The sequence below is a fragment of the Pseudomonas sp. RA_5y_Pfl1_P24 genome, assembly GCF_963970945.1.
Taxonomy (GTDB): Bacteria; Pseudomonadota; Gammaproteobacteria; order Pseudomonadales; family Pseudomonadaceae; genus Aquipseudomonas; species Aquipseudomonas tritici.
On sequence record NZ_CAXAOJ010000002.1, the window covers coordinates 229378 to 343764 of the forward strand.

Annotated in this window: 110 protein-coding genes and 1 riboswitch (2 of these 111 cut by a window edge); of the genes, 83 read left to right on the forward strand and 27 right to left on the reverse strand. The window is 60.4% G+C overall.

Going from position 1 to position 114387, the window contains the following annotated elements; genetic code table 11:
• The 3 genes in view from AACY30_RS03590 to speB are tightly spaced (at most 21 nt apart) and all read right to left on the reverse strand, a layout consistent with a single transcriptional unit that may run on beyond the window.
• A protein-coding gene (locus tag AACY30_RS03590; RefSeq protein ID WP_339539758.1) for a purine-cytosine permease family protein crosses the window boundary here: on the reverse strand, positions 1–1143 show its 5' portion. The gene continues 369 nt to the left of window position 1, outside the view; only the first 1143 of its 1512 coding nucleotides appear in the window; its start codon is at positions 1141–1143; its stop codon lies beyond the left edge, outside the window.
• 21 nt (positions 1144–1164) lie between these two features.
• Complete coding sequence (locus tag AACY30_RS03595) at positions 1165–1587, reverse strand: YybH family protein (RefSeq protein WP_339539760.1); 423 nt, start codon at positions 1585–1587, stop codon at positions 1165–1167.
• A complete protein-coding gene (gene speB, locus AACY30_RS03600; RefSeq protein WP_049712093.1) occupies positions 1587–2537 on the reverse strand; it encodes an agmatinase in 951 nt (316 codons plus the stop codon). The genes AACY30_RS03595 and speB overlap by 1 nt, the downstream gene beginning before the upstream one ends.
• A gap of 242 nt (positions 2538–2779) precedes the next feature.
• On the opposite strand from speB, the gene AACY30_RS03605 reads away from it, so the two are divergent.
• The 7 genes from AACY30_RS03605 (at position 2780) to AACY30_RS03635 (ending at position 10595) form a co-directional block, all read left to right on the forward strand.
• Positions 2780–3673 (forward strand): LysR family transcriptional regulator, encoded by an 894-nt coding sequence (locus tag AACY30_RS03605; RefSeq protein ID WP_339468028.1) that lies wholly within the window; start codon positions 2780–2782, stop codon positions 3671–3673.
• Between the two features lie 7 nt (positions 3674–3680).
• Complete coding sequence (locus AACY30_RS03610) at positions 3681–4286, forward strand: tRNA-uridine aminocarboxypropyltransferase (RefSeq protein ID WP_339539763.1); 606 nt, start codon at positions 3681–3683, stop codon at positions 4284–4286.
• Between the two features lie 196 nt (positions 4287–4482).
• Positions 4483–5385, forward strand: a complete 903-nt coding sequence (cysM, locus tag AACY30_RS03615) for a cysteine synthase CysM (protein ID WP_339468032.1) — start codon at positions 4483–4485, stop codon at positions 5383–5385.
• Positions 5385–6737: a 23S rRNA (uracil(1939)-C(5))-methyltransferase RlmD gene (gene rlmD / locus AACY30_RS03620; RefSeq protein ID WP_339468035.1), complete on the forward strand. Its 1353-nt coding sequence runs from the start codon at positions 5385–5387 to the stop codon at positions 6735–6737. Before cysM ends, rlmD begins: the two co-directional genes overlap by 1 nt.
• A 120-nt stretch (positions 6738–6857) precedes the next feature.
• A complete protein-coding gene (gene relA / locus AACY30_RS03625) occupies positions 6858–9101 on the forward strand; it encodes a GTP diphosphokinase (RefSeq protein ID WP_339468037.1) in 2244 nt (747 codons plus the stop codon).
• Positions 9102–9190: 89 nt separating this feature from the next.
• On the forward strand, positions 9191–10024 hold the full coding sequence (gene mazG, locus AACY30_RS03630) for a nucleoside triphosphate pyrophosphohydrolase (RefSeq protein ID WP_339468039.1): 834 nt from the start codon (positions 9191–9193) through the stop codon (positions 10022–10024).
• A 25-nt stretch (positions 10025–10049) separates the two neighbouring features.
• Positions 10050–10595: a DUF2058 domain-containing protein gene (locus AACY30_RS03635; RefSeq protein WP_065873796.1), complete on the forward strand. Its 546-nt coding sequence runs from the start codon at positions 10050–10052 to the stop codon at positions 10593–10595.
• Positions 10596–10696: 101 nt separating this feature from the next.
• Here the strand turns inward: AACY30_RS03635 and AACY30_RS03640 are convergent, their stop codons facing one another.
• From AACY30_RS03640 to purM, 7 genes are all read right to left on the reverse strand, one after another.
• Positions 10697–12817 (reverse strand): TonB-dependent receptor, encoded by a 2121-nt coding sequence (locus AACY30_RS03640; protein WP_339468042.1) that lies wholly within the window; start codon positions 12815–12817, stop codon positions 10697–10699.
• An 11-nt stretch (positions 12818–12828) separates the two neighbouring features.
• Positions 12829–14040 carry an MFS transporter gene (locus AACY30_RS03645; protein ID WP_339468044.1) on the reverse strand — a complete coding sequence of 404 codons (1212 nt, stop codon included), beginning with the start codon at positions 14038–14040 and terminating at the stop codon, positions 12829–12831.
• Positions 14030–15955, reverse strand: coding sequence for an IucA/IucC family protein (locus AACY30_RS03650; protein ID WP_339539766.1), 1926 nt, complete (start codon positions 15953–15955; stop codon positions 14030–14032). Before AACY30_RS03650 ends, AACY30_RS03645 begins: the two co-directional genes overlap by 11 nt.
• A gap of 383 nt (positions 15956–16338) precedes the next feature.
• Positions 16339–16527 (reverse strand): hypothetical protein, encoded by a 189-nt coding sequence (locus AACY30_RS03655; protein ID WP_078738442.1) that lies wholly within the window; start codon positions 16525–16527, stop codon positions 16339–16341.
• A 330-nt stretch (positions 16528–16857) separates the two neighbouring features.
• Positions 16858–17571, reverse strand: a complete 714-nt coding sequence (locus AACY30_RS03660; protein ID WP_339468050.1) for a DUF3108 domain-containing protein — start codon at positions 17569–17571, stop codon at positions 16858–16860.
• 8 nt (positions 17572–17579) lie between these two features.
• Complete coding sequence (purN, locus tag AACY30_RS03665; RefSeq protein WP_339468052.1) at positions 17580–18230, reverse strand: phosphoribosylglycinamide formyltransferase; 651 nt, start codon at positions 18228–18230, stop codon at positions 17580–17582.
• The gene (purM, locus tag AACY30_RS03670; RefSeq protein WP_314559612.1) at positions 18230–19288 is read right to left on the reverse strand and encodes a phosphoribosylformylglycinamidine cyclo-ligase; all 1059 of its coding nucleotides are present in this window, start codon (positions 19286–19288) and stop codon (positions 18230–18232) included. The genes purN and purM overlap by 1 nt, the downstream gene beginning before the upstream one ends.
• Before the next feature lie 355 nt (positions 19289–19643).
• On the opposite strand from purM, the gene AACY30_RS03675 reads away from it, so the two are divergent.
• The 5 genes from AACY30_RS03675 to AACY30_RS03695 all read left to right on the forward strand — a co-directional run bounded on the left by AACY30_RS03675 (position 19644) and on the right by AACY30_RS03695 (position 24222).
• Entirely contained in the window at positions 19644–20684 is a 1041-nt protein-coding gene (locus tag AACY30_RS03675) for a DUF2066 domain-containing protein (protein ID WP_339468054.1), read from the forward strand.
• A gap of 32 nt (positions 20685–20716) precedes the next feature.
• Positions 20717–21790, forward strand: a complete 1074-nt coding sequence (locus tag AACY30_RS03680) for an AI-2E family transporter (RefSeq protein WP_339468056.1) — start codon at positions 20717–20719, stop codon at positions 21788–21790.
• 203 nt (positions 21791–21993) lie between these two features.
• Positions 21994–22698 (forward strand): DnaA regulatory inactivator Hda, encoded by a 705-nt coding sequence (gene hda, locus AACY30_RS03685; RefSeq protein ID WP_305433881.1) that lies wholly within the window; start codon positions 21994–21996, stop codon positions 22696–22698.
• A gap of 209 nt (positions 22699–22907) precedes the next feature.
• Positions 22908–23537 (forward strand): C40 family peptidase, encoded by a 630-nt coding sequence (locus AACY30_RS03690; protein ID WP_339539769.1) that lies wholly within the window; start codon positions 22908–22910, stop codon positions 23535–23537.
• 145 nt (positions 23538–23682) lie between these two features.
• Positions 23683–24222, forward strand: coding sequence for a C40 family peptidase (locus tag AACY30_RS03695; RefSeq protein WP_339468060.1), 540 nt, complete (start codon positions 23683–23685; stop codon positions 24220–24222).
• An 82-nt stretch (positions 24223–24304) separates the two neighbouring features.
• Here the strand turns inward: AACY30_RS03695 and AACY30_RS03700 are convergent, their stop codons facing one another.
• Positions 24305–25618 (reverse strand): PQQ-dependent sugar dehydrogenase, encoded by a 1314-nt coding sequence (locus AACY30_RS03700; protein WP_339468063.1) that lies wholly within the window; start codon positions 25616–25618, stop codon positions 24305–24307.
• Between the two features lie 98 nt (positions 25619–25716).
• Positions 25717–25976: riboswitch (cobalamin riboswitch) on the forward strand.
• 79 nt (positions 25977–26055) lie between these two features.
• Here AACY30_RS03700 and cobO point away from each other — a divergent pair.
• The 13 genes from cobO (at position 26056) to AACY30_RS03765 (ending at position 37477) form a co-directional block, all read left to right on the forward strand.
• Positions 26056–26667 (forward strand): cob(I)yrinic acid a,c-diamide adenosyltransferase, encoded by a 612-nt coding sequence (cobO, locus tag AACY30_RS03705; protein WP_339416677.1) that lies wholly within the window; start codon positions 26056–26058, stop codon positions 26665–26667.
• The gene (locus AACY30_RS03710; protein ID WP_339539771.1) at positions 26664–28067 is read left to right on the forward strand and encodes a cobyrinate a,c-diamide synthase; all 1404 of its coding nucleotides are present in this window, start codon (positions 26664–26666) and stop codon (positions 28065–28067) included. Before cobO ends, AACY30_RS03710 begins: the two co-directional genes overlap by 4 nt.
• A complete protein-coding gene (bluB, locus tag AACY30_RS03715) occupies positions 28064–28714 on the forward strand; it encodes a 5,6-dimethylbenzimidazole synthase (RefSeq protein WP_339416674.1) in 651 nt (216 codons plus the stop codon). Before AACY30_RS03710 ends, bluB begins: the two co-directional genes overlap by 4 nt.
• Positions 28711–29619, forward strand: coding sequence for an adenosylcobinamide-phosphate synthase CbiB (cbiB, locus tag AACY30_RS03720; protein WP_339539773.1), 909 nt, complete (start codon positions 28711–28713; stop codon positions 29617–29619). The genes bluB and cbiB overlap by 4 nt, the downstream gene beginning before the upstream one ends.
• Complete coding sequence (gene cobD / locus AACY30_RS03725; RefSeq protein WP_339493461.1) at positions 29612–30601, forward strand: threonine-phosphate decarboxylase CobD; 990 nt, start codon at positions 29612–29614, stop codon at positions 30599–30601. Before cbiB ends, cobD begins: the two co-directional genes overlap by 8 nt.
• Positions 30598–32049: a cobyric acid synthase gene (locus tag AACY30_RS03730; protein WP_339416669.1), complete on the forward strand. Its 1452-nt coding sequence runs from the start codon at positions 30598–30600 to the stop codon at positions 32047–32049. Before cobD ends, AACY30_RS03730 begins: the two co-directional genes overlap by 4 nt.
• Before the next feature lie 139 nt (positions 32050–32188).
• Complete coding sequence (gene cobU / locus AACY30_RS03735; RefSeq protein WP_339427399.1) at positions 32189–32710, forward strand: bifunctional adenosylcobinamide kinase/adenosylcobinamide-phosphate guanylyltransferase; 522 nt, start codon at positions 32189–32191, stop codon at positions 32708–32710.
• Complete coding sequence (gene cobT, locus AACY30_RS03740; protein ID WP_339468072.1) at positions 32707–33762, forward strand: nicotinate-nucleotide--dimethylbenzimidazole phosphoribosyltransferase; 1056 nt, start codon at positions 32707–32709, stop codon at positions 33760–33762. Before cobU ends, cobT begins: the two co-directional genes overlap by 4 nt.
• Positions 33759–34334, forward strand: a complete 576-nt coding sequence (gene cobC / locus AACY30_RS03745) for an alpha-ribazole phosphatase family protein (protein ID WP_339539777.1) — start codon at positions 33759–33761, stop codon at positions 34332–34334. Before cobT ends, cobC begins: the two co-directional genes overlap by 4 nt.
• Positions 34335–34336: 2 nt before the next feature.
• Positions 34337–35065 carry an adenosylcobinamide-GDP ribazoletransferase gene (locus tag AACY30_RS03750; RefSeq protein WP_339468076.1) on the forward strand — a complete coding sequence of 243 codons (729 nt, stop codon included), beginning with the start codon at positions 34337–34339 and terminating at the stop codon, positions 35063–35065.
• 42 nt (positions 35066–35107) lie between these two features.
• Positions 35108–35512: a MarR family winged helix-turn-helix transcriptional regulator gene (locus AACY30_RS03755; RefSeq protein WP_339468078.1), complete on the forward strand. Its 405-nt coding sequence runs from the start codon at positions 35108–35110 to the stop codon at positions 35510–35512.
• A gap of 63 nt (positions 35513–35575) precedes the next feature.
• Positions 35576–36775, forward strand: a complete 1200-nt coding sequence (locus AACY30_RS03760) for an MFS transporter (protein ID WP_339416771.1) — start codon at positions 35576–35578, stop codon at positions 36773–36775.
• Between the two features lie 150 nt (positions 36776–36925).
• Positions 36926–37477: a glutathione peroxidase gene (locus tag AACY30_RS03765; protein ID WP_339416663.1), complete on the forward strand. Its 552-nt coding sequence runs from the start codon at positions 36926–36928 to the stop codon at positions 37475–37477.
• A 65-nt stretch (positions 37478–37542) separates the two neighbouring features.
• Here AACY30_RS03765 and AACY30_RS03770 read toward each other — a convergent pair whose 3' ends face one another.
• The 4 genes from AACY30_RS03770 to AACY30_RS03785 form a co-directional block, all read right to left on the reverse strand.
• Positions 37543–38826 carry an OmpP1/FadL family transporter gene (locus AACY30_RS03770; protein WP_339468080.1) on the reverse strand — a complete coding sequence of 428 codons (1284 nt, stop codon included), beginning with the start codon at positions 38824–38826 and terminating at the stop codon, positions 37543–37545.
• A 145-nt stretch (positions 38827–38971) separates the two neighbouring features.
• Positions 38972–39454: a hypothetical protein gene (locus AACY30_RS03775; protein ID WP_339539780.1), complete on the reverse strand. Its 483-nt coding sequence runs from the start codon at positions 39452–39454 to the stop codon at positions 38972–38974.
• 277 nt (positions 39455–39731) lie between these two features.
• On the reverse strand, positions 39732–39956 hold the full coding sequence (locus tag AACY30_RS03780) for a hypothetical protein (protein ID WP_003175353.1): 225 nt from the start codon (positions 39954–39956) through the stop codon (positions 39732–39734).
• A 443-nt stretch (positions 39957–40399) separates the two neighbouring features.
• Entirely contained in the window at positions 40400–40705 is a 306-nt protein-coding gene (locus AACY30_RS03785; RefSeq protein WP_065873772.1) for a hypothetical protein, read from the reverse strand.
• Positions 40706–41162: 457 nt separating this feature from the next.
• Between AACY30_RS03785 and AACY30_RS03790 the strand changes: the two genes are divergently transcribed.
• Positions 41163–41486: a sel1 repeat family protein gene (locus tag AACY30_RS03790; protein WP_339539782.1), complete on the forward strand. Its 324-nt coding sequence runs from the start codon at positions 41163–41165 to the stop codon at positions 41484–41486.
• A gap of 175 nt (positions 41487–41661) precedes the next feature.
• Positions 41662–43026 (forward strand): DNA recombination protein RmuC, encoded by a 1365-nt coding sequence (gene rmuC / locus AACY30_RS03795; protein WP_339416769.1) that lies wholly within the window; start codon positions 41662–41664, stop codon positions 43024–43026.
• 36 nt (positions 43027–43062) lie between these two features.
• Here rmuC and AACY30_RS03800 read toward each other — a convergent pair whose 3' ends face one another.
• From AACY30_RS03800 to AACY30_RS03810, 3 genes are all read right to left on the reverse strand, one after another.
• Complete coding sequence (locus tag AACY30_RS03800; protein ID WP_339416659.1) at positions 43063–46533, reverse strand: hybrid sensor histidine kinase/response regulator; 3471 nt, start codon at positions 46531–46533, stop codon at positions 43063–43065.
• Between the two features lie 180 nt (positions 46534–46713).
• The gene (locus AACY30_RS03805) at positions 46714–47097 is read right to left on the reverse strand and encodes a YbaN family protein (protein ID WP_339468086.1); all 384 of its coding nucleotides are present in this window, start codon (positions 47095–47097) and stop codon (positions 46714–46716) included.
• A 20-nt stretch (positions 47098–47117) separates the two neighbouring features.
• Entirely contained in the window at positions 47118–47705 is a 588-nt protein-coding gene (locus AACY30_RS03810; protein WP_339416658.1) for a YecA family protein, read from the reverse strand.
• Positions 47706–47980: 275 nt separating this feature from the next.
• Here AACY30_RS03810 and recQ point away from each other — a divergent pair, with 275 nt between their 5' ends.
• Together recQ and AACY30_RS03820 are read left to right on the forward strand one after the other, a co-directional pair.
• On the forward strand, positions 47981–50107 hold the full coding sequence (recQ, locus tag AACY30_RS03815; RefSeq protein ID WP_339416657.1) for a DNA helicase RecQ: 2127 nt from the start codon (positions 47981–47983) through the stop codon (positions 50105–50107).
• Positions 50108–50228: 121 nt separating this feature from the next.
• Positions 50229–50663, forward strand: coding sequence for a MarR family transcriptional regulator (locus AACY30_RS03820; RefSeq protein ID WP_304630168.1), 435 nt, complete (start codon positions 50229–50231; stop codon positions 50661–50663).
• Positions 50664–50726: 63 nt separating this feature from the next.
• On the opposite strand, the gene AACY30_RS03825 is transcribed toward AACY30_RS03820, so the two are convergent.
• Entirely contained in the window at positions 50727–52916 is a 2190-nt protein-coding gene (locus AACY30_RS03825) for a patatin-like phospholipase family protein (RefSeq protein ID WP_339468288.1), read from the reverse strand.
• Between the two features lie 84 nt (positions 52917–53000).
• Between AACY30_RS03825 and AACY30_RS03830 the strand changes: the two genes are divergently transcribed.
• Complete coding sequence (locus tag AACY30_RS03830; RefSeq protein WP_065873766.1) at positions 53001–53288, forward strand: SelT/SelW/SelH family protein; 288 nt, start codon at positions 53001–53003, stop codon at positions 53286–53288.
• Positions 53289–53298: 10 nt separating this feature from the next.
• On the opposite strand, the gene AACY30_RS03835 is transcribed toward AACY30_RS03830, so the two are convergent.
• Both AACY30_RS03835 and AACY30_RS03840 read right to left on the reverse strand, forming a co-directional pair.
• Complete coding sequence (locus tag AACY30_RS03835; protein WP_339416652.1) at positions 53299–54183, reverse strand: DMT family transporter; 885 nt, start codon at positions 54181–54183, stop codon at positions 53299–53301.
• A gap of 99 nt (positions 54184–54282) precedes the next feature.
• Positions 54283–55032, reverse strand: a complete 750-nt coding sequence (locus tag AACY30_RS03840) for an AraC family transcriptional regulator (RefSeq protein ID WP_339468088.1) — start codon at positions 55030–55032, stop codon at positions 54283–54285.
• 137 nt (positions 55033–55169) lie between these two features.
• Between AACY30_RS03840 and AACY30_RS03845 the strand changes: the two genes are divergently transcribed.
• Positions 55170–55979, forward strand: a complete 810-nt coding sequence (locus tag AACY30_RS03845; protein ID WP_056861436.1) for a UDP-2,3-diacylglucosamine diphosphatase — start codon at positions 55170–55172, stop codon at positions 55977–55979.
• Positions 55980–56101: 122 nt separating this feature from the next.
• Here AACY30_RS03845 and AACY30_RS03850 read toward each other — a convergent pair whose 3' ends face one another.
• The 3 genes from AACY30_RS03850 to phhA all read right to left on the reverse strand — a co-directional run bounded on the left by AACY30_RS03850 (position 56102) and on the right by phhA (position 58540).
• Complete coding sequence (locus tag AACY30_RS03850) at positions 56102–57295, reverse strand: amino acid aminotransferase (protein WP_339539784.1); 1194 nt, start codon at positions 57293–57295, stop codon at positions 56102–56104.
• Positions 57295–57651 (reverse strand): 4a-hydroxytetrahydrobiopterin dehydratase, encoded by a 357-nt coding sequence (locus AACY30_RS03855; protein ID WP_010208721.1) that lies wholly within the window; start codon positions 57649–57651, stop codon positions 57295–57297. The genes AACY30_RS03850 and AACY30_RS03855 overlap by 1 nt, the downstream gene beginning before the upstream one ends.
• A gap of 97 nt (positions 57652–57748) precedes the next feature.
• Positions 57749–58540 carry a phenylalanine 4-monooxygenase gene (gene phhA, locus AACY30_RS03860; RefSeq protein WP_339468093.1) on the reverse strand — a complete coding sequence of 264 codons (792 nt, stop codon included), beginning with the start codon at positions 58538–58540 and terminating at the stop codon, positions 57749–57751.
• 258 nt (positions 58541–58798) lie between these two features.
• On the opposite strand from phhA, the gene AACY30_RS03865 reads away from it, so the two are divergent.
• The 51 genes from AACY30_RS03865 (at position 58799) to yegS (ending at position 111284) form a co-directional block, all read left to right on the forward strand.
• A complete protein-coding gene (locus AACY30_RS03865) occupies positions 58799–60361 on the forward strand; it encodes a sigma-54-dependent transcriptional regulator (RefSeq protein ID WP_339539787.1) in 1563 nt (520 codons plus the stop codon).
• Between the two features lie 270 nt (positions 60362–60631).
• Entirely contained in the window at positions 60632–61372 is a 741-nt protein-coding gene (locus AACY30_RS03870; protein WP_065873760.1) for a flagellar basal body rod protein FlgF, read from the forward strand.
• 58 nt (positions 61373–61430) lie between these two features.
• Positions 61431–62216 (forward strand): flagellar basal-body rod protein FlgG, encoded by a 786-nt coding sequence (gene flgG, locus AACY30_RS03875; RefSeq protein ID WP_185703632.1) that lies wholly within the window; start codon positions 61431–61433, stop codon positions 62214–62216.
• A gap of 53 nt (positions 62217–62269) precedes the next feature.
• The gene (gene flgH / locus AACY30_RS03880; RefSeq protein WP_339468097.1) at positions 62270–62965 is read left to right on the forward strand and encodes a flagellar basal body L-ring protein FlgH; all 696 of its coding nucleotides are present in this window, start codon (positions 62270–62272) and stop codon (positions 62963–62965) included.
• A gap of 27 nt (positions 62966–62992) precedes the next feature.
• Positions 62993–64081 carry a flagellar basal body P-ring protein FlgI gene (locus AACY30_RS03885; RefSeq protein ID WP_339468289.1) on the forward strand — a complete coding sequence of 363 codons (1089 nt, stop codon included), beginning with the start codon at positions 62993–62995 and terminating at the stop codon, positions 64079–64081.
• A 10-nt stretch (positions 64082–64091) separates the two neighbouring features.
• Complete coding sequence (gene flgJ / locus AACY30_RS03890; RefSeq protein ID WP_339468099.1) at positions 64092–65357, forward strand: flagellar assembly peptidoglycan hydrolase FlgJ; 1266 nt, start codon at positions 64092–64094, stop codon at positions 65355–65357.
• A gap of 10 nt (positions 65358–65367) precedes the next feature.
• Positions 65368–67416, forward strand: a complete 2049-nt coding sequence (flgK, locus tag AACY30_RS03895; RefSeq protein ID WP_339468101.1) for a flagellar hook-associated protein FlgK — start codon at positions 65368–65370, stop codon at positions 67414–67416.
• A 14-nt stretch (positions 67417–67430) separates the two neighbouring features.
• The gene (locus AACY30_RS03900) at positions 67431–69059 is read left to right on the forward strand and encodes a flagellar hook-associated protein 3 (RefSeq protein WP_339468104.1); all 1629 of its coding nucleotides are present in this window, start codon (positions 67431–67433) and stop codon (positions 69057–69059) included.
• A 276-nt stretch (positions 69060–69335) separates the two neighbouring features.
• Complete coding sequence (locus AACY30_RS03905; protein ID WP_339416633.1) at positions 69336–70265, forward strand: ketoacyl-ACP synthase III; 930 nt, start codon at positions 69336–69338, stop codon at positions 70263–70265.
• A 265-nt stretch (positions 70266–70530) separates the two neighbouring features.
• On the forward strand, positions 70531–71955 hold the full coding sequence (locus AACY30_RS03910; RefSeq protein WP_339468109.1) for a flagellin N-terminal helical domain-containing protein: 1425 nt from the start codon (positions 70531–70533) through the stop codon (positions 71953–71955).
• Between the two features lie 73 nt (positions 71956–72028).
• Positions 72029–72379, forward strand: a complete 351-nt coding sequence (locus AACY30_RS03915) for a flagellar protein FlaG (protein WP_339468111.1) — start codon at positions 72029–72031, stop codon at positions 72377–72379.
• 80 nt (positions 72380–72459) lie between these two features.
• Positions 72460–73863: a flagellar filament capping protein FliD gene (fliD, locus tag AACY30_RS03920; protein ID WP_339539789.1), complete on the forward strand. Its 1404-nt coding sequence runs from the start codon at positions 72460–72462 to the stop codon at positions 73861–73863.
• Positions 73864–73999: 136 nt separating this feature from the next.
• Positions 74000–74404, forward strand: coding sequence for a flagellar export chaperone FliS (gene fliS / locus AACY30_RS03925; protein ID WP_339416628.1), 405 nt, complete (start codon positions 74000–74002; stop codon positions 74402–74404).
• A gap of 25 nt (positions 74405–74429) precedes the next feature.
• Positions 74430–74726: a flagellar assembly protein FliT gene (locus AACY30_RS03930; protein WP_015885198.1), complete on the forward strand. Its 297-nt coding sequence runs from the start codon at positions 74430–74432 to the stop codon at positions 74724–74726.
• 168 nt (positions 74727–74894) lie between these two features.
• Complete coding sequence (locus tag AACY30_RS03935) at positions 74895–76370, forward strand: sigma-54 dependent transcriptional regulator (RefSeq protein ID WP_339416625.1); 1476 nt, start codon at positions 74895–74897, stop codon at positions 76368–76370.
• A 269-nt stretch (positions 76371–76639) separates the two neighbouring features.
• On the forward strand, positions 76640–77851 hold the full coding sequence (locus tag AACY30_RS03940; protein ID WP_339468291.1) for a sensor histidine kinase: 1212 nt from the start codon (positions 76640–76642) through the stop codon (positions 77849–77851).
• A 7-nt stretch (positions 77852–77858) separates the two neighbouring features.
• A complete protein-coding gene (locus AACY30_RS03945; RefSeq protein WP_339468116.1) occupies positions 77859–79235 on the forward strand; it encodes a sigma-54-dependent transcriptional regulator in 1377 nt (458 codons plus the stop codon).
• Between the two features lie 131 nt (positions 79236–79366).
• Complete coding sequence (gene fliE, locus AACY30_RS03950) at positions 79367–79696, forward strand: flagellar hook-basal body complex protein FliE (protein WP_339539791.1); 330 nt, start codon at positions 79367–79369, stop codon at positions 79694–79696.
• 16 nt (positions 79697–79712) lie between these two features.
• Positions 79713–81494: a flagellar basal-body MS-ring/collar protein FliF gene (gene fliF / locus AACY30_RS03955; protein ID WP_339468120.1), complete on the forward strand. Its 1782-nt coding sequence runs from the start codon at positions 79713–79715 to the stop codon at positions 81492–81494.
• Positions 81487–82503 carry a flagellar motor switch protein FliG gene (gene fliG / locus AACY30_RS03960; RefSeq protein WP_032887877.1) on the forward strand — a complete coding sequence of 339 codons (1017 nt, stop codon included), beginning with the start codon at positions 81487–81489 and terminating at the stop codon, positions 82501–82503. The genes fliF and fliG overlap by 8 nt, the downstream gene beginning before the upstream one ends.
• A gap of 10 nt (positions 82504–82513) precedes the next feature.
• The gene (gene fliH, locus AACY30_RS03965; RefSeq protein WP_339539794.1) at positions 82514–83278 is read left to right on the forward strand and encodes a flagellar assembly protein FliH; all 765 of its coding nucleotides are present in this window, start codon (positions 82514–82516) and stop codon (positions 83276–83278) included.
• On the forward strand, positions 83268–84626 hold the full coding sequence (fliI, locus tag AACY30_RS03970) for a flagellar protein export ATPase FliI (RefSeq protein WP_339539797.1): 1359 nt from the start codon (positions 83268–83270) through the stop codon (positions 84624–84626). The genes fliH and fliI overlap by 11 nt, the downstream gene beginning before the upstream one ends.
• A 3-nt stretch (positions 84627–84629) precedes the next feature.
• The gene (fliJ, locus tag AACY30_RS03975; protein WP_339468126.1) at positions 84630–85079 is read left to right on the forward strand and encodes a flagellar export protein FliJ; all 450 of its coding nucleotides are present in this window, start codon (positions 84630–84632) and stop codon (positions 85077–85079) included.
• 141 nt (positions 85080–85220) lie between these two features.
• Complete coding sequence (locus tag AACY30_RS03980; protein WP_339539798.1) at positions 85221–85526, forward strand: STAS domain-containing protein; 306 nt, start codon at positions 85221–85223, stop codon at positions 85524–85526.
• Positions 85523–87241: an ATP-binding SpoIIE family protein phosphatase gene (locus AACY30_RS03985; protein WP_339468131.1), complete on the forward strand. Its 1719-nt coding sequence runs from the start codon at positions 85523–85525 to the stop codon at positions 87239–87241. Before AACY30_RS03980 ends, AACY30_RS03985 begins: the two co-directional genes overlap by 4 nt.
• Before the next feature lie 30 nt (positions 87242–87271).
• Positions 87272–87616 carry an Hpt domain-containing protein gene (locus AACY30_RS03990; protein WP_339416611.1) on the forward strand — a complete coding sequence of 115 codons (345 nt, stop codon included), beginning with the start codon at positions 87272–87274 and terminating at the stop codon, positions 87614–87616.
• 858 nt (positions 87617–88474) lie between these two features.
• A complete protein-coding gene (locus tag AACY30_RS03995) occupies positions 88475–89809 on the forward strand; it encodes a flagellar hook-length control protein FliK (RefSeq protein WP_339468133.1) in 1335 nt (444 codons plus the stop codon).
• Positions 89810–90031: 222 nt separating this feature from the next.
• Positions 90032–90532, forward strand: coding sequence for a flagellar basal body-associated protein FliL (fliL, locus tag AACY30_RS04000; RefSeq protein ID WP_339468135.1), 501 nt, complete (start codon positions 90032–90034; stop codon positions 90530–90532).
• A 9-nt stretch (positions 90533–90541) separates the two neighbouring features.
• The gene (gene fliM / locus AACY30_RS04005; protein WP_339416607.1) at positions 90542–91510 is read left to right on the forward strand and encodes a flagellar motor switch protein FliM; all 969 of its coding nucleotides are present in this window, start codon (positions 90542–90544) and stop codon (positions 91508–91510) included.
• Between the two features lie 46 nt (positions 91511–91556).
• Positions 91557–92024, forward strand: a complete 468-nt coding sequence (gene fliN, locus AACY30_RS04010; protein WP_339416606.1) for a flagellar motor switch protein FliN — start codon at positions 91557–91559, stop codon at positions 92022–92024.
• A 1-nt stretch (position 92025) separates the two neighbouring features.
• Positions 92026–92457, forward strand: coding sequence for a flagellar biosynthetic protein FliO (gene fliO, locus AACY30_RS04015; protein WP_339468137.1), 432 nt, complete (start codon positions 92026–92028; stop codon positions 92455–92457).
• Complete coding sequence (fliP, locus tag AACY30_RS04020; RefSeq protein ID WP_339455451.1) at positions 92457–93200, forward strand: flagellar type III secretion system pore protein FliP; 744 nt, start codon at positions 92457–92459, stop codon at positions 93198–93200. The genes fliO and fliP overlap by 1 nt, the downstream gene beginning before the upstream one ends.
• 4 nt (positions 93201–93204) lie before the next feature.
• Positions 93205–93474, forward strand: a complete 270-nt coding sequence (fliQ, locus tag AACY30_RS04025; protein WP_003192936.1) for a flagellar biosynthesis protein FliQ — start codon at positions 93205–93207, stop codon at positions 93472–93474.
• A gap of 4 nt (positions 93475–93478) precedes the next feature.
• Entirely contained in the window at positions 93479–94264 is a 786-nt protein-coding gene (gene fliR, locus AACY30_RS04030) for a flagellar biosynthetic protein FliR (RefSeq protein ID WP_339539800.1), read from the forward strand.
• 3 nt (positions 94265–94267) lie between these two features.
• A complete protein-coding gene (gene flhB, locus AACY30_RS04035) occupies positions 94268–95404 on the forward strand; it encodes a flagellar biosynthesis protein FlhB (RefSeq protein WP_339416600.1) in 1137 nt (378 codons plus the stop codon).
• 361 nt (positions 95405–95765) lie between these two features.
• Positions 95766–95849, forward strand: coding sequence for a cold-shock protein (locus tag AACY30_RS04040; protein WP_339427463.1), 84 nt, complete (start codon positions 95766–95768; stop codon positions 95847–95849).
• Positions 95850–96107: 258 nt separating this feature from the next.
• Positions 96108–98222 (forward strand): flagellar biosynthesis protein FlhA, encoded by a 2115-nt coding sequence (gene flhA / locus AACY30_RS04045; protein ID WP_445261413.1) that lies wholly within the window; start codon positions 96108–96110, stop codon positions 98220–98222.
• A 12-nt stretch (positions 98223–98234) separates the two neighbouring features.
• Positions 98235–99551: a flagellar biosynthesis protein FlhF gene (gene flhF / locus AACY30_RS04050; protein WP_049712164.1), complete on the forward strand. Its 1317-nt coding sequence runs from the start codon at positions 98235–98237 to the stop codon at positions 99549–99551.
• A gap of 106 nt (positions 99552–99657) precedes the next feature.
• Complete coding sequence (gene fleN, locus AACY30_RS04055; protein WP_339416596.1) at positions 99658–100491, forward strand: flagellar synthesis regulator FleN; 834 nt, start codon at positions 99658–99660, stop codon at positions 100489–100491.
• Complete coding sequence (gene fliA, locus AACY30_RS04060) at positions 100488–101228, forward strand: RNA polymerase sigma factor FliA (protein ID WP_049712165.1); 741 nt, start codon at positions 100488–100490, stop codon at positions 101226–101228. Before fleN ends, fliA begins: the two co-directional genes overlap by 4 nt.
• A 168-nt stretch (positions 101229–101396) precedes the next feature.
• A complete protein-coding gene (locus AACY30_RS04065) occupies positions 101397–101771 on the forward strand; it encodes a chemotaxis response regulator CheY (RefSeq protein ID WP_015885173.1) in 375 nt (124 codons plus the stop codon).
• A gap of 18 nt (positions 101772–101789) precedes the next feature.
• Complete coding sequence (locus AACY30_RS04070) at positions 101790–102578, forward strand: protein phosphatase CheZ (protein ID WP_339539801.1); 789 nt, start codon at positions 101790–101792, stop codon at positions 102576–102578.
• Between the two features lie 11 nt (positions 102579–102589).
• Positions 102590–104803, forward strand: a complete 2214-nt coding sequence (locus AACY30_RS04075) for a chemotaxis protein CheA (protein WP_339539802.1) — start codon at positions 102590–102592, stop codon at positions 104801–104803.
• Between the two features lie 47 nt (positions 104804–104850).
• Positions 104851–105993, forward strand: coding sequence for a protein-glutamate methylesterase/protein-glutamine glutaminase (locus AACY30_RS04080; protein WP_339539805.1), 1143 nt, complete (start codon positions 104851–104853; stop codon positions 105991–105993).
• Positions 105993–106733 carry a flagellar motor protein gene (locus AACY30_RS04085; protein ID WP_033900785.1) on the forward strand — a complete coding sequence of 247 codons (741 nt, stop codon included), beginning with the start codon at positions 105993–105995 and terminating at the stop codon, positions 106731–106733. Before AACY30_RS04080 ends, AACY30_RS04085 begins: the two co-directional genes overlap by 1 nt.
• Positions 106734–106748: 15 nt before the next feature.
• The gene (gene motD, locus AACY30_RS04090; protein ID WP_339416591.1) at positions 106749–107636 is read left to right on the forward strand and encodes a flagellar motor protein MotD; all 888 of its coding nucleotides are present in this window, start codon (positions 106749–106751) and stop codon (positions 107634–107636) included.
• 51 nt (positions 107637–107687) lie between these two features.
• Positions 107688–108476 carry a ParA family protein gene (locus AACY30_RS04095; RefSeq protein WP_339468148.1) on the forward strand — a complete coding sequence of 263 codons (789 nt, stop codon included), beginning with the start codon at positions 107688–107690 and terminating at the stop codon, positions 108474–108476.
• On the forward strand, positions 108476–109267 hold the full coding sequence (locus AACY30_RS04100; RefSeq protein WP_339436302.1) for a CheW domain-containing protein: 792 nt from the start codon (positions 108476–108478) through the stop codon (positions 109265–109267). Before AACY30_RS04095 ends, AACY30_RS04100 begins: the two co-directional genes overlap by 1 nt.
• Positions 109268–109347: 80 nt before the next feature.
• Complete coding sequence (locus AACY30_RS04105; RefSeq protein WP_339416588.1) at positions 109348–109830, forward strand: chemotaxis protein CheW; 483 nt, start codon at positions 109348–109350, stop codon at positions 109828–109830.
• Positions 109831–110223 (forward strand): DUF2802 domain-containing protein, encoded by a 393-nt coding sequence (locus AACY30_RS04110; protein ID WP_339468150.1) that lies wholly within the window; start codon positions 109831–109833, stop codon positions 110221–110223.
• 140 nt (positions 110224–110363) lie between these two features.
• Positions 110364–111284, forward strand: a complete 921-nt coding sequence (gene yegS / locus AACY30_RS04115) for a lipid kinase YegS (protein WP_339539807.1) — start codon at positions 110364–110366, stop codon at positions 111282–111284.
• Here yegS and AACY30_RS04120 read toward each other — a convergent pair.
• The 3 genes from AACY30_RS04120 to AACY30_RS04130 form a co-directional block, all read right to left on the reverse strand.
• Positions 111243–111902 carry a response regulator transcription factor gene (locus AACY30_RS04120; protein WP_339416585.1) on the reverse strand — a complete coding sequence of 220 codons (660 nt, stop codon included), beginning with the start codon at positions 111900–111902 and terminating at the stop codon, positions 111243–111245. The genes yegS and AACY30_RS04120 overlap by 42 nt on opposite strands.
• Positions 111899–112792, reverse strand: coding sequence for a sensor histidine kinase (locus AACY30_RS04125; RefSeq protein ID WP_339468293.1), 894 nt, complete (start codon positions 112790–112792; stop codon positions 111899–111901). Before AACY30_RS04125 ends, AACY30_RS04120 begins: the two co-directional genes overlap by 4 nt.
• Before the next feature lie 353 nt (positions 112793–113145).
• Positions 113146–113595 carry a hypothetical protein gene (locus tag AACY30_RS04130; RefSeq protein ID WP_339468156.1) on the reverse strand — a complete coding sequence of 150 codons (450 nt, stop codon included), beginning with the start codon at positions 113593–113595 and terminating at the stop codon, positions 113146–113148.
• 539 nt (positions 113596–114134) lie between these two features.
• On the opposite strand from AACY30_RS04130, the gene AACY30_RS04135 reads away from it, so the two are divergent.
• A protein-coding gene (locus tag AACY30_RS04135; RefSeq protein WP_339468158.1) for a chemotaxis protein CheV crosses the window boundary here: on the forward strand, positions 114135–114387 show its 5' portion. It continues 686 nt past the right edge of the window; only the first 253 of its 939 coding nucleotides appear in the window; it begins with the start codon at positions 114135–114137; the stop codon falls past the right edge of the window.

Consider the following 114387-nt stretch of genomic DNA (forward strand, 5'->3'; position numbering starts at 1 on the left):
CATCACCATCCACGGGGTGGTGCAGGTGATGATCAGCACGGCGAAGGTCGACACGCTCTGCACCAGGTTGGCGGCGAAGCGTCCGATAAAGATGAAGGCAATCGACATCACCCCAATCAGCAGCGTGGCCTTGACCCGCGACAACAGGCGCGGGAACACGCTGGACATGTCCAACCCGGTGCCATACAGCGATGTGGTGCCGGTGGACATGCCGCCGATCACCGCGATCAAACACACCGGCAGGAAGAACCAGGTGGGCGCCACCGCCAGCAAACCGCCGACATAGTTATTCGCCGCGATGTAGTCCGGCGCCTTGATCGCCACGATGGTCGCGGTGGCCAGGCCGAACAGGAACGGGATCAAGGTGGCAATCTGCGCCAGGACCACCGCTAGCATGATGCGCATTTTCGACGTCTCACGCGGGATGTAGCGCGACCAGTCACCGAGGAATGCGCCGAAGGAAATAGGGTTGCTCATGGCTACCAGCGCGGCGCCGATAAAGGCCGCCCAGAAACCGGTCTGCCCCATCGCTAAGGTGCCGGCAAAATGGCGGTCGAAAGCCGGGGCAAAGGCGAAGATCCCCAGCAGAAACAGCAGGCTCGCCGCCCACACCGCAATGCGGTTGACCCACAACATGAAGCGAAAGCCGTAGATGCACACCGTCAGTACGAGAATGGCGAACACCCCGTAGGCCATGCCCAGGCTCAGGTCGGTTTCCGGCAGGCCGATCAGACGTTTCGCACCCCCCACCAGCGCATCGCCCGAACTCCACACCGACAGTGAGAAGAAGGCGATCGCGGTCAACAGCGAGAGAAACGAGCCGACAATCCGCCCGTGCACGCCGAAGTGCGCACCGGAAGACACCGCATTGTTGGTGCCATTGATCGGCCCGAACAGGCCCATGGGCGCCAGGATCAGCGCACCCACCAGTACGCCCAGCACAATCGCCCAGACGCCGGCCTGGAATGACAAGCCAAACAGCACGGGAAAGGAACCCAGCACAGCGGTGGCAAAGGTATTGGCTCCGCCGAAGATCAGCCGGAACAGATCCTTGGGTGTGGCGGTGCGTTCGTGGTCTGGGATCTGCTCGACCCCGTTGGTTTCTATCTTGCGAATACGTTTATCGTTGTTTTTATTATTCATGATCAGCTCCGATCATATTGGCTAAGGGGGCGGCAGCCCTTCCGGCATAGCGGACAAATGTTCGTGACAGGCCAGCCACAGGCCTTGTTTTTGTTGTGTGCCAGACCCTTGCCGTCTAAAGACAATGGTCTCGCGCTCCTGGCTAAAGAATTGCTCCCCTTGCATGCGCAACTCGGTGGTCACGTCATGCATGAAAATCGCCACGTCACCCTGCAGGCTGACAAAGGCGTTGCTCGAGGTGCATGACAGCACCTCGAACCCCTCGTCCCGGCGCCAACTGTCCCACAGCGCCTGGTAGGCTTCGCGACTGAGCAGTGGTTGGGGGAGGGTGTAGAACACAAAGCTGGCATCGGCCGTGAACGCGCCGAAGTACGCGGCGCGGTCATTACGAGCGAAGGCCGCCACCAGGTCGTCGGCGGCCTGCAGCACCTCGTGCGTGCTCATCAGCGGTGCGCCACGCCTGGCAGTACGCAGAGCATTTCGTACAGCAGGTTGGCGCCCAGCAGTGAGGTGTTACCGGTGGTGTCGTAGGGCGGCGAAACTTCTACCAGGTCGCAACCAATCAGGTCGAGGCCCTGGCAGCCACGGATGATTTCGATGGCCTGGATGGTGGTCAGCCCGCCGATTTCCGGGGTGCCGGTGCCTGGCGCCCAGGCCGGGTCGATACCGTCGATGTCGAAGCTCAGGTACACCGGGCCGCCGCCGACTTTTTCACGCACTTCGGCCATCAATGGCGCGAGGGAGTGGTGCCAGCATTCTTCGGCCTGGACCACGCGGAAACCTTGTTTGCGGCTCCAGTTGAAATCTTCGGCGGTGTAGCCCTGAGCGCGCAGGCCGATCTGTACCACGCGGTCGCAATCGAGCAGGCCTTCTTCGACGGCGCGGCGGAAGGTGGTGCCGTGGGCGATTTTCTCGCCGAACATATGGTCGTTGACGTCGGCGTGGGCATCGATGTGCACCAGCCCGACCTTGCCGTGTTTTTTATGGATCGCCCGCAGGATCGGTAGGGTGATGGTGTGGTCGCCACCCAGCGTCATCGGTATCACGCCGTGCTCGAGGATCTCGTCGTAGGCTTCTTCGATGATGCGCACGGCGTCGAGCAGGTTGAAGGTGTTGATCGCCACGTCGCCGATGTCGGCAACCGACAGCGAATCAAACGGCGCGGCGCCGGTGGCCATATTGTACGGGCGGATCATCACCGATTCGGCGCGGATTTCACGCGGCCCGAAACGGGTGCCGGCACGCAGCGAGGTGCCGATGTCCAGCGGCACGCCGACAAAAGCGGCGTCCAGGCCCTTGGCCGATTGCAGGTGGGGAAGGCGCATCATGGTGGCGATGCCTGCAAAGCGCGGCATTTCGTTGCCGCCCAGTGGTTGGTGAAAAATCTTGTCCACGGGGGTGCCTCATCGTTGTTTTGTTTATTAGGGGCCGATTCTGCGAAATCCCTGGAAACGAAAGAATCGCCAGGGGCAAATACTTAGTTCAGATTTTTCTAAACTAATGGCTGAGGTAAACTCGGTTCAAATGTGGCCTTGCTCGCGAATGCGGTGTGTCATTCAACGATCGTTTGACTGATCCACCGCATTCGCGAGCAAGCCCGCTCCCAGAGGATTTTGTGTGTGCCTTCGGAGACCCCATGGCCAGTGCTATGCCCGACCTGAAACTCTTGCGCATCTTCGTCAGCGTCGTGCGGCACCAGGGGTTCGCCAATGCCCAGCACGCACTCAACCTGTCGACGTCGGCCATCAGCACTTATATGAGCCAATTGGAATCGGCGCTGGGGCTGGTGTTGTGCCATCGCGGCCGGGGCGGCTTCAGCCTGACCAGCAAGGGCGAGTTGTTCCATCAGGAAACCCTTCGCCTGCTCGGTGAGTTGGAAGGGTTCGAGCAATACGCGGCGGCGTTGAAGGGCGAACTGCGCGGTACCCTCAAGCTCGGCGTGCTCGACTCCACCGTCAGCGACAAAGCCCTGCCGTTCGCCGAAGTCATCGGCGCCTACAGCCAGGAACACCCGGCGGTGCACCTGCACTTGTCGGTGATGAGCCCTTACGAACTGCAATTGGGCGTGCAGGACAATCGCCTGGACCTGGCCATCGGCGCTTTCTCCAACCGCATGAGCGGGCTGATCTACATGCCGCTGTATCGCGAGCAGCATTGGTTGTATTGCAGCACCCGACATCCTCTATTCAATGAACGGCGTATCCCCGAGCAAGTCATCACCCAACAACGCATGGTCGGTCGTGGCTACTGGAGCCAGGCCGAACTGGCGCGCCACGGTTTCAAGCACAGCGCCGCGACCGTGGAAAGTATGGAAGCGCAGTTGATCCTGGTGCTGTCCGGCGCCTATATCGGCTACCTGCCCGAGCACTACGCCCAGGCCTGGGCCGACAAGGGCGACCTGCGCGTGCTGCTGCCGGCGACCTTCGGCTACCAGGCGCCGTTCTCGATGATCATGCGCCGCGGCCGCAGCCGTGAACCACTGATCCAGACCTTCCGCGACTTGCTCAAAGCCCAGCTCAACCAGGCCTGAAACCACTATGTCCAGACCCCGATGCTCCCGCTGTTTGCGGCCGACCACCCACTGCCTGTGCGCGCTGATCCCCAGCCTCGACAGCCGCACGCGCGTATTGCTGTTGCAGCACCCGAGTGAGGTCAACCATGCGCTGAATACTGCGCGTTTGGCGGCGTTGGGGTTGAACAATGCGCAATTGGTGGTGGGGGAGGTGTTTGATGACTTGCCTACCTTGCTGAATCCGCACGGCTACCAAGCGCGACTATTGTTTCCTGCAGAGGACGCGCAGCCGCTGCAAGCCTATGCTCCCGGTGATCAGCCCGTGTTGTTGGTCGTTCCCGACGGCACCTGGCGCAAGGCGCGCAAACTGCTGCACCTCAATCCATTGTTGGCGGCGTTGCCCCGTGTAACGTTGACCGAGGGCGGCGCTTCCCGGTATCGGCTGCGCAAGGCGCCCGGGCCGGGTGCCTTGTCCACAGTGGAAGCCATTGTGCAGGCATTGCAAGTGCTGGAAGCACCCGCCTCATTCGAACCATTGCTCAAGCCCTTCGAAGCCTTGATCGAAGGCCAGATTGCGGCGATGGGGGAGGAGGTTTTTCAGCGAAACCACGGCGATGGACGACTGGGTTAGCAGGCTGACCGCGTCGCGGCCATCGCAGGCAAGCCAGCGGCCACAGGAGAATGTACTCCAAGCGTGGGAGCCGGCTCCCAGGCAACACATTCTCTGCTTATGCCTTTAAGCCATAAGCACCGCACTTTGCGTGATATGGCCTGCCGGCCTTTCCCGGTATGATGTCCGCCCCGGCAGTCTGGATTGCGAATACGCCATGACCTTGCAGTACCCTACAATCGCCGATTGCGTCGGCAACACGCCCCTGGTCCGCTTGCAACGCATGGCGGGCGAAACCAGCAATACCTTGTTGCTCAAGCTCGAAGGCAACAACCCGGCCGGCTCCGTCAAGGACCGTCCGGCGTTGTCGATGATCACCCGCGCCGAGTTGCGCGGGCAGATCAAGCCGGGCGACACCCTGATCGAAGCCACCTCGGGTAACACCGGGATCGCCCTGGCCATGGCCGCCGCGATCAAGGGTTACAAGATGGTGCTGATCATGCCCGACAACAGCAGCGCCGAGCGCAAGGCCGCGATGACCGCCTATGGCGCCGAGTTGTTGCTGGTGACCCAGGAAGCAGGCATGGAAGGCGCGCGCGATCTCGCCGAACGCATGGCCGCCGAAGGCCGTGGCCAGGTGCTGGACCAGTTCGCCAACGGCGACAACCCCGAGGCGCACTACACCACCACCGGCCCGGAAATCTGGCGCCAGACCGGGGGCACCATCACCCATTTCGTCAGTTCGATGGGGACCACCGGCACCATCATGGGCAATTCGCGCTACCTCAAGGAGCAGAACCCCGAGATCCAGATTATCGGCCTGCAACCGATGGAAGGTTCTGCCATCCCGGGCATCCGCCGTTGGCCCGAAGAGTATCTGCCGAAAATCTACAACGCGACCCGCGTGGACCGCATCATCGACATGGCCCAGCGTGAAGCCGAAGACACCACCCGCCGCCTGGCCCGTGAAGAAGGCATCTTCTGCGGCGTGTCCTCCGGTGGCTCGGTGGCCGGTATGTTGCGATTGTCCAAAGAAGTGGAAAACGCGGTGATCGTCGCGATTATCTGTGACCGAGGCGACCGTTACCTGTCGACCGGCCTCTTCGACGAACCTAACTGATGGCCAAGCACGAGAGGGGGCTGCGCTTCCAACCGACGGGCGGCAGCCGAGCCCCGCAGATCCCCGTAGGAAAGAAACAACGCCTGACCATCGAGCGCCTGGCCAATGACGGGCGCGGCATCGTGTTCTTTGAGGGCCGCACCTGGTTTGTGAATGGTGCGCTGGCCGGCGAAGAAGTCGAAGCACGGGTACTGGGCGCCCACGGCAAGATCGTCGAAGCGCGCACCGAACGTGTGTTCACCGCCAGCGAACTGCGTCGCCCGGCACCGTGCGCGCACGTTGGCCGCTGCGGCGGTTGCAGCGTGCAGCACTTGCCCCACGCCGAACAACTTGCCCTGAAACAGCGCATGCTCGCCGAGCAACTGTCCCGTGTGGCGGGTGTCGAACCGCAAGAGTGGGCTGCACCTTTGAGTGGCCCGGAATTCGGTTACCGTCGCCGCGCCCGTGTGGCCGTGCGTTGGGATGCCAAGGCCAAACATCTGGAAGTCGGTTTCCGCGCCGTGGCCAGCCAAGACATCGTTGCCATCGATGATTGCCCGGTGCTGGTACAGGCCTTGCAACCGATCATGCAGCGCTTGCCGAACCTGTTGCGCCGGCTGAGCAAACCTCAGGCCCTGGGGCATGTGGAGCTGTTCAGCGGTACGTCCATCGCGGTATTGCTGCGGCATATGGCACCGTTGTCGGACGCGGACCTGCTGATCCTCGAAGAATTCTGCCATTTCCATGAAGCGCAATTATGGCTGCATGGCGAGGGTCAGCCGGAACCGGTCGAACCCGACTCGGTGTTGGGGTTTCGATTGGAACAGTGGGACCTGGAGTTGGCCTACCGGCCAGGTGACTTCGTGCAGGTCAACGCCTCGGTCAACGCGGTGATGGTCGCCCAGGCCTTGGAATGGCTGGCGCCACAACCCGACGAGCGGGTGCTGGATCTGTTTTGCGGCCTGGGCAACTTTGCCCTGCCACTGGCGCGCCAGGTGCGTGAAGTGGTGGCGGTGGAAGGTGTGCAGGCCATGGTGGAGCGGGCTGCCGTCAATGCCGTCAGCAATGATTTGCATAATGCGCAGTTTTTTCAGGCCGATTTGTCCCAGCCTTTGACTGACGCAGACTGGTCCAAACAGGGCTTTTCTGCGGTACTCTTGGACCCACCGCGTGATGGTGCCCTGGAGGTTGTGCGCAAGCTTGCGACCCTCAAGGCCAAGCGTCTGGTGTATGTGTCCTGCAACCCAGCCACGCTGGCGCGGGACTCGGTTGAGTTGGTCAAGCAAGGCTACCGGCTAAAGCGTGCCGGGATCCTCGACATGTTTCCGCAAACCGCGCATGTCGAGGCCATGGCGTTATTTGAAGCGGGCTAGGATGCCCGTTTAATCCGACTGGCCTGCATTCTTCAGGGGCGTGAACTGCCAGGGAGCTTGCAGCAAAGGTCGGGATGATTTTTGGCGCCCCCAAGGTGCGTCGTAGGGAAGGTAAGCAAGATGGTACAGGTGAGAGCACACCAGCCGATCAACACCGACGGCAGTATCAATCTCGAGGCATGGCTGGATCATGCCATCAGTGTCGACCCGGCACTGGACCGTGAAGCCTTGAAAGCAGCCTGCGAGTTCGCTCGTGAGTCTGAGCAGCAAGACAATGCGGCCAAGAACCTGTGGGCCGAAGGCACGTCAAGCTTTCGCACCGGGTTGGAAATCGCCGAGATCCTCGCTGATCTCAAGCTGGACCAGGATTCGCTGATCGCCGCCGTGCTGTATCGCGGCGTGCGTGAAGGGCACATCCAGTTGGCGACCGTTGGCCAGCGTTTCGGCTCGGTAGTGGCCAAGCTGATCGACGGCGTGCTGCGCATGGCCGCGATCAGCGCCAGCCTCAGCCCACGACAGTCCTTGGTGCTGGGCACTCAGGGTCAGGTCGAAAACCTGCGAAAGATGTTGGTGGCCATGGTCGACGACGTACGCGTCGCGCTGATCAAGCTGGCCGAGCGTACCTGCGCGATCCGTGCGGTAAAAACTGCCGACGACGAGAAGCGCAACCGCGTCGCCCGCGAAGTCTTCGATATCTACGCGCCGCTGGCGCACCGCCTGGGTATCGGCCATATCAAGTGGGAGCTGGAGGACTTGTCCTTCCGCTACCTCGAACCCGATCAGTACAAACAGATTGCCACGTTGCTGCACGAGCGGCGGCTCGACCGTGAGCGTTTTATCGCCGACGTGATGAACCAGTTGCGCTCGGAGTTGCAGGCCACCGGTGTCGAAGCCGACATCAGCGGCCGCGCCAAACACATCTATTCCATCTGGCGCAAAATGCAGCGCAAAGGCCTGGCTTTCAGCCAGATCTACGATGTGCGAGCCGTACGTGTGCTCGTGCCGGAAATGCGCGACTGCTACACCGCGCTGGGTATCGTCCACACGCTGTGGCGGCACATCCCCAAGGAGTTTGACGATTACATCGCCAACCCCAAGGAAAACGGTTATCGCTCGCTGCACACCGCGGTGATCGGCCCCGAGGGCAAGGTGCTGGAGGTGCAGATCCGCACCCACGCCATGCACGAAGAGGCCGAATTGGGCGTTTGTGCGCACTGGCGCTACAAGGGCACCGACGTCAAGGCCGGGTCCAACCAGTACGAAGAGAAAATCTCCTGGCTGCGCCAAGTGCTGGAATGGCACGAAGAACTCGGTGACATCGGCGGCCTTGCCGATCAGTTGCGGGTGGATATCGAGCCGGACCGGGTCTACATCTTTACCCCCGACGGCCACGCCATCGACTTGCCGAAGGGCGCCACGCCGCTGGATTTCGCCTACCGCGTACACACCGAGATCGGCCACAACTGCCGGGGCGCCAAGATCAACGGGCGCATCGTGCCGCTCAACTACAGCCTGCAGACCGGTGAGCAGGTCGAGATCATCACCAGCAAGCACGGTACGCCGAGCCGCGACTGGCTTAACCCGAACCTGGGCTACATCACCACGTCGCGGGCGCGGGCGAAGATCGTCCATTGGTTCAAGTTGCAGGCGCGTGACCAAAACGTCGCCGCCGGTAAAACCTTGCTTGAACGCGAACTGGCACGCCTGGGCCTGCCGCAGGTGGACTTCGACAAGCTGGCCGAAAAAGCCAACATGAAGATTGCCGAAGACATGTTCGCCGCCCTCGGTGCTGGCGATTTGCGCCTGGCGCAACTGGTCAACCTGGCGCAGCAACTGGTCGAGCCGGAACGCGGCAGCGAGCAACTGGAACTGATCCCGCGCAAGGCCATCGGCTACAAGCCTGGCAAGCGTGGCGATATTCAGATCCAGGGCGTGGGCAACTTGATGACGCAAATCGCCGGTTGCTGCCAGCCATTGCCGGGGGATGCCATCGTCGGCTATATCACCCAGGGCCGTGGCGTTAGCATTCACCGCCAGGATTGCGCCTCGGTGCTGCAATTGGGCGGGCGTGAGCCGGAGCGGATCATCCAGGTCAGTTGGGGCCCGGTGCCGGTGCTGACCTACCCGGTGGATATCATCATTCGCGCCTACGACCGTTCCGGTTTGCTGCGTGACGTGTCGCAAGTGCTGCTCAATGAGCGGATCAACGTGCTGGCGGTCAACACCCGCTCGAACAAAGAGGACAACACCGCGTTGATGTCCCTGACCATCGAGATTCCGGGGCTGGACGCACTGGGGCGGTTGCTGGGGCGGATTTCCCAGTTGCCGAATATCATTGAAACCCGGCGTAATCGCGCACCATGAGTCACTGGATGACCGCGGTTTGAAAATGTGGGAGCGGGCTTGCTCTCACACTTGATCAGCGGCGTTCCTACTTGATTAGGCACAAATTGATGTATTCACTGGATGACCTGCTGCACCTGATGAACCGTCTACGCGACCCGCAATACGGCTGCCCGTGGGACATCAAGCAAACCTATGCCACTATCGTCCCGCATACGCTGGAAGAAGCCTACGAAGTCGCCGACGCCATCGAGCGCGACGATTTTGATCACCTGCAAGGCGAGTTGGGCGACCTATTGTTCCAGGTGGTGTATTACAGCCAGTTGGCGCGGGAGGAAGGGCGCTTCGAATTTGCCGGGGTGGTCGACAGCATCACGCGCAAGCTGATCCGTCGCCATCCCCACGTATTCCCCACCGGCGATCTGTATGCATCGCTGGATATCCCACAGCTGAGCGAAGAGCAGGTCAAGCAACGCTGGGAGCAGATCAAGGCCGAGGAGCGTGCGGAAAAATCCGACGCACCGGAGCAACTCTCCCTGCTGGACGATGTGCCCGTCGCTTTGCCAGCCCTGTCCCGTGCCGCCAAGTTGCAAAAACGCGCCAGCCAGGTTGGCTTCGATTGGCCTTCAGCCTTGCCGGTGGTGGATAACGTGCGCGAAGAGCTCGATGAAGTGCTCGAAGCCATGGCCGATAACGACTCGGTGGCTATTGCCGATGAGGTCGGCGACCTGCTGTTTGCGGCGGTAAACCTGGCCCGTCACCTCAAGGTCGACCCGGAAACCGCACTGCGTGGCGCCAATGCCAAGTTCGAACGACGTTTCCGATTTATCGAACAGGCATTGCGCGATACCCATCGTCCCATAGAAGATTGCACCCTCGAAGAGTTGGACGCCCTGTGGGGCGAAGCCAAACGTCAGGAAAAGAACATGTCCAGCTGCGGTTGAGCGGCTGCCTAAGTGAGTAAGCACCATGAGCATTTCCCTCCGCGATCAGTTGCTCAAAGCAGGTCTGGTCAACCAAAAGCAGGCCAAGCAGGTCGGCAAAGACAAACAGAAGCAGCAGCGCCTGGTCCACAAAGGCCAGATCGAGGCTGACGACACCCAGGCCCGCCTGGCAGCCGAGGCAAAGGCTGAGAAGATCAAGCGCGACCAGGAGCTGAACCGCCAGCAGCAGGAAAAAGCCGAGGCCAAGGCCCGCACGGCCCAGGTCAAGCAACTGATCGAAACCTCGCGCCTGCCCAAGCTGACCACCGAGGACTACTACAACTTCGTGGATGACAAGAAGGTCAAGCGCCTGTCGGTCAACACCTTGATGCGCAACAAGCTGAGCAACGGCTCCCTGGCGATCGTGCATCACGGCGGCAGCTATGAGGTGATCCCGCGCGAAGCAGCCCTGAAGATCCAGGAGCGTGCGCCGGAGCGTATCGTGCAGCTCAATATCCTCACCGAAAGCCAAGTGCCGGATGAGGATGATCCTTACGCCGCCTACCAGATCCCGGATGACCTGATGTGGTAAGGCGGTAAAAACTGCCATGTGGTGAGGGGCTTGCCCCTGCCAAGAAACACAAACCCCGCTCAAAAGGCGGGGTTTGTGTTTTAACCAGTAGCGTCAGCCGATCACCAATCCACTGCGTAACTCAGGCTGAAGGTACGACCTTGGGCATTTGGGTACGGTGCACGCGCGTTGGCCTGGGCGAACATGTTTTGGTAGTTGCGGTTAGTGAGGTTGTACACCGCACCTTCGAGGCGACCTACCGGCAACCTCACCGAACCCAACAGGTCAGCCAGCGTGTAGCCTTTGATGTCGCGGCCGTTGTTGTCTTTGAACGCGGCGTCATAGTCGGCCAGGCGCATACCTTGCAGGCGCAGGCTGTAGTCGCCACGGTCGTAGCCGACAAAGGCGGTGGTCTTGGCGGGAGAGATGCGTGTGGCAGGCAGGTCGATCCATTTACCGTTCTGCTGGGTCTCGCCTTTGGCGTAGGCGTAAGTGCCGCCTACTGACCATTGATCGGTGAAGTTGTACGTCAGGCTGGTTTCAATACCGCGCACACGTTCTTTCTGATTGATCAGGCGCAGTACACGATCATTGGCGTCATAGAACTGGGTGACATCCGAGGTGTTTTCATACGCTGTGACGTTGGCCAGCCACTTGTCCCAATTGCCACGCCAGCCCAGCTCGTAGCTGTCGACCTTCAGCGCTTGGGCATTCAGGTTTTGAATGTCGTACTTGCTGTTCACGTCACGCAGGAAACGCTGGATATCCGGCAGGGAAAAGCCCTGGCTGAAGTTGACGAATACATCCTGGTTTTCGCTCAGGTGATACACCGCGCCGAGGTTATAGAGGGTGTCATCGTATTTGAGCGTGCCACCGGGCAGTATCGCGCGATTGCCGGTCTGGACGATTTCGCCATAAGCGATGCTGTCGGAAACCTCGCTTTCGATCCACTCACGGCGTACGCCACCACGCAAGGTCCAGTCATCGATGTCGTAGGACAGCTGCCCAAAGATGGCTTTGGTGCTGGTCGCGATGTCGGGGCCGAGTTCGAACGTGGTGCCGGTCTTGGTGTAGGTCAGGCCGTTGACGCGGTATTGGTCGCCGCGCTGGCTTGAGGTTTCATGGTCGTAATCAGCGCCCCAGACGAGGTTGCCGGTGGCCGGGCCGATGTCCGGCATTTGCGTATCGATCGCCGCGCGCAGGCCGTAAACATCTTGCACGCTGTTGTTGTCGGATACCCCGGCGCGGCCACGCGACAGGTCCGGGAAGAACAACGCGTCGGCACGCCGCCAGTAACTTTCGACCTGCAAGCCCTGACCGTAGAAATCGTTGTCGGCGTAGTTAAGGTTGACCGCCTGGTTGTGGGTGAAGGGTTGGTCATCCAGGTCCAGGCCTTTGACCGCGACGGCGGTGTCGGTGATGCGTGGGTTCTTGGTGTAACGGGTGTCTTGCTCGTCCTTGTAGTCTTGCAGCGACAGGCTGATCTTCTTGTCGTCATCCAGCGCGTAGCCGAAGCGACCTTGCAGGTCATAGGTGTCGGTGTCCATGTTGCTGCCCTGGGACGTGTCCTGGGGAATGCGCTTTGCGTTGCCGTCGAACTGATCGTTGCGTTGTACGTAGTTACCCGAAACATACCAGTCCACCGGGCCCTGACGGCCCGTTGCGCTCTGGAATGTTTCGTAGGAGAAACCTTTGTGGCTGAGGTTGTTGCCGGCGGTCATGCCGATTTTGCTGCTGAAGGCCAGGTCTTCACCTTTGTTGCGCTTGGTGATGATGTTGATGATGCCGCCTGACGCACCTGCACCGTAGACACTGCTGGCGCCGGATATCACTTCAATGCGCTCGATGCTTTCCGGTGCCACGCTGTTGAGCTGGCGGAAGTTGTCGCGCGTGGCGTTCTGGGACACACCATCGATCAGGATCAGCGTATTACGGCCGCGAAGCGTCTGGCCGAAGTTGCTCATGCCACCGCTGGAGGGAGCAATGCCCGGCACCAATTGCCCGAGCATATCCGCAACCCGGCGTCCCGCACCCGTTTGCTGGCGGATCTGGTCTTCGCTGATGACCTGCACAGAGCCAGGGATCGCCGCAATACTGGTTTCATTGCGTGTGGCCGAAACCACTGTCGCCTGTAATTGCAGGTTGGTGGGCGCTGGTGGGGTTTCTTCAACTTGATCGGCCCAGGCTGGGCCGCTCATAGATCCGAGCAGGGGCAGCAGGGCTGCCAGTTGCAATTTGTTCATGACCTTGCCTTTCAGTTATTAGAAGTATTGACAGAAAAACCGGATGAATCGGGTGTTCGGGTGAGCGAACGGATTGCGCGAACACCCAGGGCGGCCAAGGCATAAGTGAGCGCGACCAGCCAAAAGCTGTGCGCCAAGCCCACCATCGCCATGCCGATGCCGCCCATCAAGGCGCCGCACAGCGCGCCGGCTTTGGCGGCGCTATTGCCCATGCCCAGAGCAAAACCCTGTTGGCTGGGCGCAACGGTATTGGCGATCAACGTGTAGGCGACGGGCAGCAACGCGCCTTGCCATACGCCCCACAGCAACCGGCTGGCGAGGAAGCCCAGCCATTCGTTGGCCATCGCCGTGAAGGCAAGCGTCAAGGCGCAGGACCACGTGACCCATTCGATAATGCGCAGCGTGTGTGCGGGTTGATGTCGGTCAAACAGCCGCCCCCAAAGCGGGGCGGACAGTGCCAGCGTGAGGGCGCTGGCGGCATAGCTGGCGCCGATCAACCATGCGGGTGCGTGTAAAACGTCGGCGACGTAGAGGGCGTAAAACGGCTGAGGCATCATCTTGGCAGCCTGAATCAATACGATGATCCCCAGCATTGCGCCGAGCCAGCCTTTGGGCAGTGCGGCGGGTGCGGACGTGCGCGTTGGCCGCGAGCGCGGCGCATCGCTGGGCAGGAACACGCTGATCACTGCACAGATCAGGCAGACGGCGGTGGCGCTGTAGCACAGCAGTGCGAAGCCCGAGATATCCATCAGCCAGCCGCCCAGCACCGGCCCAGCCAGTGACCCCACTGCGGTTGCCGATTGCAGTCGCGCAAGAATGTGCCCGCGCCCGCCATCACCACAGTAGGCCAGTGCGTAGGCTTGGGCCGCTGCGATAAAGCCGGCCAACGCGCCTTGCGCCACCCTGATCGCCACCAGCAGCCACGGATCGAAGGTGATAGCGGCCAACGCCTGGCACACCGCCAGCGCCAGCAGCGCCCGAATGATCATCGGCTTGTGGCCGGTACGGTCACCCAGGCGCCCCCACATTGGCGTCAGGATCATCGCCGCCATCATCGGCCCGGCATACACCAGCGAAGACAGCAGGCCGGTGTACTGGGCATTGGCCACGCCGAGCAGCTTTTGGATCTGCAAGGGCCAGAAGGGGCCGCTCATTTCCATGGCCCCCATCGACACCAGTTGAATCACCACCAGCAGCCGCAGCGCGGTGTGGTTAGCTGCCATTGGCGGCGGCACTCAGCGGGTTGGGCAGCCGCCCGACGATGTCGGCATGGCTTTCCAGCAGGCGCATGCGCATGAACGACTTGGCCGGCCAGTCCTGCTCCATCAGGGCTTCGCGCTCGGTTGCCCAGCGCTGTGGTTCGACCTGGCTGCGCAAGTCGTCGAAACACTGGCTGACTTGGGCCGACAGTTCATTCCAAAGTAACGCCTGGGGGATATCGAAGTGGCGGGCACTGAGCAATACCAGTTCGCCCAGGTGGCACATGAATACCGTGTGCAGCAGCTTGTCACGTACAAAGCCCGCGTCGTCATACAGCGTCATCCTGGGGTCGTGCAGTTCGATATCCAAACCGTGGGCGTGCAAGGTCTTGCGGTCGATTCGAATATCACCGAAGTCACGCAACAACAGGCGGTTCAATTGGCCGTCTGCGGCCATGACCATGAAGGCGTTCTGCTGGTGGGCCTCGAAGGCAACGCCATAGCGCAGGTACATGCCCAACAGTGCCGGTACGGCGATCGCGGCATAGTCGCGAAAGAACGCAAGCATGGCATCGGCGTCGTCCAGGCCTTTGCTCAGGCGTACCCATTGCCTCAGCAGCGGCTGGCCGTGCTGGTCGATGGCAAACAGGCTGCCCACCGGCACGGCCATTTCGCCCGGTTGGAGCAGGCTCTGCGGGTTGTCGCGGTAGAGAACGGCGAGGTGACGGGAGTGCTCATCATTGGCCGGTTGGGGTTTGAAATGCACGCCGATCCGCTCGGGGACGATGCGCAGGATTCGCTGAATTGCGGGCTCGCGCTCAAGGATCGCCAGCAGCAACTGGCTGATTCGCGGGCCCATGCGCGCCGAGCGTGGCGAAACAGTTCGTTGCACACTGGTCAGCCGGAGTGAGACCGGGAGTTTGACCATCGGCGCGTCGCGGCTGCCTTCAGGCAGCACGGTCCTGAACGACATGGTCGGGTGGGCGGTAAACGCGACGATATCGGTCAGCACCAGCAGCTTGTCACCGATTTCGTTGGCGAACAGTTGCGGTAGCTCCTGGCGCGCCTGCCAAGGGTGAGCAGGCAGCGGCAGGTACTCAGCCGCCTCAAGCCCCTGCGCTGCAAGCGCTGCGGTCAACTGCCGGGCTGCCTGTGGAAAGTGCTGTTGCCACCACTGCCAGTAATCTACGGTATCGGCCAATACTTCGACATGCGCATATTGGCGGTGGAGCGCGCAAAGGAATACCGGGAAGCGCGCTTCGAACTCCGGTGAGAAATCAATCACTTGGTCGGTAGCCAAGCCCAACTTGGTCTTGTAGTTGGGGTGCCATGGGTGGCCCAGCGTGCCCCATTGTTCAAGCACGGACGTAGCGTTGGTCACACTCGCATCGTTCTTGAGGTGGCTGAGCAGATTGTGCTGATGGGCCGGGTCCATTGCTGCGTGCAGCTTGAGTGTCCACTGCGCGTGAAAGGCAAGGCATAGCGTGTCGTTGACAAAGCTGTCATCGATTTCGGTGTTAAGACGGCTCAAGACGTTCAGGTCGGCCGATGATTCGAGGCTGTTGTTAAGCAGCGTCAGTAATTGCGACGGGAATTGAATGATCTGCTCGGTCTGGTCATTACGTAACAGCGTGACCTGGCCACGCAGGTCCCAGCTGCCCATACGGCCGGGGCGCAGGTGATCGAAGCGCAGGCGGGTTTGGTCAGGCAGTGCCAGCCAGCAGTGGCCGCGTTCGTCATAGGTGCGAGTGTTGGGGTCCAGCAGGCCTTCACGAAACAGTGCCTGGATCAGACGTTGGAAACTGCGTTCGGCGGCGGGCGCCAGCGTGTTGATCAGTGCATCAAGGCTGATGTGATTGGCGAGGAATTGCGGCGTGGCCAGTGCTTCACCCCAGCGCTCAAGCAGTAATTTTTCCGGCGTGCTGTTGTGGTCATGCATCAAGTCGAATTCCTTATCCGCGGTCCTGGGTGAAAAGCGTGCGAATGGTATCGAGAACTATTAACAAATGTCTATTTTTTGTTACGCTTTTTTCGCAACCGTTTATTCAAGCGGTCGGAGGGCGTGACTTGCCGGCAAATACTGCGGTCAGGGATAGGCTGTGACATGGCCTGGAGGCGTCTTGAACAGGCCAGTTCAGGGGGGCTTGGAATGGCGTGCAGTACCCGGACTGTGACTGTGTAATCTGTGTCTGCTTTTGTACGATTGCACAGTCGTGTAGGGACATAGCGGCTTCTAAAACGCAAAAAAACCGCGCATTGGGCGGTTTTTTTGTGGAGGCGGCCCGGCTGCGTGGGGCCGGGCGTCTACGTGATATCAGCGTTTCAGGAGCTTTGTGCCTGGCGTTTCATCTCAAGAGTTTCGAGCTCGTTTTTATAATTGTGGGCTTCGTTCTCGTTGTGGAACATGCCGACCAGTTGGTCTTGTTGATGGACATCCCAGATGTGAATCCCATGACCCAGTGCTTCATGAGACATGTGTGCATCGTCGCGTTCAGTTACTTTTACAGTCATCTGCTTGCTCCAATCTCTGGTTGATCTGCGGCAAGTCGTCGCAGGCCTCTTTTATATGTTTTGTTAGCTTGCTAAGTAAACCGGTTTTGCCCGCAACAATTCAGTGCACAAAACGCAACATTGCTACAGGCCCCGTAAACCGTGACATTGCGTCGCAGGTGCCTGAGTTTTATGACAAAGGTTTCATGTTTGAGGGGGCGTTTCTCTTGTGTTGATCCTCCGCCACCTTCGCGAGCAAGCCAGCGATAGCGGTAGAACGTCCACCCCAAAACCTGCAGGCGAAAAAAAGCCCCGCATTCAGCGAGGCTACTTTTTCAGCTCATCAGCCTATCAGCTACCTTTGACAGCCTTACCGTCAACGGTACCGTCCTGCAGCATGATGTTGTATTCCTTGCCGTCGGTCTCAACCTGGCGCAGGGCAACCAGGATGCCGCCCTGGTCCTTGGCAAACCACATCTGGGTGATGCGCTTGCTCTGCGACGGGTCGCGCACACGCTCGACCTTGATCGCGTCGATGGCGCCTACCTTGGTCTGGACCTTTTCAGGGCCGATGACGCGGAAGTCATAGGTATCGACGTCCGTGCCTTCGACCACACGGTAGCTCATGCTTTTCTTGCCGGCAGCCACGTCACGCTGGAGGGCGAGCTGGTAAGTCGACTTGTCGAGCATGCCACTTTCAAGGGTGACGTTGACCGGGTCTTTGTTTTCAAAACCGGTAACTTTCTTGGCGGATTGGTCGAAATCCAGATTGATCTTCTTCGCCTTACCCAGGCCGCCGCGTTCGAAGGTGTAGCTCTTCGGTTGCAGGGTGTCCTTGTCGAACACGATCACACTGGTTTCGGTCAGGCTGGCGATCATCATGGAAGCCTTGAAGTTCAAGGTCCAGGTGCCGTCGCTGTTCTTGGTCAGGCTGCGTTCTGCCGAACCACTCATGGGCAACTGTTTCCAGTCAGCGGTGTAGCTGGCGGAGAAGGGGTGAAGGTCTGCTGCTTGCACGGCAGGCAAGGCGAACAGCGCAAAAGCGAAGAGCAAGGCGCGACGCATAAAATCTCCTAGGTTCGAATCAAGTGGCCGCTGGCCGCGAGTAACTGACCGTCCAATAATGCACCCTGGTCGCCAAGAATCAACCGACCTTCGGCAAACCAGCGAACGGCCAGTGGGTAAATCCTGTGTTCCTGGGTGTGAACCCGTTGCGCAAGGCTCTGCGCCGAGTCGTCAGACTCTACCGGAACCACTGCCTGTACGACCAGAGGCCCGCCATCGAGTTCCTCGGTGACGAAGTGCACGCTGCAGCCATGCTCGCTGTCGCCGGCATCGAGCGCACGCTGGTGCGTGTGCATGCCTTTGTACTTGGGCAGCAGGGAAGGGTGGATATTCAGCAGCCGCCCTTCGTAATGCCTTACGAAATCAGCGCTGAGGATGCGCATGAAGCCGGCCAGTACCACGAGTTTGGGGTTGAAGGCGTCAATCAGTTCGATCAAGGCGCTATCAAAGGCCTCGCGACCTTCGAAAGCCTTGTGATCCAAGGCGCGGGTGTCGATACCCGCGTCCCTGGCGCGTTGCAGGCCATAGGCGTCGCTGCGGTTGGAGATCACCGCAGCGATGCGCACCGGGCTGTCGCCGGTGCGCGTGCTGTCGATCAGGGCCTGCAAGTTACTGCCGGTGCCGGAAAGCAGCACCACGACATCACAGGTCTGAGGCATCAGTGAGCCTTGAGGTTCTTCAGTTCAACCTGTGCCGCGCCTTCTGGGGCGGTGGCGATCTGGCCGATAACCCAAGGCTGCTCGCCGGCTTCACGCAGCACGTTCAGCGCGCTTTCAACGTGCTCTTGAGCCACGCAAATAACCATGCCCACGCCGCAGTTCAGCACGCGGTGCATTTCGGTTTCATCGACGTTGCCTTTCTCTTGCAGCCAGTCGAAGACCGCAGGACGCTGCCAGCTGGCCACGTCGACGATCGCCTGGGCGCCTTTTGGCAGGACGCGCGGGATGTTGTCCAGCAAACCGCCGCCAGTGATGTGGGCCATGGCTTTGACTGCGCCAGTGTCCTTGATCAGCTTGAGCAGTGGCTTGACGTAGATGCGCGTAGGGGCCATCAGCAGGTCGGTCAGCGGCTTGCCGTCGAGCTGGATGTTCTCGATGTCGGCGCCGGACACTTCGATGATCTTGCGGATCAGCGAGTAGCCGTTGGAGTGCGGGCCGGAGGATGGCAGGGCCAGCAGGGCATCACCGGCAGCCACTTTGGAGCCGTCGATGATTTCGGCTTTTTCTACAACGCCGACGCAGAAGCCGGCCAGGTCGTAGTCTTCGCCTTCGTACATGCCTGGCATCTCAGCGGTTTCGCCGCCAACCAGAGAGCAGCCCGACAGTTCGCAACCAGCGCCGATGCCGGTCACCACCTGGGTCGCGGTTTCGACATTGAGCTTGCCGGTCGCGTAGTAATCCAGGAAGAACAAGGGCTCAGCGCCGCACACCACCAGGTCGTTGACGCACATGGCAACCAGGTCGATGCCGATGCTGTCGTGCTTGTTCAGGTTCAGCGCCAGGCGCAGCTTGGTGCCCACGCCGTCGGTGCCGGAAACCAGTACAGGCTGCTTGTAGCCGGCCGGGATTTCGCAGAGGGCGCCAAAACCGCCCAGGCCGCCCATGACTTCGGGGCGCGCAGTGCGCTTGGCGACGCTCTTGATGCGTTCGACCAATGCTTCACCGGCGTCGATGTCTACACCGGCGTCCTTGTAGCTCAGGGAGGGTTGCTTGCTCATGATCCAGGCCTTTAGGGGGGATTCAGGGGTAACGACCGAGCGGGCAGGCGCTTTTGGTAAAAGGCCCAGCCGTTGACGGTCTGCGAAGGCGCGCGATTTTATCAGGCTTGAGGGGCAGCGGCCATCCTCGGGCCGACGGGCAGGGCCATATAGGTCAAAAAAGCAGGTTAAAAAAATGCTAATCGGCTCTGCTTCGGTACGTATTAAGGTATAGCCTTTAACCCGCTATCGTTATGACAGTACAAAAACTGCAATGACCCTGTGAATGTTTTACCGGTGGCTGTGGTCACAGCCTTGCCAAACCGAGTTCACGCGGTCTTTTGCAGCCGCTAAATTTGTCGTTCGGGAATCTTCCATGCGTCTGTGTAACTTCTTCTTTGTAGGCTGCTTGTCGTTGGTCAGCCTGGCGAGTCATGCCGAAACACTCAATGGCCTTTATCAAGTACTTGAGCCCGTCAGCAGCCAGTCCCCGCAAGAGCGCGACCAGGCTACCCAGCGTGCCGTGCAAACCATGGTGATCCGCCTGACCGGTGACGCCAAAGCCGCCGAAGGCCCGGGCCTGGCGGCGATTCGCAAGGATCCGCAACAAATCATCACGCAATATGGGTACGACGCTGGCCCGCCGGAAAGCCTGCAAGTGGATTTTGATCCGGTCAGTACTGACCGCGCCTTGCGCGATGCGGGCCTGTCGATTTGGGGCAGCAATCGCCCCTCGATCCTCGGTTGGTGGTTGAACGATTCTACTGGAGGCAGCAGCCTGGTAGGCGATGGCCAGACCGTCGCACAGGCGCTGCGCCGCGCTGCGCAACACCGGGGCCTGCCGTTGCGTCTACCGCTGGGTGACCTGGATGAGCAGGTGGTCGCCACCGTGCCGAACTTGGAAAGTGCCGATGCCACACCGTTGCGCGCCGCCTCCGAACGTTACGGCGCCGACGCCCTGCTGGCCGTGCATGCGCGTCAGGAAGGCAGCCAATGGCAGGCCAAATGGCGCCTGTGGTTGGGCGACAACAGCGAACAGGGCACGGCGCAAGGTGCCGACACGGCTGCCGTGGCCGATGCGGTGATGCTGGCGGTCAGCCAGAAATTGGCGCCGCGTTTTGCGGTCAAGCCTGGCGTGAGCACCGAGCAATTGCTGGAAGTGCAAGGCATGACCCTTGAGCGTTACGCCGCGCTGGGTCATCTGCTTGAGCCCTTTGGTGGCCAGCCCCAACGGGTGGATGGCGATCGCATCGTGTACCGCGTCAACGGCAGTGCCGATCAGTTACGTACCCAGTTGAGCCTGGCTAAATTGCAGGAGATCCCTGCCAGTGGAGCACCGGTCCAGCAGCCTGTGGCAGATAGCACTCAACCTGTTGCTGCACCTGAGCCTCAAGCGCAACTGCGTTTTCGTTGGTAGTAGTTTTCTTCTTTATATAGATGGAGTGGTTTATGGCGGATACGCGTCGTTGGGTGTGGCTTGGCGGGATTGTCCTGCTGTGTGTATTTGTGTTTCTGCTGCATTCGATCCTGACGCCGTTCCTGGTTGCGTTGCTGCTCGCGTACCTGTTCGATCCCATGGTGGATCGTCTGGAAAAGGCTGGCTTGTCGCGTACCTTGGGGGTAGTGGCAGTGTTTGCGCTGTTTACCTTGATCATCACGGCATTGGTGTTGGTGTTGTTGCCAATGCTGGCCAAGCAGCTGTATCGCTTGTATGAACTGGCGCCGCAGATGCTCGATTGGCTGCAGCACACGGCGGTGCCGTGGGCCCAGGCCAAGCTTGGGCTGTCGGACGGCTTCTGGAAGTTCGACAAGATCAAGGCGGCCATCAGCGAACACATGGGCCAGACCACCGATATCGTCGGTGTCATCCTCAGCCAGGCAACTGCATCCAGCCTGGCGCTGATTGGTTGGTTGACCAATCTGGTGCTGATCCCGGTGGTGGCGTTCTACCTGCTGCGCGACTGGGACATTATGATGGCCAAGATCCGCAGCCTGCTGCCGCGCGATCGTGAGGAGCGCATTGTTTCCCTGGCAGGCGAGTGCCATGAGGTGTTGGGCGCGTTTGTGCGTGGCCAACTGCTGGTGATGCTGGCGCTGGGCATCATCTACGCCGGCGGCTTGATGGCGATCGGTCTGGAGCTGGGCCTGTTGATCGGCCTGATCGCCGGCCTGGCCGCTATCGTGCCGTACATGGGCTTTGTGATCGGTATCGGCGCGGCGCTGGTGGCCGGGCTGTTTCAGTTTGGCGGCGACCTGTACCCGATGCTGGGGATTGTCGCGGTGTTCATGGTCGGCCAGGCGCTGGAAGGCATGGTGCTCACTCCGTTGCTGGTGGGCGACCGGATCGGTCTGCACCCGGTGGCGGTGATCTTTGCGATCCTGGCGGGCGGTGAGCTGTTCGGGTTTACCGGCATCCTGATGGCACTGCCGGTGGCGGCAGTGATCATGGTGCTGGTGCGCCATATGCACGACCTGTACAAAGAGTCGGATGTGTACACCGGCGTTGTAGACCCCGAACTGTAACCGCTTCGTAACAAACCCGGTCTTGGCCGGGTTTGTTGTTTCTGGAGCAGCAGCGCCAAACAATCTGCGCAAATCCAACAAGTTAACGCAAACCTTTGATTTTGCTTGTGGTCTGCTGCATTGTGCGCCCGGCGTCACGGGTATAAACTTTGCAAACTTTTCACAGAGGCCACTAACGGTTCGTTTGGAGCCGTTCAGTCAGCATGAAACCGATTCAGCTGCCCTTGGGTGTGCGTCTGCGTGATGACGCCACCTTTATCAACTACTACCCAGGCGCCAATGCCGCTGCACTCGGCTATGTCGAGCGGCTCTGCGAAGCCGACGCCGGGTGGACCGAAAGCCTGATCTATCTGTGGGGCAAGCACGGCGTAGGGCGTACTCACCTGTTGCAGGCCGCGTGCCTGCGTTTCGAGCAGATGGGCGAGCCAGCGGTTTACCTGCCCCTGGCTGAGTTGATGGACCGTGGTATCGGCATCTTCGACCACCTCGAGCAATACGAGCTGGTGTGCCTGGACGATCTGCAAGCGATCGCCGGCAAGGCGGACTGGGAAGAGGCGCTGTTTCACCTGTTCAACCGCCTGCGTGACAGTGGTCGGCGTTTATTGATTGCCGCCTCGACTTCCCCACGTGAACTTCCGATCAAGCTGGCTGACCTCAAGTCGCGTCTGACCCTGGCGCTGATCTTCCAGATGCGCCCGCTGTCCGACGAGGACAAACTGCGCGCCTTGCAATTGCGCGCATCGCGTCGCGGCCTGCATCTCACCGACGAGGTGGGGCATTTCATCCTCACCCGTGGCACGCGCAGCATGAGCGCTTTATTCGAGTTGCTCGAGCAGCTCGATCAGGCTTCCTTGCAGGCTCAACGAAAATTGACGATCCCTTTCCTGAAAGAAACGTTGGGCTGGTAACCCATTGAATTAAAGGGGGTCGGCAATTTTCAGGCGCCAAAAAACCTGCGTTTGAGCCGAATTGGCCACGCATTTGAACCGATAAATGGAATGACGGCTTAGATGGCATCGTCCAATCGGGAAGTCACATAGACCACGATTGAATTTGCAAATCGATGTCATAGAAGGCATAGTCTCGGCTTCTTTACATACCAGCCACGGTCGTGCCCATGCTAAATCGCTTCGCACCCCTCGTGCCTCTCGCACTCGTTACCCTGTTGTTTGGTTGCGCCTCCCACCCTCAACAGGTGGCAGAACAGCAAAAACCACAGGTTCAAAACCAGGCCAAATTTGTTGCTGCACAGTCTGCTTCTGTTTACGAAGAAGAGCTGGCAACTGAAAAAGAACTGGCCGATTTCTCCGGCAGCAAGCCTTACCAGCTTCCCGTTCTCGCCGACAGCATCCTCGAACGCGGCATGTCCCTGATCGGTACCCGTTACCGTTTCGGCGGTACCTCCGAAGCCGGTTTTGACTGCAGCGGTTTCATCGGCTACCTGTTTCGTGAAGAGGCGGGCATGAACCTGCCACGCTCCACTCGCGAAATGATCAAAGTGAATGCACCGTTGGTCTCGCGCAACAACCTCAAGCCCGGTGATCTGCTGTTCTTTAGTACGGCTGGTCGTGGTCGCGTCAGCCATGCTGGTATCTACTTGGGCGATAACCAGTTTATCCACTCCAGCAGCCGTCGCAGTGGCGGTGTTCGAGTCGACAACCTGGGTGACAGCTACTGGAGCAAAACCTTCATCGAAGCCAAGCGCGCACTCGCCATGGCCCCGACTACGGTTACCGCTAGCAAGTAAACTTAAAGTGATACTTGAAGTTTGACGTGTAAGCGCTAGAATCTCTGGACATTGTTGTAATCCGTTCGCGCGAGCTTTGCTTGCGCGTTCTGGTTTTCAGCGTTCGGCAGCGAAAAGCCGCATCCAGACCAGGATTGTTCTGCACATGTCGACCTCGGCCCGCCTGATTCTTATTGTTTGCGCCGCGCTGCTCAGCGCCTGTGCAAGCCGCCCACCGCCGCCCGCGCCTGTCGCGGTGAAGCCTAAGCCGGTGTTCAACTATTCCACCCAGAATTTCTCGCCTGTAGCTGAAGATGTGCTCTTCCGCGCGCTGGGCCTGGTCGGCACGCCTTATCGTTGGGGCGGCAACACGCCGGACTCCGGGTTTGATTGCAGCGGTTTGATTGGTTTTGTGTTTCGCGACGCTGCCGGCATCTCGCTACCGCGTACTACCCGTGAACTGATCGTGATGCGCGCCCAGGACGTCAGCGAGCAGAACCTGCAGACCGGCGACCTGCTGTTCTTCGCCACCGGTGGTGGTTCACAGGTCAGCCACGCCGGGATCTACGTGGGGGAAGGGCGCTTTGTACACGCGCCGCAGACCGGTGGTACGGTGAAGTTGGATACTTTGTCCAAGACGTATTGGCAGAATGCTTACTTGAGCGCAAAGCGTGTGTTGCCGGCGAATCTGGCGCGGAATCCCTGAAAGCAGCGATAAGCTTCAAGTTGCAAGCTGCAAGACGGCGCAGCGCCACCTTGCAGCTTCAAGCTTGAGGCTTGCTGCTCCGCTATCTAGCGGCCGACACCCGCCACACCTTATTCCCTACATCATCCGCGACCAGCAAATCCCCCTGCTGATCAATCACCACGCCCACTGGGCGGCCCATGGCGTTCTCGTCCTTATCGAGGAACCCGGTCAGCACGTCCACCGGCTGCCCTTTAGGCTGCCCGCCTTCGAACGGCACGAAGATCACCTTGTAGCCACTGTGCGGCTTGCGGTTCCACGAACCATGCTGGCCGATAAACGCGCCGTTGCTGAATTGCGCCGGGAGTTTGCTGCCCTCGGCGAATGTCAGTCCCAAGGATGCGGTGTGTGGGCCTACCGCGTAGTCCGGCGCAATCGCCTTGGCCACCAGGTCCAGATTCTGCGGTGTGACCCGCACATCGACGTGCTGCCCGTAATAACTGAACGGCCAGCCATAGAAGCCGCCATCCTTTACCGAGGTGATGTAGTCCGGCACCAGATCGCTGCCGATTTCGTCACGCTCGTTGACCGCCGTCCACAGCTTGCCGCTCTGCGGCTCCCACGCCATACCGTTCGGGTTGCGCAGGCCAGAGGCGAAGATGCGGTGCTCGCCGCTGGCGCGGTCGACTTCCCAGATTGCCGCCCGGCCTTCTTCCGCTTGTAGGCCGTTTTCACCGACGTTGCTGTTGGAGCCCACGCTCACATACAGCTGGGTGCCGTCCTTGCTGGCCACCACGTTTTTCGTCCAGTGGTGATTCAAAGGCCCGCCCGGCAGGTCGACGACTTTGGTACCGGCTTGCTTGATCGCGGTGTCACCCGGTTGATAGGGGAAGCGCAGCAGCTTGTCCGAGTCAGCAACGTACAGGTCGTTGCCGACCAGTGTCATGCCAAACGGCGAATTGAGATTTTCCAAGAACACCGTGCGCGTCTCCGCGACACCATCGTGGTCGGCGTCACGCAGTAGCGTGATGCGATTCGGGCTCGGCACCCCGGCGCCAGCGCGGCCCATGACTTTCTCCATGACCCAGCCACGAATGCCCTTGGAATCATCCGGCTTGGGCGGCGCGTTGGTTTCCGCCACCAGTACGTCGCCATTAGGTAACACATACAACCAGCGCGGATGGTCCAGGCCTTCGGCAAACGCCGCAACCTGGGTGCCGGCGGCGGCCGTTGGCTTCACGCCCTCGGGCCAACCGATGGCGGGGGCGATATTGACGGTGGGGATCAGGGTTTTGTTCGGTTCCGGCAACTTGGGCGAAGGCCCGGTACCGTCAGCGACCTGGAGGGTGGAGCTTTCACCGCAGGCGGCGAGGCTGCCGGCGACCAGGATGAGTAGGGCAAGTCTTGTTTTATGCATGGTGTTCTCCTTATACCTGTAAGGGTAGAGGCGAACGGCGGTGCGATGGTTCAAGTGCAAGGTCAGCTTTCATTGACGCTCCACCCCCAACCCACTAACCTTCGCGGCTTGTTCCAGGTGCTCTGTGACCTATGGGTCGACCGAGTGAAACAGGGAAGCCGGTGAGTGAGCGCACTTGTACACAGTGCTGCCGCGATTCCGGCGCTGCCCCCGCAACGGTAAATGAGTCAAGACGCTGCCTTTTGCCACTGTATCGCCTCGCGATATGGGAAGGCGCAACGTCGGCTTGCTCGCTCTTTCAATCAAGAGAGGAGCGCCACTCATGAGCCCGGAGACCGGCCTGGTACATCCAACAGCATCACGGTGGGCGATGCTTGGCTGTCTGTTTTTCTTTTTTCCTGCCCGCCGTTTTTGTCCAGCCCCAACGGAGAGCTGCCATGACCGATTCCCCCGACCGCGACGAACGTCACCTGGCGCGCATGCTGCGCAAAAAAGCCGTGATCGACGAACGCATCGCCAACTCCCCCAACGAGTGCGGGCTGCTGCTGGTATTGACCGGCAACGGCAAAGGCAAGAGCAGCTCCGCATTCGGCATGCTAGCCCGGGCCATGGGCCATGGTATGCAGTGCGGTGTGGTGCAGTTCATCAAGGGGCGCTACAGCACCGGTGAAGAGTTGTTCTTCCGCCGATTCCCCGAGCAAGTACGTTTCCACATCATGGGCGAAGGCTTCACCTGGGAAACCCAGGATCGCCAACGTGACATCGCGGCGGCCGAAGCCGCCTGGGCGGTGTCCCGCGAACTGCTGCAAGACCCGAGCATCGGTATGGTCGTGCTGGATGAGCTGAACATCGCCCTCAAGCACGGCTACCTCGAACTGGACCAGGTGCTCAGTGACTTGCAGGCCCGCCCGCCGATGCAGCACGTGGTGGTCACCGGCCGTGGCGCCAAGCCCGAGTTGATCGAAATGGGTGACACCGTCACCGAAATGGGCATGCTCAAGCACGCGTTCCAGGCCGGTATCAAGGCACAGAAGGGCGTCGAACTTTGAATCAGCCCCGTCATTGCCCGGCCGTATTGATTGCCGCACCGGCGTCCGGCCAGGGCAAAACCACCGTCACCGCCGCGCTGGCGCGATTGCATCGCAACCTGGGTCGCAAGGTGCGCGTGTTCAAATGCGGCCCGGATTTCCTCGACCCGATGATCCACGAGCGCGCCAGCGGTGCGCCGGTGTATCAATTGGACATGTGGATGGTGGGCGAGCAGGAAAGTCGTCGCCTGCTGTGGGAAGCGGCGGGCGAGGCGGACCTGATCCTGATCGAAGGCGTGATGGGCTTGTTTGACGGCACACCGTCCAGCGCCGACCTGGCACGACACTTCGGCGTGCCGGTACTGGGCGTGATCGACGGCACGGCCATGGCCCAGACTTTCGGCGCCCTGGCATTGGGCCTGGCGCGTTATCAGCCGGACTTGCCGTTCGCTGGGGTGCTGGCCAACCGCGTTGGTACGCTGCGCCATGCGCAATTGCTGGAAGGCAGCCTCACCGAAGGCCTGCGCTGGTACGGCGCGTTGTCCCGTGAGACCGGTATAGAGCTGCCTAGCCGTCACCTGGGACTGGTGCAAGCCAGCGAACTGAATGACCTTGATGTGCGCCTGGACACCGCTGCCCAAGCCTTGGGCAGCAGTTGCGAAGTGGCTTTGCCGCCGCCGGTCGCCTTTGCGGCACCGGAAGTGATCGAGGCCGAGCCACTGCTAAATGGCGTGCGTATTGCGGTGGCCCGCGACGAAGCCTTCGCCTTTACCTACGGCGCAAGCCTTGACCTGTTGCGGGCCATGGGCGCGGAGCTGAAGTTTTTCTCGCCCATTCACGATCGCGTATTGCCTGATGCCGACAGCCTCTACTTGCCCGGCGGTTACCCGGAGCTGCATCACCAGGCGCTGTCGGAAAACACCCCGATGCTCGACGCGATCCGCGCTCACCATGCGGCCGGCAAACCCTTGCTCGCCGAATGCGGTGGCATGCTCTACCTGCTGGACTCGCTCACCGATGTCGACGGCACCCGCGCCGAACTGGTGGGCCTGTTGCAGGGCGATGCGGTGATGCAAAAGAAACTGGCGGCCCTGGCGCTGCAAAGTGTCGTGTTGCCGGAAGGCACACTGCGCGGTCACACCTATCACCATTCCCTGACCAGCACCGACTGGCAGCCGATTGCCAGGGGTTTGAGCCCCAATGGTGGGCGCGGTGCCGAGGCGGTTTACCGTCAGGGGCGGATGACGGCTTCTTACGTGCATTTTTATTTCCCGTCGAATCCAGCCGCTGTAGCCGCACTGTTTGCGCCAGACCGTGATGTGGCTATCGCAGGCAAGCCAGCTCCCACATCGACAGTGTCAACAGATCAAAATGTGGGAGGGGCGGTGCGACGATTCGACTTGCCCGCGATGAGGCCATGACTGACAACGCCTTTCCCGAAGCCGACCGCCAAGCCGTCTACCGCGCCATCGCCGAACGCCGTGACATGCGCCACTTCAGTGGCGGCACTGTCGCCCCCCAATTGCTGCACCGTCTGCTCCAGGCCGCGCACCAGGCCCCCAGTGTCGGTCTGATGCAACCCTGGCGTTTCATCCGCATCAGCGATCGCCAACTGCGTGGGCAGATTCAGCAGTTAGTAGAAGAGGAGCGCATACGCACCGCCGAAGCCCTGGGCGAGCGCTCCGACGCGTTCATGAAGCTCAAGGTCGAAGGCATCCACGACTGCGCCGAAGTGCTGGTGGCGGCGCTGATGGATGATCGCGAGCGGCACATCTTCGGCCGTCGTACCTTGCCGGAAATGGACATGGCCTCGCTGTCCTGTGCCATTCAGAATCTGTGGCTGGCCGCGCGTGTCGAGGGCCTGGGCATGGGCTGGGTCTCGTTGTTCGAACCCCAGGCCCTGGCCGATCTGCTCGGTTTGCCGCCCGGCGCGAAACCCCTGGCCGTGTTGTGCCTGGGGCCGGTAACGGAGTTCTACCCGGCACCGATGTTGCAACTCGAAGGCTGGACCGAGCCTCGGCCGCTGAGTGATATGTTGTATGAGAATGTGTGGGGAGTGAGTCAATGAGTGTGGCCTTGCTGTGCGTCGCTGCAGTGGCGCTGGATGCGCTGCTGGGCGAACCCAGGCGCTGGCATCCGCTGGTGGCATTCGGCAATTTCGCCGAGCGCATCGAGCAACGTTTCAATACCGGTGGCCGTGGCTGGCGCAGCCATGGCGTGACCGCGTGGTTTATCGCCGTAGTGCCGCTGACCCTGCTGGCCACGGCGTTGTCGTGGGCGCCGTATATCGGCTGGGTAGTGGAGATTCTGGCGCTGTATTGCGCCCTCGGCATGCGCAGCCTCGGCGAGCATGTGATCCCGGTGGCCCAGGCCCTGCGCAGCGATGACCTGGAGGCAGCGCGTAAGCGCGTGAGCTACCTGGTCAGCCGCCAGACCAGCGAACTGGACCGTACTGAAGTTGCCCGAGCCGCCACCGAATCGGTGCTGGAAAACGGCAGTGACGCAGTCTTCGCCGCGTTGTTCTGGTTCGTGGTGGCGGGCGTGCCGGGCGTGGTGCTTTATCGCCTGAGCAATACCCTCGACGCCATGTGGGGTTATCGCAACGAACGCTTTGAGCGCTTTGGTTGGGCTGCGGCAAAAATCGACGATGTGCTGAACTACATTCCGGCACGCCTGGTCGCCTTGACCTATGCCGTGCTCGGCAAGACCCGTCTGGCGCTCAAATGCTGGCGCACCCAAGGCCCGACCTGGGACAGCCCCAACGCCGGCCCGGTGATGGCTGCTGGTGCCGGCGCGCTCGGCGTTGAGCTGGGCGGTGCGGCGATCTATCACGGTGAAGTGCATCAACGTCCGCCACTGGGCGAAGGCCCGGCGGCGGATGCGGACGCCATCGACCGTGGCTGGCAACTGGTGCAGCGCGGCGTATGGTTGTGGCTGTTGATCCTATGCGTCGGGGGGCAGTTTTATGCTTGAGCACGGTGGCCGGCTGCGCAAGGCAGCGATTCAGTACGGAATTGCCGAAGCTGACTGGCTCGACCTGTCCAGCGGCCTGGCGCCCTGGCCCTGGCCGATCCCCGAGATCCCGCTGCGCGCCTGGGCGCGTCTGCCGGAAGCCGATGACGGCCTGGAGCAGGCCGCCAGCGAGTATTACGGCGCGGCGCATCTGTTGCCAGTAGCTGGCTCCCAGGCGGCGATTCAGTTGCTGCCACGTCTGCGTCGCGCCGGCAAAGTCGGGGTATTGTCGCCGTGCTATGCCGAACACGCCGAAGCCTGGCGCCGCGCCGGTTACGTAGTGCGCGAAGTGCTGGAGCAGGAAGTCGACTTCTTTCTTGATGGCCTTGACGTATTGGTGGTGGTCAATCCCAACAACCCCACCGGCCTGAGCCTGAACCCGCAACGCTTGCTGGACTGGCACTCGCGGCTGGCCCAGCGCGGCGGCTGGTTGGTGGTGGACGAGGCGTTCATGGACGTGACCCCGGAATTGAGCCTGGCGGGCCAGGCGCATCAGGTCGGCCTGATTGTGCTGCGCTCGTTCGGTAAATTCTTCGGCCTGGCCGGTGTGCGACTGGGCTTCGTACTGGCCGAGCGCAAGCTGCTCAAGTTGCTGGCCGAGCAGGTTGGCCCTTGGGCGGTCAGCGGGCCGACGCGGGTGCTGGGCCAAATCTGCCTGCGCGACACTGCCGGGCATGCGCGGCAACGCGCGCGCTGCATCGAGGCGAGCCAGCGCTTGTTTACCACGCTGGAGCGCCACGGCTTTCAACCTCAGGGCGGTTGCGCCTTGTTCCAGTGGCTGATCACGCCGCACGCCGAACGCATGCATGAATTCATGGCCCAGCGCGGCATCCTGCTGCGCCTGTTTGTCCATAACAGCAGCTTGCGTTTTGGCCTGCCGGATACCGATGCCGACTGGCAGCGCCTGGACGAAGCTCTGGCCGCCTATAAGGACGCGACATGAGTACGTTGATGGTGCAAGGCACGACGTCCGACGCCGGCAAAAGCACCTTGGTGACGGCGCTGTGTCGCTGGTTGGTGCGCCAGGGTGTGCCAGTGGTGCCGTTCAAGCCACAGAACATGGCGCTCAACAGCGCCGTGACGGCCGAGGGCGGCGAGATCGGTCGTGCGCAAGCGGTGCAGGCCCAGGCGGCCAACTTGGCGCCGCACACCGATATGAACCCGGTGCTGCTCAAGCCCAACAGCGACACCGGTTCCCAAGTGATCATCCACGGCCGCGCTGTTACCAGCATGAACGCGGTGGCCTATCACGACTACAAAGCCATCGCGATGCAGGCGGTGCTGGCCTCCCACGCACGGTTGAGCCAAGCCTACCCCGTCGTGATGGTGGAAGGCGCGGGCTCCCCGGCGGAGATCAACCTGCGCGCCAATGACATCGCCAACATGGGCTTTGCCGAAGCAGTGGATTGCCCGGTGCTGCTGATCGCCGATATCAATCGCGGCGGGGTTTTTGCCCATCTGGTCGGCACCCTTGAACTGCTTTCGCCCAGCGAGCAGGCACGGGTCAAAGGCTTCATCATCAACCGATTTCGCGGCGACATTGCGCTGTTGCAACCGGGCCTGGACTGGCTGGAAGCGCGCACCGGCAAACCGGTGGTGGGCGTATTGCCCTACGTGATGGACCTGCATCTGGAAGCTGAAGACGGCATCGATCAGCGCCAGATCGATAAGGCTGCGCAGGTACTCAAGGTGGTGGTACCGGTGTTGCCGCGCATCAGCAACCACACGGATTTCGACCCGCTGCGTTTGCATCCCCAAGTGGACTTGCAATTCATCGGGCCAGGCCAGCCGATCCCTGCTGGCGACCTGATTATCCTCCCTGGCTCGAAAAGCGTGCGCAGCGACCTGGCCTATCTGCGTGCCAACGGTTGGGACAGCGCCGTGGCGCGGCACTTGCGCTACGGCGGCAAAGTGCTTGGCATCTGCGGCGGCTTGCAGATGCTCGGCGAGCAGGTGCATGACCCGCTGGGCCTGGAAGGGCTTGCCGGCTCCAGCGAGGGCCTTGGGTTATTGGCGTTCAGCACCACCTTGGAAGAAGAGAAACAGCTGCGCAACGTACGCGGGCGTCTATTGCTGGAAGATGCCGACGTCAGCGGTTATGAGATCCATGCGGGCGTGACTTCCGGCGAGGCTTTATCGAATGCCGCTGTGCTTCTCGATGACGGCCGCAGCGATGGCGCGCAAAGTGCGGACGGGCAGATCATCGGCACTTACCTGCATGGCGTGTTCGAAACCCCGGCCGCGTGCAGTGCGCTGCTGCGTTGGGCGGGGTTGCAGGATGTGCAGGAGGTCGACTACCACGCCTTGCGCGAGCGCGATATCGAGCGCCTGGCCGACTTGGTGGAGAACCACCTGGACACCGAGCTGTTACGCAAACTGTGCGGGATTTAATGGTGCACATACTGTCCCCCTGTGGGAGCTGGCTTGCCTGCGATGGCATCAACCGGGTCTCCCTGATACACCGAGGTGACTGCATCGCAGGCAAGCCAGCTCCCACATTTGACCGCGTTGTAAATAAAGGTGTGACGCTATGCTCCAACTGATCCTCGGCGGCGCCCGTTCCGGCAAAAGCCGTCTTGCCGAAAAACTCGCCAGCGACAGCGCTTTGCCGGTCACTTACATCGCCACCAGCCAACCCTTGGATGGCGAGATGAATGAGCGTGTCGCCTTGCATCGTCAACGTCGCCCCGACCATTGGGGCCTGGTCGAAGAGCCCATCGAACTGGCGCGTGTGCTGCGCGAAAACGCGGCTGCCGAGGGCTGCCTGCTGGTGGATTGCCTGACCCTGTGGCTGACCAATCTGCTGATGCTCGAAGACCCGAAGCGCCTGGCTTTGGAGCGCGATCAACTGCTGCAAACCCTGGCCTCGCTGCCGGGTGAAATCATTTTTGTCAGCAACGAGACCGGTCTGGGTGTCGTGCCGCTGGGCGAATTGACTCGCCGCTATGTGGATGAAGCCGGTTGGCTGCATCAAGCCTTGGCCGAGCAGTGTCAGCGTGTGGTCCTGACCGTTGCCGGCCTGCCCCTGACTTTGAAAGGTACTGCGTTATGACTGACACCTGGTGGCTCAACCCGTGTAAGGCGAGTGATGCTCAAGTGTATGAACAAGCCCTGGCGCGCCAGCAGCAATTGACCAAGCCGGCCGGTTCCCTCGGCCAGTTGGAAGCGCTGGCGGTGCAATTGGCCGGCTTGCAGGGCCAGGTCAAACCGTCGGTGGATCAGCTGTGGATCGTCATCTTCGCCGGTGACCATGGCGTGGTCGCGGAAGGCGTGTCGGCATTCCCCCAGGAAGTCACCGGGCAGATGCTGCTTAACTTTGTCACGGGTGGCGCGGCCATCAGCGTTTTGGCGCGGCAGCTGGGTGCGCAGTTGGAAGTGGTCGACCTTGGCACGGTGAATCCGTCCCTGGACCTGCCCGGTGTACGTCACCTGAATATTGGCGCGGGCACCGCAAACTTCGTCAACGGTCCGGCGATGACCGAGGTCCAGGGGCAATTGGCCCTGCAAGCCGGACGCGACAGCGTGCATCGTGCATTGGCAAACGGTGCGCAGTTGTTTATCGGCGGCGAGATGGGCATCGGCAACACCACCGCTGCCAGTGCGCTGGCGTGTGCCTTGCTCGACTGCCAGGTCAGTGATCTCACGGGGCCGGGCACCGGATTGAATGCTCAGGGCGTTAGCCACAAGGTGGCCGTGATCGAACGTGCACTGGCGTTACACGCCGGACGGCGCGGTGATGCATTGCACACCCTGTTCAATCTCGGCGGCTTTGAGATTGCCGCCCTGGTGGGCGCGTATCTGGCTTGTGCTCAAGAAGGCATCGTGGTGCTGGTGGATGGGTTTATCTGCACTGTCGCCGCACTGGTCGCGACGCGCTTGAACCCGGCGTGCCGGGAGTGGCTGATGTTCGGCCATTGTGGTGCCGAGCCAGGTCATCGTCATGTGCTGCAAAGCCTCGACGCGCAACCGCTGCTGGACCTGAGCCTGCGCCTGGGCGAAGGCAGTGGCGCGGCGCTGGCCGTGCCGTTGTTGCGCCTGGCCTGTGCGCTGCACGGGCAGATGGCGACCTTCGCCGAAGCCGCCGTGGCAGGCCGCCCAGCATGACCTTGCGTCTGGACCTGCTGCGACACGGCGAAACCGAGCTGGGCGGCGGCTTGCGTGGCAGCCTGGACGACGCACTCACCGCCAAGGGTTGGGCGCAGATGCGCGCGGCGGTAGTGGAGCAGGGGCCGTGGGACCGCGTGGTCAGTTCGCCGCTGCAACGGTGCGCGCGGTTTGCCGATGAATTGGGCGCTCAGCTCAATGTGCCGGTCACGCTGGAAAAGGCGCTGCAAGAACTGCACTTCGGCGCCTGGGAAGGGCAGAGTGCGGCGGCCTTGATGGAGACCGACGCCGAAGGGCTGGGCCTGTTCTGGGCCGACCCCTACAGTTTCACGCCGCCGGAAGGGGAGCCTGTCAGTGACTTTTCCGAGCGCGTGTTGGGTGCTGTCGCACGCCTGCACCAGACTTATGCGGGTGAGCGCGTGCTGTTGATCACTCATGGCGGCGTGATGCGCCTGTTATTGGCACAGGCACGCGGTTTGCCCCGGGAGCAACTCTTGAATGTCGAAGTCGGCCACGGTGGGTTATTCAGCCTGCAAGTTTGTGCTGACGGCGTGCTCAAGGCGCTGGCGTGATCATGCTGCCATTCTGGATCGCCCTGCAATTTCTCAGCAGCCTGCCGATTCGTCTGCCGGGCATGCCGCAGCCTCAGGAACTGGGACGCTCACTGCTGTTTTATCCGGTGGTCGGCGTATTGTTTGGTTTGCTGTTGTGGGCTTTGAACACCGCGTTGATGGGCGCACCGTTGTTATTGCACGCGGCGCTGGTGCTGATGGCCTGGGTGTTGCTCAGCGGCGGCCTGCACCTGGACGGTCTTGCGGACAGTGCCGATGCCTGGCTGGGGGGCTTCGGCGACCGCGAGCGTACGCTCACGATCATGAAGGACCCGCGCAGCGGGCCGATTGCCGTGGTCACCCTGGGGTTGGTGCTGCTGCTCAAGTTCACCGCCTTGGTGGCCTTGATCGAGCAACATGACGGCGTAGCGCTGATCCTGGCGCCGCTGATCGGACGCGCATCGATGCTGGCGCTGTTTCTGACCACGCGCTATGTGCGTGCCGGAGGATTGGGCCAGGCGTTGTCGGATCATTTACCGAGGACCGTCGGCCAACAGGTACTGATCCTCAGCGGCTTGGCCTGCATCCTGATCGGCGGCTTCAGGGGTGGGCTTGCGGTATTGCTCGCTGCAATCTGCTTCATGGGCCTGCGCCGACTGATGGTCAATCGCCTGGGCGGTACCACGGGTGACACCGCTGGCGCCTTGCTGGAGCTGCTGGAAGTCGCGGTTCTGGTCGCTCTGGCGCTGTAACACTTTCTTGCATTTCCTTAATCGCGGGTATATACACGTTCCATGCTTGCCTCCCAATGTTTATGTATCAACCTGCGACGTGCCGCCCGTGGCGTCAGCAGGCATTACGACGGCGCCCTTGATGGCTTCGGGATCAACGTCGCCCAGTATTCGTTGCTGTGTAACTTGCAGCGGCTCGATCAGCCGAGCATCTCCAGCCTGGCGGAAGCCATGGGACTTGACCGCAGCACCTTGGGGCGCAACCTTCGGGTGTTGGAAGGCGAAGGCCTGGTGCAACTGGTGGAAGGCGATGACCTGCGCAATCGCCTGGTGATGCTGACAGCGGACGGTGAGGCACGACTCGCTGCAGCTTTACCCGCCTGGGAGGCGGCGCAGCAAAAATTGATCGATCAACTCGGCGCGCAAAAACGCGAAACCTTGTTGGCCTTGCTGGACGAACTCGCCTGAACGCGGGGTTGTTCGACTATAAGCGGGTATATACCCGCGAGCGGAGAATAAGAAATGACTTCCATGTGGCGCACCAGTGGCTGGATTCTTGTGGGGAGTGCGCTGATCCTGGCACTGTCGTTGGGTGTGCGGCACGGTTTCGGCCTGTTCCTGGCGCCGATGAGCAGCGAGTTCGGCTGGGGCCGTGAGACCTTCGCCTTCGCGATCGCTTTGCAGAACCTGATCTGGGGTTTGGCGCAGCCGTTTACCGGCGCCCTGGCCGATCGGTTTGGTGCCACTAAAGCAGTGTTTGTTGGTGGCATCCTGTACGCCGTGGGCCTGGTGTTGATGGGCATGTCTGATTCGGCCTGGTCGTTGTCGCTCAGCGCTGGCTTGTTGATTGGTATCGGGCTGTCCGGCACGTCGTTTTCGGTGATCCTTGGCGTGGTCGGCCGGGCCGTGGCGCCGGAAAAACGCAGCATGGCGATGGGCATCGCGAGTGCTGCCGGTTCGTTCGGTCAGTTCGCCATGGTGCCGGGCACACTGGGTTTGATCAGTTGGCTGGGCTGGTCCGCCGCATTGCTTGCGCTGGGCTTGATGGTGGCACTGATTCTGCCACTGGTCGCCATGCTCAAGGACCGGCCACTCCCGGTGATGGCCGGTCAGCAAACCTTGCGTGAAGCCTTGAAGGAAGCGTGCTCTCACTCCGGGTTCTGGCTGTTGGCCTTTGGCTTTTTTGTTTGCGGTTTCCAGGTGGTGTTTATTGGCGTGCACCTGCCGGCGTACCTGGTGGATCAGCACTTGCCAGCCACCACAGGCACCACGGTGCTGGCACTGATCGGGCTGTTCAATATCTTCGGTACCTACACCGCTGGCTGGCTCGGCGGGCGCATGTCCAAGCCGCGTTTGTTGACAGGGTTGTACCTGCTGCGTGCGGTGGTGATCGTGGTGTTTCTGTGGGCGCCGGTTACCGAAGTTACGGCCTATGCGTTTGGTATGGCGATGGGCTTCCTGTGGCTGTCCACTGTGCCGCTGACCAACGGCACCGTCGCGACGTTGTTTGGTGTGCGAAACCTCTCCATGCTTGGTGGGATAGTGTTCCTGTTCCACCAACTCGGTTCGTTCCTGGGGGGCTGGTTGGGTGGGGTGGTCTATGATCGAACGGGTAACTACGATTTGATCTGGCAGGTGGCAGTTCTGTTAAGCCTGCTCGCCGCGGCGTTGAACTGGCCGGTGCGTGAGCGGCCAGTGGCGCGATTGCAGGCGCAGATGGAGGCGGCATGAGCATAGCGATACGTGGTTTAGTCGTCATCGCGGGGGGCACTTTGGTACTGCTGGCCTGGTGGGGCTGGCAGAAAGGTGGTCTCGCGTTGATGCAGTTGGGTATGACGATCTGCTAAGTTCATGGCCTGATTATTTTCAAGGACACACGACATGCAGATGCGTTGGCTCGCTGTACCCATCCTGATGGCAATTGGCAGTGCCGCTTCTGCTGCCAGTTGCCCGCCGCTGCTGGAAGGCCAGTTGCCCAAGCTGCGCGCCAAGGAATCCATCGACCTGTGCGAGCGGTTTGCCGGCAAACCGTTGGTCATCGTCAACACGGCGAGCTTTTGTGGGTTCGCCCCCCAGTTCAAAGGCCTCGAAGCCTTGTACCAGCGCTACAAGGGCGAAGGGCTGGAAGTGATCGGCGTGCCCTCCGATGACTTCAAGCAGGAAGCCAAGACCGGCGAAGAGACGGCTAAGGTCTGCTACGTGAATTACGGCGTGACCTTCACCATGACCGAGCCACAGAAGGTCAAGGGGCCGGATGCGGTACACCTTTTCAAGGTGTTAGCGCAGCAGACCGACGCGCCGCCGAAATGGAATTTTTACAAGTACGTGGTGGATCGACAGGGCAAGGTGATCGCCAATTTTTCCAGCCTGACCAAGCCGGACAGCCCGGACCTGATCAAGGCGGTGGAAGAGGCGATCGCTTCCAAGCCCTGATTGTCAGCCATTAAAAAGCCCCGTCTCCTTTGCAGGAGAGCGGGGCTTTTTTACACCTGTCTGGATTAGAAGGTGTAGGTCATGCCCAGGCCGAAACCGTTGGCACTGTTTTCGTACTTGGCGCGGTAGCTTGCCGTCGACGGTGCATCAGCGGTCTGGTTGACCTTGATGTCTTCTTCTTTCAGGTAGGAGTAAGCCAGGTCGACGGTCATGTTATCCATGACTTTGTAGCCCAGGCCAACGCTGAAAATCGTACGGTCCCCAGTCGGGATGCGCGGCGAGCGATCAGTGTTGTTGGTGGGCGACTGGTCGAAGGTCAGGCCGGTACGCAGCACGACTTGCTTGGTCAACTGGTAGGAGGTACCCACTGCGTAGGCCCAGGTGTCGTGCCAGTTTTGTTCTTCGGTGATGGAACTGAGCTGGCTGGGTGCCAAAGCGCCGCCAGCGGCAGTAACGCCTTCGTTGTTGACGGTGATTTCCTTCAGACGGCTCCAGCGCGTCCAAGTGGCACCGCCATACAGTTTCCAGGCATCGGTCAGGTCTTGAGTGACCGACAGGTCGTAGGACTCAGGCGTGTCGATTTTCAGCGAAGCGTCGTAACGATTGTTTCGCAGGACCGCTTGAGTCGCCGACGGGCCGCTGACGGTGGTGTGGCCTTCAAGCTTGTACTTGACCTTCGAGTGGTAGGTCAGGCCGACACGGGTGGTATCGGTGGCCTGGACCAGTACGCCGACGTTGAAGCCCAGCGCGGTGTCGTCGCCCTTGATTTTGACGTTGGTATCACTGACGGCAGCGTTCAGCGTCCTGTCCGATTCCAGTACACCGGAAATCCGGTTGATGGTCGGACCAAAGCCGATGGACACGCGGTCGTTGAATGCATAGCTGACAGTTGGCTGGAAGGTCATGACCTTCACTTCGCTCTTGCTGCCGAAGCCACGGCCCTGAAAGCCATTTTCATAGTCGGTCACCAGGCCAAACGGTGCGTATACACCGAAGCCGATGGCCCACTGATCATTGAGTTTGTTGGTGTAGAAACCGAATGGCACCGCAGTGAACGGAACCATGTCGCCTTTATTGGAGCCGCGTGAGTTGCCGCCGGTGTCGCTGATGTCAGTCGAGGCATCAATTGCTGCAACGCCACCTGTGATTTGCTGCCCATTCAGGCGAGCCATACCGGCAGGGTTACCGTAAACAGTGCTTGCATCATCGGCAGAAGAAGAGCGACCCGCGAAACCGGTACCCATCCCGCTCACGCTCTGTTCGTTCAGCGCGAAACCGCTTGCAAACAGTTGGGAGGATGCCATAGCAACGGCGAGGCTAAGTGTGGTCTTGAGCATTACTTTTTTCATTATTAGAACTCCGAGTGATCACCGCTGCGGAAAGTATCAATAAATTTAACATCGCGCTATAGGCTGAAACGTAGGAGATAGAGCAGTTTTGTAGGACAATCCGACCAGAATTCGGGTTTTTTGACGAATCTTGCAAATTGCCCGGTCAGCAAGCCACGTGATTCATGGGTGAAACACAGGTTTGCCAGGCTTGAGTGAAATCACGCAGGCGTCCCTGAGGGTGAAAAATTTCTTTCCAGATACGCGCCATACCCAGCACATCATCCGGCGGAGGCAGTGCGGGAGTGTGTTGTTCGACTAAAAGCCAGGCAATGGCCGTGGCGTAGCGCAGGTTGACCGTCAGTTCGAGTTGCGGCGCGCTGAGGAATGCATGCTGGCTTGCCAGGCCGCGTACCAGGCTCGCGCGATCGGGGTCCAGCGCGAGGTAATCGTCCCACAAGGCGCGATGGCGAGGTTCGGTGATGCTGTACAGGCCGTGTCCACGCCGGTCATGCAGGGCGGAACCGAGTTCTGACTGGCTGGCGGCAATGCCCAGCAACAGGGACTCAGCTGCTGGGTTATGGCGGCCGAGGTACAGCAAGGTCGGCCGGATCACATAACGACACAATTCGCTGGCAGCGATACCCATACAAGCCTCAATCCGTGAAAGTGGTCGGCGAGTCCTGAGAAGGGGGCTTGGCAGCGGTGGATCGGCTCTCAGGCTCGCCGGAAGCGGATCAAGCCGCTTGAGTTGAAGTGTAGTGTCATATTCGTGATGTAAAGGACTGTTTTTAAAACATCTTCGCCATCCAGTTATAACGGTTATATCTATTTGAACTTAGGGCAAAAGTTCGATACTCAAATCGCAGGCAATAAAAAACCCTGCTTTTGAGCAGGGTCTTTTGTGTTTCAGCGACTCGGGTCGATCAGGCAACCAGTGCCTGACGGGTACGCTCGATCACGGCCTGCAGCGGTTCTGCGCTGGAGTATTGATCGGGGTACAGGCGTTCGCTGTGACGCGCGATGCCGTGTTCGTTAACCAGGGTGAAGCTGAAGCAGCCTTTGCGAGCGGCCATAATCAGGCAGTTCATTGGGGCAAAAGCGTTGGTGAGGGTGCGAATGGCATCCTGAGTATGGATTTGAGCGTTCATGTTATGGGTGTTCCTACAAATGACACGGATAAGAACCGTGCCGTATTAAAACGTTCCAGTGACGTTGATCACTATTGATCAAACGAAGAACCCGACTGGAACAAAGCAGCCAGTTTGAAGCGCTGATAATTTAGGCGCGCTTGGGCTGGCAGGTAGGTACTTAGGAGGGCAGGCAACACAACAGGGGCAAAGGTTCTGGGCCCGGGGTGAAGATCCTGATCAATTTGCAGGTTGGTTCGGTCAGAGTATTGAAACTTCGCGACACCCTTTGTTTGTTCAAAGGCCGTGTCGTCGCAAGTGATACCTGGAAACCATCGAGGTGGTCGATCCCGTGTTGTTCAGGGGACTTGTTCGACCAGAATTGACTTTCAGCTTGGTACTAACGCCGCGGATAGTAACGGATTGAATCAGGTTAGGGAAGTGCGCAAGTCAAAAAACTTCAATCAGCCGCCCAGCAGGCCTCGATAGACCAGCACAGTGATCGCCGCTGCCAGTGAGCAGCCCAATCCGTAGGCGGCGAGGGTCAAGCGCAGTGACTGGCCGGTCTCGACCACCTTCATCACATCGGCCATGTCATTGATGCGGCCTTCGCCCAATTCAATGCACAGGCTCACGGCAGTGAAAGCCGCCGACAGCAGGATAGCGATGGCAAACAGTGCGCCATCCGGGGAGGGCAGTGCCGCATTGATTCCCAGGGAGGCGGAGCAGATGGCCAGTAGCAACACGGCAAACAACAGCATTCCTTTCATCGACTCACCCACCGTTGCGTTGTAGGGCGGGGAGTGTGGCGAGCCAGCAAAGATTTGAAAAGTCCCCGTTTTGCCCTGGCGGTAACATTCTTGCGGCGAATTGCTTCAAGAAAAGCCGGCGATATAATCGGCGGATGGGTACTTGTGCACATTAGTTGCGCGGTGTGTAACCCCGCTGTCAACTGCGCTTGAGCGCCGCCTTTAGCCTGTATTGGAAATTTAAGTCAATGAAAAATCTCGCTTTTTTTTATTGGTGAAAAAATCGTCAGTTTGACTGCGGCCCCCATACCATGGGGCTTTGCGCGAGTTAAAGCAGGGTTGTCCACTGAGTTATCCACAGCTTCTGTGGATTGTCCCGAGCGCTTGCTCTAGAACGGGCGTACAGAGTTTTTTCAGCTTTACCTGTACGAAAAAAAGAGTAGAGTGGCGCGCCTTCCGTTCTGTCCCGCAGTGCTTTATGAAGTTTCGCTCAGTATCACCTTCTGTTACCGACACTCCTCAAACTGTTACCGCTCCCAAACGCTTCTCCTTGAAAGTCGCCTTGTGGTTGCTCGACAGCCCCCGCCTGGGTCACAACACTAACGTCAAACACTTCGCCGGGCGTTTGCTCAAGCAGCCGGCCCGTGAAGGCGTGGTTGTCGCACAAAGCCGCCTGGGCCAGCTGATGTGCCGTGAGTGCGGAAATGCCCGCGACCGCCGCATCGGCCACGACCTGCTGCGCCTGGCGGCCCGCGCCGGTGACCGCCGCGCCCAGCGTGAACTGGGCCAGGTCGAAGACTGAGCTGTCCTCAGGCCCTGTGCTCCGCTAACCTTGCTTTTTTTCGGTGATGGCAGACATGTCTATGGTTTTTGACTGGACCAGTATCGCCCTGGGACTTGCTGGCGCAGCTGTGCCTTTATTGGTCGTGTGCTGGCAGCTTCAGCGTCGGCTGACCGCGCGCATGACCGGCTGGGAACTGCTCGAAGAGCGCCTGGCGACCGCGCAACTGGCCCAGGAAGGCCTCGCCGCACAGCTGGATGCCAGCCGCGATGAGATCAGCGATCTGAGCCAGGCCAACGCAGCCAAACAGGCTGACTTGGCCGCCGTTCGCCGCGAAGTCGAACTGCTGCAGATCGACCGCGACAACGCTCGCGACGCCGCCCACGCCTGGAACCTCGACCGCAGCGCCAGGGAGACTGAGCTCCGCCGCCTCGATGCGTTGTCGGCCGCTTTGCGCGCTGAACTGCGTGAACAACAGGACAGCCATCAACAACGCCTCGCCGACTTGCAAGGCTCGCGGGATGAACTGCGTGCACAGTTCGCCGAGCTGGCCGGCAAGATCTTCGACGAGCGTGAACAGCGCTTCGCCGAAACCAGCCAGGAGCGCCTGGGCCAACTGCTCGACCCATTGAAAGAGCGTATTCAGTCCTTCGAAAAGCGCGTGGAAGAAAGCTATCAGAGCGAGGCGCGCGAGCGCTTTTCCCTGGCCAAGGAGCTTGAGCGCCTACAGCAACTGAACCTGCGTCTGTCAGACGAGGCCACCAACCTGACCCGTGCCCTTAAAGGCCAGAAAACCCAGGGCAACTGGGGCGAGCTGATTCTTGAACGGGTGCTGGAGCATGCTGGCCTGGAGAAAGGCCGCGAGTACCAGACCCAAGTCAGCCTGAAGGGCCCGGACGGCGAGCGTTTCCAGCCAGACGTGCTGATCATGTTGCCCGGCGACAAGCAGGTGGTGGTGGACTCCAAGGTCAGCCTCACCGCGTATCAACAGTACGTGGCAGCGGATGATGATGTGATCGGCCAGGCGGCGTTGAAGCAGCACGTGCTGTCGTTGCGCAACCACGTCAAAGGTTTGGCCGGTAAGGATTACAAGCGCCTGGAAGGCCTGCACAGCCTGGATTTCGTGTTGCTGTTCGTGCCGATCGAAGCAGCGTTTTCCGCTGCCTTGCAGGCCGAACCGAATCTGTTCCAGGAAGCATTCGACCGCCATATCGTGATCGTCAGCCCCACCACGTTGCTGGCTACACTGCGGGTGATCGATAGCCTGTGGAAGCAGGAGCGCCAGAGCCAGAACGCGCGGGAAATAGCCGAGCGTGCGGGGTGGCTGTATGACAAGTTCGTGCTGTTTATCCAAGACCTGGATGAAGTCGGTAACCGCTTACAACAGCTGGATAAGGCTTACAGCTCGGCGCGAAACAAGCTGACAGATGGACGCGGAAATCTGGTCAGCCGGACCGAGCAATTGCGGTTGCTCGGTGCTCGGGCCAGCAAGAACTTGCCGGCGGATTTGTTGGAGCGCGCGATGACTGATTCAGATGGTGTGGCCCATCTACCTGAATAAACACAGACCAAAAATGTGCGGGCGGGTACAAACAATTTACAGCGGCAAATGCCGACTCAGCAACGCCCGCAACGCCGCCGGCTTGACCGGTTTAGCCAAATAATCCAGCCCCGCCGCATGCACCTCGGCCACCATCTCCGGGCGGCCGTCGGCACTGATCACCACGCCGGGGATCGGCTCCGCCAATTGCGCGCGCAGCCAACCCATCAACTCAGTACCGGTTTCGCCATGGTCCAGGTGGTAGTCCACCAGTGCCAGTTGCGGGCGCACGCCATCCGCCAGCAACGCCGCGCATTGCGCCTTGTCCGTCGCGGTCCACACGTCACAGCCCCAGCGCGTCAACAGGCTGCGCATGCCGATCAGAATGCTCTCTTCGTTATCCACGCACAGCACCTGAGCACCGGTCAGCGGCAGGCCGGTTTCCTGTGGTGTCTTGACCTGCGGGCTGGCCTGGTTGCGCGCCAATGGCACGCGCACACTGAATACGCTGCCTTTTCCAGGCCATGAGCGCACGCTCAGGCGGTGGCCCAGCACACGGCACAGGCCGTCCGCGATGGCCAGGCCAAGCCCCAGGCCTTTCTCCGCGCGGGTCTGGTGGCTGTCCAAACGTTTGAATTCTTCGAAGATCACCTGCTGTTTATCCAGCGGTATCCCGGGGCCACGGTCCCACACCTCCAGGCACAGTTCGCCCTTGCGTCGACGTACGCCCAGCAGCACCGGGCCGTCGGCATAACGGAAGGCGTTGGTGAGAAAATTCTGCAGGATTCGCCGCAGTAACTTGATGTCGCTGTCGACACGCACTCGACTGCCGCGCAGGCGGAAGCGCAGGCCCTGCTCCTGGGCCAGCGCCTTGAACTCTGCGCCCAAGGTGTCGAACAGTTCGTTGAGAACAAAAGGCTGGCGCTGCGGATTGATTTTGCCGTTTTCCAGGCGTGAGATGTCCAGCAGGTCGCTGATCAGGTCTTCGGCGGAGCGCAGCGAGCTGTCCAGGTGTTGCACCAATTGCCGGGCTTCGCCGGACAGACCTTCGTTCTGATGGGAGAGGGCGGCGGAGAACAGGCGTGCAGCGTTCAAGGGCTGCATCAAGTCATGGCTGACCGCCGCCAGGAAGCGCGTCTTCGACTGGCTGGCGGACTCGGCCACGCCCTTGGCATCGGTGAGCGCCACGTTGAGCTGCGACAGCTCATGGGTGCGCTCGGTCACCCGTTGTTCCAGGCCTTCGTTGGCCTCCGTGAGTGCCTGCTCGGCTTCGCGGAAGGCGGTAATGTCAGTGAAGCTCATGACGAAACCGCCGCCGGGCATCGGGTTGCCGATCAGCTCAATCACCCGCCCATTGGGGAATAAACGTTCAGAGGTATGTGCGCGGCCCTGACGCATCCAGTGCAGGCGACGCGCCACGTGAACCTCGGCCTCGCCCGGCCCGCACAGGCCGCGTTCGGCGTTGTAGCGGATGATGTCGGCAATCGGCCGACCGACGCTTATCAGACCGTCCGGGTAATTGAACAGCTCCAGATAACGCCGGTTCCAGGCCACCAGTTTGAGGGACTGATCGACCACGCTGATGCCCTGGGTGATGTTCTCAATAGCGCCTTGAAGCAATGCGCGGTTGAACTGCAGCACTTCCGACGCTTCATCGGCGATGCGTACTACGTCCTCCAGCTGCATTTCGCGCCCTTCGATGGCGGCTTTCACCACCGCCCGGGTCGACGATGCACCGAGCACACCCGCCAGCAACCGCTCGGTGTGGGCGATCCACTCGTTGTCGGCATTCTGATTGGGGTTGAAGCCTTTACCCTGTCGATAGGCAAAGCGGATAAAGCTTTGCTGTGCCCGTTCCTCACCCACAAAGCGTGCGGCCAGGCTGAGCAAGTCGCTGATCTGCACCGACAGCATCGAGCGCGCGGTGGCGCGCTGGCTGATTTCCTGGCCGATAAACCGCCCGGCTTGCCAATGCTCGGAAACCCGCGTGCGGGACAGCATCGATACCCACACAAACAGCGTGAAGTTACCCGCCAGGGAAAACACGGTACCCAAGGTCAATGAGGTGACGGACAGACCGAGTGGGTGCGAGTGCATCCAGGTCAGTCCTGGAAAAAGGCTAAGGGACCAACCCAGGCTTTTCGCCGTAACCGGTAGGACCAAAGTGTAGAACCACAGGAAAGTGCCCGCAGCGAGCCCCGCGAATACACCGCGTCGGTTGGCTTGCTTCCAATACAGGGCGCCGAGCATGGCCGGCGCCAATTGGGTGACGGCTGCAAAGGCGATCTGGCCGATGGTCGCCAGGCTCGCGGTTGAGCCCAACAGGCGATAGCTCACGTAGGCCAACAGCAGGATGATCACGATGCTGACCCGGCGTACCGACAGCATCCAGTGGCGGAACACTTCGAACGGTCGCTCGGCGCCGGAACGGCGCAGCAGCCATGGCAGCAACATGTCGTTGGAAACCATGGTCGACAAGGCAATGCTCGCCACGATCACCATGCCGGTGGCCGCTGAAGCGCCGCCGATAAACGCCAGTACGGCGAGTGCGGGATGGGCTTCGGCCATCGGCAGGCTGATCACGTAGGAGTCCGGCATTACCGAACTGGGCAGCAGCATCTTGCCGCCCAAGGCGATCGGTACTACAAACAGCGCGGCAAGAATCAGATACGCGGGAAACACCCATTTGGCCAGGCGCAAATCCTGAGGGTCGATGTTCTCCACCACCGTGACATGGAACTGCCGAGGCAGGCAGATGATCGCCATCATGGCCACGCCGGTCTGCACAACCATGGACGGCCAGTTGACGGTCTCTTTCCAGTATTCATCCAGGCGGGGGGCGAGCATCGCTTGGCTGAACAGGTCGCCGAATCCGTCATACAAACCGTAGGTCACAAACGCGCCAACCGCGAGAAACGCGAACAGCTTGACGAGGGATTCAAACGCAATCGCCAGCACCATACCGCGGTGGTGCTCCGTGGCGTCGAGGTTGCGTGTACCGAAGACAATCGTGAACAGCGCCAACACCAGCGACACGATCAGCGCGGTGTCTTGAGCGCGAGTGCCGGTGGTGTCGGCGCCAGCGCCGATCAGCAGATTGACTCCCAGTACGATGCCTTTGAGTTGCAGCGCGATGTAGGGCAGTACCCCCACCAGGCAGATCAACGCGACCACCACTGCCAACGATTGGGATTTACCGTAGCGCGCGGCGATAAAGTCGGCGATGGACGTGATGTTTTCCTGCTTGCTGATCAAGATCATCTTTTGCAGGACCCAAGGTGCCAACACCAGCAACAGCACCGGGCCCAGGTAGATCGGTAAAAATGCCCACAACTGTTCGGCGGCCTGACCTACAGCACCGAAGAAGGTCCAACTGGTGCAATACACGGCCAGTGACAGGCTATACACCCAGGCACGCATGCGCGGCGGCAGTGGCGCACGGCGACGGTCACCATAGAAGGCGATGGCAAACATAATGGCCATATAGGCCAGGGCAACGGCGGCGATCAGCCCGCTGGACAGCGTCATGGTAACTCCGAGCATGGGAACACCCGAGCATTCCAGGCCCGGTTGGACAGTCTCGCATGATGCTCGGGGTTAGTCAGTGTCGACCAAGGTCGGGTGAGTGGTGCGTGTGAGAGCCGGCGGTTCGATGCCTCGACAGCGGCCACGTAGAGGGCTCGCTCGCAGGCAAGCCGGACGCCGCCGTTACCGGGGCGGCAGGGTCTTTTGGCGCAGGATGTAGATCGTCACCAGCACGGCACTGGTCAACATGAAGCCACGTGCCCACGGTAATGGCACCAGGTAGCAGGACACACTGATGCTCAACCACATCAAGCCGATGGCGTAGACCTTGCCTTTAAGAGGGATACCGTTGCCGTCCAGGTAGTCACGGATCCACGGACCCAGGCGCGGGTGTTGCACCAGCCAGTGGTAGAAGCGTGGGGAGCTTCGGGCGAAGCAGGCGGCGGCGAGAAGCAGGAAGGGCGTAGTCGGCAAGACCGGTAGGAAAATGCCGATCACTCCCAGCGCTACGCTCAACCAGCCGATGGCCAGCAGCACGTAGCGCACGAGCAGCGAACGATTGCCCATGGGTGTCACGGGCAAGCGACTCAGTGGTGACGTGGCTTGAGGATCGCCGGTTTTTCGTCAGGGGCGTTGCACAGCAGGTACAGCGCGGTGAGGGCTTCCGGGATCTGTACGATCATGTCGTCCATCAGGTTGGCGTCGGCGGCGATATCGGCGAACTCCGGCTGGTCGTCGAACAGGCCCGACCCCACCATGATCGGCAGCAACATTTCGCTGACTTCTTCCTCGGCAGTTTCGAACCAGGCGGCTTCGCGCAGGAACACGCCTTCCATGAAGCCGATGCACCAGCCGCGCAGGTCGGAGTCGTCCGGCTCTTCGCCCAGGTCCAGCTCGCATGGCAGCTCGAATTCTTCGTCCGACGCCAGTTGGCGACCGATGTGGGCCTTGAGGGCCAACAGGGTGGATTCGATTTCTTCGCGTTGGGCGTCGTCGGCGTAGTGCGGCTCTTCGGCGAACAGTGCGTCGATCCATTCACGGTCGGGTACGATCTCGGCGCAGATCGACAGGGCGGTCAGGTAGCCGTGGGCGGCCACGTAGTCCAGCGCCTCGTCATGCAGCTCATCGGCGTCGAGGAAGGCTTGCAGGCGGGTTAGTTGCTCAGCGAAGGACATTGAAGGACTACCTTGGAAATAAACGATGCTGAATTCTAGGCTTTCTTGAGCGCCCAGGCCAGCCGCCATGCAGATTTGCCCGCTTTAAGAGACGGGCTGCAATTCGTCAGTGGCACCCTTTGCCGGGTATCGCTCGGGTATACTGCCGCGTTTTGTGATGCCCTCGCAGGTCAAGCCCAGCGCGCGAAAACTTCGCTTACGGATTATTTCCCGTGAGATCGTGTTTTTTCGACCAGCCTGTACAGAGGGATTTGCGCACTTTTTTGGAGTTTTACATGCTCGAGCAGGCTCAACGCGTCCTCAAGGACATCTTCGGCTACGACAGTTTTCGTGGCCGCCAGGGTGCGATCATTGAGCGCGTGGCCAGTGGTGGTGACGCACTGGTCTTGATGCCTACCGGGGGCGGCAAGTCGTTGTGCTTCCAGGTGCCGGCGCTGTTGCGCAATGGCCTGGCGGTGGTGGTGTCGCCGCTGATCGCATTGATGGACGACCAAGTGGCAACCTTGGAAGAGCTCGGCGTCGCTGCGGCGGCCTTGAACTCTACCCTCAGTGCCGAGCAACAGCGCGACCTGGCGGCTCGCATCAAGCGCGGTGAAGTGAAAATGCTTTACCTGGCCCCTGAGCGCCTGGTGCAGCCGCGCATGCTGGCCTTTCTGCAGAGCCTGGAAATCGCCCTGTTCGCCATCGACGAAGCCCACTGCGTATCGCAATGGGGCCACGATTTCCGTCGCGAATACCTGCAACTGGGGCAATTGGCTGAGTTGTTCCCCGACGTTCCGCGTATCGCCCTGACGGCCACCGCCGACAAGCGCACCCGCGAAGAAATCGTCGAGCGGCTGCACTTGCAGAACGCCGAGCGCTTTCTGTCGAGCTTTGACCGGCCGAATATTTTCTACCGCATCGTACCCAAGGAGCAGCCGCGCAAGCAGTTGCTCGCGTTCCTGTCCGAGCGGCGCAGCGACGCGGGCATCGTCTATTGCCTGTCGCGCAAAAAAGTTGATGAAGTCGCCGCGTTCCTCTGCGAGCAAGGCTACCCGGCGCTGCCTTATCACGCCGGCCTGCCCAACGAAACGCGCTCTGCGCACCAGAAGCGCTTCCTCAATGAGGAAGGCCTGATCATGGTAGCTACCATCGCGTTCGGCATGGGCATCGACAAATCCAACGTGCGCTTTGTCGCGCATATGGACCTGCCCAAATCCCTTGAGGCGTACTACCAGGAAACCGGTCGCGCCGGCCGTGATGGTCTGCCGGCGGATGCCTGGATGGTCTACGGCCTGCAAGACGTGGTGATGCTCAAGCAGATGCTGCAGAACTCCGAAGGCGACGAGCGTCACAAACGCCTGGAGCAGCACAAGCTCGACGCGATGCTCTCGCTGTGTGAAGAGACTCGTTGCCGTCGCCAGACCTTGCTGGCGTATTTTGACGAAGACATGCCTGAGCCTTGCGGCCATTGCGACAACTGCATTGATGGCGTGCAGACCTGGGACGCCACTGAGCCGGCGCGTCAGGCTCTGTCCGCTATTTATCGCACGGGCCAGCGTTATGGCGTCGGTCATTTGGTGGACGTGTTGCTGGGCAAGGACAACGAGAAAGTGCGCAGCTTCGGCCACGAGAAACTTTCGGTGTACGGCGTCGGCAAGGCCCGCGCCGACGGAGAGTGGCGTTCGTTGTTCCGGCAGATGGTTGCACGCGGGCTGGTGGACATCGACATCGAAGGTTATGGCGGCCTGCGCCTCAACGACAGTTGCCGGCCGTTGCTCAAGGGCGAAGTGAGCCTGGAGTTGCGCCGCGACCTCAAACCGCAGACCACCGCCAAGAGCAGCACCAGCCAGGCCAGCCAACTGGTGCGTGGTGAAGAGCGCGAGCAGTGGGAAGCCTTGCGCACCCTGCGCCGCAAACTGGCGCAGGAACACAGCGTGCCGCCGTACGTTATTTTCCCCGACTCCACCCTGCTGGAGATGTTGCGCGAGCAACCCACCAGCATGGCCGAGATGGCGCGCGTCAGTGGCGTGGGCGCACGCAAGCTGGAGCGCTACGGCCAGGCCTTTCTTGAAGTGCTCGGCGGCCAGGCCGAAGCGCCGAAGGAAGTCGCCGATATCCGCCACGAACTGATCAGCCTGGCACGCGCCGGAATGACCCCGATCCAGATCGCCGGTCAGTTGCAGTGCTCGGAGAAAAACGTCTACACCTTGCTGGCGGAATCCATCGGCAAGCAGCAGCTGTCGTTGGAGCAGGCGCTTGATTTGCCAGAGGATCTGCTCGGCGAAATCCAGGATGCGTTCCTCGACGGGGAGGGCGAATTGCCACCTGTGGCGGAGATCGCGCCGCTGTTCACCGGGCGTGTTCCTGAGGGTGTTTTGTACTGCGTGCGGGCGGCTTTGCAGTCTGAGTTCGAGATTTAGTGCGCCAATTACGACAATGTAATAGATCAGTACATAGCAACTCTTGCCTACTGGCAACGCTCATGCTTAGCTGACTAATAATTAGCCACGCTTTATTTTCAGTCTAAAACAAGAGTTTTTTATGCCGTTAACCGATCAACACCGATTTGGCATGCAACTGGCGCAGATGTCTCGTGGTTGGCGCGCCGAGCTGGACCGCCGTTTGGCGGGGCTTGGCTTGTCCCAGGCTCGGTGGCTGGTGCTGCTGCACCTGGCCCGTTTCGAAGAAGCGCCCACCCAGCGTGAGTTGGCGCAAAGCGTTGGCGTCGAAGGGCCGACACTGGCCCGGCTGCTGGACAGCCTTGAAGGACAGGGCCTGGTGCAACGCCAGGCGGTGGTGGAAGACCGTCGTGCCAAGCGCATCCTGCTGTGTGATACCGCCCGGCCACTGATCGAGCAGATCGAGACGATCGCCACGGCGTTGCGTCACGAGTTATTTGTGGGTGTGGATGAAGCCGATTTGAGTGTGTGCATGCGCGTGCACGGGCGCATCCTGGCGAACCTGGAAAAGTCCTGAACTGTATGAGCGGGCGGTGCGACGATTCGACAAGCCCGCTCACTACGAAGCCTCGCGCATCATTTAGAACGTCTGCCCCAGGTTCAAATACACCGCCTTCTGGTTGTCATCATTGAACCCATAACTGAAGTTCAGCGGCCCCAACGGTGTATCAAAGCCCAGGAAAATACTCGCCGCGTTGATATAGCCGCTGTCGAACTCATTGTCGTTGTTCCACGCCCGGCCGCGTTCCAGTGACGCACCCAGGTACAACGGGAAATCCAGTGGCAGGTACGAGCGTGGCGTGAGCCGGCGGTAGTACACCGCCCGCATCAAGCTGATGTTCTGGCCCGAGATCGCATCCTGGCGGAAGCCCGACAACTGCCGCGCGCCCCCCAGCAGGAAGCTGGAAATCACCACATCCGAATCATCCAGCGTGCGCCCATAGCGCCCCCCCAGCACAAGTGTGTCCGGGCCGTGGCTCATGGCCTTGTCCAACTTGAACTCCCATTGGCGGTAGCGCTGGTCCGAGCCCAGCCCCGGTTCGAATTCGCGGTAGGCCAGGCCGATGTCTTCGCCGGTGTGGGGAAAGTACACATTGTCCAGGGTGTCGAAGGAGTACTTCAGCTCATAGAAGCCCTCGCTGAAACTCACGCTGGGCAGGTCGCGGTCGCCGATGCGTACGTCCGCCTTGCCCCAGGCTTCACCGACGCCGAAGCGGATCTCGCCATTGTTACCAATCTGGCGCCCTACGTTCAAGCCGAAACCGTAGCGTTCCAGGCGGTATTCGGAGATGGGGTCGTTGTCCAGGATCAGTTCGACGTTCTGCGCCTGGGCGCTGATATAAGGGGCGACAAAGTAACGCGAGCCAGTGTCCATCGGCTGGTAGAACTCGCTGTACAGCTCTTGTCGATCACCGATTTGCACCCGTGTCAGCCATTCGGCGCCAAGGCGGTTGATACCGTTCACGCGGTAGCTCGCGCCAAGGTTGAAGGCGCTATCGCCGCGCATGTCATCCGACAGGTTCAGGCCCAGGCGCAGGTAATCGGTACCGCTGCGCTTGCCGCGCGCGCTGATCACCAACGTGTTTTCCTTGCCTTTCTTGATTACGCGGTATTGCACTTGTTCGAAGTAATCCAGACCATACAGGGTGCCCATGTCGGTTTGCAGGCGGCCCAGTTCCAGCGGCTCGCCCAGGTTCTGGCGGATGTAGTAGCGGATCACGTCGTCGCTGACTTTCGAGTCGTTTTCCACGCTGATGGCGGTGATTATCGGCGTGCGTTCCCCTGGGGTACGGGCGGCCACCAGTTGCGGGTCGATTGGCTCGGCGGGGCGCAGATGGGCGAGGCGGGCATCGAGGGCGCGGGTAGCGCGGTAGCCGGCGTCGATCATGTCCTTGGCGCGGCCGAAGTCGGTCACGCCATAGGCAGCGAGCGGCGGCTGGATCAGCACGTCCTTGGGGTGCAGGTCCTTGAGTTGCTCTTCAGAGTTGCGCCGGGTCATCAGGGTGATGGATTGGTTAAGCACGTCCACCACCGTGGCCAGTTGCTTGCGCGAGCGCAGCGGGGTGCCGATGTCCACGACAATGGCGATATCCACGCCCATTTCCCGTGCCACATCCAGTGGGATGTTATCGGTCATGCCGCCGTCCACCAGCAATCTTCCGTCCAGTTCAACCGGAGCGAACACGGCCGGGATCGACATGCTGGCGCGGATCACCTGGGGCAGGTGGCCCTTGCGGAATACTACCTTTTCGCCGGTGGTGATATCGGTCGCTACTGCGCGGAAGGGGATTGGCAGCTTGTCGAAGTTACGCGTGTTGCTGCTGTGGGCGAACATGCTTTCCAGCAGCAGCGCCAGGTTCTGGCCCTGGATCACGCCCAGTGGCAAGCCGAGGCTGCCGTCGTCGCGGAAGCTGAGTTTTTGCTTGACCAGGAAGTCCCGGTCATCCTGCTTGCGCCGAAACGGTACGTCTTCCCGCGGCGGCGCATCGGACAGGGCCTGCTGCCAGTCGATGCTCAGCGCCAGCTTTTCCAGCTCATCGATTTTATAGCCCGACGCGTACAGCCCACCGATCACCGCGCCCATGCTGGTGCCGGCAATCGCATCGATCTGGATGCCTTGCTCCTCCAGCGCCTTGAGTACGCCGATATGCGCAAGGCCACGGGCGGCGCCACCGGACAGCACCAGGCCGATTTTCGGGCGTGGCGGCTCAATGGCGTCGGCAACAAGGGGAAGTAAGCACAGAAACAGGCAGGACAGCAGGCGGCGCATCATGAATCTCAAGGCTGGGCGATAAAGGCCGGTATTATAGCCACTCGATCCGCCAAGCCCGTTACGCCTGGAGCTTCTCAAATTATGTCGTCGATCAAACCCGAGATCGTTATCACCTATTGCACTCAGTGCCAGTGGCTACTTCGCGCCGCCTGGCTGGCGCAGGAATTGTTGAGCACGTTTGCCGATGACCTGGGCAAAGTGTCACTGGCGCCCGCCACCGGCGGCGCGTTTCGCATCACCTGTGATGGCGTGCAGATCTGGGAGCGCAAGGCCGACGGCGGTTTCCCTGAAGCCAAGGTGCTCAAGCAGCGCGTGCGCGACCAGATCGACCCGCAACGGGATCTAGGGCACAACGACCGCACGCAGTGAGCGTCAGAGATCAGGCCGTTGCCGCAGGCTGTTTGGCCTGGCTGGCGCCGCCCATCAACCCCGACAGCACGATCGCGACGATGATCAGCACGCCGCCGAGCAGCATGCGCAGTGTCGGGGTTTCGGCAAACAGTAGCCAGGCCGCAGTGATACCGTAGACCGGCTCCATGGCAAACACCACCGAAGCCGTGCGTGCCTTGATCACCGCGAGGCTGGCGACAAACAGGCTGTGGGCCAGGCCCGTGCAGAACACGCCGAGCAAACCGATCCACAGCCAGTCAATCGCTTGCACATCCGCCACCCCAGGCGCCGCGACCGGCAAAAGGCACGCTGCAACCACCACGTTCTGGCACAGCGCCGCCTGCACCGCAGGGATGCGCCCGGAACTGGCGCGATTGTTCAGTGACAGCAGGGAAAACAGCAGCCCCGAGGCGATCCCCCAGAGCAACCCGCCGGTGGCTTCGCTGGCAAGATTGAAGTCCGGCGTGACCAGCACCAGGCCGATGCTGACCAGCACCACCAACAGCACTTCATTGGCGCGAATGCGCTCGCGGAAAATCAGTCCTTCGAGGATCACGGTAAAGGCCGGGAACGCGGTAAACCCCAGGGTCGCGACGGCCACGCCGGCCACCTTGACGGCAATAAAGAACGTTACCCAATGCGCGGCCAGCAATACGCCGCTGACCAGCAGCCGGCGCCAGTCGCGCAGTTCCAGCTTTTTCCAGGCAGTGTTGCTCGCGAACCGTGCAAATAGCGCCAGGGCAATCACGGCAAACACGGCACGCCCAAAGACGATGATGGCGGGCGAGGCGGCCGCCAGTTTGCCAAATACACCGGTAAGGCCAAACATCAATGCGCCGATGTGCAGGGCGCCGAGGGCTGAGCGGGGAGTCATTGCGATCCTTGAATCAAGCGGGTGACAGAAGCGCAGTCTAGTGGGGCTGCCGTGTAGGCGTCTGTCGTCCGGCTCGCGATTTTTATCGCGAGACTCGTCCTACGCGTTGCGCCGCAATGCGCCCGGCGAGGCGCCAAACTCACGCAGCATCGCGGCCGCAAATGCGCTTTGCGAGGTATAGCCGACGCGATCGGCGATTTCACCAATGGGTAATGGCGTTTTGCGCAGCAGGTCCAAGGCCATGTGCAGGCGACGGCGGCGGATATAGTCCATCGGCGTCTGCCCGCATTCCGCCATGAACCGTGCGTGCAAGCGCGCCACCGACAGGTCTGCGATGCGCGCCAGGTCGGCTACCTGCAGCGGGTGTGCAACGTGGCGCTCGATATGCGCATTGAATGCCTCGTACGGCAGGCGCCGGCCCGGCAGCGGTTGAGCCAGCGGGTGATTGAGGCTGGCCAACAACAGCACCGCGCCTTGCTGGACGATCAGCGGATCATCCACCGGGCTCAGCGCCAGCCAATGCACCAGTTGGCTTTGCCGCGAATCCAGGGCGAGTCGCGTGGGTTGATCGAGCAGCCGGCGACTGGCATCGGCATGTTCGCCCAACGATTGCAGTACCCAGTGCTCGGTGGGCACGTCCAGCACCAGGCAGCGGCTGCCATCGCGGCTGCCACAGGCATGATGGGCGGAGAAGGGCAGCACCATCACGCTGCTTTCGCGCACCTGGCTGCCACGGCCCTCCACTTCGAAATCCAGGTGCCCGGACAGGCCGAACACCAACTGCGCATGATCATGGCTGTGGGCGATGGGCGCTTCGAGGTAATGGCGTAGCGTGAGAGTGGGGCTCATCGCGGTCTCCTGGGCTGCAAGCCGGCAGTCTACAACGCTTCTCGGTCGGCCGGCGCTGTCATCAGACTGACGCACAGCTGTCATGGGCTATTAACCGTCGAGGCGCAAGCTCGCGAAAACAGCGTCGAGGGATGCCCATGACCAGTGCCGAGTTCGTCAAACCCAGCCGTAAGCAACGGGTTCGTACCCTGTGGATTTCCGACGTGCACCTGGGCACCCGGGATTGCCAGGCCGAACATTTGTCGCAGTTCCTCAAGGGCTACCACGCCGACAAGGTCTACCTGGTAGGCGACATCATTGACGGCTGGAAAATGCGCGGCGGCATGTATTGGCCCCAGGCCCACACCAACGTGATCCGCCGCTTGCTGACCATGGCCAAGCGCGGCACCGAGGTCATCTACGTCACCGGCAACCACGATGAATTCCTGCGCCGCTACTCCAAGCTGATCCTGGGCAATATTCAACTGGTGGATGAAGCGGTGCACGTGACTGCTGATGGCCGTCATCTGTTGGTGATCCATGGCGATCAGTTCGACGTGATCACCCGCTATCACCGTTGGTTGGCGTTTCTCGGTGACTCGGCCTATGAGTTCACGCTTACGCTGAACCGCTGGCTGAACCATTGGCGTGCGCGGTATGGCTATGGCTATTGGTCGCTGTCGGCGTACCTCAAGCACAAGGTCAAGACGGCGGTGAGTTTCATCAGCGATTTCGAAGAAGCGATCGCCCACGAAGTGACCAAGCGCGAGTTGCATGGCGTGGTGTGCGGGCATATCCACCATGCGGAGATTCGCAAGGTGGGCGAGGTGGATTACCTCAACTGCGGGGATTGGGTGGAGTCGTGCACGGCGTTGATCGAGCACTGGGATGGGAGTATCGAGTTGTATCGGTTGGCGGATGCGCAGGCGAAAGAGGCACTGCTAAAGGCTGAGATGGTTGCGGGCTAGAGGCTGCACTGGGTCAAAAATGTGGGAGCTGGCTTGCCTGCGATAGCGATCTGTCAGTGAAAAATGTGGGGCTGACATACCGCTATCGCAGGCAAGCCAGCCCACATTTGATCCCGGTTTCTTCAGTTAGAGACGTCGGCGATGGCTTGAGCCAGCAACGTCAACCGCGTCGCATCAATCCCCGCCACGTTAGCCCTTCCCGAGCTCACCATGTACACGCTGTGCTCCTCCCGCAGTTGCTTGACCTGCTCGGCACTCAAGCCGGTATAGGAAAACATCCCGCGCTGCGCCCCAATATGGGCAAACCGCTCCGACAAACCGTGGGGCGCCAATGCCTCCACCAGCCCGGATCGCAAGTGCGCGATCCGCGAGCGCATGGCTTCTACTTCATTGCTCCATCGCTTTTTCAGCTCGGCATCGCCCAGAATCGTGGCCACCACGGCTGCGCCGTGATCTGGCGGCGTCGACCACAGGTTGCGTGCCGTGTTAGCAAGCTGGCTGCGCACATCCGTCAGCTTCTCGGCATCCGCCGCACACACGATCAACGCGCCAACACGGTCGCTATACAGGCCAAAATTTTTCGAGCAGGAACTGGTCACCAACACTTCCGGCAGCTCGGCCGCAAATAGGCGCACGGCCCAGGCGTCCTGCTCCAGGCCATCGCCAAAGCCCTGATAAGCGAAGTCGATCAGCGGCAGCAGTTGGCGCTCGCGCACGATCTGCAGCACCTGGCGCCAATCATCCTGGGTCAAGTCGAAACCGGTCGGGTTGTGGCAGCAGGCATGCAGCAGCACCGCGTCGCCCTCTGGCACGCTGGACAGGGTAGCCAGCATCGCCGCCACGTCCAGGCGATTGTCAGCACCCACGTAGGGGTAATGGCTGACCTTAATCCCGGCCTTGGCGAAGATAGTTTCGTGGATTGGCCAGGTCGGGTTGCTCAGCCAAACGCCACGGCCGGGCAGATTGTGGGCGATGAAGTCGGCGCTCAGGCGCAGAGCGCCGGTGCCGCCTGGAGTCTGGGTGGCGCCGGCGCGGCGTTCGCGGATCAGCGCCGAATCGGCACCGAGTACCAGTTCGCTGATCAGCGAGCCGAAGGCAGTATTACCGTGGCCGCCGATGTAGGTCTTGGTGGTTTGGGTGTCTACCAGGCGCTGCTCGGCCAGTTTCACTGCGTGCGGAATGGGCGTGAGCCCCTGGTCATCCTTGTAGACTCCCACGCCCAGGTCGAATTTGTTCGGGTTGGTGTCCTGGGCATACAGGTCCATCAGCCCGAGGATCGGGTCGCCGGGCACGCGGCCTATGGCATCGAAGTGCATTACTTGCGGCCCTCGGCGTCCTTGGCCACTTCGTCGGTGCGTGCGGCCATGATGAAGTCGTTGCGGTGCAGGCCCTTGATGGAGTGGCTCCACCAAGTCACGGTGACTTTGCCCCACTCAGTGAGCAGGCCTGGGTGATGACCTTCGGCTTCGGAGATTTCACCCATGGCGTTGGTGAACGCCAGGGCGAATTTGAAGTTCTTGAACAGGAAAACCTTTTCCAGCTGCATCACGCCGTCGCGGACTTCGATGTTCCAGTCGGGGATCTGCTTGAGCAGCACCGGCAGTTCTTCATCGCTGACTTGCGGGGCATCGGCGCGGCAGGCTTCGCAGTGGGCTTGGTTCAAGGTGGTCATGGAGGTGTCCTGAATTCGAATGTTTGAAGGTCAGTAGCGTCACCCTAAAGCAACGCGGGGCCAGGGAACAGACTCACCTGGCCTCAAGATGTAAGGATCATGCAGCTTTGGGTTTGGGCGGAAACTTTGGTGCATGCAATCCCAGCTGCATCCCGCGTTCCACCATGCCCATGATGTCTTCCTGCGCCACGTCGAACAGGCGCTTGAGCTCTGGCAGCACGAAGTACAGCGGTTGCAGGATATCGATGCGATACGGCGTGCGCATGGCTTCCAGCGGATCGAACACCTGGTGTTCAGGCTCGGACGACAGGCTGTACACGGTCTCCTTGGGCGACGACAGAATACCGCCACCGTAGATGCGCCGACCTTCGGGCGTATCCACCAGGCCAAACTCGATGGTCATCCAGTACAAGCGCGCCAGGTACACCCGTTGCTCCTTGGTGGCCGCCAGGCCGAGCTTGCCGTAGGTATGGGTGAATTCGGCAAACCAGGGGTTGGTCAGCAGCGGGCAATGGCCAAAGATCTCGTGGAAAATGTCCGGCTCTTGCAGGTAGTCGAGTTCTTCGCGGGTGCGAATAAAAGTCGCCACCGGAAACTGCTTGTTGGCGAGCAATTCGAAGAACGTCTGGAAGGGAATCAACGCCGGCACGCGGGCGACTTGCCAGCCGGTGGTTTCGGCCAGCACCTTGTTGATCTCGCCCAATTGCGGGATTCGGTCCAGGGGCAGGCCGAGCTTTTCGATGCCGTCCAGGTATTCCTGGCAGGCGCGCCCTTCAATCACTTTCAATTGACGAGTGATCAGGGTGTTCCACACCGCGTGTTCTTCTGGCGGGTAATGGATAACACCTTGCGCATCGGGCTCGCGGGCCACGTACTGCGTCTGTTTCATACGGCTCTCCTGCTAGGCATTCGTTCTTGTTATGTCCTGCGTTGAGCCTATTGATAACCCGTGCGCGCCGGGATTCCATCTGTTTAAAACGCCTCTGAGTAGGAAAACTTACCAGTTTTCGTAAAGTATTCGTTACGGATGCCGGGTTTGCTGCTGGGTTGGGCTGGGAAAACCCCCAAAGCTGTCACATAATCTTGACGACTATCTGCGCCCAGCGACAAAAAAGACGCGGCGCTTACCCAACTTTCGGGCCTTTTCATGCGTATCAAAGTGCACTGCCAGAACCGTATCGGCATCCTGCGGGACATCCTCAACCTGTTGGTGGAGTACGGCGTCAACGTCGCCAAGGGCGAGGTCGGCGGTGAGCATGGCAATGCCATTTACCTGTACTGCCCGAACCTGGTGAACATGCAGTTCCAGGCGCTGCGCCCGCAGTTCGAGGCGATTGCCGGAGTGTTTGGGGTGAAAAGGGTAGGGCTGATGCCCAGCGAGCGCCGGCACATGGAACTCAATGCGCTGCTCGGCGCCCTGGAGTTTCCGGTGCTGTCGATCGACATGGGCGGTTCCATCGTCGCCGCCAACCGCGCGGCGGCCCAGTTGCTCGGGGTGCGGGTGGATGAAGTGCCGGGGATTCCGTTGTCACGGTATGCCGAGGACTTCGACTTGCCGGAGCTGGTGCGTGCGAGCAAATCGCGGATCAACGGCCTGCGGGTCAAGGTCAAGGGTGACGTGTTCCTGGCGGACATCGCGCCACTGCAATCGTCCGAACATGATGACAGCGAGGCCATGGCCGGCGCCGTACTGACGTTGCACCGCGCCGACCGCGTCGGTGAACGCATCTACAACGTGCGCAAGCAGGAGCTGCGCGGCTTTGACAGCATTTTCCAGAGTTCCAAGGTCATGGCCGCCGTGGTTCGCGAAGCGCGACGCATGGCGCCGCTGGATGCGCCTCTATTAATAGAAGGCGAAACCGGTACCGGCAAAGAACTGCTGGCCCGTGCCTGTCATCTGGCCAGCCCGCGTGGTCAATCGCCGTTGATGGCGCTTAACTGCGCCGGTTTGCCGGAGTCGATGGCCGAGACCGAGCTGTTCGGCTACGGCCCCGGCGCGTTCGAAGGCGCGCGCGCCGAAGGCAAGCTGGGGCTGCTGGAGTTGACGGCGGGCGGCACGCTGTTTCTCGACGGCGTGGGGGAAATGAGCGCGCGCTTGCAGGTGAAGTTGCTGCGCTTTTTGCAGGACGGTTGCTTCCGCCGCGTAGGCAGCGATGAAGAGGTGTACCTGGATGTGCGGGTGATCTGCGCCACCCAGGTGGACTTGTCTGAACTGTGCGCCCGTGGCGAATTCCGTCAGGACCTTTACCACCGTCTAAATGTGCTGTCCCTGCACATCCCGCCGCTGCGCGAATGCCTCGACGGCCTGGCGCCGCTGGTGGATCACTTCCTTGATCAGGCGAGCCGGCAGATCGGCTGCCCGCTGCCGAAGCTCGCGACGGCTGCGATGGATCGTCTGAGCCACTACCACTGGCCAGGCAACGTACGGCAGTTGGAAAACGTGCTATTCCAGGCGGTGTCGTTGTGCGATGGCGGGAGGGTCAAGGCCGAGCATATTCGGCTGCCGGATTACGGGGTGCGTCAGCCCCTTGGCGATTTTTCCTTGGAGGGCGGCTTGGAGGACATTGTCGGGCGCTTCGAGAAGGCGGTGCTGGAAAGTTTGTACGCCGAGCACCCGAGCAGTCGGCAGCTGGGCAAGCGGTTGGGGGTGTCGCACACCACCATCGCCAATAAATTGCGCGATTACGAAGTCCTCAAGACCGACAAATAACCCACTGACTAAACAGGGGCAAACTTTGGGAGCGGGCTTGCTCGCTCCCGCATCATTTGAATTTTTGTCGCCTGTAATACGGGTGTTTGCCGCACGCGGCAGTAGTCCGCCGTTTTTTCGACTCTCAGCCGGCAGCCTAATCCACCCATCTCCCGCCAAACCCCCGTCCCGCCTGCACTTCTCCTTCTTTTCAAAAGTTGGTTCGCAAATTGCTTAAGCCTTATCAGTACAGCGGTGGGCGGCAAGCGTCCGTCAGAAAGAGGAAAGAGCGTGGACAAGTACCTTTATGTGGCAATGACCGGCGCCAGCCAGAATGCTCTGGCGCAGAAGGCCCATGCCAACAACCTGGCGAACATTTCCACCAATGGTTTCCAGCGCGACCTGGAGCAGGCGCGTTCGATGCCGGTGTTCGGTGACAGCTTTCCGGCGCGGGCGTTTGCCTTGACCGAGCGCCCAGGCACCGACTTCTCCCCTGGCGCGATGATTGAGACCGGCCGTGACCTGGACGTTGCCGTCAGCGGCGATGGCTGGATGGCCGTGCAAACCCCGGATGGCGGCGAGGCCTACGTGCGCAGCGCCAGCATGAACGTCGATGCATTGGGCGTGCTGCGGGCCGGCAACGGCATGCCGATCATGGGCAACGGTGGCCCGATTGCCGTGCCGCCCCAGCAGAAAATCGAAGTGGGTGCCGACGGCACCATCAGTATCCGAGCCATGGGTGAAGGCCCGCGTGTGATGGCTGAAGTGGACCGCATCAAGCTGGTCCAGCCGGACCTGAAGAACATGAGCAAAGGCCTGGACGGCACCATCCACACCAAGGATGGCCAGCCGGCTCAAGCCGACGCTAGGGTCACGCTGACCTCGGGCTTCCTGCAGGCGAGCAACGTCAATGCCGTAGAAGAAATGACAGCGGTGCTGGCGCTTTCTAAGCAGTTCGAGCTGCACATCAAGATGATGAACAGCGCTAAAGAAGACGATCAGGCCATGACTCGCGTCATGCAGATGAGCTGATAGCCCCTAACTAATTTGCAACGCGGCGCCAACAAACAGGCGCACGAAGGAGAACAGCATGCTTCCGGCTCTATGGGTTGCCAAAACAGGTCTGTCCGCCCAGGACACCAACCTGACCACCATTTCCAACAACTTGGCCAACGTGTCGACCACGGGTTTCAAACGTGACCGTGCCGAGTTCCAGGACTTGCTCTATCAGATCAAGAAACAGCCAGGCGCCCAATCGACCCAGGACAGCGAACTGCCGTCGGGCCTGCAACTGGGTACCGGTGTGCAGATCGTCGGCACCCAGAAGAACTTCAGCGCCGGCAACCTGCAGCAGACCGGCCAGCCGCTGGACATGGCCATCAACGGCCGTGGTTTCTTCCAGATCCTGCAACCGGACGGCACCACTTCCTACACCCGTGACGGTACTTTCCACCTGGATTCCAACGGCCAGATCGTGACGGCCAACGGTTTCTCCCTGGAGCCAGCCGTTGTCGTACCGGCTGATGCCAAGACGTTCACTGTCGGCAACGACGGCACCGTGTCCATCACCGTCGCCGGTAACCCGGCTTCGCAAGTGATCGGTAACCTGCAAACCGCCGACTTCATCAACCCGGCCGGCCTGCAGGCCATGGGTAACAACCTGTTCCTGGAAACCGCCTCCAGCGGCGCACCGCAAATCGGCACCCCTGGCCTGAACGGTTTTGGCACCACGCTGCAAAGCACCCTGGAAACGTCCAACGTGAGCACCGTTGAGGAGATGGTCAACATGATCACCACCCAGCGCGCCTACGAGATGAACTCCAAGGTGATCTCCACCGCCGACCAGATGCTTTCGTTCGTAACGCAGAATCTGTAATCAAGTCTATGGGGCGCCCCTGAGGTCGCCTGCAACACCGTGAGGTAAGGGTCATGAATCGCTATGTTTCTGTTCTGGCATTGAGTGGGATTGCCGTGCTCGCGGGCTGTGTCGCCCCGACGCCAAAGCCCAATGACCCGTATTACGCGCCGGTGTTGCCACGCACGCCGTTGCCGGCGGCTGCCAACAATGGCTCGATTTATCAGGCTGGCTTCGAACAGAACCTGTACAGCGACCGCAAGGCGTTCCGGGTCGGTGACATCATCACCATCACCCTCAACGAGCGCACCCAGGCCAGCAAAAACGCCAACTCTCAAGTCGGTAAAACCAGTAAGGCTGGCATCGGCCTGACGTCGTTGTTCGGCGCCGTGCCCAACGTCAACAACCCATTGGGTGATGGCGACCTGAGCCTCAGCGCCGGCTACAGCGGTGACCGCTCCACCAACGGCAAGAGTTCGGCAGGGCAGGGCAACAGCCTGACCGGTTCGGTCACCGTGACCGTGGCCGATGTATTGCCCAACGGCATCCTCGCCGTACGCGGTGAAAAGTGGATGACGCTCAATACCGGTGACGAACTGGTGCGCATTGCAGGCATGGTTCGCGCCGATGACATCACCACCGACAACACCGTGCCTTCGACGCGGATTGCCGATGCACGCATTACCTACTCGGGTACGGGTTCGTTTGCTGATGCGAGTCAGCCGGGCTGGTTCGACCGTTTCTTCCTTAGCCCGCTGTTCCCTTTCTAGGTGGCCACTTTGAACTTCAAACAGCTGATGGCGGCCGCGCTCCTGCTTTGCTTAAGCGCTGTCGCCCAGGCCGAACGCCTGAAGGACATCGCGAGCATTTCCGGTGTGCGTTCCAACCAGTTGATCGGCTACGGCTTGGTGGTGGGGCTCAGTGGTACGGGTGACCAGACCACCCAGACCCCGTTCACCCTGCAGACCTTCAACAACATGCTCTCGCAGTTCGGCATCAAGGTGCCGGCCGGTTCGGGCAACGTGCAGCTGAAAAACGTCGCGGCGGTGTCGATCAGTGCTGAGTTGCCGGCGTTCTCCAAGCCCGGCCAACTGGTGGACATCACTGTGGCGTCGATCGGTAACTCGAAAAGCCTGCGTGGCGGCACCTTGTTGATGACACCGCTCAAGGGTATCGACGGCAACGTCTACGCCATCGCCCAGGGCAACCTGGTGGTGGGCGGGTTTGATGCTGAAGGTCGCGACGGTTCGAAGATCACCGTCAACGTGCCATCGGCGGGTCGTATCCCAGGCGGTGCCAGTGTTGAACGCACTGTGCCGAGCGGCTTCAACCAGGGCAACAGCCTGACCCTGAACCTCAACCGCTCCGACTTCACCACCGCCAAGCGCGTGGTCGATAAGATCAACGACATGCTCGGCCCTGGCGTGGCCCAGGCGATCGACGGCGGCTCGATCCGTGTGACCGCCCCGCTGGACCCCAGCCAGCGCGTCGACTACCTGTCGATCCTGGAAAACCTTGAAGTCGACCCGGGCCAGGCTGTCGCCAAAGTCATCATCAACTCGCGTACCGGTACCATTGTGATCGGCCAGAACGTCAAGGTATCGCCGGCAGCGGTGACCCACGGCAGCCTGACCGTGACCATCACCGAAGACCCGATCGTCAGCCAGCCTGGGCCTTTGTCCAACGGCCAGACGGCGGTGGTGCCACGCTCACGCGTCAACGCCCAGCAAGAAGCCAAGCCGATGTTCAAGTTCGGTCCCGGCACCACCCTGGATGAGATTGTCCGTGCAGTGAACCAGGTGGGCGCGGCGCCCGGCGACTTGATGGCGATTCTCGAAGCACTGAAACAGGCCGGCGCCTTGCAAGCCGACCTGATCGTGATCTGAGGCCATGGTCATGGACATGCGCAAGAGCGGTATCAGCAGCACGGCGGACTCGGGGTCTTACTCCGACTTGAACCGGCTTAACCAGCTCAAGGTCGGCGACGACAAGAACAGCGAAGGCAACATGCGCAAGGTCGCGCAGGAGTTCGAGTCGCTGTTTTTGAGCGAGATGCTCAAGTCCATGCGTTCGGCCACCGAGGCGTTGGGTAAAGACAACCCGCTGAACACGCCGGCCGCCAAGCAATATCAGGAAATGTACGACCAGCAACTGGCGGTCTCGATGTCCCGCGAAGGCGGGGGTATCGGCCTGGCCGATGTGCTGATGCGTCAGATGCAGAAGAACAAGCCGGTGGAGGCTCAGGCCGCCACCCTGCAAGGCCCGGCGGCGGCTGAGGCTGCCAAGAAGGTCAACGTGCCGACGGAAATTGCCGCCGGCACCCAGGCCGAAGGTCCGTTGGGCCGTTCCAATGGCCAGCGTCCGCTGTGGGCTTACCGCGTGGCAGAGCCACAGGCTGGGGCTGCTGCATCGCACAGCAATGACATGGAATTGATGAACCAGCGCCGGATTGCCTTGCCGAGCAGGCTGACTGATCGCCTGCTGGCCGGCATCGTGCCGAGTACCGATGCAACCACCGTCGCCAAGTCTGCGCCACTGCGTAACAGCGCGGCCGATGACAACGTGGTCAACAGCACGGCGCGCACTTTCGCGGTGCCCGGCGACCGCATGCAGGTCTACGGCCGTGCCGTGGCCCAGCCACCGTTGGCGCCGGCGAAGAAGGCCTTCAGTTCGCAGGATGAATTTGTCGCGACCATGTTGCCAATGGCCAAGGCGGCCGCCGCGCGCATTGGTGTCGATCCGAAGTACCTGGTGGCCCAGGCCGCCCTGGAAACTGGTTGGGGTAAATCGGTGATGCGCGCCCAGGATGGCACCAGCAGCCACAACCTGTTTGGCATCAAGGCCGGCCAGAGTTGGCAGGGCGAGAAAGCGCGTGCGATCACCAGCGAGTTCCGTGACGGGGCAATGGTCAAGGAAACGGCGCAGTTCCGTTCCTACAACTCTTACCAGGACAGCTTCCATGACCTGGTGACATTGCTGCAAAGCAATGATCGCTATAAAGAAGTTGTGAAGTCGGCCGACAACCCGGAACAGTTTGTACGCGAGTTGCAAAAAGCCGGTTACGCAACCGACCCGGCCTACGCCAGCAAGATTTCGCAGATCGCTAAAACGATGGACAGTTACCAGAACTACGCTGCCGCTGGCGCAACCACACATTTATAAGGTCTGAACCATGAGTTTGCTCAATATCGGGATGTCGGGGCTTAACGCTGCTCAAGGATCGTTGTCGGTCTTGAGTAACAACATTGCCAACGCCAACACGGCGGGCTATTCGCGTCAGCAGACTACCCAGAGCGCGAATGCGTCGAACCAGTACGGCGGCGTGTTTATCGGCAGCGGTACCACCTTGGCCGACGTGCGCCGGGTGTACAACGAATACCTGGACACGGCGTACCAGAACAGCACCTCGCTCAACAGCGATGCCAAGGCTTACCTGGATCAAGTGAGCGCCGTGGACAAGACGTTGTCGGACAAGACTACGGGCATGTCGTCCGTACTCAGTTCGTTCTTTGCCGCTGTTCAGACCGCCTCGGCTAACCCGAGTGATACCTCGGCTCGCCAGATACTGTTGACCAGCGCCCAGACATTGAGCAACCGCTTCAACTCGATCTCCAGTCAGTTGAGCCAGCAGAAAGAAACCATTAACAGCCAGCTGACCTCCTTGACCGATCAGGTCAACCAGCTGACCTCGTCGATTGCTTCGCTCAACAAGCAGATCACCCAGGTGCAGGGGTCTTCGAACACCACCCCGGCCAACCTGCTGGACGCGCGCGCCGAAGCCGTACGTTCGCTCAATGAGTTGATCGGCGTGAATGCCAGCGAGAAGAACGGTGTGTTCAGCGTCAGTACCGGTACCGGCCAGTCCCTGGTGCTGGGTGATCGGTCCAACACCCTTTCTGCCGTACCGAGCAAGAGCGACACCAGCCAGTACACGATTCAGATGAATGCGGCTGGCGGGACGACGATGGACCTGGGCAACGTGATCAGTGGTGGCAGCATCGGTGGCTTGTTGCGCTATCGCAGCGATGTGTTGATGCCGGCCATCAATGACCTGGGTCGCATTGCTATCGTCACTGCCGATACGATCAACAGTCAACTGGGCCAGGGTATCGACCTGAACGGCGAATTCGGCTCGTCGATGTTCAAAGACATCAACAGCGCTGCGTCTGTCGCGCTGCGTAGCCTTTCCGCTCAAGGTAATCAGGGCGTTGGTAGCCTGGGTGTTACGATCAAGGACACCAGCAAGCTGACCAACTTCGATTACAAGGTCACCTTCAGCGACCCTGTCGATCTCAACAAAGTCACCGTCGAGCGCTCTGATGGCAAAGCCATGGGCACGTTTGATATCACGGCTACACCGCCCTCGGTGATCGATGGTTTCACCCTGGAACTCAAGAACGGACCGATGCAGGCGGGTGACAGCTTTAAAGTCAGCCCGACCGCCAGTGGCGCCCAGGATATCGGTACTGTCCTCAACGACCCGAGCAAGATTGCGTTTGCCGCGCCGCTGAACGGGGAGGCCAGCAAAACCAACCAGGGTACCGGTAGCTTCACACCGCCGACCCTGACCCTGCCCCTGGATATCCAGGGTGGCGCTACTACCGCGCAACTGCGCGTTGGCATTGAAAATTCGATGCCGGTGAAGATGGTGTTCGGCAAGCCGGCGGCTGATGGCACTCAGAGCTATACCCTTAACGACGCCAAGGGCGATCCTATCGGCTCGGGGACCATCATTCCGGGGCAGGCCAATAAAATCACCGTCAACGTGCCGATGCGTGATGCCAGCGGTGCCCTGGTGGTGCCGGCCAAGAGTTTTGGTTTTGACACCACGGTTGCGGGCTCGCCGACCGATGGGGATAGCACCACCTTTTCGTTTAACGCCACGGGCGTATCCGACAACCGCAATGCCCAGCAACTGCTGAATCTGCAAACCAAGGCCACCGTGGGCGTGGCGACAGATGGCACCGGCGGCACGAGCCTGGTCGGGGCCAACAGCAAGTTGGTGTCCACCGTTGGCGCCAAGGCCGCTGCGGCCACCACTGACACCACGGCCACCAATGCGTTGCTGACGGCTAACAAAAATGCGCGCAACTCCGTGTCCCAGGTCAACCTGGACGAAGAGGCGGGCGACATGATCAAGTTCCAGCAGTACTACACAGCGTCGTCGCAGATCATCAAGGCTGCGCAAGAAACCTTCAGCACGCTGATTAATAGTCTTTAAGGGAGTCTGGGACGATGCGCATTTCTACACAGCAGTATTTCGACACCAGTGCGAGCAAGTATCAAAACAACTACTCCAGCGTGGTCAAGGCCCAGGAGCAGGCGAGTTCCGGCGTGCGTGTACAGACCGCTGGCGATGATCCGGTGGCCGCGCAGCGTTTGCTGATGTTGCAGCAGCAGAAAGATATGCTGGCGCAGTCCAGCGGTAATATCAGCTCCCTGAAAAGTTCGCTGACCAACGAGCAGAGCATCCTGGATGCGCTCGACAAGGCGATGCAGGCTGGCAAGCAGCTGGCCCTGCGGGCGGGCGGTGTGACCAGCGATGCTGATCGCAAGTCAATCTCGGTCGAAGTGGGGGCCCTGGAAGAGCAGGTACTGGGTTTGCTCAACAGCAAGGATGCGGCAGGCAATTACTTGTTCTCCGGCTCCAAGACCCAAACCCCCCCGTATTCGCGCAACAGCGATGGCACCTACAGCTACCAGGGCGACGAAAACGAACTGAGCCTGCAGGTTTCCGAGACGCTTACGGTGCGCACTGGCGATACCGGCAAAACCATTCTGGGAGGGGCGGCCAACAGCAGTCGCACCCAATCTACCTACATTGCACCTGCGGCTGCGCCTCTTCCGCCAGCGATTTCTCCGCCTTTGGTCGATGATAAAAAGGTTGCGATTTCGGCCGGCCTGGTGACTTCGGGTATCGACTACACCAAGCAGTTTGCCGACGGCCAACCTTACAAGCTGACCTTCACCAGTAGCACCCAGTACAAGGTGACGGACAAGGACAACAATGACATTACCTCAGAGATTGCGGGTAATGGCACGTTCGATTCCACCAAGGAAGGCAGCGGCAGCGTGAACCTACGCGGGGTTAAGTTCGACATCACCATCGACCTTACCGACACCGCCACCGGGCCGAATGCCGATGCGTTGGTCAAGGGCCGCGAGTTCAGCCTGGCTGCCAAGCCGGATGCGTTCAATGTCTCGCGTACCGCGAGCAACCAGTCGACCGCGCAACTGACCAACGGCAACGTCAGCAGCGCGGCGGACTATTCCAGCACCTTTCCCGGCAATAGCGGGGTGCTGATCAAGTTCAGTGACACTGACCCGACGGCCTTCAAGGTATTTGCCCAGCCGTATACCGCCGACAGCAAAGAGATCGATTCGGGCGTTATCGACACAGCCACGACGCCGAATACCATCACTGCGGCCGGTGTGACCTTTGGGTTGAGCGGTACGCCGCAGACCGGCGACCAGTTTGCCGCCGGTGCCAGCACCCAGAAAACCCAGAACGCCCTCGACACCTTGAGCCAGCTGCGCCAAGCCCTGGAAAAGCCGGCCGATGGCATCCCGGGCGCGCGGGTCAAGCTTCAGGACGCGCTGAACGCTGCGGTCAGTAACCTGACCAACTCGACCACCCAGCTGGGCAATGTGATTGGCTCCATTGGTGCGCGCGAAAACGCGCTCGATGTGCAAGCTGACGCAAACGCCAGTATCGGCCTGGCCAATACCACCACCATGAGTGCACTGGCCAATATCGACATGGGCGAAGCCGCGATCAACCTGACCCTGCAGCAGACCATGCTGGAAGCCTCGCAGCTGGCGTTTGTAAAAGTCTCGCAGTTGAGCCTCTTCAACAAGATGTAAGTGGCGTGACGTCAAGCGGCCCGCTCTGGAAACAGGACGGGCCGTTGTTGTTTATGGGGTTTAATTGTTTGAAGGTTTTGCACAAAGCACACAAAATTGAGTGACCTGTGAGTCATAAAGCGCATCTTCACTGTATCGTGTGAAAAGGATAAGTCGTCACAGGGTCCTTGCGAGGCGGCTTTCAGCGAGATTTTTATGGGGTTATCCCCTTTATTGTCAGCACTCCGGGCGCAGTCCCAGGGGTGTTCTCCAGCTATTTAGTATTGGGAAGCCACAATGATTGGCATAAAAAGCATCGCCAGTTACGTGCCGGCAGACGGGATCGATAACTACGCCCAGGGTGCCAAATTCGCCAAGGATGAAGAGTTCATCATTGGCAAGATCGGTTCGGCGTTTTTGCCGCGCAAGGATGCCGCGCAGGAAACGTCTGACCTGTGTGTCGAAGCGGTCAACGCTTTGTTTGCCAACAACCCGGATTTGAAGCGCGAGTCCATCGACGCACTGATTGTCGTGACCCAGAACGGTGATGAAGAGGGCTTGCCCCACACCGCCGCCATCGTCCAGGACAAACTCGGCCTGCCGACTCACGTTGCGGCGTTCGATATTTCCCTGGGCTGCTCGGGCTACGTCTACGGCATCTATGCGATGAAGGGCTTCATGGAAGCCGCCGGCCTGAAAAACGGCCTGCTGGTCACCGCCGACCCGTACTCGAAGATCGTCGACCCGGAAGACCGCAACACCACCATGCTGTTCGGCGACGCCGCCACCGCCACCTGGATGGGCGAAGACGCACCGTGGCTGCTGGGCAAGGCCAAGTTCGGCACCGACGGTTCCGGCGCACCGCACCTTAAGGTCAGCGACGGCGTGTTCTTTATGAATGGCCGCCAGGTGTTCAACTTCGCGCTGCTTAAAGTGCCGGCGCATTTGCACGAGCTGCTCAACGAGTCGGACCTCAAGGCTGATGAGATTGATGCCTTCTGCATTCACCAGGGCAGTGCGGCCATTGTCGACGCCGTGGCGCGCCGTTTTGAAGACGCTCCAGTGGACAAGTTCATCAAGGACATGGTCGAGACCGGCAACACCGTTTCATCGAGCATTCCGTTGCTGCTGGAAAAACACGTGATGGACGCCACCTGGAAGCGTGTGGCCATCAGTGGTTTTGGTGTGGGCCTGTCGTGGGGTTCGGCGATTCTCTATCGCCCGTGATGCTTAAATAGCTTCAATAAAAAAACGCCGATAATCGAAAGATCATCGGCGTTTTTTATTTGGCGCCAGAAAACCCAATAAAATCTGGGTTTCGAGCCTGCGTAAACCCTTGAATTACAAGGGGTGGCACGACGCCAGTAAATAATTTCAAAAAAATCCTCAAGCATCCGGCTACCACGACGATAACTATTACGTAGGTTCTCAGGCCACACCCGGCGGTTGCCAGGGCCGGAAGCCGCAGTATCCATCCAACGAGGATTTCGTCATGGCTTTAACAGTAAACACCAACATTGCTTCGATCACTACTCAGGGTAACCTGAACAAAGCTGGCGGCGCCCTGGCCACTTCCATGCAGCGCCTGTCTTCCGGCCTGCGTATCAACAGCGCTAAAGACGACGCTGCTGGCCTGCAGATCGCTAACCGTCTGACCAGCCAAATCAACGGCCTGGGCCAAGCAGTCAAAAACGTGAACGACGGTATCTCGATCGCTCAGACCGCTGAAGGCGCGATGCAGGCTTCGACCGACATCCTGCAAAAAATGCGTACCCTGGCTCTGTCTTCCGCTACTGGCTCGCTCAGCCCTGACGACCGTAAGTCGAACAACGACGAATACCAGGCTCTGACTTCGGAACTGACCCGTATCTCTACTACTACCACCTTCGGTGGCCAGAAGTTGCTGGACGGTTCGTACGGTACCAAAGCCATTCAGGTTGGCGCAAACGCTAACGAAACCATCAACCTGAGCCTGGAAAACGTTTCGGCCAACAACATCGGCTCCCAGCAGCTGAAAAGCGTTGCCATCGCTCCAGGTACCGGTACTGTTGCCGGCGCGATCAACGTCACTGGTAACGGCCAGACCGGTACCTACACTGTCGGTGCCGGCGACTCGGCTAAAACCATCGCCAGCAACCTGAACGGCCTCATCGGTGGCCTGACTGCAACTGCCAGCACCGAAGCCAAGTTCTCTGTAGACGAAGCGACTGCCACTACTACTCCTGCTTCGTTCACCCTGACCGTCGGCAGCGCTTCCGTTGACTTCAAGGGCGTTACCACCCAAGCCGGCCTGGCCGACCAGCTGAAATCCAACGCCGCCAAACTGGGTATCAGCGTCAGCTACGACGAAAGCAAAAAGACTCTGGAAGTCAAGTCCGACACCGGTGAGAACATCGTGGTCAGCGGTTCGACTGATCCTGGCTCGGTAACTGTTGCTGCCAAAGACGGCGCAGGCGCTTACGGTACTGCAGTTGCACTGGCTGACGCCCTGATCGTTACCGGTCAAGTGTCGCTGGACTCCGCCAAAGGCTACTCCCTGAGTGGTGCTGGTGTTGCTGGTCTGTTCGCGGCCGGTGCTGCTACCGAAGCTGCTGCGACCAAGACCACCGTTGCTCAAACCGACGTGACCGACGCCACCAAGGCCCAAAACGCCCTGGCGGTAATCGACAAGGCCATCGGCACCATCGACGGCGTTCGTTCGGGCCTGGGTGCTACCCAGAACCGTCTGACTACTACTGCAGACAACCTGCAGAACATTCAGAAGAACTCCACCGCTGCACGCTCCACCGTTCAGGACGTCGACTTCGCTTCCGAAACCGCCGAGCTGACCAAGCAACAAACCCTGCAATCGGCTTCCACCGCGATCCTGTCGCAGGCTAACCAGCTGCCATCCGCTGTACTGAAGCTGCTTCAGTAACTCCAGCGCTTGGTCACTAACGGAAGGGCGCGCTGAGTGCCCTTCCGTTTTTTCGGTTTAGAGGAGATTGGACATGGACATAAGTGTAAAGCTGAACCAGTCTTATCCGCCGGTTGCCCCTCAAGGCGCACCTGTGCAGGTGGCCGCCGACAAGAGCGTCACTAAAGTCCAGGAAACCCCGGCTACAGGCAAAGAGCCTGAGCGTGCGGACCTGGAAAAAGCAGTTACCGATATTCGCGAATTCGTACAAGCGTCCGAGCGCAAGCTGGATTTTTCAATTGATGACTCCACCCATCGTGTGGTGGTCAAGGTGATCGCCACCGACAGCGGTGAAGTGATTCGCCAGATTCCGTCGGAAACGGCGCTGAAGCTGGCACAGAACCTTTCCAGCGCAAGCCACCTGTTGTTTGACGACAAGGTCTGAGCTGGCATGAAACTTGTTGCTGTCCTGTCTTGAGGCGTAATAAGTCAAGATAACGGCAGCCACCGAACAGGAGATAGATGATGGCGGGTTCAACGGTAAGTGGTATCGGTTCGAACATCGATACGCAAGCGATCGTGAAGTCCTTGGTGGACGCCGAAAAGGTGCCCAAGCAGACGCAGATCAATACCGCGTCCCAGAAGGCGACCACCACGCTGTCTTCGATCGGCAAGATTCAGGCGGCGCTGGATGCGTTTCGTGGTGCCCTGGACACAATGTCCACCGGCAACAGCTTCACCGGCTTGACGGGCTCATCCTCGGATGAAAAGGTCGCCACCATGACGGCGAGCAACACGGCGTCAAACGGTAGTTTCCGTTTGATCGTGACTCAGCTGGCCCAGGCGTCCAAGTTGTCCAGTACAACGTTCTCCGCGGGTGCCACTGCGGTGGTAAACGCCACTGATAAGCCGACGACGTTGACCATCACGCAGTCGGGCAAGGGCTACGACCTGAGCGTCCCGGCTGGTGCGACCCTGCAGCAGGTGCGTGATTCGATCAATACCCAATTCGGTACTTCGGGGTTGAGTGCGAACATCCAGACCGACGCCAATGGTTCGCGGTTGATCCTGACCTCGACCACCATGGGGACGGGTTCGGACCTGACGCTGTCGGGGACTTCGGGATTGGATGTCGGCGCCACAGTGGTCGATGACCCCACAGATGCGCTTTACAGCATTGATGGGGTCAATTCCGTTTCCAAATCCAATAACATCGAAGGCGCCCTGAGTGGGGTGAACATCAAGCTGGTCTCGGTCTCGGCTACCGTGCCGGCTGGTGACGTTTCCCCAGATGCGACGAGGAACGCTACGCTGATTACGGTCAGCACTAACAACGCGGCCCTCAAATCCGGGGTCAAGGGCTTTGTCGATACTTACAACGCCTTGATGACTGCGATGACCGCCGAGACCAAGGTCACTACCAACCTCGATGGCAGCACCACGGCGGCGGCCCTGACGGGCGACTCCAGCATGCGTGCGCTGCAGAACGCTATCCGCAACGAGTTCAACAAGCTGTCCGGCACTGGTACGTTCAAGTCCCTGGCTCAATTCGGCGTAGGTACGAGTTCGACAACCGGCATGCTGGCGCTGGACGATAAAAAATGGGACGCGGCGGTCAAGACCAACGCAGCCGACATCAGCAGCATGTTTTCCGGCAAAACCGGCATGCTGGCGCGCATGAAAAGTGCCACGGATGATTACGCCAGGGCAAGCACCGGCGTACTGGCTACGCGCACGGCTTCTTTGTCGGACACGTTGAAAGATCTGTCCAAGGACCAGGCCACGCTCGATGAGCGCATGACCCTGCTCACCAGCAGCCTCTCCGCCAAATACAATGCCATGGACACCCTGGTCGCCCAATTGCGCCAGCAAAGCACCAGCGTCATGACCACGCTCAATGCATTGAACAACCCAAAAACCAATAATTGATCCCTTCAGTGGATACGGGCCAGACACTTGTCTGGCCTTTTTTTATCATTGACGACTGGCCTAAAGCTTTTTGCGGGCCAGTCGACATATTGGTTACTGAATTCCTTTTCGCTGTCGCCTGTCACGAGGTAGAAACATGAATCCCATGAGAGCCCTTCGCCAATACCAGAAGGTCAATTCCCATGCTCAGATCTCCGAAGCCAGCCCGCATCGCCTGGTGCAGATGCTGATGGAAGGCGGCCTTGACCGCATGGCCCAAGCCAAAGGTGCGCTGGCGCGTGGTGACATCGCGGCCAAGGGTTTGATGCTCGGCAAGGCGATTGATATCGTGATCGGCCTGCGTGACGGCCTGGATGCGCAAAAAAGTGATAACCCGGCTTACGTCCAGCAGTTGGAAAGTTTGTATGCATATATGACCAACCGACTGATGGAAGCGAACCTGCATAACGACGCCGACATGATCGACGAAGTGGCGCGTTTGCTGATCACCGTAAAAGAAGGCTGGGACGCTATTGCGGCGCCACAGGCAGCAGCAGAATAAGGCCACCGGCCTTGAGGAACACGTCATGAGCCAAGCACTGCAACGCATTGATGAAACCCGTGAGGCGCTGATGGGCGCGCTGGCGGACCGTAACTGGGACGCCATCGGCGAACTGGACCTGGGCTGCCGTCACGTGATCGATGAGGTGCTCAGTGAAGCGCCAGTGGACGAGGATGCGTTGCGTGAGAAGCTTGAGAGCCTGTTGGCGGTTTACCAGCAATTGCTTGAGGTGACGACTGGCGAGCGCCAGGCGATTTTCGAAGAGATGTCGCAGATCAACCAAGCGAAAAATGCGTCGAAGGTCTACCATCTGTTCGGGTGAATGCGCTTAGTTAATCCGAGCGGCGCGTCATATATTTGACTGTGCCAGCATTTTTGACTTAACTAGTGCTGTTTTCAGATTTCAGACGTCTATAGAGTAAGAATTCCTACAGCCGTCTTGATTGCCCTCACACCGGGCAGGAAGTTTTACTAGGGAAGTTGCTATTGCATGTGGCGTGAAACCAAAATTCTGCTGATCGATGACGATAGCGTCCGCCGCCGCGACCTGGCGGTGATTTTAAATTTTCTCGGTGAAGAAAATTTGCCCTGCGGCAGCCATGACTGGCAGCAGGTGGTCAGCTCGTTGTCGTCGAGCCGTGAAGTCATATGCGTGCTGATCGGGACGGTAAACGCTCCTGGCGCTGTTTTGGGCTTGTTAAAGACACTGTCCACCTGGGATGAGTTCCTGCCTGTGTTGCTAATAGGCGATATTTCTTCTGTCGATCTGCCAGAAGACCAACGCCGCCGCGTGCTTTCCACCCTGGAAATGCCGCCCAGCTACAGCAAACTGCTGGATTCCCTACACCGTGCCCAGGTCTATCGTGAGATGTATGACCAGGCGCGCGAGCGCGGTCGTCATCGCGAACCCAACCTATTCCGCAGCCTGGTCGGCACCAGCCGTGCCATCCAGCATGTGCGCCAGATGATGCAGCAAGTGGCCGACACCGACGCCAGCGTACTGATTCTCGGCGAGTCGGGCACCGGCAAGGAAGTGGTCGCGCGCAACCTGCACTATCACTCCAAGCGCCGCGACGGGCCTTTTGTGCCGGTCAACTGCGGGGCGATCCCGGCAGAGTTGCTCGAAAGCGAACTGTTCGGCCACGAGAAGGGCGCCTTTACCGGGGCGATCACCAGCCGTGCCGGGCGTTTCGAGCTGGCCAACGGCGGCACCTTGTTCCTTGATGAAATCGGCGACATGCCGCTGCCGATGCAGGTCAAGCTGCTGCGCGTGTTGCAGGAGCGCACCTTCGAGCGTGTGGGCAGCAACAAGACCCAGAGCGTCGACGTGCGCATCATCGCGGCCACCCACAAGAACCTCGAAAGCATGATCGAGGTCGGCAGCTTCCGCGAAGACCTGTACTACCGCCTCAACGTCTTCCCGATCGAGATGGCCCCGCTGCGTGAGCGCGTGGAAGACATCCCGCTGCTGATGAACGAACTGATCTCGCGCATGGAGCACGAAAAGCGCGGCTCGATCCGGTTCAACTCCGCTGCAATCATGTCCCTGTGCCGCCACGGCTGGCCGGGTAACGTGCGCGAGCTGGCCAACCTGGTGGAGCGCATGGCGATCATGCACCCCTACGGCGTGATCGGCGTGGTCGAGTTGCCGAAGAAATTCCGCTACGTCGACGACGAAGACGAGCAACTGGTCGACAGCCTACGTAGTGACTTGGAAGAGCGCGTAGCCATCAACGGCCATACCCCGGACTTCGGTTCCACCGCCATGTTGCCGCCTGAAGGCCTGGACCTGAAGGACTACCTCGGCAACCTGGAACAAGGCTTGATTCAACAAGCCCTGGACGACGCCAACGGCATCGTCGCCCGTGCCGCCGAGCGCCTGCGCATCCGTCGAACCACCCTGGTGGAGAAAATGCGTAAGTACGGTATGAGCCGCAAAGAAGGTGATGAACAGGCAGATGATTGACGCCTGTTTTTCAAGCCGCTGATTTTGGGTGTCCGGCCTCGCCAATACTGTTCCGTTTTTGACGGCGTCTGTTGCCGTCATACTGCGTTGCAGCTCATCCCCATAGCCAGCTATGAGTCGTCGCTGCGCCTTGTCTGACGGCAACAGCCGCTCGTCAAAACGAAACTGTATTGGCGAGGCCGGGCACCTTGGTTTTTTTTCGGCACAAGTATTGCAAAAGCCCTCGCAACGTTCCGTTTAACTGACGGTCAGCCAAGCGAGAGAGCATGATGCCCCACGCCGCCCAACTATCTTCGGCCCCTTTTACCCAGGGGTTGATCCCGCCTGTAGAACCGCTGTCCCGTCAGGGGCTTGAGCACGCGTTCTCGCAGTTCAACCAGATGTCGAGCCAGCTGACCGATTCCTACAGCCTGCTCGAAGCCCGGGTGTCCGAGCTAAAAGGCGAGCTGGCCGTGGTCAGTGCCCAGCGCATGGAAGAGCTGGCCGAGAAAGAGCGCCTGGCCAACCGCCTGCAAAACTTGCTGTCGCTGTTGCCAGGTGGCGTGATCGTCATCGATGAAGACGGCCGCGTGCGCGAAGCCAACCCGGCCGCCTGCGACATGCTTGGCCTGCCGCTGGAAGGTGAATTGTGGCGCCACGTCATCACTCGCTGCTTTGCGCCGCGTGAAGACGATGGCCACGAAATCTCCCTCAAAGACGGCCGTCGCCTGTCCATTGCTACCCGATCTCTTGACGCGGAGCCGGGCCAACTCGTGCTGCTCAACGACCTGACCGAAACCCGTCACCTGCAAGATCAGCTGGCGCGCCACGAGCGTTTGTCCTCGCTGGGGCGCATGGTCGCGTCTCTGGCGCACCAGATCCGCACGCCGCTGTCGGCAGCGTTGATCTACGCCAGTCATTTGACTGATGAGCAATTGCCCGCTGCCACCCATCAGCGCTTTGCAGGGCGCCTTAAAGAGCGTCTGCATGAGTTGGAGCATCAGGTGCGTGACATGCTGGTGTTTGCCCGCGGTGAATTGCCGCTGACCGATCGCATTACGCCGGCCGAGTTGATGCAGGCCCTGCAAGCGGCGGCCGCCACCCATATTCAAGACGTCCAGGTGCGCTGGCAATGCGACAGCCACCTCGGTGAGCTGCTGTGCAACCGCGACACGCTTGTAGGTTCGCTGCTTAACCTGATCGAAAACGCCACCCAGGCCAGTGGTCCCGGTGCGCGGCTCAAGGTGCACCTGTACAGCCGTGGGCAAACCCTGCGCCTGTGCATCAGTGACAGCGGTAGCGGTATCGAGCCCGCCGTTTTGCAGCGTTTGGGCGAACCCTTTTTCACCACCAAGACCAACGGTACGGGCCTGGGCCTGACCGTGGTCAAGGCAGTGGCGCGTGCTCATCAGGGGGAATTGCAGCTGCATTCCCGTCTGGGGCGTGGCACTTGTGCATTGATGACCTTGCCGCTGTTTTCATGCGCGGCAAGCGCGGAGTAGAGAGGATATGGCTATCAAGGTTCTGTTGGTGGAAGACGATCGCGCCCTGCGTGAAGCATTGGCTGACACGCTGCTGCTGGCGGGCCACGACTACCGAGCGGTCGGTTCTGCCGAGGACGCCTTGGAGGCGGTGGAGCAGGAGTCCTTCAGCCTGGTGGTCAGTGATGTGAACATGCCCGGTATGGACGGCCACCAGTTGCTCGGCCTGCTGCGTGCACGCCAGCCGCAGTTGCCGGTGTTGCTGATGACCGCCCATGGCGCCGTGGAGCGCGCGGTCGACGCGATGCGCCAGGGTGCGGCGGATTACCTGGTCAAGCCATTCGAGCCTAAAGCACTGATCGAATTGGTCGCTCGGCATGCCCTCGGCGTGATCTCGGCCAGCGAAGGCGAGGGCCCGATTGCCTTCGAGCCGGCCAGTGCTCAGTTGCTGGAACTGGCGGCCCGCGTGGCGCGCAGTGATTCCACTGTGTTGATCTCCGGCGAGTCCGGCACCGGCAAAGAAGTGCTGGCACGTTACATCCATCAGCAATCGACCCGCGCCAAGCAACCGTTTATCGCGATCAACTGCGCGGCAATTCCCGACAACATGCTCGAAGCCACTCTGTTCGGTCACGAAAAAGGCTCGTTCACCGGCGCCATCGCGGCCCAGGCTGGCAAGTTCGAACAGGCCGACGGCGGCACCATCCTGCTCGATGAGATTTCGGAAATGCCTCTGGGCCTGCAAGCCAAGTTGCTGCGGGTCCTGCAGGAACGTGAAGTAGAGCGTGTCGGCGCACGCAAGCCGATCCAGCTGGATATCCGCGTGGTCGCTACCACCAACCGCGACCTGGCGGGCGAAGTGGCGGCGGGGCGCTTCCGTGAAGACCTGTTCTACCGTCTGTCGGTATTTCCCCTGGCCTGGCGCCCGTTGCGCGAGCGCCCGGCGGACATCATCCCGCTGGCCGAACGCCTGCTGAACAACCACGTCAAAAAAATGAAGCACGCTCAGGCACGCCTGTCCGCTGAGGCCCAGGCTTGCCTGATCAGCTATCCGTGGCCGGGCAACGTGCGGGAATTAGACAATGCCATCCAGCGCGCGCTGATTCTGCAGCAGGGCGGGCTGATCCAGCCCCAGGATTTCTGTTTGGCCATGGGCAGCGGTGTGGCGCCGCTCCCGACCTTGTCGCCCGCGCCCGTGGTGGCTGAAATCGAAACTGCCGGTGCCCTGGGCGACGACCTGCGTCGCCGCGAATTCCAGATGATCATCGACACCCTGCGTTCCGAACGCGGCCGCCGCAAAGAGGCCGCCGAGCGCCTGGGCATCAGCCCGCGCACCCTGCGTTACAAGCTGGCGCAGATGCGCGACGCCGGCATGGACGTGGAAGCGTACCTATTCGCCACCTGATCTGTATCGAGGCCGACAAGCTTTGTCGCCTTTTCTTACGACTTGATACAGAGCTGGCACCCTTGTTGCTACTTCCCCTAGTAATTGCGGCGTAGCGTCAAAAAACTGCGGGTTGTCGGAGAGAGAAGTTCATGAGCCAGGGTATTGAGTTCAATCGGTTGATGTTGGATATGCGCTCCATGCAAATGGACGCCATGGCTCAACCGAAATCCGTCGCGCCAGCGCCGGAATTGAGCCAAAGCAGTTTCGCCGACATGCTGGGTTCGGCGATTAACAAAGTCAGTAGCACCCAGCAAGCCTCCAGCCAGTTGGCGAATGCGTTCGAGATCGGCAAAAGCGGCGTGGACCTCACCGACGTGATGGTCGCTTCGCAAAAGGCCAGCGTTTCGTTCCAGGCGCTGACCCAAGTGCGTAACAAGCTGGTTCAGGCTTACCAAGACATCATGCAGATGCCGGTTTAAGGACGAGATTTAAGTCATGGCAGAAGCAGTCGTGGACAACGCACCCGCCAAGGCAGACGGCAAGCCGCCCCTGTTTGGCCTGTCGTTCCTGGAAAACCTCTCTGAAATGACCATGCTGCGTCAGGTGGGCCTGATGGTTGGCCTGGCTGCCAGCGTGGCAATCGGTTTTGCCGTGGTGTTGTGGTCGCAGCAACCTGATTACCGGCCGCTGTACGGCAGCCTGGCGGGCATGGATTCCAAGCAGATCATGGAAACCCTGGCCGCCGCCGACATCGCCTACACCGTTGAGCCCAACTCCGGGGCCCTGCTGGTCAAGGCCGACGATGTGGCGCGTGCGCGCATGAAGCTCGCGGCGGCCGGCGTGACGCCGTCCGACAGCAATATCGGTTTTGAAATCCTCGACAAGGACCAGGGCCTGGGGACTAGCCAGTTCATGGAAGCGACTCGCTACCGTCGTGGCCTGGAAGGCGAACTGGCGCGCACCATCTCCAGCCTGAATAACGTCAAGGGCGCACGCGTGCACCTGGCCATTCCGAAAAGCTCGGTGTTTGTGCGCGATGAGCGCAAACCCAGTGCTTCGGTATTGGTTGAGCTGTTTTCTGGCCGCTCCCTTGAGCCTGGCCAGGTCCTGGCGATCATCAACCTGGTAGCCACCAGTGTTCCTGAGCTGAGCAAGTCGCAGATCACCGTCGTTGACCAGAAGGGCAACCTGCTGTCCGACATGGCCGAAAACTCCGCGCTGACCCAGGCCGGCAAGCAGTTCGACTACAGCCGTCGCATGGAAAGCATGCTCACCCAGCGTGTGCACAACATCCTGCAACCGGTGCTGGGCAATGATCGCTACAAGGCTGAAGTGTCCGCCGACATCGACTTCAGCGCCGTCGAGTCGACCTCTGAGCAGTTCAACCCGGACCAACCGGCGTTGCGCAGCGAGCAGTCGACCAGTGAACAACGCACCGCCGCCAATGGCCCGCCGCAAGGCGTGCCGGGTGCCCTGAGCAACCAGCCACCGGCCCCGGCGTCGGCCCCGCAAACCACGGGTGGCGCTGCCGCTACTGCGGGTGCGATTCAGCCTGGCCAGCCATTGCTGGATGCCAACGGCCAGCAGATCATGGACCCGGCCACCGGCCAGCCGATGCTCGCACCGTACCCGGCGGACAAGCGTAACCAGTCCACCAAGAACTTCGAGCTTGACCGTTCCATCAGCCACACCAAGCAACAACAGGGTCGCGTCAATCGCCTGTCGGTGTCGGTGGTGGTCGATGATCAAGTCAAGGTCAACGCTGCTGACGGTGCGGTAACCCGCGCCCCATGGAGCGCCGACGAATTGGCGCGCTTCACTCGCCTGGTGCAGGACGCGGTCGGTTTCGACGCCAGCCGTGGTGACAGCGTCAGCGTCATCAATATGCCGTTCTCCGCCGAACGTGGCGAAGTCATCGCCGAGGCCGCGTTCTACACACAGCCGTGGTTCTGGGACATCGTCAAGCAAGTGCTGGGTGTGTTGTTTATCCTGGTACTGGTGTTTGGCGTGCTGCGCCCGGTGCTCAACAACATCACCGGCAATGGCAAGAAACAACTGGCGCCCTTCGGTGGCAGCGATGTCGAGTTGGGTGGCATGGGCGGCCTGGACGGCGAACTGGCCAACGACCGCGTCAGCCTGGGCGGCCCGCAAAGCATTCTGTTGCCAAGCCCGAGCGAAGGCTATGACGCTCAGTTGAACGCAATCAAGAGTCTGGTAGCAGAAGACCCGGGCCGTGTGGCCCAGGTCGTGAAAGAGTGGATTAACGCAGATGAGTGATCGAGCCGCTGTTGCCAAGCTCACCAAGGTCGATAAAGCCGCAGTCTTGCTGCTGTCCCTCGGTGAAACCGACGCCGCCCAAGTGCTGCGCCACATGGGCCCCAAAGAGGTTCAACGAGTCGGCGTGGCCATGGCGCAAATGCGCAATGTGCACCGCGAGCAAGTCGAGCAGGTGATGAGCGAGTTCGTCGAGATCGTCGGCGACCAGACCAGTCTGGGCGTCGGCTCCGACAGTTACATCCGCAAGATGCTCACTTCGGCCCTGGGCGAAGACAAAGCCAACGGCCTGATCGACCGCATCCTGCTGGGTGGCAACACCAGCGGCCTCGACAGCCTGAAATGGATGGAGCCGCGCGCCGTTGCCGACGTGATCCGCTTCGAGCACCCGCAGATCCAGGCGATCGTAGTGGCGTACCTCGACCCCGATCAGGCCGGTGAAGTCCTCGGCCACTTCGACCATAAAGTGCGCCTGGACATCATCCTGCGCGTGTCGTCGCTGAACACCGTGCAGCCGGCGGCCCTGAAAGAACTCAACACGATTCTCGAGAAGCAGTTCTCGGGCAACTCGAATGCCTCGCGTACCACCCTGGGTGGTATCAAGCGCGCGGCCGACATCATGAACTTCCTCGACAGCTCGGTCGAAGGCCAGTTGATGGACTCGATCCGCGAGATCGACGACACCCTGTCCGGCCAGATCGAAGACCTCATGTTCGTGTTCAACAACCTCTCCGATGTCGACGATCGTGGCATCCAGGCGTTGCTGCGCGAAGTCTCCTCCGACGTGCTGGTACTCGCACTCAAGGGCTCGGACGAGGGCGTCAAGGAAAAGATCTTCAAGAACATGTCCAAGCGCGCCTCGGAACTGTTGCGCGACGACCTGGAAGCCAAAGGCCCGGTGCGCGTCAGCGACGTGGAAACCGCGCAGAAAGAAATTCTCACCATTGCCCGCCGTATGGCCGAAGCCGGAGAAATCGTTCTCGGCGGGAAGGGCGGCGAAGAAATGATTTAAGGCGCTTTCCATGTCGAGCAAAGATGAGGCACCCAGCGATCTGATTCGCGCACGGGATGTCGGCGGGTTCGACATCTGGTCGTTGCCCAGCTTCGATCCGCACGTGCCGGAGCCTGAGCCGGAACCGGTTGTAGAAGCTCCGGTGGAAATGGAAGAAGTGCCGCTGGATGAAGTCCAGCCACTGACCCTGGAAGAGTTGGAAAGCATCCGCCAGGAGGCCTACAACGAAGGCTTCGCCGTCGGTGAAAAAGACGGTTTTCGCAGCGCCACGCTCAAGGTACGCCAGGAAGCCGAGGTAGCGCTGAGCGTCAAGCTGGCCAGCCTGGAGCGCTTGATGGGCTGCCTGTTCGAGCCTATCGCCGAGCAGGATTCGCAGATCGAAAAGTCCATGGTCGACCTGGTGCAGCACATTGCCCGCCAGGTGATCCAGCGTGAGCTGGTGCTGGACTCCAGCCATATCGAAAGCGTGATGCGCGAAGCGCTTAAGCTGCTGCCCCTGGGCGTCGGCAACGTGCGGCTGTACATTAACCCGCAGGATTTCGAACAGGTCAAAGCCCTGCGCGAGCGCCATGAAGAAACCTGGCGCATCGTCGAAGATGCGGCGCTGCAACCCGGTGGCTGCCGTGTCGAGACCGAACACAGCCGGATCGACGCCACGGTGGAAACCCGCATCAGCCAGATCACGGCCAAGCTGCTGGACCAGGCCCACGAGCAGGTGTTGAACCCGGCAGAGCCTGACCTTGGCGTGGACCTGGACGCACCCGATGCGCCTTGATCGCACCAGCTTCGCCAAGCGCTTGAGCGGTTACGCCGAAGCCACAGAGTTGCCCGGCCAGCCAATCCTTGAAGGGCGCCTGCTACGCATGGTCGGCCTGACCCTCGAGGCCGAAGGCCTGCGCGCCGCCATGGGCAGCCGCTGTATGGTGATCAACGACGACAGCTACCAACCGGTGCAGGTCGAAGCCGAAGTGATGGGCTTTTCCGGCAACAAGATTTTCCTGATGCCCGTCGGCAGCCTGGCAGGCATTGCCCCCGGCGCTCGCGTGGTGCCATTGGCCGACACCGGCCGTCTGCCCATGGGCATGAGCATGCTCGGCCGCGTACTCGACGGCGCCGGTCGTGCGTTGGATGGCAAAGGCGGCATGAAGGCCGAAGACTGGGTGCCAATGGACGGCCCTACCATCAACCCGCTCAACCGTAACCCCATCAGCGTGCCGCTGGATGTGGGCATTCGCTGCATCAACGGATTATTGACGGTCGGTCGCGGCCAGCGTCTGGGCCTGTTCGCCGGTACCGGCGTGGGTAAGTCGGTGTTGCTGGGCATGATGACGCGCTTCACCGAAGCCGACATCATCGTGGTGGGGCTGATCGGCGAGCGGGGCCGCGAGGTGAAGGAGTTCATCGAGCACAGCCTCGGCGAAGAAGGCCTCAAGCGCTCGGTTGTGGTCGCGTCGCCGGCGGATGACGCGCCGCTGATGCGTCTGCGCGCCGCCATGTACTGCACGCGCATCGCCGAATATTTTCGCGACAAGGGCAAGAACGTCCTGTTGCTGATGGATTCGCTCACACGTTTCGCCCAGGCCCAGCGGGAAATTGCCCTGGCCATTGGCGAACCGCCGGCCACCAAGGGCTATCCGCCTTCGGTGTTCGCCAAGCTGCCCAAGCTGGTTGAGCGCGCCGGTAACGCCGAGGCCGGCGGTGGCTCGATCACCGCGTTCTACACCGTGTTGTCTGAAGGCGATGACCAGCAGGACCCGATTGCCGACTCGGCACGGGGCGTGCTCGATGGCCACATCGTGCTGTCGCGGCGCCTGGCAGAAGAGGGGCACTACCCGGCCATCGACATCGAAGCGTCCATCAGCCGGGTGATGCCGGCGGTGGTCGCGCCGGAACACATGGCCCGCGCGCAACAGTTCAAACAGCTGTGGTCGCGCTACCAACAGAGCCGCGATTTGATCAGCGTCGGCGCCTACGTGGCCGGCGGCGATCGCGAGACTGACCTGGCTATCGCCCTGCAACCGCAGTTGGTGACCTACTTGCGCCAGGGCCTCAACGACAAGATCAGCATGGGCGAAAGCGAAGCGCACCTGCAGACGATCTTCGCTCCTGCGCCGGGCGGCTAAGCCATGGCCAACAGCCGCGCTGCGCGCCTGGCTCCGGTGGTGGACATGGCCGAAAAGGCCGAAAAAACCGCCGTTCAGCGCTTGGGGTATTTCCAGGGCCAAGTCCGCCTGGCGCAAAGCAAACTGGGTGACCTGGAGCGCTTTCGCGGTGAGTACCAGCAGCAATGGATCGAGCGCGGCACCCAAGGTGTCTCGGGCCAATGGTTGATGGGCTACCAGGGCTTTCTCAACCAGCTGGAAACTGCCGTCGGCCAGCAACGCCAGAGCCTGGCGTGGCACCAGAACAACCTCGACAAGGCCCGCGAAAGCTGGCAGCAGGCGTTTGCCCGCGTCGAGGGCTTGCGCAAACTGGTGCAACGCTACATTGACGAAGCGCGGGCGCTGGAAGACAAGCGCGAGCAGAAGCTGCTGGACGAACTGTCACAGCGCCTTCCACGCCAAGAACAGTATTAAGGCGTGGGCTTACCTGCGATGGCCACGGGCATTTACACACTACAATATTGCATAGCCCACACACATTTGATTTGTTGTGTTGCCCATAGCCGGTTCACCTGCTAAACCTTGTGTCATTGCCAATGACAAGGAAGCAGTCGCATGACAGTTGAGTCAGAAGTATCCCTGGATGGGAAGAAATTGACGATCGTGATCAAAGGTCGGTTCGATTACAGCAGCCATCAAACCTTTCGCGAGGCCTATGAGCGGTTCTACAAAGGGCCTGGGTTGTACGTCGTCGACTTGAAGGACACCACCTACATGGACAGCTCGGCCTTGGGCATGCTCTTGCTGTTGCGTGATCACGCGGGGGGCGACGACTCGGAAGTCCGGGTAATCAACAGCAACTCCGATGTGCGCAAGATCCTCGCTATCTCCAACTTCGACAAACTGTTCGACATCAGTTGAGCGCCCTGGCCCCCGTCCTTGAACCGCTGACGATCCTGATCGCCGAAGACAGCGCCGCCGACCTGCTGTTGCTGGCGACCATCGTACGGCGCCAGGGCCACCAAGTGCTGACGGCCACCAACGGTGCGGAGGCGGTCGAGGTGTTTATCCGTGAGCGCCCGCAGTTGGTGTTGATGGATGCGCTGATGCCGGTGATGGATGGCTTTGAGGCGGCGCGCCGGATCAAGCAGTTGGCGGGTGAGGAGCTGGTGCCACTGATTTTCCTCACCTCCCTGCGTGAGAGCGAGGCCCTGGCCCAATGCCTGGATGCCGGCGGCGATGATTTCCTGCCCAAACCCTACAACCAACTTATTCTCGCGGCGAAGATCAATGCGATGGACCGTCTGCGGCGGTTGCAGGCCACGGTCCTGCAGCAGCGAGACCTGATCGCCAAGCATCATGACTATCTCCTGCATGAGCAGCGGGTGGCCAAGGCGGTGTTCGACAAGGTTGCGCATTCGGGCTGTATCAACGCCGCGCCGAACATTCGCTACCTGCAATCGCCCTACGCGTTGTTCAACGGCGACTTGCTATTGGCCGCCTACACGCCCTCCGGCGACATGCATGTGTTGCTCGGCGATTTCACCGGCCACGGCCTGCCGGCGGCGGTGGGCGCCATGCCCCTGGCAGAAGTGTTCTACGGCATGACCGCCAAGGGTTACGGCCTGGCGCAAATTTTGGGCGAGATGAACGCCAAGCTCAAGCGCATCCTGCCGGTGGACATGTTCTGCTGCGCCACGCTGTTGTGCCTGAGCACGCAGCGGCGGGTGGTGGAGGTGTGGAACGGCGGCATGCCCGAAGGGTATGTGCATGAAGTCGCCACCGGCAGGCGCACGTCACTGGCATCCCGACATTTGCCGTTAGGGGTGCTGTCGGCGGAGGCCTTTGATGATCGCACTGAAGTCTGGCCCATGGCCCTGGGCGACCGGGTGTTCTTGCTGTCCGATGGCGTGTTGGACACTGCTGGCGCCAATGACCAGCTGTTTGGCGCAGAGCGTTTGCAGCAGGTGTTCGCTGCCAATCGCGAGCCTGACCGTTTATTTGAAGATATCGAACAGGCCCTGGCGGCGTTTCGAGGTGAAGCGCGGGATGACGTGAGCATGGTGGAAATCACCCTGCAAGCCGGCCAGCAGCCGCGTGCCACCGGACAGTTATACGCCGACAGCGGGCAGGCATGCCCGCTGGATTGGTCGGTGAGTTTTGAATTCCGCGCCGAAACGTTAAAACGTTACAACCCTTTGCCGTACCTGTTGCAACTGTTGCTGGAAATCCATGGCCTTCGCGAGCAGAGCGGGGCGCTTTACAGCGTGATGGCCGAGCTGTATTCCAACGCGCTGGAGCATGGCGTGCTGGGCCTGGACTCCCGGCTCAAGCGCGATGCCCAAGGGTTTGCCGAGTATTACCACCTGCGCAATGACCGCCTGAACCTGCTGACCAGCGGTTATGTGCGGGTGCATGTGCAGGTGGTGCCGACGCAGGGGGGCGGTCGCCTGAGTCTGTGCATTGAAGACAGCGGCGCGGGCTTTGACGTGGAACAGGTGTTGGCGCGGCCGTGGGACATCGACCGTCTGTCTGGCCGGGGGTTGAGCTTGGTACGGCAGTTGAGCAGCGATGTACGCTGGTCCGATGGCGGGCGCAGTGTCTGCGTGGAGTTTTGCTGGGAGGCTCTGGCATAATCTGCCGATTCTTGATCAAGGAGCGAGCAAGTGATTGATCTACATCTGGACCCAGATGTGTTGTCGGGTTTGCAGGAAGTCATGGAAGGCGAGTATCCCAAGTTGCTTGATACCTTTCTCGACGATTCCCAGAAGCGTGTCGAGGCGCTGCGCAAGGCGCGGGATGATGCGAAGGCGTTGGGGCGGATTGCGCATAGCTTCAAGGGGAGCAGTGGGAACCTTGGGGCGGTGCGGTTGGCGCAGTTGTGTCAGCGGTTGGAAATTGAGTCGGTTCAATCCACCACGGATCTGGGGGCGCTCGTGGATCAGATTGATTATGAGTTTGCTTTGGTTAAGCCGCTGTATGAGTCGGAGCGGCAGCGGTTTGGGGTTTGAGTTGAGTGTGTGCATATCCGTTATTTAGGTAACGGCCACTATTGGTTCCGCTCTTACAGCGGGTCACTTTTGGAAGAGCGCCAAAAGTAACCAAAAACGCTTCGCCCCAACACTCGGCACCTCGCTTAGGCTCGGTGTGCCCGAACGAAGGCTTTGGAGCGTGGGCCGCCGCGATGGGCCATCCTTGGCCCAGCGCGGCTAACCCGGCGTCCTGCCGGGTTACCCACGCTCCAAAGCCTGCGTTCGGCCAGCGTGTTTAACGGGGCGCCCCAGATCAAAAGCAAAGCGCGGCGGCCTTAGGGCCGACCGGTTTTCTAACTGCCAATCTCGGTCCAAATGTGGGAGCTGGCTTGCCTGCGATGGCATCACCCTGGTTCATCTGATGTACCGAGTTGCCTGCATCGCAGGCAAGCCAGCTCCCACAATTTAAATCTCCATTCATCAGGCAGATATCAACCTGCTCTTGATCTGCTCTTGATCTGGCTTGTGATCTTGATCTGAGGCGCCCCGTTAAACACGCTGGCCGGAATTCGACATGGATTTGGGGGGTAAACCGGCAGGGATGCCGGTTTAGCCGCCCCGCGCCATGGATGGCGCGTGGCGGCGGCCCCCCAAATCAATGTCGGATTACGGGCACACCGAGCCTAGGCGAGGTGCCGAGTGTTGGGGCAAGAGCCCTTTGCTTACTTTGGGGCTCTTTTCCAAAGTGAGCCGCCGTAAGGGCGGAACCAATAGCAGCCGTAACCGCAGAAACGGATATGTACACAATAAAACCAGTCCAACAAGAAACCTGGCCCAACTCTTGCTCTACCTCCTGATACTGCATCCCCGATCCCCATGCAGTGGAGACCTTTACCTATGCCAGTCGCCCCGAATTCGCTCCTTCAGGTTGCCCCCGCGGCCAAGCCTCAAGCACCCGTCGCCAACCCACCGGCAGCGGTTGCGACCCCACGGGACACGGGCCCTGGCTTCGCTCAAGTGTTCGCCAGCCAAGGCGCCAAACCCACGGTCAAGGCCGACGATAACTCGCCCAAGCCCACTGCCGGCAAGTCTTCGGATGCAAGTGCCAAACCTGCAGCGGGCAACGACAAACCTGCCGCCAGCACGCCAGCGGTTGCCGATAGCGGCAAACCCTTGCCTGCCACCCCGCCGGCCAAGACCGACGACTCTGCCAGCAAAGACGACGACGCATCGTCCGACCCGACCCTCGTGCAGCAGCCTCCGGCTGATCCGGTGGTCGACCCGGCATTGATTGCCACCGTCACCCCGGTGGCTGTGCCGGTAATACCGGTAGAAACCCCCGCGCCCCTGACCACCGCCAAGGATGACAAGGCTCAGCCGGTAGTCGCGGCACCGATCGCAGCAACCGAGGAGGCCAAGCCGGCCTTCGACCCGGAAGCTGATCCCCTGGATGCCATGCCGGCCGTGCGCCTGGCGATGGAGCAGGGCGGTCATGTGTCTGCCAGCAGCCAGGCGCAGGCGAAAGCGGCCCCGACCCAGGATCAGCCGACCGCCGCGCAGAATTTTGCTGCTGGCCTGGCCACAATGGTCGACCAGCAAGCTACCAAGGACAGCACTGACCAAGGCGGGGACAAAGCGTTCAGTGGGCTGATCGAGGACGGGCTCAAGGACCTGAAGAACGCCAGCAGCGACACCCGTGTCGATGACTTCGCCAACCGTTTGGCCGCGTTGACTCAAGCCGCCACGCCGAAAACCGCCAATGCCTTGCCGCCGGTGACTAATGCGCCATTGGCCATGCACCAGAGCGGCTGGACCGACGAAATCGTCAACCGCGTGATGTACCTGTCCAGCGCCAACCTCAAGTCGGCGGAGATCCAGTTACAGCCGGCTGAACTCGGTCGTCTGGATATCAAGGTCAACATGACCGCCGACCAGCAGGCCCAGGTCAACTTCATGAGCGCCCACCCGGTGGTGCGTGAGGCGCTGGAAAGCCAGTCGGGGCGGTTGCGCGAGATGTTTGCCCAGCAGGGGATGGGGCAGGTGGATGTGAACGTATCTGACCAGTCTCGTGGTCAGGAACAACAACAGCCGCAGGCCCAGACCCGTGGAGTGGGCGGCGGCAGCGGGCGTGGTGACAGCGGCGACAACGGCGCTCACGTTGACGTGGCTGAAGCTGTCGCGCCTGTGACCTCTACGGTGATCGGCTCCAGCGCTGTCGATTACTACGCCTGACTCGAACTCTGCACAGGCCTAAATGTGGGAGCGGGCTTGCTCGCGAATGCGGTGGATCAGTGACAGATGGATTAACTGACACACCGCATTCGTGAGCAAGCCCACTCCCACATGGGATATCCAGCGTGACATCTGTCCCTGTCTACCAGACAACTCTGGCATAACACTTGCTCTTGCCTTTCCGTAGATCTATGAATCCCCGAATAGTGACGGATTATTGGCATGGCGAAGAGCGACGACGCAGTAAAAGCACCCGCAGGCAAAGGTAAGCTCAAGCTTATCCTGTTGATAGTCGTGGGCCTGCTCCTGGCCATCGGCGCCTCGGTGGGTGGCACCTGGTACATCATGCACAGCAGTGCCGCCAAACCGGCAGCCGCCGCTGAAACCGCCAGTAACGTCAAGCAACCGGCAATCTTCGAGCCGATGCTTCCGGCCTTTGTCGCCAACTTCAATCAGAACGGTCGTCAACGCTACCTGCAGGTGAGCATCACCTTGCTGGCGCGTAACCAGCCGGACCTGGATGCCCTCAAGGTGCATATGCCAGTGATCCGCAACAACTTGGTGATGCTGTTCTCCGGCCAGAGCTTCGACACACTTGCCACCCCGGTAGGCCAGGAAATGCTGCGCCAGAAGGTCACTGCCAGTGTGCAGGAAGTGGCCCAGAAGGAACTCGGCAAAGTCGTGATCGAACAAGCGCTCTTCACTAATTTCGTATTGCAGTAGGATCACGACATGGCCGTGCAAGACCTGCTGTCCCAGGATGAAATCGACGCGCTGCTGCATGGTGTCGACGATGGTCTGGTACAGACCGAAATGGCTGCCGAACCCGGCAGCGTCAAAAGTTATGACCTCACCAGCCAGGATCGCATCGTCCGTGGGCGCATGCCGACCCTGGAGATGATCAACGAACGTTTCGCCCGTTACACCCGCATCAGCATGTTCAACATGTTGCGCCGTTCGGCGGACGTGGCGGTGGGCGGTGTGCAGGTGATGAAGTTCGGTGAGTACGTGCATTCGCTGTACGTGCCCACCAGCCTCAACCTGGTCAAGATCAAGCCGCTGCGCGGCACTGCGCTGTTCATCCTTGACGCCAAGCTGGTGTTCAAGCTGGTGGACAACTTCTTCGGTGGCGACGGCCGTCACGCCAAGATCGAAGGCCGTGAATTCACCCCCACCGAACTGCGGGTGGTGCGCATGGTGCTGGAGCAAGCCTTCATCGACTTGAAGGAAGCCTGGCAGGCGGTCATGGAAGTCAATTTCGAGTACATCAACTCGGAAGTGAACCCGGCCATGGCCAACATCGTCGGCCCCAGTGAAGCCATTGTGGTGTCGACGTTCCACATCGAACTCGATGGCGGCGGCGGCGACCTGCACGTGACCATGCCGTACTCGATGATCGAGCCGGTGCGCGAAATGCTCGACGCTGGCTTCCAGTCCGACCTGGACGACCAGGACGAACGTTGGGTCAAGGCCCTGCGCGAAGACCTGCTGGATGTCGACGTACCGCTGAGCGCCACCGTGGCCCGTCGCCAGTTGCGTCTGCGCGATATTTTGCACATGCAGCCGGGGGACATCATCCCTGTCGAATTGCCGGAAGAAATGATCATGCGCGCCAGCGGCGTGCCGTCGTTCAAGGTCAAGCTCGGCTCCCACAAGGGCAACCTGGCACTGCAAGTGGTCGAGCCGATCAACCGTCGCTGATTCGCCCTAATTAATTTATGAAAGTTTGCTCCGCCGAGGACATGTAATGGCTACCGAACACGAAAACACTTCCGCCGAAGACCAGGCCCTGGCTGACGAATGGGCGGCTGCCCTGGAAGAAACCGGCGATGTTGGCCAAGACGATATCGATGCGCTGCTGGCCGCTGACGCCGCCACTGCACCGGCCGGCAATCGCCTGCAAATGGAAGAGTTCGGCAGCATGCCGAAGAACAACGACCCGGTGACCCTCGACGGCCCGAACCTGGATGTGATTCTCGACATTCCGGTGTCGATCTCCATGGAAGTCGGCAGCACCGAAATCAACATCCGCAACCTGCTGCAACTCAACCAGGGCTCGGTCATCGAGCTCGACCGCCTGGCCGGCGAGCCGTTGGACGTGCTGGTGAACGGCACCCTGATTGCTCACGGCGAAGTGGTCGTGGTCAACGAAAAGTTCGGCATCCGCCTGACGGACGTGATCAGCCCGAGCGAACGCATCAAGAAGTTGCGCTGATATGAAACGGCTGATCGTGGGACTGTTAGTCGCATTGCCCCTGGACGCCTGGGCCGCTGAGCCGGCGGCCCAGACCGCCGCTGCGCCCGTGGGCAGTGTCGGCGGGCAGCTCACTCAGCTGGTGCTGGGCCTGTTGCTGGTGGTCGGCTTGATTTTTGCGCTGGCCTGGCTGATGCGCCGCGTACAGCGCGTGGGCCCGGGCAACGGCCAGGTGATCGAAATGATCGGCTCCCGTGCCCTCGGCCCGCGTGATCGGCTGGTGCTGGTGCAAGTGGGTGAGGAACAGATCCTGCTGGGCATTACCCCCGGACGCATCACTCCGCTGCACGTGCTCAAGACGCCGGTGAACGTGGACCCGTCCAAGCCCGCCACGCCAGAATTCGCTCAGCGCCTGATGGAGTTGCTGGGCAAGGATCAGAAGGATAAGAAGTAATGCGCGTTTTATTGACGCTCATGCTGTTGCTGGCTGCGCCATTGGCGTTTGGCGCCGACCCGCTGTCGATCCCGGCCATTACGCTGGGCACCAATGCGGCCGGGGCGCAGGAGTATTCGGTCAGCCTGCAGATCCTGCTGATCATGACCGCGCTGAGCTTTATCCCGGCGTTTGTCATGCTGATGACCAGCTTCACGCGGATCATCATCGTGTTCTCCATCTTGCGCCAGGCCCTGGGCCTGCAGCAGACGCCGTCGAACCAGATCCTCACCGGCATGGCGTTGTTCTTGACGATGTTCATCATGGCGCCGGTGTTCGACAAGGTGAACCAACAAGCGCTGCAACCGTACCTGGCGGAGAAAATGACCGCCCAGGATGCGATCGACAAAGCCCAGGTCCCGATCAAGGATTTCATGCTGTCGCAGACCCGCTCCAGCGACCTTGAGCTGTTCATGCGCCTGTCCAAGCGCACCGACATCGCCACCCCGGACCAGGCGCCGCTGACCATCCTGGTGCCGGCGTTTGTCACGTCCGAGTTGAAGACCGCGTTCCAGATCGGCTTCATGATCTTTATTCCGTTCCTGATCATCGACTTGGTGGTGGCGAGCGTGCTGATGGCGATGGGTATGATGATGCTGTCGCCGCTGATCATCTCGTTGCCGTTCAAGATCATGCTGTTTGTGTTGGTGGACGGCTGGGCGCTGATTATCGGCACCCTGGCCGGCAGTTTCGGCGGGGTATAGCGCGATGACACCTGAAGTTGCCGTCGACCTGTTTCGTGAAGCGCTGTGGCTGACCACCTTGATGGTCGCCGTGCTGGTCGTCCCGAGCCTGTTGGTGGGCCTGCTGGTGGCGATGTTCCAGGCCGCGACCCAGATCAACGAACAGACCTTGAGTTTCCTGCCGCGCCTGCTGGTAATGCTGGTCACGCTGATCGTTGCCGGCCCGTGGCTGGTACAGACCTTCATGGAATACATCCTGCAGTTGTACGGCAGTATTCCGCAGTTGATCGGCTGACCCGATGCAGTCTTTGCTGGCATTGACCGACACCCAGATCAGCACCTGGGTGGCGTCCTTCATCCTGCCGCTGTTCCGCGTAACGGCGATGTTGATGGCCATGCCGGTGTTCGGCACGACCCTGGTGCCACGGCGCGTGCGCCTGTACTTTGCGGTGGCGATTACCGTGGTGATCGTGCCGGGTTTGCCACCGATGCCGCCGGTGAATGCCATCGACCTCAGCGCACTGCTGCTGATTGCCGAGCAGGTCCTGATCGGCGCGATGTTGGGGTTCTCCCTCTCGCTGTTTTTCCAGGCCTTTGTCATTGCCGGGCAAATCATCTCGGTCCAGATGGGCATGGGCTTCGCGTCCATGGTCGACCCTACCAACGGTGTGTCGGCGGCGGTGATTGGGCAGTTCCTGACCATGCTGGTGACCCTGTTATTCCTGGCGATGAATGGGCACTTGGTGGCGTTCGAGGTGTTGACCGAGAGCTTCAGCACCTTACCGGTCGGCTCGGGGCTGGTGGTCAATCACTTCTGGGAAATCGTGGGGCGCTTGGGTTGGGTGTTGGGCGCCTCGCTATTGCTGGTGTTGCCGGCGATCACTGCGTTGCTGGTGGTCAACATCGCGTTTGGCGTGATGACCCGCGCGGCGCCACAACTGAACATTTTTTCGATTGGTTTCCCGTTGACCCTGGTGTTGGGTATGGGGATTTTCTGGGTCGGCCTGGCTGACATTCTCAATCAGTATCAACCGCTGGCGACCGACGCCCTGCAGTTCTTACGTGATCTGGCACGGGCGCGCTGAGCCATGGCCGAGAGCGAGAGTGGTCAGGACAAAACAGAAGACCCCACGGAGAAACGTAAAAAGGACTCCAGGGAAAAGGGCGAGATTGCGCGCTCCAAAGAGCTCAACACAGTTGCGACCATGATGGCCGGCGCCGGCGCCTTGCTGATCTACGGCGGTGGCCTGGCGCTGGACTTGATGGAGTTGATGAAGCACAACTTCGCCTTGCCCCGCGAGGTGCTGCTCAACCCTGGCGCCATGGGCCAGTACCTGCTGCACTCGGGGAAAATCGCGCTCCTGGCGGTGCAGCCGATCCTGATCACCTTGCTGCTGGCCGCGCTGATCGGCCCGGTCGCCCTCGGCGGCTGGCTCTTCGCCGCCGGCAGCATGGCCCCCAAATTCAGCCGCATGAACCCCGGTGCCGGGCTCAAGCGCATGTTTTCCGCCAAGGCTCTGGTGGAGTTGCTCAAGGCCCTGGCCAAATTCATTCTGATCTTGTTTGTGGCGCTGATGGTGCTCTCGTCGGATATCGACGACCTGCTGCGCATCGCCCATGAACCGCTGGAGTCGGCGATCATTCACAGCGTGCAGGTGGTGGGCTGGAGCGCGCTGTGGATGGCCGCCGGGCTGATCATCATTGCCGCCGTGGATGCGCCGATCCAGCTGTGGGAAAGCCATAAGAAACTGCTGATGACCAAGCAGGAAGTGCGCGACGAGCACAAGGATTCGGAAGGCCGCCCCGAGGTGAAACAGCGTATTCGCCAACTGCAACGGGAAATGTCCCAGCGCAAGATGATGGCCGCGGTGCCCGACGCCGACGTGGTCATCACCAACCCGACGCACTATGCCGTGGCCCTCAAGTACGACCCGGAGAAGGGGGGGGCGCCGATGTTGTTGGCCAAGGGCAGTGACTTTACGGCCCTTAAGATTCGTGAGATTGCGGTGGCCAACAACATCCTGTTGCTGGAGTCGCCGGAGTTGGCGCGGTCGATCTTCTACTCCACCGACCTCGACCAGGAAATCCCCGCCGGCTTGTACCTCGCCGTGGCTCAGGTGTTGGCCTATGTCTATCAGATCCGCCAATACCGTGCGGGCAAGGGCAAGCGCCCGGACCCGCTGAAAGACTTGCCAATCCCTCCTGAATTACGCCGCGACTCCTGATCATCTCCGCCTTACCACGCCTCATGATCTTCCGTCTACCTGTCATATTTGACAGTAGTCATCTTGTGCTTCCCGCAGTTCTACTACAGCCAGCACTGCGCGCAGGCTGTAAACGAGATGCAGGAGAGGGGGGAGGATGTTCAGAGGCACGGTCAAATCTTATGACCGCAAGACTGGGAAAGGTTGGATTGCCCTGGAAGGTGGGGACGACGTGCAAGTGGATCTCTTGGGTTCACGCTGCATCTGGCTTGCGGTGGGCCAGCGAGTGGAATTTTGCATGATTCACCGGCCCGATGGCGTCTTTGCGTGCGAAGCCAGAGTTATCCCTAATGTCCTTGAGCGAGATGTCAGGAGAGCGGCAATGGCAACCGGTACGGTGAAATGGTTTAACGCGCAGAAGGGGTTTGGGGTTATCACTCGGGACGAAGGTGAAGCTGATCAATAGCGTCGGTTGTTCGGCGCCATCGAGCACTCGCTCCGCCATCCCAATCAGCTGTGCGGCGCCCCGTGCGCCCCCTCATTTGAATCGATTCACACTTGGGAGTTCGGTTGCTTGTGAGGTCATCACAGCTCAAGCCAGAAGCGATCTAAGCGGGAAAACAAAAGTTGGAAGGCTTCTTGCAATAACGCCTTCAGGACGCCTCCCGGCGTCAAAACTTTGCTTCAAGGGATACGAGGAATACCGGTGGTGGATCGCTCTCAAATGCTCGGCACGGCACGTACCACCCTGACTGACCTCTCGCGGGGCAATCTGGGTGTGCCGTTGTTGTTGCTGGTGATGCTGGCAATGATGATGTTGCCAATGCCGCCGTTCCTGCTGGACGTGTTCTTCACCTTCAACATTGCCCTGTCGGTCGTCGTGCTGCTGGTTTGCGTATACGCCTTGCGGCCGCTGGATTTCGCGGTATTCCCGACCATTCTGCTGATCGCGACGCTGCTGCGGCTGGCGCTGAACGTGGCGTCCACCCGCGTGGTGATGCTCAACGGCCAAGACGGCCACGCGGCGGCCGGTAAGGTGATCCAGGCCTTCGGTGAGGTGGTGATCGGCGGTAACTACGTGGTCGGTATCGTGGTGTTTGCGATCCTGATGATCATCAACTTCGTAGTGGTGACCAAGGGTGCCGGGCGGATTTCCGAGGTGAGCGCGCGTTTTACCCTCGACGCGATGCCCGGCAAACAGATGGCCATCGACGCCGACCTCAACGCCGGCCTGATCGACCAGAACCAAGCCAAGTCGCGCCGCATCGAAGTGGCCCAGGAGGCCGAGTTCTACGGTTCCATGGACGGTGCCAGCAAATTTGTGCGCGGTGACGCCATCGCTGGCTTGCTGATCCTGTTCATCAACCTCATCGGTGGCGTCGCGGTCGGCATCTTCCAGCACGGCATGACCTTTGGCGAGGCGGGCAAGGTTTATGCCTTGCTGACCATCGGTGACGGTTTAGTGGCGCAATTGCCATCACTGTTGTTATCCACAGCTGCAGCGATCATGGTGACCCGTGCTTCGGGCTCCGAAGAAATGGGCAAGCAGATCAGCCGGCAGATGTTTGCATCGCCCAAGGCGTTGGCCGTGGCGGCAGGCATCATGGCGATCATGGGTATCGTGCCGGGCATGCCTCATGTCTCGTTCCTGAGCATGGCCGCCCTTGCCGGTGGCGCTGCGTACCTGTTCTGGAAAAAGCAAAACGCCGTCAAGGCGCAGGCCTTGCAGGATGTTGCGCGTCAGCAGGAGCTGCTGCCATCCCCGGCCCGCGCCCAGGAAACCAAGGAGTTGGGCTGGGATGACGTGACGCCGATCGACATGATCGGCCTGGAAGTGGGCTACCGCCTGATTCCGCTGGTAGACCGCAACCAGGGCGGCCAATTGCTCGCGCGGATCAAGGGTGTGCGCAAGAAGCTGTCCCAGGACCTGGGCTTCTTGATGCCCACCGTGCATATCCGCGACAACCTCGACCTGGCCCCAAGCGCCTACCGCCTGACCTTGATGGGCGTGATCCTGGCCGAAGCCGAGATTTACCCGGACCGCGAGTTGGCGATCAACCCAGGGCAGGTATTCGGCAGTCTCAACGGCATCACCGCCAAAGATCCGGCTTTTGGCCTGGACGCGGTGTGGATCGAAATCAGTCAGCGCAGCCAGGCGCAGTCCCTCGGTTACACCGTGGTCGACGCCAGCACCGTGGTCGCCACCCACCTCAATCAGATCCTCTACAAGCACTCCCACGAGCTGATCGGCCACGAAGAAGTCCAGCAATTGATGGGTTTGCTCGGCAAAGCCTCGCCAAAACTCGCCGAAGAGCTGGTGCCGGGCATCCTCTCGCTGTCGCAATTGCTCAAGGTGCTGCAGGCGCTGCTGGCCGAACAAGTACCGGTGCGCGACATTCGCAGCATCGCCGAGGCCATCGCCAACAATGCCGCCAAGAGTCAAGATACTGCCGCTCTGGTGGCTGCGGTGCGCGTCGGATTGTCCCGCGCAATCGTGCAAAGCATTGTAGGGCTTGACTCCGAGCTGCCTGTGATCACCTTGGAGCCAAGGTTGGAACAGATTTTGCTCAATAGTATTCAGAAGGCCGGGCTTGGCCAGGAAGAGGGCGTCCTGCTGGAGCCAAGCATGGCTGAGAAGCTGCAGCGTTCGTTGATCGACGCCGCACAGCGCCAGGAAATGCAGGGCCAACCAGTGATCCTGCTGGTGGCAGGCCCCGTCCGGGCGATGTTGTCGCGGTTTGGACGCCTGGCAGTACCGAATTTGCACGTTTTGGCTTATCAGGAAATTCCTGACAATAAGCAAGTGACTATCGTCGCGACAGTAGGGCCGAACGGCTGAGGGTAGTGGGTTATGCAAGTTAAGCGTTTTTTCGCCGCCGATATGCGTCAGGCCATGAAGCTGGTTCGTGATGAGCTGGGCGCCGACGCCGCGATTATCGGAAACCGTCGTATTGCCGGCGGTGTCGAGCTGACGGCTGCCCTGGATTACACCCCCTCGGCACTGGCGCCGCGCGTGCCGAACATGGAGCTCGAAGACGAGCTGCGCAAGACGGCGTCGCGCATTGTCTCGGCCCAGGCTGAACTGAGCATGCGTGGCGACAGCGATGCCACCACCAATCGCCAATTGTTCGCCGGCTTGCCGCTGACGGCTTCCGAGCCGTTGGTTGAGCCGACCTTCAAAGAACCGCCGCGCCCTGCCGCGCCAGCCCCGGCAGCTGGCGTCGACCAGCGTGTGTTCGACTCGATGCGTTTTGAACTCAACGGCCTGCGCGAACTGCTCGAAGTGCAGCTAGGCTCGCTGGCCTGGACGCAGTTGCAAGGCAGCAAGCCGCAACAGGCCAACCTGTGGCGCCGCCTGCAACGCATCGGCCTGTCCGGCCCGCTGTCGCGTGACCTGCTGGCCCTGACCACCGAAATCGAAGAACCCCGCCAGGCCTGGCGCATGTTGCTGGCCCATTTGGCGCGGATGATCACCACGCCGGAAATCGAACCTCTGGAAGAGGGCGGTGTGATTGCCATGGTCGGCCCTGCCGGCATGGGCAAGACCACCACCCTCGCCAAGCTGGCGGCGCGTTATGTGCTCAAGTACGGCGCTCAGAACATCGCGCTGGTGAGCATGGACAGCTACCGTATTGGCGCCCAGGAACAGCTCAAGACCCTGGGCCGAATCCTCAATGTGCCGGTGACCCACGTTGACCCGGGCCAGTCCCTGGCCAACGCTCTCGACCCGTTGCTGCGCAAGCGCGTTGTGCTGATCGATACCGCCGGCCTGCAAGCCAGCGACCCGGCCTTGCGCATGCAGCTGGAAAGCCTGGCCGGGCGTGGCATCAAGTCGAAGAATTACCTGGTGCTTGCAACCACCAGCCAGAAACAGGTTCTTACCGCTGCGTATCATAGTTACAAGCGTTGTGGCCTGGCCGGTTGCATCCTCACCAAGCTCGATGAAACAGCGAGCCTGGGTGAAGTGCTGAGCCTGGCCATCAGTCATGAATTGCCGGTCGCCTACCTGACCGACGGGCCGCGGATTCCGGATGATCTGCATCTGCCGCGCCGTCATCAGTTGGTCAGCCGTGCAGTCAGCGTGCAAATGCAAGAAGAGCCTAGCGAGGAAGCGATGGCCGATATGTTCGCCGATCTTTACCACAGCCCCGCAAAACGGGTGGGTTGAGGTCAGGATGAACGCAATGAAATGTATCTACATCGATGGTCTGCAAACGATTCATGCGGCCAAGCCATGTAGCCTGCGTCTAAGCAAGACAAGGTAAAGAAATAAAATGGGCAGCATGCATCCCGTACAGGTGATCGCGGTGACCGGCGGCAAAGGTGGCGTCGGGAAAACTAACGTGTCAGTGAATTTGTCCCTGGCCCTGGCAGAGCTTGGCCGTCGCGTCATGCTGCTGGATGCTGACCTGGGGCTGGCGAACGTCGACGTTCTGCTGGGGTTGACGCCTAAACACACCCTTGCCGATGTGATCGAGGGCCGCTGTGAGCTGCGCGATGTGCTGCTGCAGGGCCCCGGTGGCATCCGCATCGTGCCGGCGGCCTCTGGCACCCAGAGCATGGTGCACCTGAGCCCGGCGCAGCATGCCGGCCTGATCCAGGCGTTCAGTGATATCGGCGACAACCTCGACGTGCTGGTGATCGACACCGCCGCCGGGATCGGCGAGTCAGTGGTCAGCTTCGTGCGCGCTGCGCAGGAAGTCTTGCTGGTGGTCTGCGATGAACCCACCTCGATTACCGACGCCTACGCCCTGATCAAACTGCTTAACCGCGACCACGGCATGAACCGCTTCCGCGTCCTGGCCAACATGGCCCAGAGCCCGCAGGAAGGGCGCAATCTGTTCGCCAAGTTGACCAAGGTCACGGACCGCTTCCTCGATGTCGCCTTACAATACGTTGGCGCAGTTCCCTACGACGAGTGTGTGCGCAAGGCTGTGCAAAAGCAGCGTGCAGTCTACGAAGCGTTCCCTCGTTCCAAATGCGCATTGGCGTTCAAGGCTATTGCCCAGAAGGTCGATACCTGGCCGTTGCCCGCCAACCCTCGGGGGCATCTGGAGTTTTTCGTCGAGCGATTGGTTCATCAGACGAGCGCAGGACCGGTGCTATGACAGCGAACGGCTACAACGCTTACAAGAAGTCTGCCCGTGACAGCCAGGGCGAGTTGATCGAGCGCTACGCGCCCTTGGTCAAGCGCATTGCCTATCACTTGCTGGCACGCCTGCCCGCCAGCGTCCAGGTCGAAGACCTGATCCAGGCTGGCATGATCGGCTTGCTCGAAGTGTCGACCAAATACGACGCGAGCAAGGGGGCGAGTTTCGAGACGTATGCGGGTATCCGTATACGTGGCGCGATGCTCGATGAAGTGCGTAAAGGCGACTGGGCGCCGCGTTCGGTACACCGCAATACGCGCATGGTCAGTGACGCAATTCGCGCAATTGAAGCAAAAACCGGTCGCGACGCTAAAGATCACGAAGTTGCGGCCGAACTCCAATTGAGTCTCGACGATTACTACGGGATTTTGAACGATACCTTGGGCAGCCGCTTGTTCAGTTTCGACGACCTGTTGCAGGACGGCGAACACGAAGGGCTGCACGAGGACGGCGCGAGCGCTCATATGGAGCCATCGCGCGACCTGGAAGATGAACGCTTCCAGGGGGCGCTGGCGGAAGCGATTGCCAATTTGCCGGAGCGGGAGCGGCTGGTGTTGGCGCTGTACTACGACGAAGAGCTGAACCTCAAGGAAATCGGTGAGGTCCTGGGGGTCAGTGAATCGCGGGTCAGCCAGTTGCATAGCCAGTGCGCAGCCCGCTTGCGGGGGCGTTTGGGAGAGTGGCGAGCGCGCTGACAGGCAGTGTGGGGACACTGCAGACGATACCGCGACGGTGATTGACCGTCGCGGGTTCGACCCGTGGTGGCCCCGGCAGTCCTTTTTGTGTAATGCCTGTTGAATGAAATGGCGCGTCCAGGTGCTGGGCGCGTTTAAGACTGCTTGGAGGTCGAATTGGACAAGAACATGAAAATCCTCATCGTTGATGACTTCTCAACGATGCGGCGGATCATAAAAAACCTGTTGCGTGACCTTGGGTTCACTAACACGGTCGAGGCGGATGACGGCATCACAGCCATTCCGATCCTCAACAGCGGCAGCATCGACTTTCTGGTAACAGACTGGAACATGCCGGGCATGACCGGTATCGACTTGCTGCGCCACGTGCGTGCTGACGAAAAGCTGCGCAGCCTTCCTGTGCTGATGGTGACCGCCGAAGCCAAGCGTGAGCAGATCATCGAAGCCGCCCAAGCCGGGGTTAACGGTTACGTGGTCAAGCCATTCACTGCATTGGCCTTGAAAGAGAAGATCGAAAAAATCTTCGAACGCATCCACGGCTAATGCCATCGCGGGGGAGCTATGGAGCATAAAGAAACGTCACAGGGAGACTTTGAGTCAACCCTGAAAAAGCATGCTCACCAGTTGGTCGACAGCCTTGAAAAAGGCCATTTCGGCGACGCGGTGCAGTTGATCCATGAGCTCAACCAGACCCGTGACCGCGGCCTGTACCAGGAAGTGGGCAAGCTCACGCGCGAGCTGCACAGTGCGATCGTCAATTTCCAGATTGACCCGCATATGCCCCAGGCCGAAGAAATTTCGCAAATCACCGATGCCACCGAACGCCTGTCGTACGTGGTCAGGCTGACTGAGGCGGCGGCCAACCGCACCATGGACCTGGTGGAAAATGCCACGCCCCTGGTCAATGGCATGGCCTCCGAAGCTCAGGCCCTCAGCGTTGACTGGGGCCGCTTCATGCGTCGCGAAGTCGGGGCTGAAGAGTTCCGTGAGCTGGCGCGTCGGGTCGAAGGGTTCTTGTCACGCAGCGAGCAGGAAAACCGCACGGTTTCCAGCAACCTCAACGACATTCTGCTCGCCCAGGATTACCAGGACCTCACCGGCCAGGTGATCAAGCGTGTGACCCAGTTGGTCACCGAAGTAGAAAGCAACTTGCTCAAATTAGTGCTTATGGCAGGCCAGGTAGACCGTTTTGCCGGTATCGAACATGACCGCGAAGCGATCCTCTCGGAAAAAGATCCACAAAAACATCTCGCCAAGGGTGAAGGTCCGCAGATTCATGCCGATAAACGTGAAGACGTTGTATCGGGTCAGGATGATGTTGATGACCTGTTATCCAGTTTAGGCTTCTAAGGAGCACCCACATGAGCTTCGGCGCCGATGAAGAAATCCTTCAGGATTTCCTTGTAGAGGCCGGCGAAATTTTAGAGCAACTGTCCGAACAGCTGGTCGAGCTGGAAAGCCGACCAGATGATGCGAACCTGCTCAATGCAATTTTTCGCGGTTTTCACACTGTAAAAGGGGGCGCCGGCTTCCTCCAGCTCCATGAGCTGGTGGAGTGCTGCCACATCGCCGAGAACGTGTTCGACATCCTTCGCAAGGGGGAGCGTCACGTTGATTCGGAGTTGATGGACGTGATTCTCGAAGCACTGGATGCGGTCAACGGGATGTTCAGCGAAGTCCGCGAACGTGCCCCGATCACCGCGGCCACGCCGGAACTGTTGGCTGCCCTGGCACGTTATGCGGAGCCCGCCGACCTGTCGGCTGCGCCGTTAGCAGAAGCGGCGCCCGAGCCAGTGGCTGAGGCCGAGCCGGACGTGACTGACAGCGAGTTCGAGCAGTTGCTCAACTCCCTCAGTGCCGTGAAGGCCGAGGCAGAAGCACCGCCTGCGCCTGTTGCCGCGCCAACCAGCGAAGACATCACTGACGCTGAGTTCGAATCCCTGCTCGACCAGTTGCATGGCAAAGGCCAGTTCGCGGCCGACGCCGTGCCGCCTGCTGCTGCTGCGCCGCAAGCGCCTGCCGCTACCGCCAGCACCGACATCACGGACGATGAGTTCGAAGCGTTGCTGGACCAACTGCATGGCAAGGGCACCTTTGCGGCCGACGCCTTGCCGGCGGTCGGTGCGCCGGCTGCAACACCGGCTGCCAGCGCCGCACCTGCCAGCGCCGCCCCCGGCGCTGATGGCCTGATTTCGGATCACGAATTCGAGTCGATGCTCGACGAATTGCATGGCAAGGGCAAGTTCAGCGAAGTTGCCCCGGCCGCTGCAGTCGCCACGGCTGCACCGGTGGCTGCCAAAGCCGCTGCGCCAGCACCAGCGGCCAAGCCTGCTCCAGCACCGACCGCAACGCCGGCGCCAGCGCGTGCCGCCGCCGCACCGGTTGCGGAAAAACCTGCCAGTGAAGCCGAAACCACCGTGCGCGTTGATACCGCGCGCCTGGACGACATCATGAACATGGTCGGCGAACTGGTACTGGTGCGTAACCGCCTGGTGCGCCTGGGCCTGAGCAGCGGCGATGAAGCCATGCAAAAGGCCGTGTCGAACCTGGATGTGGTGACTGCCGACCTGCAAACCGCCGTGATGAAAACGCGGATGCAGCCGATCAAGAAAGTCTTCGGCCGCTTCCCACGTTTGGTTCGCGACTTGGCGCGCCAGTTGAAGAAAGAGATCAACCTGGAGCTGGTGGGTGAAGAAACCGACCTCGACAAGAACCTTGTCGAGGCCCTGGCCGACCCGCTGGTCCACTTGGTGCGCAACGCCGTCGACCACGGCGTGGAAACCCCGGAAGAGCGCGAAGCCTCGGGCAAGTCCCGTGGCGGCAAGGTGATCCTTGCGGCGGAGCAAGAGGGCGACCACATCCTGCTGTCGATCACCGATGACGGCAAAGGCATGGACCCGGCCATATTGCGCAATATCGCGGTCAAGCGTGGCGTGATGGACAAGGACGCCGCCGACCGCCTGACCGATAGCGAATGCTACAACCTGATCTTTGCCCCGGGCTTCTCGACCAAGACCGAGATTTCCGATGTGTCTGGCCGCGGTGTGGGCATGGACGTGGTGAAGACCAAGATCAGCCAGCTCAACGGCTCAATCAACATCTACTCGACCAAGGGCCAGGGCTCGAAGATCGTCATCAAGGTGCCGTTGACCCTGGCGATCATGCCGACCCTGATGGTGATGCTGGGCAACCAGGCCTTCGCCTTCCCGCTGGTCAACGTCAACGAGATCTTCCACCTCGACCTGTCGCGCACCAACGTGGTGGACGGCCAGGAAGTGGTGATCGTGCGCGATAAGGCGTTGCCACTGTTCTACCTCAAGCGCTGGCTGGTCGCTTCGGCTGCCCATGAAGAGCAGCGCGAAGGCCATGTGGTGATTCTCTCCGTGGGCACCCAGCGTATCGGCTTTGTCGTCGATCAGTTGGTTGGCCAGGAAGAGGTGGTCATCAAGCCTTTGGGCAAAATGCTGCAGGGAACCCCGGGCATGTCGGGTGCGACCATCACCGGTGACGGTCGGATCGCGCTGATTCTCGATGTTCCGAGCATGCTCAAGCGTTACGCCGCTCGGCGTATTTGATTCTGGTGGGGCAGGGCGGTTAGCCCGCCCCGCCTAACGGAGTGTTTATGGCAGTCAAGGTCCTGGTGGTGGACGATTCGGGTTTCTTCCGTCGCCGCGTCTCGGAAATTCTTTCCGCCGATCCAACGATCCAGGTGGTTGGCACGGCCACCAACGGTAAAGAGGCGATTGATCAAGCCATTGCGTTGAAACCGGACGTGATCACCATGGACTACGAGATGCCGATGATGGATGGCATCACGGCAGTTCGGCACATCATGCAACGCTGCCCAACCCCGGTATTGATGTTCTCCTCGCTCACCCACGAAGGCGCCCGAGTGACCCTCGACGCGTTGGACGCTGGCGCGGTGGACTTCCTGCCGAAGAATTTCGAAGACATCTCGCGCAACCCCGAGAAGGTCAAGCAGATGCTGTGCGAGAAGGTGCACAGCATTTCGCGCAGTAACCGTCGCAGCTTGTTCAGCGCGCCAGCGCCTGCACCGGTGGTGGCCCCTGCTGCACCCGCTAGTTCCTCATTCAGTCGCCCAGCCCCAGCCCCAGCCCCAGCCCCGGCCTCCGTTGCACGGCCTGCCGTGGTGCCGACACGTGCGTCTGCGCCAAGTGCACATTCGCCTGCACCCAAGCGTAAAGCCTACAAGCTGGTTGCTATCGGTACGTCCACGGGCGGCCCGGTTGCCCTTCAACGCGTATTGACCCAACTGCCGGCCAACTTCCCGGCGCCGATCCTGTTGATCCAGCACATGCCTGCCGCCTTCACCAAGGCCTTTGCCGAGCGCCTGGACAAGTTGTGCCGCATCAGCGTCAAGGAAGCCGAGGATGGCGACATCCTGCGTCCTGGTCTGGCGCTGCTGGCCCCGGGTGGCAAGCAGATGATGGTGGATGGCCGTGGTGCGATCAAAATCCTGCCGGGCGATGAGCGCCTGAACTACAAGCCGTGCGTGGATATCACCTTTGGTTCGGCCGCCAAGTCCTACGGCGACAAAGTTCTGGCGGTGGTGCTCACCGGCATGGGCGCCGACGGCCGTGAAGGCGCGCGCCTGCTCAAGCAGGGCGGCAGCGCCATCTGGGCGCAGGACGAAGCCAGCTGTGTGATCTATGGCATGCCCATGGCCATCGTCAAAGCGGACCTGGCCGACGCCGTTTACAGCCTGGACGATATTGGCAAGCATCTGGTGGAGGCCTGCCTCTGATGGATGTCTTGAGCCTGATCGGCATCATCATGGCGTTTGTCGCAATCATCGGCGGCAACTACCTTGAGGGCGGCCACCTCGGCGCCCTGGCCAACGGCCCGGCGGCGCTCATCGTGATCGGCGGCACTGTGGGCGCGGCGTTGCTGCAGTCGCCCATGAGCTCGTTCAAGCGCGCCATGCAAATTCTGATATGGATCATTTTCCCACCTCGCGTGGATCTGCCAGGCGGCATCGACCGCGTGGTCAACTGGAGCCTCACCGCACGCAAGGAAGGCCTGCTGGGCCTGGAAGGCGTGGCCGATGCCGAGCCCGACAGTTACGCGCGCAAAGGCTTGCAGTTGCTGGTGGACGGCGCCGAGCCGGAAGCGATCCGCAGCATCCTGGAAGTGGATTTCTACACCCAGGAAAGCCGTGACATCAACGCCGCCAAAGTCTATGAAAGCATGGGCGGCTACGCGCCGACCATCGGCATCATCGGTGCGGTGATGGGCTTGATCCACGTGATGGGCAATCTCGCCGATCCATCGCAACTGGGCAGCGGCATTGCCGTGGCATTTGTCGCCACCATCTACGGCGTGGCGAGTGCCAACCTGGTGCTGTTGCCGGTGGCCAGCAAGCTCAAGTCGATTGCCATGCGCCAGTCGCGTTACCGCGAAATGTTGCTCGAAGGCATTCTGTCGATTGCCGAGGGCGAGAACCCGCGCTCCATCGAATTGAAGCTCCAGGGCTTCATGGATTGATGGGAGATATCGATTATGAGCCGTCGCCGTCGCGAGCCTGAAGAACACGTCAACCATGAACGGTGGCTGGTGTCCTACGCGGACTTCATCACTTTGCTGTTCGCGTTTTTCGTGGTGATGTACTCGATCTCGTCGATTAACGAAGGCAAGTACAAAGTCATTTCCCAGGCGCTGATTGGCGTGTTCAACGACGCCGACCGCGCCCTCAAGCCGATCCCGATCGGCGAAGAACGGCCCAAGACCGTGACCCCGGCCAAGCCGCTGGTCAACGACAGCGATGAAACCGCTGCTGGCGTGGGTGGCACCAGCGATCCGCTGAAAAGCATCGCCGACGACATCAGTGCTGCGTTTGGCGACTTGATCCGTTCCAACCAGATGACCGTGCGTGGCAATGAGTTGTGGGTGGAGATCGAGCTTAATTCCAGCCTGCTGTTCGCCAGCGCCGATGCGATGCCCAGCGACCAGGCATTCACCATCATTGATAAGGTAGCGGCGATTCTGAAGCCGTTCGAAAATCCGATCCACGTTGAAGGCTTTACCGACAATTTTCCGATCGCCACCGCGCAGTACCCGACCAACTGGGAGCTTTCGGCAGCACGGGCGTCGAGCATCGTGCGCATGCTCGCGATGCAGGGCGTGAACCCCGGACGCTTGGCGTCGGTAGGGTACGGCGAGTTCCAGCCGGTGGCCAATAACGCCACGGTAGAAGGCCGCGCACGCAATCGTCGGGTGGTGCTGGTGGTGTCGCGCAACCTGGATGTGCGCCGCAGCCTGACCGGTACCGGCACCGCCAATGCAACTCCGGATGCCGCGTTGAGGCGGGCTGGCACACAAACTGCACCGGCACTTGCAAAGCCGCCGGTTCGTCAGAGTGCCGTCAATTCTCCGTCGCCGGCTCAATAACCCTATGCAATGTCTCGGTCGCGCCTGTGCCCGCCGGGAGGAACTAACCGAATGAGAGTCTGGGCAGTTGCCAATCAAAAAGGTGGAGTCGGCAAGACCACCACCTCCATCGCCTTAGCCGGTTTGCTCGCTGAGGCGGGCAAGCGTGTGGTCGTGGTGGACCTGGACCCTCACGGCTCCATGACCAGCTATTTCGGCTACGACCCGGATGCGCTGGAACACAGCAACTACGACCTGTTCCTGCACAAAGGCAGTGTGCCTGCCGATTTGCCGGGCCAACTGCTGCTGCCTACCAGCAGCGAAAGCATTTCCTTGTTGCCCTCCAGCACCGCCCTGGCCACCTTGGAGCGCCAGTCGCCGGGGCAGAGCGGACTGGGCCTGGTGATCGCCAAGACCCTGGCGCAACTGTGGCAGGATTTCGATTACGCGATCATCGACAGCCCGCCGTTGCTTGGCGTGTTGATGGTCAACGCCCTGGCAGCCAGCCAACAACTGGTGATCCCGGTGCAGACCGAACACCTGGCGGTTAAAGGCCTGGAGCGCATGGTCAGCACCCTGGCGATGATCAACCGCTCGCGCAAGCAGGCGCTGCCGTACAGCATCGTGCCGACCTTGTTCGACCGCCGTACCCAGGCGTCCCTCGGCACCCTGCGCGTATTGCGCGATGCCTACCCGGATACCATCTGGAACGGCTACATCCCGGTGGACACGCGCCTGCGTGACGCCAGCCGTGCAGGCCTCACACCGTCGCAGTTCGACGGCAAGAGCCGTGGCGTACTTGCCTACCGCGCATTGCTCAAGCACCTGCTGTCCCAGCAGCTTGTGGCGCAGGTGGCGTGATGAACCGGCCCACCAAACTCAAGACCCGGCCGCAACTGGCACTGGAATCCTACCTGGATGCCTTGCTGCAGGATGCGACCGCGGAAGAACTGCCGGAACCTATCCTGGTGCTGGAGCCGGCTGTTGAACCATTAGCCGTGCTGGATGAATTCCAGTTGGCGGTACTGGAAGAGCAAGCCCGAGATGCGCAGGTCGTGGTGCCGATTACGTCGGTTGTGGTCGCGCCTGTGGTGGTCGCACCCGTCGTGGTCGAGCCGGTGGTGGACGTGCACCTGCCGCCGAGCATCACGCCGCCGCCGGTGACCGGTGATGGCCGCCCGAGCTGGGCTGCAGAGCCGTTTGAATGCCTGCTGTTCGACGTCGCCGGGTTGACCCTGGCGGTGCCGCTGGTGTGCCTGGGCTCGATTTATTCACTGGAAGGCCAGGAACTGACGCCACTGTTCGGGCAACCGGAGTGGTTCCTCGGCATCCTGCCCAGCCAGGCTGGCAACTTGAAAGTCCTCGATACCGCGCGCTGGGTCATGCCTGACCGCTACCGTGATGACTTCCGCCAAGGCTTGCAATACGTGATCTCGGTGCAGGGCTACGAGTGGGGGCTGGCCGTGCATCAAGTCAGCCGCTCGTTGCGCCTGGACCCGAACGAAATCAAATGGCGCAGCCATCGGGGTCAACGGCCTTGGCTGGCGGGCACCGTGATTGAACACATGTGCGCGTTGCTTGATGTTTCCGAACTGGCCGAGTTGATCGCCAGTGGCGCCGCCAAGTCGATGCCAATAACTAAACGTAGTTGATTGAACAATAAGGGCCGCATGTGAATGCGGTCAGCGAAGCACACACGCCGTGTAAAACGGCATTTGAAGGGGTCAGTGGTATGAACAAGTCAGCGTCCGCACAAGGTTTGGATGATCCGATCCTGCAATGGGTTACCTTCAAACTGGACAACGAGTCCTATGGCATTAACGTGATGCGCGTGCAGGAAGTGCTGCGCTACACCGAGATCGCCCCGGTACCGGGTGCGCCGAGCTACGTGCTGGGCATCATCAACCTGCGCGGCAACGTGGTGACGGTGATCGACACCCGCCAGCGTTTCGGCCTGGTGTCCACCGAAGTCAACGACAATACGCGTATCGTCATCATTGAGGCCGACAAGCAAGTGGTCGGGATCATGGTCGATAGCGTGGCCGAAGTGGTCTACCTGCGCCAATCCGAAGTTGAAACCGCGCCTAACGTGGGTAACGAAGAGTCCGCCAAGTTCATCCAGGGCGTGTGCAACAAGAACGGCGAGCTGCTGATTCTGGTTGAGCTGGACAAGATGATGAGCGAAGAAGAATGGTCGGATCTGGAGAACATCTGATTGTTTCTTGAAGCAGCGGTAGTTGTCCTGGCCCTGTTGTGGGCCGGGACGTTGGCATTTCTGCTGCGCTATGTGCGCCAGCAACGCGAGTTGTTATTGCAGCAGGCCGAGCGCGATGCTGTGCGTGACCGGCGCGTGCTTGAGTTGGTAAAGCGGGTCGATCATTTCCAGCAGAGTGCGGTGAAGGTTGGGAATGAGGTGCATGAACTGCGCGCGATTCTTGCGCCGTTGCCGGATAAGCTTTCGCAGATTGAGCAGCGGGATCCATCGAGTCTGTCGTTTGCCCAGGCCGCCAAGTTGGTGGGGATGGGGGCTACGGTGGATGAGCTGACGCAGTCGTGTGGGTTGACTCAGGCTGAGGCGCAGTTGATGAGTAAGCTGCATAAGAGCTGATTGGGTTTTGAGTACATATCCGTTACCTAAAAAACGGATATGTACTCAGTCATCCAATTATTTTCCCATTCCATGGCTTTTTTCTCCCCGCCAAAGGTCCACATCCTTCAAGCACCTTTGAAGCCAGGAGTAACTCACCCATGACCACCCCCAAGGCACTGTTGATCCTCCACGGCAAGCAAGCCCTCAACGAGGATGTGCGCGACGCGGTGAAGGCCCGGCGCGAGCAGGGCGGCGAGCTCGCGGTGCGGGTGACGTGGGAGGGCGGTGACGCCCAGCGCCTGGTCAAGGAAGCCCTCACAGACGGCTACACCCGTATCATCGCTGGCGGCGGTGACGGTACCTTGCGTGATGTGGCCGAAGCCATGGCCCAGGCCAAAACCGACGCCAGCCTGGTGCTGATGCCCTTGGGCACCGCCAACGATTTCGCCAAGGCTGCCGGTGTGCCGCTGGAACCCGCCCAGGCCCTGGCGCTGCTGGATGTGCCGCCCCGGGCCATCGACCTCGGTCAGGTGGGCGAGCAAACTTTCCTCAATATGGCCACCGGCGGTTTTGGCAGCCAGGTCACTGCCAATACTTCCGAAGACTTGAAGAAGGTGCTCGGCGGTGCCGCTTACCTGTTCACCGGCCTGTCGCGTTTCAGCGAGTTGAAGGCCGCCTACGCCGAGCTGGATGGTCCCGATTTTCACTGGAAGGGCGAGTTGCTCGCTTTGGGTATCGGCAACGGTCGCCAGGCGGGTGGTGGGCATGAGCTATGCCCCGGTGCAATGGCGGATGATGGCCAGCTGGACGTCAGTATCCTGCCCGCGCCGCAGGAAGTGGTCGGCACGCTTCGCGAGCTGATGAACAATGGTTGGGGCTTGGACACTATGTTTGTTCGGGCACGCCTGCCATGGGTTGAAATCAGACGGGCTGAAGGCCTGTACATCAACCTTGACGGTGAACCGCTCAAGGGCGACGACCTGCACTTCGAGGCCTTGCCCAAGGCCTTGCGCGTGCACCTGCCGGTGGATTCGCCGTTAGTCGTCCAGGCTGATGATCTGCTCGCGCACGGCAAATAACACCAGGCCGGCCACGTCGAAAATCTGCAGGCGTTTCATGATTTGCGAGCGGTGCGCTTCCACGGTCTTGATGCTCAAGCCCAAGCCGTGGGCGATTTCCCGGGTGGACTTGCCGCGCACGATCAAGCGCAGGATTTCCAGCTGCCGCGCCGTGAGGTTATGGCTGTGCGCGGCGGGCGTGGCGGGCCCCTGGCTACGCACCAGCGCTTGGTTGATCACCGTGTGGGCAATCGCCGGGCTCAGGTAACGTTCGTTGTTGCGCAAGGCCAGCAGCGCGTGTTCCAGCTCGTTGGCGGTGGTGTCCTTGAGCAGGTAGCCATGGGCGCCGGATTCCAGCGCGCACATGATCAATTCCGGGTCGGTGTGCATCGACAGGATCAGCACGCGGCTCTTGGGGTAGGCCCGCCTGAGTTGCTGCAGGGCATCCAGGCCGCCGGTGTGCTTCATCGACAGGTCCAATAATACGATATCGGGTAGCAAGGCGCTGAACTGCTCAAGTAGCTGTGCACCGTCGCTGGCTTCGCCGATGACGGTGTAGCCGGGAATGTCCTGGACCAGCGCGCGTACGCCGGCCCGGATCAAAGCGTGGTCATCCACCAGGAGTAATTTGCAGGTCACTCGATAACCTTAGGGGAACTGGCCCGATCGAGGGCGCGTGGCGCCCAGGGGAAAAGCGCGTTGATCCGTGTCCCTTTGCCTGGCTGGCTGCTGACGGACAATGAACCGCCAAGCTGATCAACCCGCTCGGACATGCCGGCCATGCCCCGCTGGCCTTCCAAGGCAGGGTTGATGGCCGGCGAAAAACCCTGGCCGTCATCGCAGATACTCAGCGAGAGGCCCTCGGGCAGGCGTTGCATGCGGACCAGCAGGTTACCCGCCTGGGCGTGGCGTAGCATGTTGGTCACCGCTTCCTGGGTGATGCGAAAGGCCGCCACCGCCATTTCTTCCGGGATACCGGTCAGCCGTTGCTGGCATTCCAGGCTCCAGCACACCTGGGTGTTTTCCAGGGTCTTGAGCAGGTGCGCGCGCAGGCTGGCTTCCAGGCCCAGGTTGGCCAGCTGGCGAGGGTTGAGAATGGCAGACACGTCGCGCACCTTGGCCAGGGTTTCATTCAGCGTGTTGCACAGCACCGTGCACTGGCTTTGCAGGTTGTCCGGCAGGCGGCGCTTGAGCCATTCGCTTTGCAGCTTGGCGGCGGTGAGCAGTTGGCCGATATCGTCATGCAGCTCGCGGCTGAGGCGGTGGCGTTCGTTTTCCTGGACTTGCAGCAGGCGGTCGGCCAGTTCCTGGGGCTGGAACTTGATGGATTTGCGCGAATGCCACTGTTGCAGGCCCACCACGAGCAGGATGGCCAGGTTGAGCACAATCACCAGCAGCGGCAGGGGCGCAGAACGGGTATAGGTCCAGAGGCTTAGCAACAGCGAGCCAAGGCACAGGGCGAGGATCAAATGGCGTGCATTGCTGCGTGACGCGGACCTTGCGATGAGTGTCTTGAGGCTGGCGTACATAGCGGATGGAGCCAATGAGGGTTCGCTGCGGGAAGACCGGTCATGGCGGCTGACAGGGCTCTGTTTGGAATGCGTTATCGAATCGTTTTCAAGCATGATGAAGTGGGCGCACTTCGAGCGGGGCATAATACCACCACTATTGCCGTTGGTCGCCTGGCTGGGTTATTAAACGTGCAAATGTTCCAGGCGGTATTCCCGGAGTTTATGAAGTGAGGGGTTATATTATTTCCGTGAATTTGTATCGTTATTACCGTTACTGGCTAATTGATATTGCGTGGGTGGGATTCAATTCCATTTGATGGGTGGGCGGCGTTTTTAGGTAACTTCAGTTTCATACACGACCTGATATCCGCTCAAGACATGTGGTGCATTCGCTGCTGAGGTTTAAAGCTGAAATCCTTTTGTGGAATATGCAGAGTTACGGTAGCAATCAGCGTCGTTTGCTCCGCTTCATCCAATGCCAGTTGGCCGGTTCTTACATCAATCAGCTCCAGCTGCCAGGCGAGCAATGTCAAGCACTCTTCCAAGGCGTCCAAGGCTTGATCATGCAACTGCAAGGGGCTCTCGGCATTGGCGATCAGGTACTGGATATGCCGCGAGAACTCGCTGATCGCCTGCAGTGCAAGGTGGTCGGCGCTCTCGGCGAGCTTGATCAGGCTGACCTTTATGCAGTCGATGGCGTCACTGTCGTTTCGGATCAAATGCAGGTGGCTAAGGCATTCCTCCGATTTGGCCAGCAGCTTTTCCGCCTCGTGCAGGAATTCGGGAAGTGCACGTTGCCACTCTCTACCGTCGTTCATCATGCAAGTCTCCACAACATAAGGTCGGGTGATGAGATGTCGCACCGGGTGAATGGCTTAAAAATAGCGCTGAAATATGACTGAAATCTGTAGGTTGGTTCTGAGATTTTAGTAGGGCGTTTATTAGAGTGACAGCGACGGCTGTGCGCGGCCCTCATGAACGGGGTCAATTGCACACCTTCGAGTGCCGACATCTGAGTGTCTGAAAGACCCGCGTGCTGAGGGCTTGGGATGGCAAACAAAAGCCTGACTCCATTCATGCATTGAGAATGGCGTCACATTAATGGCTATTAGATATTGCGAATATCAGGTTGGGCCTGATTGCGCATAGGGGAATCCCTTACATGGCGGAACCTTGCGTCGAACTTAATGTCGCGCAACGTCGCTGCACCGCTACTTGTAGAGCCCGAGCAGTAAACCATGATGTCAGTGTGACATCAATGCATTTACGTGGCATTTTACAGGGGTCAAGGTCTGGCGCTCGCCGCCGATAACAACCGTTATGTGAACTGCACAATCCCCTAGCGCATCAGGAGCTTTTAATGGCCGGCATTCTCGACACGGTAGATCAACGCACGCAACTGGTGGGTGAGAATCGCCTTGAGATCCTTATGTTCCGCCTGGCCGGGCGGCAGTTGTTCGCGATCAACGTGTTCAAGGTGCAGGAAGTCCTGCAACTGCCCAAGCTGACGTTGATGCCGCAACGCCACCCGTTCGTATGCGGCGTGGTCAACCTGCGGGGCCAGACGCTGCCGGTGATCGACCTGTCCCAGGCCATCGGCATGCGCCCGCTTG

What these genes read in the sequence shown, in the direction of transcription:
- AACY30_RS03915 (WP_339468111.1), top strand. Translation starts at nt 72,029, where the DNA reads ATGGACATAAGTGTAAAGCTGAACCAGTCTTATCCGCCGGTTGCCCCT.
- AACY30_RS03635 (WP_065873796.1), top strand. Translation starts at nt 10,050, where the DNA reads ATGAGCATTTCCCTCCGCGATCAGTTGCTCAAAGCAGGTCTGGTCAAC.
- AACY30_RS03905 (WP_339416633.1), top strand. Translation starts at nt 69,336, where the DNA reads ATGATTGGCATAAAAAGCATCGCCAGTTACGTGCCGGCAGACGGGATC.
- fliO (WP_339468137.1), top strand. Translation starts at nt 92,026, where the DNA reads ATGAAACGGCTGATCGTGGGACTGTTAGTCGCATTGCCCCTGGACGCC.
- AACY30_RS03780 (WP_003175353.1), bottom strand. Translation starts at nt 39,956, where the DNA reads ATGAACGCTCAAATCCATACTCAGGATGCCATTCGCACCCTCACCAAC.
- AACY30_RS03595 (WP_339539760.1), bottom strand. Translation starts at nt 1,587, where the DNA reads ATGAGCACGCACGAGGTGCTGCAGGCCGCCGACGACCTGGTGGCGGCC.
- AACY30_RS03865 (WP_339539787.1), top strand. Translation starts at nt 58,799, where the DNA reads ATGCGTATCAAAGTGCACTGCCAGAACCGTATCGGCATCCTGCGGGAC.
- AACY30_RS03750 (WP_339468076.1), top strand. Translation starts at nt 34,337, where the DNA reads ATGCTGCCATTCTGGATCGCCCTGCAATTTCTCAGCAGCCTGCCGATT.
- AACY30_RS03945 (WP_339468116.1), top strand. Translation starts at nt 77,859, where the DNA reads ATGGCTATCAAGGTTCTGTTGGTGGAAGACGATCGCGCCCTGCGTGAA.
- AACY30_RS04070 (WP_339539801.1), top strand. Translation starts at nt 101,790, where the DNA reads ATGGAGCATAAAGAAACGTCACAGGGAGACTTTGAGTCAACCCTGAAA.
- AACY30_RS03655 (WP_078738442.1), bottom strand. Translation starts at nt 16,527, where the DNA reads ATGACTGTAAAAGTAACTGAACGCGACGATGCACACATGTCTCATGAA.
- AACY30_RS03645 (WP_339468044.1), bottom strand. Translation starts at nt 14,040, where the DNA reads ATGGCAGCTAACCACACCGCGCTGCGGCTGCTGGTGGTGATTCAACTG.
- rlmD (WP_339468035.1), top strand. Translation starts at nt 5,385, where the DNA reads ATGGCCAAGCACGAGAGGGGGCTGCGCTTCCAACCGACGGGCGGCAGC.
- flhF (WP_049712164.1), top strand. Translation starts at nt 98,235, where the DNA reads ATGCAAGTTAAGCGTTTTTTCGCCGCCGATATGCGTCAGGCCATGAAG.
- flgH (WP_339468097.1), top strand. Translation starts at nt 62,270, where the DNA reads ATGAATCGCTATGTTTCTGTTCTGGCATTGAGTGGGATTGCCGTGCTC.
- cobO (WP_339416677.1), top strand. Translation starts at nt 26,056, where the DNA reads ATGACCGATTCCCCCGACCGCGACGAACGTCACCTGGCGCGCATGCTG.
- fliD (WP_339539789.1), top strand. Translation starts at nt 72,460, where the DNA reads ATGGCGGGTTCAACGGTAAGTGGTATCGGTTCGAACATCGATACGCAA.
- AACY30_RS03980 (WP_339539798.1), top strand. Translation starts at nt 85,221, where the DNA reads ATGACAGTTGAGTCAGAAGTATCCCTGGATGGGAAGAAATTGACGATC.
- hda (WP_305433881.1), top strand. Translation starts at nt 21,994, where the DNA reads ATGAAACCGATTCAGCTGCCCTTGGGTGTGCGTCTGCGTGATGACGCC.
- AACY30_RS03610 (WP_339539763.1), top strand. Translation starts at nt 3,681, where the DNA reads ATGTCCAGACCCCGATGCTCCCGCTGTTTGCGGCCGACCACCCACTGC.
- AACY30_RS03885 (WP_339468289.1), top strand. Translation starts at nt 62,993, where the DNA reads ATGGCGGCCGCGCTCCTGCTTTGCTTAAGCGCTGTCGCCCAGGCCGAA.
- AACY30_RS03785 (WP_065873772.1), bottom strand. Translation starts at nt 40,705, where the DNA reads ATGAAAGGAATGCTGTTGTTTGCCGTGTTGCTACTGGCCATCTGCTCC.
- AACY30_RS03800 (WP_339416659.1), bottom strand. Translation starts at nt 46,533, where the DNA reads ATGACGCTGTCCAGCGGGCTGATCGCCGCCGTTGCCCTGGCCTATATG.
- flhB (WP_339416600.1), top strand. Translation starts at nt 94,268, where the DNA reads ATGGCCGAGAGCGAGAGTGGTCAGGACAAAACAGAAGACCCCACGGAG.
- AACY30_RS03825 (WP_339468288.1), bottom strand. Translation starts at nt 52,916, where the DNA reads ATGCGCCGCCTGCTGTCCTGCCTGTTTCTGTGCTTACTTCCCCTTGTT.
- cobU (WP_339427399.1), top strand. Translation starts at nt 32,189, where the DNA reads ATGCTCCAACTGATCCTCGGCGGCGCCCGTTCCGGCAAAAGCCGTCTT.
- AACY30_RS03835 (WP_339416652.1), bottom strand. Translation starts at nt 54,183, where the DNA reads ATGACTCCCCGCTCAGCCCTCGGCGCCCTGCACATCGGCGCATTGATG.
- AACY30_RS03640 (WP_339468042.1), bottom strand. Translation starts at nt 12,817, where the DNA reads ATGAACAAATTGCAACTGGCAGCCCTGCTGCCCCTGCTCGGATCTATG.
- AACY30_RS03845 (WP_056861436.1), top strand. Translation starts at nt 55,170, where the DNA reads ATGACCAGTGCCGAGTTCGTCAAACCCAGCCGTAAGCAACGGGTTCGT.
- AACY30_RS04065 (WP_015885173.1), top strand. Translation starts at nt 101,397, where the DNA reads ATGAAAATCCTCATCGTTGATGACTTCTCAACGATGCGGCGGATCATA.
- AACY30_RS03690 (WP_339539769.1), top strand. Translation starts at nt 22,908, where the DNA reads ATGCTAAATCGCTTCGCACCCCTCGTGCCTCTCGCACTCGTTACCCTG.
- AACY30_RS03605 (WP_339468028.1), top strand. Translation starts at nt 2,780, where the DNA reads ATGGCCAGTGCTATGCCCGACCTGAAACTCTTGCGCATCTTCGTCAGC.
- AACY30_RS03830 (WP_065873766.1), top strand. Translation starts at nt 53,001, where the DNA reads ATGTCGTCGATCAAACCCGAGATCGTTATCACCTATTGCACTCAGTGC.
- AACY30_RS03660 (WP_339468050.1), bottom strand. Translation starts at nt 17,571, where the DNA reads ATGCGTCGCGCCTTGCTCTTCGCTTTTGCGCTGTTCGCCTTGCCTGCC.
- AACY30_RS03820 (WP_304630168.1), top strand. Translation starts at nt 50,229, where the DNA reads ATGCCGTTAACCGATCAACACCGATTTGGCATGCAACTGGCGCAGATG.
- AACY30_RS03855 (WP_010208721.1), bottom strand. Translation starts at nt 57,651, where the DNA reads ATGACCACCTTGAACCAAGCCCACTGCGAAGCCTGCCGCGCCGATGCC.
- AACY30_RS03810 (WP_339416658.1), bottom strand. Translation starts at nt 47,705, where the DNA reads ATGTCCTTCGCTGAGCAACTAACCCGCCTGCAAGCCTTCCTCGACGCC.
- AACY30_RS04075 (WP_339539802.1), top strand. Translation starts at nt 102,590, where the DNA reads ATGAGCTTCGGCGCCGATGAAGAAATCCTTCAGGATTTCCTTGTAGAG.
- AACY30_RS04105 (WP_339416588.1), top strand. Translation starts at nt 109,348, where the DNA reads ATGAACAAGTCAGCGTCCGCACAAGGTTTGGATGATCCGATCCTGCAA.
- fliS (WP_339416628.1), top strand. Translation starts at nt 74,000, where the DNA reads ATGAATCCCATGAGAGCCCTTCGCCAATACCAGAAGGTCAATTCCCAT.
- cobT (WP_339468072.1), top strand. Translation starts at nt 32,707, where the DNA reads ATGACTGACACCTGGTGGCTCAACCCGTGTAAGGCGAGTGATGCTCAA.
- AACY30_RS04040 (WP_339427463.1), top strand. Translation starts at nt 95,766, where the DNA reads ATGGCAACCGGTACGGTGAAATGGTTTAACGCGCAGAAGGGGTTTGGG.
- AACY30_RS04100 (WP_339436302.1), top strand. Translation starts at nt 108,476, where the DNA reads ATGAACCGGCCCACCAAACTCAAGACCCGGCCGCAACTGGCACTGGAA.
- AACY30_RS03755 (WP_339468078.1), top strand. Translation starts at nt 35,108, where the DNA reads ATGCTTGCCTCCCAATGTTTATGTATCAACCTGCGACGTGCCGCCCGT.
- fliJ (WP_339468126.1), top strand. Translation starts at nt 84,630, where the DNA reads ATGGCCAACAGCCGCGCTGCGCGCCTGGCTCCGGTGGTGGACATGGCC.
- cobD (WP_339493461.1), top strand. Translation starts at nt 29,612, where the DNA reads ATGCTTGAGCACGGTGGCCGGCTGCGCAAGGCAGCGATTCAGTACGGA.
- AACY30_RS03850 (WP_339539784.1), bottom strand. Translation starts at nt 57,295, where the DNA reads ATGCACTTCGATGCCATAGGCCGCGTGCCCGGCGACCCGATCCTCGGG.
- flhA (WP_445261413.1), top strand. Translation starts at nt 96,108, where the DNA reads ATGCTCGGCACGGCACGTACCACCCTGACTGACCTCTCGCGGGGCAAT.
- AACY30_RS03695 (WP_339468060.1), top strand. Translation starts at nt 23,683, where the DNA reads ATGTCGACCTCGGCCCGCCTGATTCTTATTGTTTGCGCCGCGCTGCTC.
- AACY30_RS03770 (WP_339468080.1), bottom strand. Translation starts at nt 38,826, where the DNA reads ATGAAAAAAGTAATGCTCAAGACCACACTTAGCCTCGCCGTTGCTATG.
- mazG (WP_339468039.1), top strand. Translation starts at nt 9,191, where the DNA reads ATGTATTCACTGGATGACCTGCTGCACCTGATGAACCGTCTACGCGAC.
- fliR (WP_339539800.1), top strand. Translation starts at nt 93,479, where the DNA reads ATGCAGTCTTTGCTGGCATTGACCGACACCCAGATCAGCACCTGGGTG.
- fliF (WP_339468120.1), top strand. Translation starts at nt 79,713, where the DNA reads ATGGCAGAAGCAGTCGTGGACAACGCACCCGCCAAGGCAGACGGCAAG.
- bluB (WP_339416674.1), top strand. Translation starts at nt 28,064, where the DNA reads ATGACTGACAACGCCTTTCCCGAAGCCGACCGCCAAGCCGTCTACCGC.
- cobC (WP_339539777.1), top strand. Translation starts at nt 33,759, where the DNA reads ATGACCTTGCGTCTGGACCTGCTGCGACACGGCGAAACCGAGCTGGGC.
- relA (WP_339468037.1), top strand. Translation starts at nt 6,858, where the DNA reads ATGGTACAGGTGAGAGCACACCAGCCGATCAACACCGACGGCAGTATC.
- fliE (WP_339539791.1), top strand. Translation starts at nt 79,367, where the DNA reads ATGAGCCAGGGTATTGAGTTCAATCGGTTGATGTTGGATATGCGCTCC.
- AACY30_RS04080 (WP_339539805.1), top strand. Translation starts at nt 104,851, where the DNA reads ATGGCAGTCAAGGTCCTGGTGGTGGACGATTCGGGTTTCTTCCGTCGC.
- fliH (WP_339539794.1), top strand. Translation starts at nt 82,514, where the DNA reads ATGTCGAGCAAAGATGAGGCACCCAGCGATCTGATTCGCGCACGGGAT.
- motD (WP_339416591.1), top strand. Translation starts at nt 106,749, where the DNA reads ATGAGCCGTCGCCGTCGCGAGCCTGAAGAACACGTCAACCATGAACGG.
- fliP (WP_339455451.1), top strand. Translation starts at nt 92,457, where the DNA reads ATGCGCGTTTTATTGACGCTCATGCTGTTGCTGGCTGCGCCATTGGCG.
- AACY30_RS03700 (WP_339468063.1), bottom strand. Translation starts at nt 25,618, where the DNA reads ATGCATAAAACAAGACTTGCCCTACTCATCCTGGTCGCCGGCAGCCTC.
- recQ (WP_339416657.1), top strand. Translation starts at nt 47,981, where the DNA reads ATGCTCGAGCAGGCTCAACGCGTCCTCAAGGACATCTTCGGCTACGAC.
- fliQ (WP_003192936.1), top strand. Translation starts at nt 93,205, where the DNA reads ATGACACCTGAAGTTGCCGTCGACCTGTTTCGTGAAGCGCTGTGGCTG.
- AACY30_RS03995 (WP_339468133.1), top strand. Translation starts at nt 88,475, where the DNA reads ATGCCAGTCGCCCCGAATTCGCTCCTTCAGGTTGCCCCCGCGGCCAAG.
- AACY30_RS03840 (WP_339468088.1), bottom strand. Translation starts at nt 55,032, where the DNA reads ATGAGCCCCACTCTCACGCTACGCCATTACCTCGAAGCGCCCATCGCC.
- AACY30_RS03910 (WP_339468109.1), top strand. Translation starts at nt 70,531, where the DNA reads ATGGCTTTAACAGTAAACACCAACATTGCTTCGATCACTACTCAGGGT.
- flgK (WP_339468101.1), top strand. Translation starts at nt 65,368, where the DNA reads ATGAGTTTGCTCAATATCGGGATGTCGGGGCTTAACGCTGCTCAAGGA.
- AACY30_RS04085 (WP_033900785.1), top strand. Translation starts at nt 105,993, where the DNA reads ATGGATGTCTTGAGCCTGATCGGCATCATCATGGCGTTTGTCGCAATC.
- phhA (WP_339468093.1), bottom strand. Translation starts at nt 58,540, where the DNA reads ATGAAACAGACGCAGTACGTGGCCCGCGAGCCCGATGCGCAAGGTGTT.
- AACY30_RS03790 (WP_339539782.1), top strand. Translation starts at nt 41,163, where the DNA reads ATGAAGTTTCGCTCAGTATCACCTTCTGTTACCGACACTCCTCAAACT.
- fliG (WP_032887877.1), top strand. Translation starts at nt 81,487, where the DNA reads ATGAGTGATCGAGCCGCTGTTGCCAAGCTCACCAAGGTCGATAAAGCC.
- AACY30_RS04125 (WP_339468293.1), bottom strand. Translation starts at nt 112,792, where the DNA reads ATGTACGCCAGCCTCAAGACACTCATCGCAAGGTCCGCGTCACGCAGC.
- fleN (WP_339416596.1), top strand. Translation starts at nt 99,658, where the DNA reads ATGGGCAGCATGCATCCCGTACAGGTGATCGCGGTGACCGGCGGCAAA.
- AACY30_RS03730 (WP_339416669.1), top strand. Translation starts at nt 30,598, where the DNA reads ATGAGTACGTTGATGGTGCAAGGCACGACGTCCGACGCCGGCAAAAGC.
- AACY30_RS03940 (WP_339468291.1), top strand. Translation starts at nt 76,640, where the DNA reads ATGCCCCACGCCGCCCAACTATCTTCGGCCCCTTTTACCCAGGGGTTG.
- purM (WP_314559612.1), bottom strand. Translation starts at nt 19,288, where the DNA reads ATGAGCAAGCAACCCTCCCTGAGCTACAAGGACGCCGGTGTAGACATC.
- AACY30_RS03675 (WP_339468054.1), top strand. Translation starts at nt 19,644, where the DNA reads ATGCGTCTGTGTAACTTCTTCTTTGTAGGCTGCTTGTCGTTGGTCAGC.
- AACY30_RS04130 (WP_339468156.1), bottom strand. Translation starts at nt 113,595, where the DNA reads ATGATGAACGACGGTAGAGAGTGGCAACGTGCACTTCCCGAATTCCTG.
- AACY30_RS04095 (WP_339468148.1), top strand. Translation starts at nt 107,688, where the DNA reads ATGAGAGTCTGGGCAGTTGCCAATCAAAAAGGTGGAGTCGGCAAGACC.
- AACY30_RS03775 (WP_339539780.1), bottom strand. Translation starts at nt 39,454, where the DNA reads ATGGGTATCGCTGCCAGCGAATTGTGTCGTTATGTGATCCGGCCGACC.
- fliN (WP_339416606.1), top strand. Translation starts at nt 91,557, where the DNA reads ATGGCTACCGAACACGAAAACACTTCCGCCGAAGACCAGGCCCTGGCT.
- fliA (WP_049712165.1), top strand. Translation starts at nt 100,488, where the DNA reads ATGACAGCGAACGGCTACAACGCTTACAAGAAGTCTGCCCGTGACAGC.
- flgG (WP_185703632.1), top strand. Translation starts at nt 61,431, where the DNA reads ATGCTTCCGGCTCTATGGGTTGCCAAAACAGGTCTGTCCGCCCAGGAC.
- AACY30_RS03900 (WP_339468104.1), top strand. Translation starts at nt 67,431, where the DNA reads ATGCGCATTTCTACACAGCAGTATTTCGACACCAGTGCGAGCAAGTAT.
- AACY30_RS03765 (WP_339416663.1), top strand. Translation starts at nt 36,926, where the DNA reads ATGCAGATGCGTTGGCTCGCTGTACCCATCCTGATGGCAATTGGCAGT.
- cbiB (WP_339539773.1), top strand. Translation starts at nt 28,711, where the DNA reads ATGAGTGTGGCCTTGCTGTGCGTCGCTGCAGTGGCGCTGGATGCGCTG.
- fliI (WP_339539797.1), top strand. Translation starts at nt 83,268, where the DNA reads ATGCGCCTTGATCGCACCAGCTTCGCCAAGCGCTTGAGCGGTTACGCC.
- AACY30_RS03805 (WP_339468086.1), bottom strand. Translation starts at nt 47,097, where the DNA reads ATGGGCAATCGTTCGCTGCTCGTGCGCTACGTGCTGCTGGCCATCGGC.
- cysM (WP_339468032.1), top strand. Translation starts at nt 4,483, where the DNA reads ATGACCTTGCAGTACCCTACAATCGCCGATTGCGTCGGCAACACGCCC.
- fliL (WP_339468135.1), top strand. Translation starts at nt 90,032, where the DNA reads ATGGCGAAGAGCGACGACGCAGTAAAAGCACCCGCAGGCAAAGGTAAG.
- AACY30_RS03650 (WP_339539766.1), bottom strand. Translation starts at nt 15,955, where the DNA reads ATGCATGACCACAACAGCACGCCGGAAAAATTACTGCTTGAGCGCTGG.
- AACY30_RS03680 (WP_339468056.1), top strand. Translation starts at nt 20,717, where the DNA reads ATGGCGGATACGCGTCGTTGGGTGTGGCTTGGCGGGATTGTCCTGCTG.
- flgJ (WP_339468099.1), top strand. Translation starts at nt 64,092, where the DNA reads ATGGACATGCGCAAGAGCGGTATCAGCAGCACGGCGGACTCGGGGTCT.
- yegS (WP_339539807.1), top strand. Translation starts at nt 110,364, where the DNA reads ATGACCACCCCCAAGGCACTGTTGATCCTCCACGGCAAGCAAGCCCTC.
- AACY30_RS03935 (WP_339416625.1), top strand. Translation starts at nt 74,895, where the DNA reads ATGTGGCGTGAAACCAAAATTCTGCTGATCGATGACGATAGCGTCCGC.
- fliM (WP_339416607.1), top strand. Translation starts at nt 90,542, where the DNA reads ATGGCCGTGCAAGACCTGCTGTCCCAGGATGAAATCGACGCGCTGCTG.
- purN (WP_339468052.1), bottom strand. Translation starts at nt 18,230, where the DNA reads ATGCCTCAGACCTGTGATGTCGTGGTGCTGCTTTCCGGCACCGGCAGT.
- AACY30_RS03930 (WP_015885198.1), top strand. Translation starts at nt 74,430, where the DNA reads ATGAGCCAAGCACTGCAACGCATTGATGAAACCCGTGAGGCGCTGATG.
- AACY30_RS03760 (WP_339416771.1), top strand. Translation starts at nt 35,576, where the DNA reads ATGTGGCGCACCAGTGGCTGGATTCTTGTGGGGAGTGCGCTGATCCTG.